At 59.3% G+C, this 115,343-nt stretch carries 100 protein-coding genes, 1 tRNA gene and 1 pseudogene (1 of these 102 running past the window's edge); 53 read left to right on the top strand and 49 right to left on the bottom strand.

The features are described from left to right. From glgX to ACQZ5F_RS24370, 8 genes are all read right to left on the bottom strand, one after another. On the bottom strand, positions 1-811 hold the 5' end (the start) of the coding sequence (gene glgX / locus ACQZ5F_RS24405; protein WP_225338041.1) for a glycogen debranching protein GlgX. The gene continues 1,145 nt to the left of window position 1, outside the view; the window shows 811 of its 1,956 coding nt (coding positions 1-811); its start codon is at positions 809-811; its stop codon lies off the left edge, out of view. A 278-nt stretch (positions 812-1,089) separates the two neighbouring features. After that, the gene (locus tag ACQZ5F_RS24400; RefSeq protein WP_225244722.1) at positions 1,090-2,718 is read right to left on the bottom strand and encodes an alpha-D-glucose phosphate-specific phosphoglucomutase; all 1,629 of its coding nucleotides are present in this window, start codon (positions 2,716-2,718) and stop codon (positions 1,090-1,092) included. A gap of 4 nt (positions 2,719-2,722) precedes the next feature. Then, complete coding sequence (gene glgA / locus ACQZ5F_RS24395) at positions 2,723-4,165, bottom strand: glycogen synthase GlgA (protein ID WP_046801690.1); 1,443 nt, start codon at positions 4,163-4,165, stop codon at positions 2,723-2,725. 5 nt (positions 4,166-4,170) lie between these two features. Next, complete coding sequence (gene glgC, locus ACQZ5F_RS24390) at positions 4,171-5,433, bottom strand: glucose-1-phosphate adenylyltransferase (protein WP_046801691.1); 1,263 nt, start codon at positions 5,431-5,433, stop codon at positions 4,171-4,173. A gap of 21 nt (positions 5,434-5,454) precedes the next feature. Then, entirely contained in the window at positions 5,455-7,662 is a 2,208-nt protein-coding gene (gene glgB, locus ACQZ5F_RS24385) for a 1,4-alpha-glucan branching protein GlgB (protein ID WP_052819952.1), read from the bottom strand. Then, positions 7,662-10,124, bottom strand: coding sequence for a glycogen/starch/alpha-glucan phosphorylase (locus tag ACQZ5F_RS24380; protein ID WP_080842888.1), 2,463 nt, complete (start codon positions 10,122-10,124; stop codon positions 7,662-7,664). Before ACQZ5F_RS24380 ends, glgB begins: the two co-directional genes overlap by 1 nt. 441 nt (positions 10,125-10,565) lie before the next feature. Next, complete coding sequence (locus ACQZ5F_RS24375; protein ID WP_052819953.1) at positions 10,566-11,336, bottom strand: class II glutamine amidotransferase; 771 nt, start codon at positions 11,334-11,336, stop codon at positions 10,566-10,568. Continuing rightward, positions 11,337-12,050, bottom strand: a complete 714-nt coding sequence (locus ACQZ5F_RS24370) for an aspartate/glutamate racemase family protein (RefSeq protein ID WP_046801694.1) — start codon at positions 12,048-12,050, stop codon at positions 11,337-11,339. Positions 12,051-12,216: 166 nt separating this feature from the next. Between ACQZ5F_RS24370 and ACQZ5F_RS24365 the strand changes: the two genes are divergently transcribed. Continuing rightward, a complete protein-coding gene (locus tag ACQZ5F_RS24365; RefSeq protein WP_046801735.1) occupies positions 12,217-12,678 on the top strand; it encodes an Lrp/AsnC family transcriptional regulator in 462 nt (153 codons plus the stop codon). A gap of 18 nt (positions 12,679-12,696) precedes the next feature. Here ACQZ5F_RS24365 and ACQZ5F_RS24360 read toward each other — a convergent pair whose 3' ends face one another. The 3 genes from ACQZ5F_RS24360 to ACQZ5F_RS24350 form a co-directional block, all read right to left on the bottom strand. Continuing rightward, positions 12,697-13,683, bottom strand: coding sequence for an aldose 1-epimerase (locus ACQZ5F_RS24360; protein WP_225338043.1), 987 nt, complete (start codon positions 13,681-13,683; stop codon positions 12,697-12,699). Positions 13,684-13,841: 158 nt separating this feature from the next. Continuing rightward, on the bottom strand, positions 13,842-14,735 hold the full coding sequence (locus ACQZ5F_RS24355) for an NAD(P)-dependent oxidoreductase (RefSeq protein WP_225338056.1): 894 nt from the start codon (positions 14,733-14,735) through the stop codon (positions 13,842-13,844). An 88-nt stretch (positions 14,736-14,823) separates the two neighbouring features. Beyond that, entirely contained in the window at positions 14,824-15,579 is a 756-nt protein-coding gene (locus ACQZ5F_RS24350; protein ID WP_225338044.1) for an SDR family oxidoreductase, read from the bottom strand. A 219-nt stretch (positions 15,580-15,798) separates the two neighbouring features. On the opposite strand from ACQZ5F_RS24350, the gene ACQZ5F_RS24345 reads away from it, so the two are divergent. From ACQZ5F_RS24345 to cydX, 7 genes are all read left to right on the top strand, one after another. After that, positions 15,799-16,830 (top strand): L-idonate 5-dehydrogenase, encoded by a 1,032-nt coding sequence (locus tag ACQZ5F_RS24345; RefSeq protein ID WP_225338045.1) that lies wholly within the window; start codon positions 15,799-15,801, stop codon positions 16,828-16,830. A 289-nt stretch (positions 16,831-17,119) separates the two neighbouring features. After that, positions 17,120-17,698, top strand: a complete 579-nt coding sequence (locus ACQZ5F_RS24340; RefSeq protein ID WP_046801699.1) for a GbsR/MarR family transcriptional regulator — start codon at positions 17,120-17,122, stop codon at positions 17,696-17,698. 17 nt (positions 17,699-17,715) lie between these two features. Next, complete coding sequence (gene cydD / locus ACQZ5F_RS24335) at positions 17,716-19,506, top strand: thiol reductant ABC exporter subunit CydD (RefSeq protein WP_225338057.1); 1,791 nt, start codon at positions 17,716-17,718, stop codon at positions 19,504-19,506. Beyond that, entirely contained in the window at positions 19,503-21,194 is a 1,692-nt protein-coding gene (cydC, locus tag ACQZ5F_RS24330) for a thiol reductant ABC exporter subunit CydC (RefSeq protein WP_137087378.1), read from the top strand. The genes cydD and cydC overlap by 4 nt, the downstream gene beginning before the upstream one ends. Positions 21,195-21,260: 66 nt before the next feature. Next, positions 21,261-22,838: a cytochrome ubiquinol oxidase subunit I gene (locus tag ACQZ5F_RS24325; RefSeq protein ID WP_052819960.1), complete on the top strand. Its 1,578-nt coding sequence runs from the start codon at positions 21,261-21,263 to the stop codon at positions 22,836-22,838. Between the two features lie 6 nt (positions 22,839-22,844). Further along, positions 22,845-24,002, top strand: a complete 1,158-nt coding sequence (gene cydB, locus ACQZ5F_RS24320; RefSeq protein WP_225338046.1) for a cytochrome d ubiquinol oxidase subunit II — start codon at positions 22,845-22,847, stop codon at positions 24,000-24,002. A gap of 21 nt (positions 24,003-24,023) precedes the next feature. Continuing rightward, complete coding sequence (gene cydX, locus ACQZ5F_RS24315; protein ID WP_046801704.1) at positions 24,024-24,146, top strand: cytochrome bd-I oxidase subunit CydX; 123 nt, start codon at positions 24,024-24,026, stop codon at positions 24,144-24,146. 81 nt (positions 24,147-24,227) lie between these two features. On the opposite strand, the gene ACQZ5F_RS24310 is transcribed toward cydX, so the two are convergent. The 7 genes from ACQZ5F_RS24310 to ACQZ5F_RS24280 all read right to left on the bottom strand — a co-directional run bounded on the left by ACQZ5F_RS24310 (position 24,228) and on the right by ACQZ5F_RS24280 (position 29,639). Further along, positions 24,228-24,416, bottom strand: a complete 189-nt coding sequence (locus ACQZ5F_RS24310) for a hypothetical protein (protein WP_046801705.1) — start codon at positions 24,414-24,416, stop codon at positions 24,228-24,230. Positions 24,417-24,438: 22 nt separating this feature from the next. Continuing rightward, positions 24,439-24,858 (bottom strand): DUF3597 domain-containing protein, encoded by a 420-nt coding sequence (locus tag ACQZ5F_RS24305; protein WP_046801706.1) that lies wholly within the window; start codon positions 24,856-24,858, stop codon positions 24,439-24,441. 12 nt (positions 24,859-24,870) lie between these two features. Next, positions 24,871-25,122 (bottom strand): GlsB/YeaQ/YmgE family stress response membrane protein, encoded by a 252-nt coding sequence (locus ACQZ5F_RS24300; protein ID WP_046801707.1) that lies wholly within the window; start codon positions 25,120-25,122, stop codon positions 24,871-24,873. Between the two features lie 149 nt (positions 25,123-25,271). After that, positions 25,272-26,129: a carboxylating nicotinate-nucleotide diphosphorylase gene (gene nadC, locus ACQZ5F_RS24295; protein WP_225338047.1), complete on the bottom strand. Its 858-nt coding sequence runs from the start codon at positions 26,127-26,129 to the stop codon at positions 25,272-25,274. 1 nt (position 26,130) lies between these two features. After that, positions 26,131-27,699 carry an L-aspartate oxidase gene (locus ACQZ5F_RS24290; RefSeq protein WP_225338048.1) on the bottom strand — a complete coding sequence of 523 codons (1,569 nt, stop codon included), beginning with the start codon at positions 27,697-27,699 and terminating at the stop codon, positions 26,131-26,133. After that, a complete protein-coding gene (nadA, locus tag ACQZ5F_RS24285) occupies positions 27,696-28,667 on the bottom strand; it encodes a quinolinate synthase NadA (protein WP_175414620.1) in 972 nt (323 codons plus the stop codon). Before nadA ends, ACQZ5F_RS24290 begins: the two co-directional genes overlap by 4 nt. Positions 28,668-28,736: 69 nt before the next feature. Further along, positions 28,737-29,639, bottom strand: coding sequence for an NUDIX hydrolase (locus ACQZ5F_RS24280; protein WP_046801737.1), 903 nt, complete (start codon positions 29,637-29,639; stop codon positions 28,737-28,739). A gap of 210 nt (positions 29,640-29,849) precedes the next feature. On the opposite strand from ACQZ5F_RS24280, the gene ACQZ5F_RS24275 reads away from it, so the two are divergent. From ACQZ5F_RS24275 to ACQZ5F_RS24265, 3 genes are all read left to right on the top strand, one after another. Next, positions 29,850-30,224 carry a PAS domain-containing protein gene (locus tag ACQZ5F_RS24275; protein WP_225338049.1) on the top strand — a complete coding sequence of 125 codons (375 nt, stop codon included), beginning with the start codon at positions 29,850-29,852 and terminating at the stop codon, positions 30,222-30,224. Between the two features lie 66 nt (positions 30,225-30,290). Next, the gene (locus tag ACQZ5F_RS24270) at positions 30,291-30,791 is read left to right on the top strand and encodes a thermonuclease family protein (RefSeq protein WP_225338050.1); all 501 of its coding nucleotides are present in this window, start codon (positions 30,291-30,293) and stop codon (positions 30,789-30,791) included. A 171-nt stretch (positions 30,792-30,962) separates the two neighbouring features. Next, entirely contained in the window at positions 30,963-32,249 is a 1,287-nt protein-coding gene (locus tag ACQZ5F_RS24265) for an ImmA/IrrE family metallo-endopeptidase (protein WP_225338051.1), read from the top strand. 131 nt (positions 32,250-32,380) lie between these two features. On the opposite strand, the gene ACQZ5F_RS24260 is transcribed toward ACQZ5F_RS24265, so the two are convergent. Then, positions 32,381-32,456, bottom strand: a tRNA-Ala gene (locus ACQZ5F_RS24260). A gap of 152 nt (positions 32,457-32,608) precedes the next feature. Further along, positions 32,609-32,998 carry a TIGR02300 family protein gene (locus tag ACQZ5F_RS24255; protein ID WP_046801713.1) on the bottom strand — a complete coding sequence of 130 codons (390 nt, stop codon included), beginning with the start codon at positions 32,996-32,998 and terminating at the stop codon, positions 32,609-32,611. A gap of 198 nt (positions 32,999-33,196) precedes the next feature. On the opposite strand from ACQZ5F_RS24255, the gene cmk reads away from it, so the two are divergent. Both cmk and rpsA read left to right on the top strand, forming a co-directional pair. After that, complete coding sequence (gene cmk / locus ACQZ5F_RS24250; RefSeq protein ID WP_225338121.1) at positions 33,197-33,856, top strand: (d)CMP kinase; 660 nt, start codon at positions 33,197-33,199, stop codon at positions 33,854-33,856. A 169-nt stretch (positions 33,857-34,025) separates the two neighbouring features. After that, a complete protein-coding gene (rpsA, locus tag ACQZ5F_RS24245; RefSeq protein ID WP_046801715.1) occupies positions 34,026-35,726 on the top strand; it encodes a 30S ribosomal protein S1 in 1,701 nt (566 codons plus the stop codon). Between the two features lie 101 nt (positions 35,727-35,827). Here rpsA and ACQZ5F_RS24240 read toward each other — a convergent pair whose 3' ends face one another. From ACQZ5F_RS24240 to ACQZ5F_RS24225, 4 genes are all read right to left on the bottom strand, one after another. Continuing rightward, positions 35,828-37,363, bottom strand: a complete 1,536-nt coding sequence (locus ACQZ5F_RS24240; protein WP_448731127.1) for a hypothetical protein — start codon at positions 37,361-37,363, stop codon at positions 35,828-35,830. 267 nt (positions 37,364-37,630) lie between these two features. Continuing rightward, on the bottom strand, positions 37,631-37,939 hold the full coding sequence (locus ACQZ5F_RS24235; protein WP_448731128.1) for a hypothetical protein: 309 nt from the start codon (positions 37,937-37,939) through the stop codon (positions 37,631-37,633). A 47-nt stretch (positions 37,940-37,986) separates the two neighbouring features. Beyond that, positions 37,987-39,219, bottom strand: coding sequence for a hypothetical protein (locus tag ACQZ5F_RS24230; RefSeq protein ID WP_448731129.1), 1,233 nt, complete (start codon positions 39,217-39,219; stop codon positions 37,987-37,989). Between the two features lie 81 nt (positions 39,220-39,300). Further along, on the bottom strand, positions 39,301-39,927 hold the full coding sequence (locus ACQZ5F_RS24225) for a ribonuclease D (RefSeq protein WP_046801718.1): 627 nt from the start codon (positions 39,925-39,927) through the stop codon (positions 39,301-39,303). Positions 39,928-40,090: 163 nt separating this feature from the next. Here ACQZ5F_RS24225 and ACQZ5F_RS24220 point away from each other — a divergent pair, with 163 nt between their 5' ends. From ACQZ5F_RS24220 to ACQZ5F_RS24185, 8 genes are all read left to right on the top strand, one after another. Further along, positions 40,091-40,705: a nucleoside 2-deoxyribosyltransferase gene (locus ACQZ5F_RS24220; RefSeq protein WP_046801739.1), complete on the top strand. Its 615-nt coding sequence runs from the start codon at positions 40,091-40,093 to the stop codon at positions 40,703-40,705. Further along, positions 40,702-41,451 carry an SDR family oxidoreductase gene (locus ACQZ5F_RS24215; protein ID WP_046801719.1) on the top strand — a complete coding sequence of 250 codons (750 nt, stop codon included), beginning with the start codon at positions 40,702-40,704 and terminating at the stop codon, positions 41,449-41,451. The genes ACQZ5F_RS24220 and ACQZ5F_RS24215 overlap by 4 nt, the downstream gene beginning before the upstream one ends. 552 nt (positions 41,452-42,003) lie before the next feature. Further along, on the top strand, positions 42,004-43,191 hold the full coding sequence (locus tag ACQZ5F_RS24210; RefSeq protein ID WP_046801720.1) for a M24 family metallopeptidase: 1,188 nt from the start codon (positions 42,004-42,006) through the stop codon (positions 43,189-43,191). 117 nt (positions 43,192-43,308) lie between these two features. After that, on the top strand, positions 43,309-44,913 hold the full coding sequence (locus ACQZ5F_RS24205; protein ID WP_046801721.1) for an ABC transporter substrate-binding protein: 1,605 nt from the start codon (positions 43,309-43,311) through the stop codon (positions 44,911-44,913). A gap of 62 nt (positions 44,914-44,975) precedes the next feature. Then, a complete protein-coding gene (locus ACQZ5F_RS24200; RefSeq protein WP_046801722.1) occupies positions 44,976-45,983 on the top strand; it encodes an ABC transporter permease subunit in 1,008 nt (335 codons plus the stop codon). Next, entirely contained in the window at positions 45,980-46,894 is a 915-nt protein-coding gene (locus tag ACQZ5F_RS24195; RefSeq protein ID WP_046801723.1) for an ABC transporter permease subunit, read from the top strand. Before ACQZ5F_RS24200 ends, ACQZ5F_RS24195 begins: the two co-directional genes overlap by 4 nt. A 3-nt stretch (positions 46,895-46,897) precedes the next feature. Then, the gene (locus ACQZ5F_RS24190; RefSeq protein ID WP_052760265.1) at positions 46,898-47,737 is read left to right on the top strand and encodes an ABC transporter ATP-binding protein; all 840 of its coding nucleotides are present in this window, start codon (positions 46,898-46,900) and stop codon (positions 47,735-47,737) included. Further along, the gene (locus tag ACQZ5F_RS24185) at positions 47,734-48,579 is read left to right on the top strand and encodes an ATP-binding cassette domain-containing protein (protein WP_046801724.1); all 846 of its coding nucleotides are present in this window, start codon (positions 47,734-47,736) and stop codon (positions 48,577-48,579) included. Before ACQZ5F_RS24190 ends, ACQZ5F_RS24185 begins: the two co-directional genes overlap by 4 nt. Before the next feature lie 52 nt (positions 48,580-48,631). Here the strand turns inward: ACQZ5F_RS24185 and ACQZ5F_RS24180 are convergent, their stop codons facing one another. Together ACQZ5F_RS24180 and ACQZ5F_RS24175 are read right to left on the bottom strand one after the other, a co-directional pair. Beyond that, complete coding sequence (locus tag ACQZ5F_RS24180; RefSeq protein ID WP_052819971.1) at positions 48,632-50,101, bottom strand: mannitol dehydrogenase family protein; 1,470 nt, start codon at positions 50,099-50,101, stop codon at positions 48,632-48,634. Positions 50,102-50,227: 126 nt separating this feature from the next. Next, complete coding sequence (locus ACQZ5F_RS24175) at positions 50,228-50,902, bottom strand: GntR family transcriptional regulator (RefSeq protein WP_137087422.1); 675 nt, start codon at positions 50,900-50,902, stop codon at positions 50,228-50,230. Positions 50,903-51,149: 247 nt separating this feature from the next. On the opposite strand from ACQZ5F_RS24175, the gene ACQZ5F_RS24170 reads away from it, so the two are divergent. Further along, positions 51,150-52,268 carry a mandelate racemase/muconate lactonizing enzyme family protein gene (locus ACQZ5F_RS24170; protein ID WP_225338116.1) on the top strand — a complete coding sequence of 373 codons (1,119 nt, stop codon included), beginning with the start codon at positions 51,150-51,152 and terminating at the stop codon, positions 52,266-52,268. A gap of 51 nt (positions 52,269-52,319) precedes the next feature. Here ACQZ5F_RS24170 and ACQZ5F_RS24165 read toward each other — a convergent pair. Further along, a pseudogene (locus ACQZ5F_RS24165) lies at positions 52,320-53,342 on the bottom strand (LLM class flavin-dependent oxidoreductase). A 136-nt stretch (positions 53,343-53,478) separates the two neighbouring features. After that, positions 53,479-54,396 carry a LysR family transcriptional regulator gene (locus tag ACQZ5F_RS24160; RefSeq protein WP_046802135.1) on the bottom strand — a complete coding sequence of 306 codons (918 nt, stop codon included), beginning with the start codon at positions 54,394-54,396 and terminating at the stop codon, positions 53,479-53,481. 232 nt (positions 54,397-54,628) lie between these two features. Here ACQZ5F_RS24160 and ACQZ5F_RS24155 point away from each other — a divergent pair, with 232 nt between their 5' ends. From ACQZ5F_RS24155 to ACQZ5F_RS24105, 11 genes are all read left to right on the top strand, one after another. After that, positions 54,629-55,837 (top strand): ABC transporter substrate-binding protein, encoded by a 1,209-nt coding sequence (locus tag ACQZ5F_RS24155; protein WP_110759122.1) that lies wholly within the window; start codon positions 54,629-54,631, stop codon positions 55,835-55,837. 29 nt (positions 55,838-55,866) lie between these two features. Continuing rightward, positions 55,867-56,652 (top strand): ABC transporter ATP-binding protein, encoded by a 786-nt coding sequence (locus ACQZ5F_RS24150; RefSeq protein WP_046802133.1) that lies wholly within the window; start codon positions 55,867-55,869, stop codon positions 56,650-56,652. Position 56,653: 1 nt separating this feature from the next. Continuing rightward, a complete protein-coding gene (locus ACQZ5F_RS24145; RefSeq protein ID WP_046802132.1) occupies positions 56,654-57,355 on the top strand; it encodes an ABC transporter ATP-binding protein in 702 nt (233 codons plus the stop codon). 2 nt (positions 57,356-57,357) lie between these two features. Then, on the top strand, positions 57,358-58,245 hold the full coding sequence (locus ACQZ5F_RS24140) for a branched-chain amino acid ABC transporter permease (protein WP_046802131.1): 888 nt from the start codon (positions 57,358-57,360) through the stop codon (positions 58,243-58,245). Between the two features lies 1 nt (position 58,246). Further along, on the top strand, positions 58,247-59,254 hold the full coding sequence (locus ACQZ5F_RS24135; protein WP_046802130.1) for a branched-chain amino acid ABC transporter permease: 1,008 nt from the start codon (positions 58,247-58,249) through the stop codon (positions 59,252-59,254). Positions 59,255-59,328: 74 nt separating this feature from the next. Then, the gene (locus tag ACQZ5F_RS24130; protein ID WP_225338115.1) at positions 59,329-60,924 is read left to right on the top strand and encodes a GMC family oxidoreductase; all 1,596 of its coding nucleotides are present in this window, start codon (positions 59,329-59,331) and stop codon (positions 60,922-60,924) included. Between the two features lie 13 nt (positions 60,925-60,937). Continuing rightward, a complete protein-coding gene (mmsB, locus tag ACQZ5F_RS24125) occupies positions 60,938-61,822 on the top strand; it encodes a 3-hydroxyisobutyrate dehydrogenase (protein ID WP_225338114.1) in 885 nt (294 codons plus the stop codon). After that, positions 61,819-63,774: an acetoacetate--CoA ligase gene (locus ACQZ5F_RS24120; RefSeq protein ID WP_225338113.1), complete on the top strand. Its 1,956-nt coding sequence runs from the start codon at positions 61,819-61,821 to the stop codon at positions 63,772-63,774. Before mmsB ends, ACQZ5F_RS24120 begins: the two co-directional genes overlap by 4 nt. A 4-nt stretch (positions 63,775-63,778) precedes the next feature. Then, the gene (locus ACQZ5F_RS24115; RefSeq protein WP_225338112.1) at positions 63,779-64,564 is read left to right on the top strand and encodes a 3-hydroxybutyrate dehydrogenase; all 786 of its coding nucleotides are present in this window, start codon (positions 63,779-63,781) and stop codon (positions 64,562-64,564) included. Between the two features lie 623 nt (positions 64,565-65,187). Beyond that, positions 65,188-65,529, top strand: coding sequence for a flagellar basal body-associated FliL family protein (locus tag ACQZ5F_RS24110; RefSeq protein ID WP_225338111.1), 342 nt, complete (start codon positions 65,188-65,190; stop codon positions 65,527-65,529). A gap of 104 nt (positions 65,530-65,633) precedes the next feature. Then, complete coding sequence (locus tag ACQZ5F_RS24105) at positions 65,634-67,970, top strand: glucose/quinate/shikimate family membrane-bound PQQ-dependent dehydrogenase (protein WP_225338110.1); 2,337 nt, start codon at positions 65,634-65,636, stop codon at positions 67,968-67,970. Positions 67,971-68,048: 78 nt separating this feature from the next. On the opposite strand, the gene ACQZ5F_RS24100 is transcribed toward ACQZ5F_RS24105, so the two are convergent. After that, a complete protein-coding gene (locus ACQZ5F_RS24100) occupies positions 68,049-68,549 on the bottom strand; it encodes a YciE/YciF ferroxidase family protein (protein WP_052819981.1) in 501 nt (166 codons plus the stop codon). Between the two features lie 172 nt (positions 68,550-68,721). On the opposite strand from ACQZ5F_RS24100, the gene ACQZ5F_RS24095 reads away from it, so the two are divergent. Continuing rightward, the gene (locus ACQZ5F_RS24095) at positions 68,722-69,207 is read left to right on the top strand and encodes an MgtC/SapB family protein (protein ID WP_080842892.1); all 486 of its coding nucleotides are present in this window, start codon (positions 68,722-68,724) and stop codon (positions 69,205-69,207) included. 7 nt (positions 69,208-69,214) lie between these two features. On the opposite strand, the gene ACQZ5F_RS24090 is transcribed toward ACQZ5F_RS24095, so the two are convergent. The 6 genes from ACQZ5F_RS24090 to ACQZ5F_RS24065 are packed head-to-tail and all read right to left on the bottom strand — an operon-like array spanning position 69,215 to position 73,088. Continuing rightward, positions 69,215-70,441: an NAD(P)/FAD-dependent oxidoreductase gene (locus tag ACQZ5F_RS24090; protein WP_225338109.1), complete on the bottom strand. Its 1,227-nt coding sequence runs from the start codon at positions 70,439-70,441 to the stop codon at positions 69,215-69,217. An 18-nt stretch (positions 70,442-70,459) separates the two neighbouring features. Further along, positions 70,460-70,870, bottom strand: coding sequence for a TIGR02588 family protein (locus ACQZ5F_RS24085; RefSeq protein ID WP_046802122.1), 411 nt, complete (start codon positions 70,868-70,870; stop codon positions 70,460-70,462). A gap of 7 nt (positions 70,871-70,877) precedes the next feature. Continuing rightward, a complete protein-coding gene (locus tag ACQZ5F_RS24080) occupies positions 70,878-71,738 on the bottom strand; it encodes a TIGR02587 family membrane protein (protein WP_225338108.1) in 861 nt (286 codons plus the stop codon). 53 nt (positions 71,739-71,791) lie between these two features. After that, positions 71,792-72,232 (bottom strand): PPC domain-containing DNA-binding protein, encoded by a 441-nt coding sequence (locus ACQZ5F_RS24075; protein ID WP_137087442.1) that lies wholly within the window; start codon positions 72,230-72,232, stop codon positions 71,792-71,794. A 55-nt stretch (positions 72,233-72,287) separates the two neighbouring features. Next, positions 72,288-72,848, bottom strand: a complete 561-nt coding sequence (locus ACQZ5F_RS24070) for a DJ-1/PfpI/YhbO family deglycase/protease (protein WP_225338107.1) — start codon at positions 72,846-72,848, stop codon at positions 72,288-72,290. Between the two features lie 18 nt (positions 72,849-72,866). Further along, a complete protein-coding gene (locus ACQZ5F_RS24065; protein WP_046802118.1) occupies positions 72,867-73,088 on the bottom strand; it encodes a hypothetical protein in 222 nt (73 codons plus the stop codon). A gap of 290 nt (positions 73,089-73,378) precedes the next feature. Between ACQZ5F_RS24065 and ACQZ5F_RS24060 the strand changes: the two genes are divergently transcribed. From ACQZ5F_RS24060 to ACQZ5F_RS24050, 3 genes are read left to right on the top strand one after another with little or no spacing between them, the layout of a single operon-like run. Further along, complete coding sequence (locus tag ACQZ5F_RS24060; RefSeq protein WP_225338106.1) at positions 73,379-74,209, top strand: N-formylglutamate amidohydrolase; 831 nt, start codon at positions 73,379-73,381, stop codon at positions 74,207-74,209. Then, positions 74,206-76,083 (top strand): flavohemoglobin expression-modulating QEGLA motif protein, encoded by a 1,878-nt coding sequence (locus ACQZ5F_RS24055; RefSeq protein WP_225338105.1) that lies wholly within the window; start codon positions 74,206-74,208, stop codon positions 76,081-76,083. The genes ACQZ5F_RS24060 and ACQZ5F_RS24055 overlap by 4 nt, the downstream gene beginning before the upstream one ends. A gap of 10 nt (positions 76,084-76,093) precedes the next feature. Then, positions 76,094-77,140 carry a glutathione synthase gene (locus tag ACQZ5F_RS24050; protein ID WP_448731130.1) on the top strand — a complete coding sequence of 349 codons (1,047 nt, stop codon included), beginning with the start codon at positions 76,094-76,096 and terminating at the stop codon, positions 77,138-77,140. Here ACQZ5F_RS24050 and ACQZ5F_RS24045 read toward each other — a convergent pair whose 3' ends face one another. Together ACQZ5F_RS24045 and ACQZ5F_RS24040 are read right to left on the bottom strand one after the other, a co-directional pair. Then, complete coding sequence (locus ACQZ5F_RS24045; protein WP_448731131.1) at positions 77,141-78,163, bottom strand: NAD-dependent epimerase; 1,023 nt, start codon at positions 78,161-78,163, stop codon at positions 77,141-77,143. A gap of 86 nt (positions 78,164-78,249) precedes the next feature. Beyond that, positions 78,250-79,581 carry a UDP-glucose dehydrogenase family protein gene (locus ACQZ5F_RS24040; protein ID WP_046802113.1) on the bottom strand — a complete coding sequence of 444 codons (1,332 nt, stop codon included), beginning with the start codon at positions 79,579-79,581 and terminating at the stop codon, positions 78,250-78,252. A gap of 383 nt (positions 79,582-79,964) precedes the next feature. Here ACQZ5F_RS24040 and ACQZ5F_RS24035 point away from each other — a divergent pair, with 383 nt between their 5' ends. Both ACQZ5F_RS24035 and ACQZ5F_RS24030 read left to right on the top strand, forming a co-directional pair. Then, positions 79,965-80,852: a DMT family transporter gene (locus ACQZ5F_RS24035; protein ID WP_006313912.1), complete on the top strand. Its 888-nt coding sequence runs from the start codon at positions 79,965-79,967 to the stop codon at positions 80,850-80,852. A gap of 105 nt (positions 80,853-80,957) precedes the next feature. Further along, positions 80,958-81,938, top strand: coding sequence for a glutathione S-transferase family protein (locus ACQZ5F_RS24030; protein WP_448731132.1), 981 nt, complete (start codon positions 80,958-80,960; stop codon positions 81,936-81,938). 12 nt (positions 81,939-81,950) lie between these two features. On the opposite strand, the gene ACQZ5F_RS24025 is transcribed toward ACQZ5F_RS24030, so the two are convergent. After that, positions 81,951-82,853 (bottom strand): LysR family transcriptional regulator, encoded by a 903-nt coding sequence (locus ACQZ5F_RS24025; protein WP_225338102.1) that lies wholly within the window; start codon positions 82,851-82,853, stop codon positions 81,951-81,953. A 202-nt stretch (positions 82,854-83,055) separates the two neighbouring features. On the opposite strand from ACQZ5F_RS24025, the gene amaB reads away from it, so the two are divergent. Further along, positions 83,056-84,585 (top strand): L-piperidine-6-carboxylate dehydrogenase, encoded by a 1,530-nt coding sequence (gene amaB, locus ACQZ5F_RS24020; protein ID WP_225338101.1) that lies wholly within the window; start codon positions 83,056-83,058, stop codon positions 84,583-84,585. Between the two features lie 101 nt (positions 84,586-84,686). On the opposite strand, the gene putA is transcribed toward amaB, so the two are convergent. After that, positions 84,687-88,361 carry a trifunctional transcriptional regulator/proline dehydrogenase/L-glutamate gamma-semialdehyde dehydrogenase gene (gene putA, locus ACQZ5F_RS24015; protein WP_225338100.1) on the bottom strand — a complete coding sequence of 1,225 codons (3,675 nt, stop codon included), beginning with the start codon at positions 88,359-88,361 and terminating at the stop codon, positions 84,687-84,689. Between the two features lie 175 nt (positions 88,362-88,536). On the opposite strand from putA, the gene ACQZ5F_RS24010 reads away from it, so the two are divergent. Further along, a complete protein-coding gene (locus tag ACQZ5F_RS24010) occupies positions 88,537-89,007 on the top strand; it encodes an Lrp/AsnC ligand binding domain-containing protein (protein WP_448731133.1) in 471 nt (156 codons plus the stop codon). A gap of 66 nt (positions 89,008-89,073) precedes the next feature. Here ACQZ5F_RS24010 and ACQZ5F_RS24005 read toward each other — a convergent pair whose 3' ends face one another. Then, positions 89,074-89,640 (bottom strand): RNA polymerase sigma factor, encoded by a 567-nt coding sequence (locus ACQZ5F_RS24005; protein WP_046802107.1) that lies wholly within the window; start codon positions 89,638-89,640, stop codon positions 89,074-89,076. Next, the gene (locus ACQZ5F_RS24000; protein WP_046802106.1) at positions 89,640-89,846 is read right to left on the bottom strand and encodes a NepR family anti-sigma factor; all 207 of its coding nucleotides are present in this window, start codon (positions 89,844-89,846) and stop codon (positions 89,640-89,642) included. Before ACQZ5F_RS24000 ends, ACQZ5F_RS24005 begins: the two co-directional genes overlap by 1 nt. Before the next feature lie 138 nt (positions 89,847-89,984). Here ACQZ5F_RS24000 and ACQZ5F_RS23995 point away from each other — a divergent pair, with 138 nt between their 5' ends. Both ACQZ5F_RS23995 and ACQZ5F_RS23990 read left to right on the top strand, forming a co-directional pair. Next, a complete protein-coding gene (locus ACQZ5F_RS23995; RefSeq protein WP_046802105.1) occupies positions 89,985-90,779 on the top strand; it encodes a response regulator in 795 nt (264 codons plus the stop codon). 101 nt (positions 90,780-90,880) lie between these two features. After that, a complete protein-coding gene (locus ACQZ5F_RS23990) occupies positions 90,881-91,864 on the top strand; it encodes a sensor histidine kinase (RefSeq protein ID WP_046802104.1) in 984 nt (327 codons plus the stop codon). A gap of 266 nt (positions 91,865-92,130) precedes the next feature. On the opposite strand, the gene ACQZ5F_RS23985 is transcribed toward ACQZ5F_RS23990, so the two are convergent. Further along, positions 92,131-93,849 carry a sensor histidine kinase gene (locus ACQZ5F_RS23985; protein WP_046802103.1) on the bottom strand — a complete coding sequence of 573 codons (1,719 nt, stop codon included), beginning with the start codon at positions 93,847-93,849 and terminating at the stop codon, positions 92,131-92,133. 29 nt (positions 93,850-93,878) lie between these two features. Beyond that, positions 93,879-94,046, bottom strand: a complete 168-nt coding sequence (locus ACQZ5F_RS23980; protein WP_156316074.1) for a hypothetical protein — start codon at positions 94,044-94,046, stop codon at positions 93,879-93,881. A 41-nt stretch (positions 94,047-94,087) separates the two neighbouring features. Here ACQZ5F_RS23980 and ACQZ5F_RS23975 point away from each other — a divergent pair, with 41 nt between their 5' ends. After that, positions 94,088-94,663, top strand: coding sequence for a PRC-barrel domain-containing protein (locus ACQZ5F_RS23975; protein ID WP_046802102.1), 576 nt, complete (start codon positions 94,088-94,090; stop codon positions 94,661-94,663). A gap of 102 nt (positions 94,664-94,765) precedes the next feature. Here ACQZ5F_RS23975 and galE read toward each other — a convergent pair whose 3' ends face one another. From galE to ACQZ5F_RS23960, 3 genes are all read right to left on the bottom strand, one after another. Beyond that, complete coding sequence (gene galE, locus ACQZ5F_RS23970; protein WP_046802101.1) at positions 94,766-95,749, bottom strand: UDP-glucose 4-epimerase GalE; 984 nt, start codon at positions 95,747-95,749, stop codon at positions 94,766-94,768. 192 nt (positions 95,750-95,941) lie between these two features. Beyond that, positions 95,942-96,376, bottom strand: a complete 435-nt coding sequence (locus ACQZ5F_RS23965; RefSeq protein WP_003498528.1) for a hypothetical protein — start codon at positions 96,374-96,376, stop codon at positions 95,942-95,944. A gap of 9 nt (positions 96,377-96,385) precedes the next feature. Then, positions 96,386-96,730: a DUF883 family protein gene (locus ACQZ5F_RS23960; protein ID WP_045015765.1), complete on the bottom strand. Its 345-nt coding sequence runs from the start codon at positions 96,728-96,730 to the stop codon at positions 96,386-96,388. 301 nt (positions 96,731-97,031) lie between these two features. Between ACQZ5F_RS23960 and nspC the strand changes: the two genes are divergently transcribed. Together nspC and ACQZ5F_RS23950 are read left to right on the top strand one after the other, a co-directional pair. Next, positions 97,032-98,129: a carboxynorspermidine decarboxylase gene (nspC, locus tag ACQZ5F_RS23955; protein WP_225338099.1), complete on the top strand. Its 1,098-nt coding sequence runs from the start codon at positions 97,032-97,034 to the stop codon at positions 98,127-98,129. A gap of 59 nt (positions 98,130-98,188) precedes the next feature. Further along, positions 98,189-99,427, top strand: coding sequence for a saccharopine dehydrogenase family protein (locus ACQZ5F_RS23950; RefSeq protein WP_225338098.1), 1,239 nt, complete (start codon positions 98,189-98,191; stop codon positions 99,425-99,427). A gap of 63 nt (positions 99,428-99,490) precedes the next feature. On the opposite strand, the gene ACQZ5F_RS23945 is transcribed toward ACQZ5F_RS23950, so the two are convergent. Then, positions 99,491-100,132 (bottom strand): TetR/AcrR family transcriptional regulator, encoded by a 642-nt coding sequence (locus ACQZ5F_RS23945; RefSeq protein ID WP_137087468.1) that lies wholly within the window; start codon positions 100,130-100,132, stop codon positions 99,491-99,493. A 105-nt stretch (positions 100,133-100,237) separates the two neighbouring features. Between ACQZ5F_RS23945 and ACQZ5F_RS23940 the strand changes: the two genes are divergently transcribed. Continuing rightward, positions 100,238-100,687, top strand: a complete 450-nt coding sequence (locus ACQZ5F_RS23940; protein WP_225338097.1) for a hypothetical protein — start codon at positions 100,238-100,240, stop codon at positions 100,685-100,687. A 104-nt stretch (positions 100,688-100,791) separates the two neighbouring features. Here ACQZ5F_RS23940 and ACQZ5F_RS23935 read toward each other — a convergent pair whose 3' ends face one another. Beyond that, positions 100,792-102,639, bottom strand: coding sequence for a DEAD/DEAH box helicase (locus ACQZ5F_RS23935; protein ID WP_225338096.1), 1,848 nt, complete (start codon positions 102,637-102,639; stop codon positions 100,792-100,794). 390 nt (positions 102,640-103,029) lie between these two features. Here ACQZ5F_RS23935 and ACQZ5F_RS23930 point away from each other — a divergent pair, with 390 nt between their 5' ends. The 6 genes from ACQZ5F_RS23930 to clpB all read left to right on the top strand — a co-directional run bounded on the left by ACQZ5F_RS23930 (position 103,030) and on the right by clpB (position 112,942). After that, positions 103,030-104,307, top strand: coding sequence for an aspartate kinase (locus tag ACQZ5F_RS23930; protein ID WP_046802096.1), 1,278 nt, complete (start codon positions 103,030-103,032; stop codon positions 104,305-104,307). A gap of 176 nt (positions 104,308-104,483) precedes the next feature. Beyond that, positions 104,484-106,751, top strand: coding sequence for a phosphoenolpyruvate--protein phosphotransferase (gene ptsP, locus ACQZ5F_RS23925; RefSeq protein WP_046802095.1), 2,268 nt, complete (start codon positions 104,484-104,486; stop codon positions 106,749-106,751). Positions 106,752-106,779: 28 nt separating this feature from the next. Continuing rightward, positions 106,780-107,862, top strand: a complete 1,083-nt coding sequence (gene prfA, locus ACQZ5F_RS23920; protein ID WP_046802094.1) for a peptide chain release factor 1 — start codon at positions 106,780-106,782, stop codon at positions 107,860-107,862. A 56-nt stretch (positions 107,863-107,918) separates the two neighbouring features. Further along, positions 107,919-108,725, top strand: a complete 807-nt coding sequence (gene prmC / locus ACQZ5F_RS23915) for a peptide chain release factor N(5)-glutamine methyltransferase (RefSeq protein ID WP_432704555.1) — start codon at positions 107,919-107,921, stop codon at positions 108,723-108,725. 394 nt (positions 108,726-109,119) lie between these two features. Beyond that, positions 109,120-109,914 (top strand): DUF4167 domain-containing protein, encoded by a 795-nt coding sequence (locus ACQZ5F_RS23910; RefSeq protein ID WP_225338094.1) that lies wholly within the window; start codon positions 109,120-109,122, stop codon positions 109,912-109,914. Positions 109,915-110,317: 403 nt separating this feature from the next. Beyond that, complete coding sequence (gene clpB / locus ACQZ5F_RS23905; protein WP_046802091.1) at positions 110,318-112,942, top strand: ATP-dependent chaperone ClpB; 2,625 nt, start codon at positions 110,318-110,320, stop codon at positions 112,940-112,942. Positions 112,943-113,010: 68 nt separating this feature from the next. Here clpB and ACQZ5F_RS23900 read toward each other — a convergent pair whose 3' ends face one another. Continuing rightward, entirely contained in the window at positions 113,011-114,957 is a 1,947-nt protein-coding gene (locus tag ACQZ5F_RS23900; RefSeq protein WP_046802090.1) for a M23 family metallopeptidase, read from the bottom strand. Positions 114,958-115,343 lie beyond the last annotated feature (386 nt).

Here is a 115,343-nt window from a genome sequence, read left to right as displayed (position 1 = left end):
CGAGGCCACGCAACGACAAAACCGACCCTTCAATGTCGCTCTCACCCGTATGGTTGAAGACCAGATCGAGAATGACGCCTATACCTTCCGCATGCAGCGCGGCTACCGTATCGCGTAATTCCCGCACGCCGCCGGGGCAGAGGCGCGGATCGAGCGCCATGAAGCCGACCGGGTTGTAGCCCCAGGCATTGGAAAGGCCGAGCGGCGGCAGGTGCCGCTCGTCGATCCAGGCAGTGATCGGCATCAGTTCCACGGCATCCACGCCGATTTTTTTCAGGTGCGCGATGATGGCGGGATGAGCCAGCGCCGCGACAGTGCCCCTTATGTTTTCCGGCACCTCGGGATGCAATTTGCTGAAGGATTTGACCGCAAGTTCGTAAATCAGCCCGCCTTCGGCAAAAAGCGGCGCTTGGCGTTTGGGCGGTTGGTATTGTGAAAGGATCGCCTTGGGCATGATGCCGCCCGTGTCTTCGCCAAAAGCGTATAGCGCCGGATCGTGCCGGAAGGGGCGGTCGATCTCCGTGGCATAGGGGTCGAGCAGTAGTTTTGATGGATCGAACCACAGGCCGTGTTCGGGGGCGTAAATTCCGTGGGCGCGGTAACCGTATCGCGTGCCGGAACCGGTGTCCGTCACCGTCAAACGGTGAATATCATCCTCTCCGCGCTTCATTGGCAGACGGGCGGTCTCCTTTTCACCGGCTGCATCGAAAAGGCAAAGATCGATCTGGGAAGCGTGCCGGGAATAGACCGTGAATTCCGTTCCGTTTTCCGTCTGGATTGCGCCTTTGGGGAAAACGGGTGGGTTCTGCATGGATCGCCTCCGATGGGGATGATGTTTTTTCTCAAAGGCATCGGCTGGATTGGAGGAGGCTTATGCTCTCACCCCCAAACTCCAAAAGGGCTGAAACCTCTCTTCCGTCATCCTCGGGCTTGACCCGAGGATCCACAACCCCGCCCCACCATGGATCCTCGGGTCAAACCCGAGGATGACGCCGAATGTGGCGAAGGGTGTGTCACCCCGATAAGCTGCCTTGCCAGATGCCTATTGCGCGGCGCGCTCTCCCGGAAGAGACGCGCGCCGCGGCAATTTCACGTAATAACGCTCGGTTCGTTGCGGCCGGTATGGGCCTTGATACCGGCGATCGTATCGGCAACGGCAATCAGGTCGGCGAGCGCCTCCTGGGTTTCGATGCCGTGACGGGCCGCATCCGCCTCGTAACGCTCCACGTAAAGTCTGAGCGTCGCGCCTGCCGTGCCGGTGCCGGAAAGGCGCAGCACGATGCGCGAACCGCCCTCGAACAGGATGCGGATGCCCTGATTTTTGCTCACGGACTGATCGACCGGATCGTGATAGGCAAAATCATCCGCAGCCGCGACCTTCAGATTGCCGTAGCTGGTGCCGGGAAGTGTGGCGAGTTTTTCGCGCAGCGTGGCGACCAGCGTGTTGGCGGCGTCTGAATCAACTTCTTCATAGTCATGGCGGGAATAATAGTTGCGGCCATATTCGGCCCAGTGCCTGGTGACGATGTCTTTTACGCTTTCCTTGCGGGCGGCGACGATGTTCAGCCAGAACAGCACGGCCCAGAGGCCATCCTTTTCACGCACATGGTTGGAGCCGGTGCCAAAACTTTCCTCGCCACAGATCGTTACCTTGCCGGCGTCCATGAGGTTGCCGAAGAATTTCCAGCCGGTCGGCGTCTCATACATGCCAAGCCCGAGCTTTTCGGCGACACGGTCCGCTGCGGCACTGGTCGGCATGGAACGGGCAATGCCGGAAATGCCGGCGGCATAACCGGGCGCCAGTTTGGCATTGGCCGCGATGATGGCGAGGCTGTCGGAGGGGGTGACGAACATGCCCTTGCCGACAACCATGTTGCGGTCGCCATCGCCATCGGAAGCCGCACCGAAATCCGGTCCCTGCGGGCTCATGACATCGTCATAAAGCTCCTTGGCATGGACAAGGTTGGGGTCTGGATGGTGTCCGCCGAAATCCGGCAGCGGCGTTGCGTTGCGGACAGAGCCTTTTGGCGCGCCGAGGCGCTTTTCGATGATGTCCACGGCATAAGGGCCGGTAACGGCGCTCATGGAATCGACCACGACCTTGAAGCCGCCGGCAATCAGCGCACGGATCGCATCGAAATCGAAGAGCTCTTCCATCAGGGCGGCGTAATCGGTGACCGGATCGATCACCTCCACCGTCAGCTCATCGACTTTGAAGCTGCCCACCTTGTCGAGATCGATATCGGCGGCATCGGAAATCTTGTAGCTGTCGATGACCTTGGAACGGGCATAGATCGCGTCGGTGATCTTTTCCGGTGCCGGGCCGCCATTGCCGATATTGTATTTGATGCCGAAATCTTCGTTCGGGCCGCCGGGATTGTGGCTGGCGGAAAGAACGATGCCGCCAAAGGCCTTGTATTTGCGGATAATGTTGGAGGCGGCCGGCGTGGAAAGAATGCCGCCCTGGCCGACCAGAACCTTGCCGAAACCGGCAGCGGCGGCCATCTTGATCGCCTTCTGGATAACTTCCCGGTTGTAATAACGGCCGTCGCCGCCGATCACCAGCGTCTGGCCCTGAAAACCTTCCAGTGCGTCGAAGATCGACTGGATGAAATTCTCGGCGTAATTTTCCTGGGCGAAGACTGGCACCTTCTTGCGCAGGCCGGAAGTGCCCGGCTTCTGGTCCTGATAGGGCTTGGTCTTGATAGTCTTGATCATTGTTTTAATGGCCTTTCGAAATAAGCTGGCTGTAAAGCGCGGCGTAAAGACCGGCGCTTTTTTCCCAGGAAACATCGGATTTCATTCCGAGTTTCTGCATTTGTGTCCATAGTTTCGGGTCGTGGTAATAACGCACGGTCCGGCGGATCGCCTGTTTGAGACCATCGAGCGTGACGGGGGAAAATTGCACGCCGGTCGCTGCCTTGCTGGCAAGGGCGGCGTGATTGGCGTCGATCACGGTGTCGGCAAGGCCGCCGGTGCGGGCAACCACCGGAATACAGCCGTAACGCAGTGCGTAAAGCTGCGTGAGGCCGCAGGGTTCGAAGCGCGAGGGAATGATGATCGCATCGCAGCCCGCCTGCATCAGATGCGACAGGGGTTCGTTGTAACCGATGGCAACGCCGACACGGCCGTGGTGGCGGGATGCGGCCGCCAGGAGCGCGCCTTCCAGCGCCACTTCGCCCGCGCCGAGCACGACGAGACGACCGCCGAGGGCAACGATCTCGTCCACGGCTTCCGCCATGAGGTCGATGCCTTTCTGCCAGGTGAGGCGGGAAATGATGCAGAAAAGCGGGCTGTCGTCATCATCGATGCGGAAATGCTCAGCGACCGCCTTCTTGTTCAGCGCGCGGTTCTTGAGATTGGCGGCGGAATAATTGTCGTGGATCAGATGGTCGGTGGCCGGGTTCCAGACATCGGCGTCGATGCCGTTGACGATGCCGTGCAGCACATGGGCGCGGCTGCTGATCACTCCCTCCAGCCCCATGCCGAATTGCGGGGTCAGGATTTCCTCGGCGTAAGACGGGCTGACGGTGCTGAGCGCCGTCGCCGTCTGCAGGCCGCCCTTGAGGAAACTGACATCATTATAATATTCGATGCCCTCCATGCCGAAGGCATGGGCAGGTAGTGCCAGGCGGCTGAAGATGTTGGCGCCGAACTGGCCCTGGAAGGCGATGTTGTGGATGGTGAGAAGGCTCGGAATCTCAGGCGTTTCGGCATAACGCATATAGACCGGCGTCATGGCGGCCTGCCAGTCATGGGCGTGCACCATATCCGGCCGCCAGCCGGGAAGCACACCGGCGGCAATACGGGCCGCCGCCAGCGACAACGCCGCAAAACGTTTCCAATTATCAGGATAATCCTTGCCGGCCTGATTGAGATAAGGGCCGCCGGACCGTTCGTAATAAGCGGGTGCATCGAGAATGAGGAGATCCAACCCCTCGTGCCGCACCTCGAGCACCTCGGCTTTTTCACCGAGCAGATCGGAAAATTCGAAACATTTGACGGGGTCCGTCACGGCGGCTTTCACCGCCGGATAGCCGGGTATCAATGTTCGCGTTCTGACGCCATGGGCTTCGAGCGCGATGGGCAGCGCGCCGACAACGTCGGCGAGCCCTCCGGTCTTGATCAGGGGATAGATTTCGGATGAAACCGAAAGGACATTCATGGGCTCTACAGGTCCAGCTTGTCGATCATCGATTGGGTGATAAGGCAAATGCCATTTTCAGTGCGGCGGAAACGTTTGGCATCCAGTTCTGGGTCTTCTCCTACAATCAGTCCTTCCGGAATGACCACGCCATGGTCGATGACGACATTGCTGAGCTGGGCATGACGCCCGATCTTCACACTCGGCAGTACTACGGCATTCTCAAGGCGGGAGTATGAATTGGCGCGCACGCCTGTGAACAGAAGGCTGCGCGTGAGGGCCGCACCGGAAATAATGCAATCGCCCGAGACGACCGACGACACGGCCGAACCGCGACGATCCTCATCATCATGCACGAATTTCGCCGGCGGGGTGATTTCCGCGTAAGTCCAGATCGGCCAGGATTTGTCGTAGATATCGAGGTCGGGCACCACATCCGTCAGGTCGATATTGGCCTGCCAATAGGCATCGATGGTGCCGACATCGCGCCAGTACGGGCCGTGTTCGAAATCCGAGCGCACGCAGGAATCCGCGAAGCGATGGGCGACGGCTTTGCCGTGCTTGACGATATAGGGAATGATGTCCTTGCCGAAATCGCGGCTGGAGGTCGGGTCGGCGGCATCGCGGCGCAGCGCTTCCATCAGGAATTTGGTGTGGAAGACATAAATGCCCATGGAGGCGAGCGCGAAGCCCTCATTACCGGGAATGCCGGGCGGATCGGCCGGTTTTTCGATGAAGTCGATGATCTCGTCTTTTTCGTTCACATGCATCACACCGAAGCCGGTCGCTTCCATGCGCGGTACTTCAAGGCAGCCGATCGTCACATCCGCACCGGAATCGACATGCTGTTGCAGCATGTATTCGTAATCCATCTTGTAAATATGATCGCCGGCGAGAATGACCATATATTCCGGCGCATAGGGCTCGATGATGTCGATGTTCTGGTAAACGGCGTCGGCGGTGCCTTCATACCATTGCGTTTCGGACACGCGTTGCGAGGCCGGCAGAATGTCGAAGCTTTCATTACGTTCGGGGCGGAAAAAGTCCCAGCCGCGCTGCAAGTGGCGGATGAGCGAATGCGCCTTGTATTGCGTGGCGACGCCGATGCGGCGAATGCCGGAATTGAGCGCGTTGGAGAGCGCAAAATCGATGATGCGCGCCTTGCCGCCGAAATAAACGGCGGGTTTTGCCCGGCGGTCCGTCAGCTCCTTCAGGCGGCTTCCTCTGCCGCCTGCGAGGACATAGGCCATTGCATCACGCGCCAGTGGCTGAACTCTTTTTTCCGACATGGTGTCCTCCCTCTCTGTCTGTCAGTTTTCCGGCTCAAGCATGATCGTCGCGAGCGGCGGCAGGACGAGCATCGCCCCGATTTCTCCGCCGGCATCGACCGCCTGAACGCGTCCGCCATTTCCCTTGCCGCTGCCGCCATAGATTTCGGCGTCGGTGTTGAGAATCTCCCGCCACCGCCCCGCCTGGGGCAGCGGCACATAATAACTTTCCCGGTAGACCGGGGTGAGATTGCAGATGACTGCCACCGGTTTTTCACCAGGCGCCATGCGCAACCAGGCAAAGACGGAATTGTCGTGGTCCTCGACCACCAGCCAGCGGAAACCTTCCGGCTCGCAGTCGCGGGCGTGCAAAGCGGGTTTTGAACGATAGGTGAGGTTAAGATCGCGCACGAGGCGGCGCATGCCCTCATGCATCGGATATTGGCGCAGGTTCCAGTCGAGAGCGCCCTTTTCGCTCCACTCGCTCCATTGGGCGAACTCCTGGCCCATGAACAGAAGCTTCTTGCCGGGATAACCCCACATGAAACCGTAGTAGGATCGCAAGTTGGCGAATTTCTGCCAGTCGTCGCCGGACATCTTGGCGATCAGCGATCCCTTGCCGTGCACCACTTCGTCATGAGAAAGCGGCAACACGAAATTCTCAGTGAAGGCGTAAAGCAGACCGAAGGTCAGTTCCTGATGGTGGAACTTGCGATGCACCGGCTCACGCGAGAAATAGCTCAGCGTGTCGTGCATGAAGCCCATGTTCCATTTGAAGCCGAAACCGAGACCGCCTTCATGAACGGGCTGGGAAACTTTCGGCCAGGAGGTGGATTCCTCCGCAATGGTCATGACGCCGGGATGGGTGCCATAAACGAGAGAATTCATCTTCTGCAGGAAGCGGACGGATTCGAGATTTTCGCGTCCGCCATATTCGTTGGGGATCCACTCGCCTTCCTTGCGGGAATAATCGAGATAAAGCATCGAGGCGACCGCATCGACGCGCAGGCCGTCGAGATGGAATTTCTCGGCCCAGTAAAGCGCATTGTTGATGAGGTAGGACATAACCTCAACACGGCCGAAATTATAGATGGCCGTGTTCCAGTCGGGATGAAAACCCTGACGTGGATCGGCATGTTCGTAAAGCGCGGTGCCGTCGAACCAGCGCAGGCCGTGCTCGTCGGTTGGAAAATGCGCCGGAACCCAGTCGAGGATCACCCCGATGCCGACCTTGTGAGCGCCGTTGACGAAACGCGCAAAGCCTTCCGGATCGCCGAAGCGGGCGGTCGGGGCATAAAGACCGGTCGTCTGGTAACCCCAGGAAGGGTCATAGGGATGTTCGGTAATCGGCAGGAACTCGATATGGGTGAAGCCCATATCCGTGCAGTAAGGAATAAGCTGGGCGGCCAGTTCATCCCAGCTGAGGAACGTGCCGTCCTCGCGGCGCTGCCAGGAGCCGGCGTGCACCTCGTAAATGCTGATCGGCTGGCGGCGCTGGTCCACCTGCGCCCAATGTTCGCGGTGAGCCTGGTCTTCCCATTTCTGAGCCAGTTCCGGCGCGGTGACGGAGGCGTTTTTCGGCCGCAACTCGCCGCGCCGGGCATAAGGGTCGGCCTTCAGCGGCAGAAGCTCGCCATTGGCACCGAGAATTTCGAATTTATAAGCGCAACCTGCATAGACGTCAGGCGCGAAGATTTCCCAGATGCCGGTATCCTTGCGGAAACGCATGACATGCCGGCGTCCATCCCAATTGTTGAAATCGCCGACCACAGAAACGCGCCGTGCATTGGGTGCCCAGACGGCAAAGTGGAAACCCTCGACGCCCTCAAGCTTCAGAGGATGTGCGCCCATCCTGTCGAAGAGCCGCAGATGCGACCCCTCGCGGACGAAATAATCGTCCATCGGTCCAAGAACCGGGCCGAAGCTGTAAGGGTCGGTCACCGCCCATTCGGCATCGTCGCGGCCGGCGCGGTAGCGCACCGGCTGGCGCGATGCAAGCTCGACCGGACCTTCGAAAAAGCCTTCCGGATCGAGCCGCTTTAGTTCGCCGATGAAGTTCCCGTCCAGCGTGAGGACGGACACTTCCTCGGCGCCCGGAATGAAACAGCGGGCGGAAAACCCTTCCGGCGTTTCATGAACGCCGAGAAGGGCAAAGGGGTTGGAGTGCAAACCGCTCTTGATCGCCTCGATTTCAGCCTTCGTGATTTCGCCAGTCTTTTTCTCTTCGGCCGAATTGAGCGGTTTTTTCATCAGGCTCTCCAGATCTCGGTGGCATATTGCCGGATCGTCCTGTCGGACGAGAACCAGCCCATACGCGCCGTGTTGCGCACTGTCTTGGTGTTCCAGCTATCCTGATCGCTCCAGATCGCATCCACCTTGCGCTGCGCGTCGGCATAGGCGTCGAAATCGGCGGCGACCATGAACCAGTCGCTGTTGTATATACCGTCGATGAGACCGGCAAAACGCGAGCGGTCATCGGGCGAGAACACGCCTGACGCAATGGACGATAGCGCCTGCGACAATTCCGTGGATTGTTCGATGATCGCACGGGGATTGTGACCTTCGGCACGCGCGTTTGCGACTTCTTCCGCCGTCATGCCGAAGATGACGATGTTGTCACTGCCGACATGTTCGAGCATTTCGACATTTGCGCCATCGAGCGTGCCGATGGTGAGTGCGCCGTTCAGCGCGAATTTCATGTTGCCCGTGCCCGACGCTTCCATGCCGGCGGTCGAGATCTGTTCCGAGAGATCGGCGGCGGGAACCATGATTTCCGCAAGCGAGACGTTATAGTTCGGAATAAATACCACTTTCAGAAGCCCGCGCACGGCCGGATCGTTGTTGATGACCCTGGCAATATCATTGGCAAGCTTGATGATCAGCTTCGCGTTGTGATAACTCGGCGCCGCCTTGCCTGCGAAGAACTTAACGCGCGGTACCCATTCCAGTTCCGGATGGGAACGGATCTGGTCGTAAAGCGCCACCGTTTCGATAAGGTTCAGAAGCTGACGCTTATATTCGTGGATGCGCTTGATCTGAATGTCGAACATGGCCGAAGGATCGACGCGGATGCCCATGCGCTGCGCCACCGTATTGGCAAGCCGCACCTTGTTCAGACGCTTCACTTCGGCGAATTTTTCGCGGAAACCGGCATCGTCGGCAAAGCGGTCGAGCGCGGTGAGTTTTTCCGCATCGTCGAGGAAGTCGTCGCCGATCGCTTCGCGCACCAGCCCCGTCAAGCCCGGATTGCATTGCATCAGCCAGCGGCGTGGCGTGATGCCGTTGGTCTTGTTGTTGATACGCTCAGGGTAAAGGCCGTGCAGGTCGGCAAACACCGTTTCCTTCATCAGTTCGGTATGAAGGGCGGAAACGCCGTTGATCGAATGCGAGCCGATGAAGGCGAGGTTGCCCATGCGCACGCGGCGTTCGCCGCCTTCATCAATGAGAGAGATCGAACGGATCTGCTGATCCGCCATCTTCTTTTCCTTGCGGGCATAGACCAGCGTATTGGCGTTGATCGCATAGACGATCTGCATATGTCTTGGCAGAAGACGCTCGAGCAGCGGCACCGGCCAGCTTTCCAGTGCTTCCGGCAAAAGCGTGTGGTTGGTGTAGGAGAAAGTCCCCTGTGTGATCTTCCAGGCCTCGTCGAATTCAAGGCCATGCACATCGCAGAGCAGGCGCATCATTTCGCAGATGGAAATGGCCGGATGCGTATCGTTGAGCTGGATCGAAACCTTGTCCGGCAGCGAAGTGAAATCAGGATATTGCTGCAGATGACGGCGCAGAATGTCCTGCAACGAGGCGGAGGAGAAGAAGAACTCCTGCCGCAGGCGCAGTTCCTGGCCCGCCGGCGTTGCATCCGCAGGGTAGAGAACGCGTGTCAGGCTTTCCGCCTTGTTGCTCTCGCGCAATGCGCCGATATGGTCGCCAGCATTGAAAGCGGCGAGCAGAATGGGATCGATCGGCTGTGCCGACCACAGGCGCAGCGTGTTGACGCGGGTGCCGCGCCAGCCGACGACCGGCGTGTCATAAGCCATGGCGATAACGCGTTCGGCCGGCTTCCAGACGAAACGCTGCGGGTCTTCATAGCCGCCGATGGTTTCCACCGATCCGCCGAAGCCGACCTCATAGGAGCTTTCGCGGCGTTCGAATTCCCAGGGGTTGCCGTGCGCCAGCCAGGTCTCCGGCAGTTCCACCTGCCAGCCATCCGCCATCTGCTGGCGAAAGAGGCCGTGCACGTAACGAATGCCGTAGCCATAGGCGGGAATATCGACAGTCGCCATGGATTCCATGAAGCAGGCGGCGAGACGACCAAGGCCGCCATTGCCGAGTGCGGCATCCGGCTCCAGCCCGGCAATGACGTCGAGGTCGACACCGAGCGAGGACAGCGCATCGCGGATTTCGTGCATGAGGCCGATATTGGAAATGGCGTCGCGCATCAGGCGGCCGATCAGGAATTCCAGCGACAGATAATAAACGCGCTTGGAATTGTTGGCATAGGCCTTGCGGGTGGATTCCATCCACTTGTCGATGATGCGGTCGCGAACGACGAGAATGGTTGCGGTCAGCCAGTCATGCGGCTTGGCTACCTTGACGTCCTTGCCGATACGGTAAGTCAGTCGCTCGATGATTTCCGCCGCCATGATTTCCGGATTGGAACTGCGCGGGGCGGGGCGGGGAAGATCGGCGGCGTTGAGATTATTGATCATTGGTCGGTCAGCACCTTGGTGGGAGGAGAGGGTCTGATGAGGTCGATCCGGTTTGCCTTTACTGACGCCAGTTTATGCATCGATATGGAGGCGTGGCAACAGCAATTTTCGCGGAAAGTTGGAGGGCTTAATATTATGAAAAATAAGACTTTTCCTTCAGCATTCCGAGGATCGCCAAAGGCATTGCGCGCTCTTTATGCGCCGTTCTTGAACGGGTTTGCGTGGTCGTTGCGATGCCGGGCATCGTTCAAAAAAGGGAGAGAGGCTGCAATATTTTCTGAAGTGGTTCACCGGCCCTGAAATCTGTTTCGGTCTATCGGATCACACACTAGCCTTCGCGGCCCGGAAAATTCAATGAAAATAAACGAGACGGCGTCGTGACGGCGCTCGCTCTGGGTGGCGAGCGCGGAAAAAGGCCCCGATCGTCGCAAAAACCGGTATTTATGACAGGAAAAAAGGTTCCGTCGTCATCTCGCCGGCGCGGATCGTCACTCTCGTATTCGGCGGAACGGCACACCAAGGGGTGCAATCGAAGGAAAACGGTTCCGAACTCAGTGCAATTCCCTCATCCAGCCCGCGCCAGTAAAGCGTCGGCGGCTTGTCATCGCTGGACCAGCGGAAAGCATGCAGACAATCGCCATCCATCAGCACGGCGCTGAACCGCAGCGCTGAGGAAACGCCCGCAGCGATCATCTTTTCCTGACAGAGGCGCAGCGCGGTTGAAATGGCGCGGATGGGGTCGATGACAAGGCCGTGGCCGGCGGCGATCAGGAAGATTGCTTCGCTGTCGCCGGTGCCGCGTCGCGACGCATAGATATCGTCGGGTATGAGGGAATCGATGTCGCGTCTTATCTGCTCGTAACCGCCGATCTGGCCGTTATGCATGAACAGATATTGCCCATGTGCGAAGGGGTGGCAATTGGCGCGGGAAACCTCGCCTGACGTGGCGGAGCGAACATGCGCCATGAACATGCCCGAGCGCAGCTGGTGGCAAAGTGCCGCGAGATTGGCGTCGGACCAGGCAGGTCTGGTGTCGCGAAAAACGCCGGGCGTTCCGCGTTCACCATACCATCCAAGACCACAGCCATCGCCGTTGACGACGGTTTTTGCTTCCCGTGCGGCCATGGACTGGCTGACCAGCGATGCTTCCGGCTCGATCAGCAGGCTGTCGAGCCAGACCGGTTTACCGGAATAGGCAAAGAGGCGACACATTCATGCGGCTCTGTTGAAGGCCTTGTTTCCGAGCGCGAAGCCGACGGCGGCCTTCGCGTGAATGGCGGTCGAATCGTAACCCGGTAGCGGCAGGGCATCGGGATCGATCAGCAACGAAATCTCGGTGCAGCCGAGAATGACGGAATCGACGCCGAGTGCGCGGGCCTTCTCGATGACCGCGAGATAGCGCTCGCGCGAGCAGGACTTGATTTCGCCCTGGCAGAGTTCACCGAAGATGATGTCGTGGATCGCGGCCCGGTCTTCCGCATCGGGCACAACCACATCAACACCGTGGCGGCGCATGCGGTCGGTGTAGAAACCATGTTCCATCGTGTAGCGGGTGGCAAGCAGCAGCGGCTTGCGGCGGCCATCGGCTTTCAGGGCTGCGGCGGTTTCGTCGATGATGTCGATGAGGGCGACGCCCGACATCTTCTCGACCGTTTCTGCGACGAGGTGCATGGTGTTGGTGCAGATGAGCACACAATCGGCACCGGCATTGGCAAGGCGTGCGCCGGCGGCGCCCAGAAGTGCACCGGCCTCATCCCAGCGATCGGCCTTTTGAAGGGCGACGACTTCGGAAAAATCAAGCGAATGCATGACGATATCGGCAGAGACCAGCCCGCCGCGGCTGTCGCGCACGGCTTCATTGATCATGCGGTAATAGGTTGCGGTGGATTCCCAGCTCATGCCGCCGATCAGACCGATGCGTTTCATAAGAGTTCCCTTACAAGTTTGATTGAAGACAAGAATGCCATCGCAAGGACGAAAACGGCATGCGTTTTTTCAGGGATTTAGATGTGCTTATGCAAATATCAGGCGCTATATAGGTCCAATGTGCAAATTTCTTGCGTCATTGCGTTAACCAGTGCATTGTTTGGCGATGATTGATGACCGTGACCGCCGAATCCTTGCGATTCTCCAGGAGAATGCCGAAACGCCGCTCTCCGATATAGCTGAGGAGGTTTCGTTGTCGCTATCCGCCTGCTCGCGGCGCATTACGCGCCTGCGTGCGGAAGGTTATGTGACGGGCACGATGGCGCTGCTTGACCGGCGAAAGATCAACCTGCCGACCACGGTTTTCCTGCTGGTGAGAACCGGCCTGCATGCGGAAGACTGGCTGGACCAGTTCCATGCCGCCGTCAGCACCATACCTGAAATCGTCGAGGTTCACCGACTCACCGGCAATTTCGATTATATTCTGAAGCTGGTGCTGCCGAATGTCGAATATTACGACACGGTCTACAAACAGATCCTGCGTCGCGTCCAGCTTTATGACATGTCCGCCTATATCTCCATGGAGACGGTGAAGCTGTCGTCTTCCCTGCCGACAACGCATATTTGAGGGATCATTGGGCCCTTCTCAGCGCGCCGCCTCGAAATGGACGCCGAAACGGAAGCTTCGTGTCTCGCCCGGTTGAAGTGTCACTGCTGCCGTCAGTTCCGGGTGGTTGAAGGCATTGGTGGGCATCTCTACCGGTTCTAGCGCGATTGATTTTCGCCTGTCACGGGCCAGCGTGTCGCCGGTGAAGACATGCATGTGGCCCCGCTCCTGCCAAACCGTAAGGCTCGAACCATCGTGCCGGTTTTCGAGCCGGGTCTCGAAAAGCCCGTTTTCGGACACGATGAGGTCGGTGAAGCAAAGATCCAGCACATGGTCGGCGATTGGCGTTGCGACTAGAAAGCGGCTGTCGTCGCGTTTGATAATTCCTGCATGCCCGTCATGCAGTGGGATTAGATGATCGTCGGTCACGATGGCCGTTCGCGATGGTAGCGTCAGATGGAGATCGTCAATGGATGACGGGCCTGGCAGGCGGAAATAGGGATGCCAGCCGGCTGCGAAGGGCAAAGGCTGGTCGCCGTGATTGACGCCGCGTATGTCGATGCTGACCGCCTGGCCGTCAAAGCGATATTCTACCTCGATGATGAGCCGATAGGGATAGCCCCTGAAATCGGACGGCGATATTTCGCTGCGAAAAATGAGCACATGCGCGCCGTTTTTCTCGAAAGATTGTTCGAGAGCAAAGGGCAAGGCTCTGGCAAATCCGTGGAAGACGAGGGCCTCGTGGTCAAGAACCGGCTTGATGTGGTGCATCTCCCCGCCGAAGTCATATTGGCCGTTGGGAATGCGGTTGGTGAAGGGCGCAAGAATCCCGTTTCTCACGCCGTTCTGTGAGTGTAGCTCCGCCGGCGTCAAGTAGCCGTCGACAAGGTTTTCGCCTTCGCAGCCATCCGCAAGCCGCGGTCGCCAGCTCAAAAGCGTAGCGCCCTCATAAGCGATCTCGGCGCTGAAGCTCTCGCCGGAAACCGTAACAGCGGCAATCCCCGTGCCTGTCGCGGAGGTGGTCATCGGGAAATTGTCCTTTGATGCATATGTTTGCGATCATCGGGACGACTGCCCCGATTCGCAGATCATCTTCGCTGTGCCAATATTTCGCAATGGCTGGAAGAGGTCGCAGCAAGCGCGACTTCCGTTATTTCGAGGCTTGGCCGCCCCTGTGATGGAACTCAGTCCGGAAAGGTCCGTTTCGCGCCGCTGAAAAATTCCATCAGGGCGGCTTGATCCTCACCGCCCAGTCCCGCTGCCGTCAGCATTCGGTGCACTTCGGCGCAAAGCGCCGTCAAGGGCATGGCCGTGTTGGTGCGTCGGGCCAGATCCTGCGCGCCGTTCAGGTCTTTCACCATATTGTCGATACGACCGGTACGACGGTAGTCCTTGGCCACATAACGCGGCATATATTCCTGCAGGATGGCACTGTCCGCCCGGCCGCCCTTCAGCGCCTGCGGTATCTTGGCGGCATCGACGCCGGCATCGAGCGCAAGCTGCGTTGCTTCCGCCACGGCCAGGAAGTTCAGGCCGCAGAGAACCTGATTGATGAGCTTGGTTGTCTGGCCTGCGCCGCAGGGTCCCATATGGGTAAAATTGCTGGCCACATGTTGAAGCACGCGATGGGCATCGGCCACGTCTTTTTCGCTGCCGCCTGCCATCAGCGTCAACTGCCCGATGAGCGCCTTCGGAGCGCCGCCGGAGAGGGGGCTATCCACCCAGCGCAGTCCCTTTTCTGCGGCTTCGGCCGCCAGTTCCTTTGTCGCCTCCGGATCGATGGAGGACATGTCGATGATCAGCGTGCCGGGCTTTGCGCCCGCCGCCACGCCATCCTTGCCGAAAACGGCGATACGGACGATCTTCGGCGAATTGAGGCTGAGGATCACGACATCGGAGGCGGATGCCGCTTCCGCCGCGGTGTGGGCGCTTCGCGCGCCGAGGCCGGTCAGCGCCGCCACCTTCTCCGCATCCAGATCGAAAACCGTCAGTTGATTGCCGGTTTCGATCAGCCGCGTGCCGGTTGCCCCACCCATCGCGCCTGCGCCGATGAGGGCGACTTTGTTCTTCTCGGTCATGGTGTTCACGGCCTCCTCCCAAAGTGTCGTGGTGTCATCGGTCCCATTCCGGATGGCGGCCGCAGCCTGCCATCCGGAATGATGTTTTTCAAAGCGAGGCGGTGATGCCGCCGTCGACGTAGAGAATATGGCCGTTCACGAATGACGAGGCGTCGGACGACAGGAAAATGCAGGCGCCGACAAGCTCTTTGACCTTGCCCCAGCGACCGGCGGGCGTGCGCTTTTCAAGCCATGCGGAAAAGGTCTCGTCGGCCACCAGAGCCGCATTGAGAGGTGTGTCGAAATAGCCCGGCGCAATGGCATTGCATTGCAGGCCGTATTTCGCCCAGTCCGTCGCCATGCCTTTCGTCAGATTGCCGACAGCACCCTTGGTGGCGGTGTAGGGCGCGATGCCGGGGCGGGCAAGAGCGGTCTGAACGCTGGCGATATTGATGATCTTGCCACGTCCACGGGAAATCATGTGGCGTGCTGCCGCCTGTCCGGCGTGGAACACCGAGGCGATGTTGGTCTGCAGCAGGCGCTCGAAGGCATCCGCCGGAAAATCCTCGAGCGGCGTGCGATGCTGCATGCCGGCATTGTTGACCAGAATATCGATGGGACCGATTTCCGCCTCGAAACCGTCGATAGCCTTGCGCACTGCTTCATGATCGGTGGCGTCGAAGGCAAGCGTTCTGGCGCCCTTGATACCGGCTGCGGCGGCTTTCAGCTTGGCTTCGTCGCGCCCGTTCAGCACTACTTCCGCTCCCGCTTCCGCCAGCCCTAGCGCCAGCGCGAAGCCGATGCCCTGGGACGAACCCGTGATCAGGGCGCGGCGGCCGGAAAGATCGAACAAATTAAGGCCCACTGTTTCCTCCAGTCTCTCGACATTGCATTCGTACAGGTTTATGTTATCGATAACATTCATCCTTTTCAGACGTGGATGTCAAGGCTTAAACGCCCGGTTTCGGTACGGATCGGGCGGGTAGGAGGCGGCACGACGTGCAAATGCGCGGCAGGCGGCGGTGACAGGGATGCGGATTATTTTGTCGAGCCGCTCAGGCGCGATGTCGAACGGGAGATATTTATGAAAGCGATTGTCGCCCACGGGGCAAAGGATGTGCGCATTGAGGAGCGGCCGGAGGAAGCGCCGGGGCCGGGAGAAGTGCGGCTTCGTCTGGTTCGGGGCGGGATTTGCGGCAGCGATCTGCACTATTACAACCATGGCGGTTTCGGCGCGGTACGCCTCCGTGAACCGATGGTGCTGGGGCACGAGGTGTCGGCCATTGTCGAGGAACTGGGTGAAGGTGTGGAAGGCCTGAAGCTTGGCGGTCTGGTCGCGGTTTCGCCTTCCCGCCCATGCCGAACCTGCCGGTTTTGCCAGGAAGGCCTGCACAACCAGTGCCTCAATATGCGCTTTTATGGCAGCGCCATGCCTTTTCCGCATATTCAGGGCGCTTTCCGGGAGGTTCTGGTTGCGGATGCCCTGCAATGCGTGCCGGCTGACGGTCTGAGCGCTGGCGAGGCGGCCATGGCGGAGCCGCTGGCGGTGACGCTGCATGCCACCCGCCGCGCCGGTGATTTGCTGGGAAAACGCGTGTTGGTGACGGGTTGCGGCCCCATCGGCATCCTGTCCATCCTCGCTGCGCGCCGGGCGGGTGCTGCCGAAATCGTTGCGACCGACCTTTCGGATTTCACGCTCTCCAAGGCGCGCGAAGCGGGGGCGGATCGTGTCATCAACAGCAAGGATGAGCCCGACGCGCTTGCCGCTTATGGTGTGAACAAGGGGACTTTCGACGTTCTCTATGAATGCTCTGGCGCTGCCGTAGCGCTTGCCGGCGGCATCGCTGCGCTCCGGCCGCGCGGCATCATCGTCCAGCTCGGGCTGGGTGGTGATATGAGCCTGCCGATGATGGCGATTACCGCCAAAGAACTCGATCTGCGCGGCTCCTTCCGCTTCCACGAGGAATTCGCCACCGGCGTCGAGCTGATGCGCAAGGGCCTGATCGACGTCAAGCCATTCATCACCCAGACCGTCGATCTCGACGACGCCATCTCGGCCTTTGAATTCGCCTCCGACCGCAGTCGGGCCATGAAGGTCCAGATCGCTTTTTCGTAAGCGCTTTTCCGCCTATTTTCGCGCGGGCGCTTTAACCGGCGGTGGATGGTTCCACCGCCGGTTTTTCATCGAGAGATTTCAGCCTCAGCAGACCATCATTGATGTTATCGGTATCATCAATTGCCTGCGAGAGGCTTCCTGTTCCTCCCCGGCTGTCCGGCTCTGCATCTGCCGACTCATCCCCCGTCGAACTGCACATTTTGACGCAGGTCAAAAAGGTGATTTGCCGCCTGCCATTTTTTGCGTTATCGAAATTTCAGAAATTACTGAAAATTCAGGAAACAAAGAAATGCCAACCAGCCTGTCACCGCTCGTTCAGTCCTTCGTGCTGCATTTTGGTGAGATGGGCAGCCGCTGGGGCATCAACCGCACGGTCGGCCAAGTCTATGCTTTGCTTTACATATCGCCGCAGCCGCTCTGCGCGGACGACATTGTTGAGGCGCTTGGCATTTCCCGTTCCAACGTCTCGATGAGCCTGAAAGAGCTTCAGGCGTGGAACCTTGCAATTCTCAAGCATTTCCCGGGCGACCGGCGCGATTTTTTCACGACGCCGGAGGATGTCTGGCAAATTCTCCGCACGCTTGCCGAAGAGCGCAAGAAGCGCGAAATTGATCCTACCCTGAGCGTACTGCGCGAAATTCTGATGGAGACGCCGGAGAACGAAGATGAGCGGCATGCGCAAAAGCGCATAGACGAGATGAAGACGCTGATCGAGCAGCTCACCGGCTGGTATGACGATGTGAAGCGGCTGGAGACGGAGAGGTTGGCTTCACTTCTGGCGCTCGGCTCAAAAGTCACGAAGCTGCTGGAGGCGAAGGACAAGATCGTTTCTCTCGCCAGACCCCGCGGCGCAAAGAAGGACAGGTGAGGAGATCGGTCGTGAACATGTCCGCACAAATCCGCCGGTCGGCCGATAGCAATGGCGCAGACTGTCCTGTGCCGGTTTCGGTCTCACCTGAAACGCCGAGACGGCGCTTCTTCAGCACCGCCAGCCGTAAGACCTCCCGCGACAAAACCGCAGTGAAAACGACGCGCGCACCGGCGGTAGGTAGATCCGTTGCCCTGTTGCATGTTCTGGCGGCCCTTATCTGGTTGCCGCAGGCAGGCCTCCTTGCCTTTTCAGTCGGAAAAATCGCCGATGGCGAGCCGATGACAGCGATTGTGCCAGTTGCCGTTGCGGTTCTCATTCTGGGTTTCCTGAAGGCGTGGCTGGAGAAAATTGCCGGGAGACTATCGTTTCGTGCTGCGCGTGCGGCATTGTCACAACGGCGGCTGGAAGCGCTTCAGGCAGTGGCGAAGGTTTCGCCGCTCGATTTGTCGCGCACGGCTTCCGGCGAGGCGGCAAGTGTCGTGGCCGAGGCGGCGGAATCGCTGGTGCCCTATCTTTCCCGTTTCCAGCCGGCGCGGATGAAGGCCACCATCATTCCCCTGGTTTTTGTGCTGGTGATCCTGCCCTTTACCTGGATTGCGGCGCTGGTGCTGCTCATCTCCATGCCGACCATCCCGCTTTTCATGGCGTTGATCGGCTGGCAGGCCAAGGCGGCGAGTGAAAAGCAGCTGGCCGAGACCGGCAATATGAATGCTTTCCTGCTGGATCGCCTGCGCGGGCTGGAAACGATCCGCGCGCTGGAAGCTGTCGATCTGACTGCCGGGCGCCTCAGCGCCGATGCGCATAACCTCAAGACGCGGACGATGGCGGTTCTGAGGATCGCTTTCCTGTCTTCGGCGGTACTGGAGCTTTTCGCCGCCCTCGGCGTTGCCATGACCGCCGTTTACATCGGTTTCCATCTGCTCGGTTTTCTTGATTTCGGCGCGTGGGGACAGAAGCTGACGCTTGCCGAGGGTCTGTTCATCCTGCTTCTGGCCCCGGCCTTCTTTGAGCCGCTGCGGGAGTTATCCGCGGTCTGGCACGACCGGGCGGCGGGGGAAGCCGCGCTTGGTGCGCTCGACAAGTTGACGCAGGGCGGTGCGGCCATTGCGGGTGAGGGCAGGGATGTGGCGTTGGCAATATTGCCCACTCCCGGTACGGTGGAGATGTACGATCTGGGCTTCGCCTATCCAGCCTCACCGCCCGTGCTTCGCAATTTCAATCTCAGCATTCGGGCGGGCGAAACGGTAGCGCTTCTCGGGCCATCGGGTTGCGGCAAATCCACGGTCCTGTCGCTGATCGCCGGGCTGGCTTCTGCCGGAAGCGGTACGATAAAAATCGGCGGCGTCGCTCTTGATGACAAGACGGCTGATACCCTGCGAACATCCATTGGCTGGATCGGCCAGAAGCCGTTCTTTTTTGCCGGTTCGCTTGCGGCAAATATCCGTTTCGGCCGCCCCGGCATCACGCAGGATATGGTCGAGACAGTGCTGGAGCAGACGGGTCTCGAAAGACTGTCGTCCGCCCGGCAACATCTGCTCGTCGGTGATGGTGGCCATGGCATTTCCGGTGGTGAAGCGGTGCGGCTGGCCATTGCGCGCGCTTTCGCCGATCCCGCGACACGCCTTATTCTGGCTGACGAGCCGACGGCGCATCTGGATCGGGAAACCGCCGCTCTCATCACGGAAAATCTGTTGCATCTGGCAAAAGGCAGGACTTTGATCGTCGCAACCCATGATCCGGTGCTGGCCGCGCGCATGGACAGGGTCGTGGATATGGCGGCGATCCATTCGGGGGATCGGTCATGATTGCGCGTTTTGCCATATTGAAACCGGTTATCGCACTTTTCTGGTCGGCGCGTCGCGGCATGCTGCTTGCCGGTGCGGTTCTGGCGGCCACCACGGTGCTGGCTGGCATCGGCCTTCTGGGTGTGTCCGGCTGGTTTATCACCGCCACCGCCATTGCCGGTCTGCTTCCGGCAACGGCCTATGCGTTTGATGTTTTTGCGCCCTCGGCGGCCATTCGTCTTCTGGCGCTGTCGCGTACCGCCGCCCGTTATGGCGAGCGCATGACCACCCATGAAGCCACGCTTTCCGTGCTTGCGGCGTTGCGCGAAAAGCTGTTTCGTGGGTTTGCAGCGCCGCAGGCGGCGCAAAATCTGGAAGCGAGGCCCGCCCGCCTGCTGAACCGGTTGACCGCGGATATTGACGCGCTGGATTCGCTGTATCTGCGCGTGCTGGTGCCTGCCGCCGTCGCGGTCCTTGCGGCTGTCGCAACCGGCATCGGGCTTGCATTCCTCAATCCGCTTGCGGGCATTCTGGCGGCGCTCTTTCTCATTACGGCAGGGCTCAGCATTTCGGTGCGCTCCGCCCTGCGGGCAGAGAAATTCTCGCGCCGGCGGGCAGTCGGGCTTGAAGCGCTGCGCGCCCGCACGGCAGATCTCGTCAACGGGCAGACGGAATTGCTCACGGCAGGTCGCCTTTCCGCCCAGCTTTTAGCGGTGAAGCGCGCCGATGACTACCTGCTTTCCTGCGACGAGGCCTTGAACCGCATCGAAACGAATGCCGGTTTTTCCTTCGGTCTTGCAACGGCGGTCCTTCTGAGCGCGGCTCTGCTCGGCATGGCCTGGCTGGCGGAACAGGGAACGGTGAGCGCGCCGGCCGCCGCGCTCGGGTTGCTCGTCTGTTTTGCCGCGCTGGAGCCTTTCACCGCGCTGCGGCGCGGTGCGATGGAACTTGGCCGTACGTTGTTTTCCGCAAGGCGCATCGCGCCGCGCCTTTCAGCGGCGACCGAGGCCCGCTGTCCGGCTTTGCCCGCCAGCGGCGTGGCTGCCGGGCTTGAAGGTGTGCGCCTGGAACGGCACGGCAACGACCAGCCGGTCCTGACCAAGATCAATCTTGCCATTGCCGCTGGCGAAAAGGTCGCAATCATCGGCCCGAGCGGTGCGGGCAAGACCAGCCTCATCCAGCTTCTGGCGGGTGAATTGCAGCCATCGGCAGGTACAGTGCGCGCCTTGCCCTCTTCGCTCATGACACAGCGGAGCCAGCTTTTCCGCGATAGCATTGCCGATAATCTGAGGCTGGCGAAACCCGCTGCGACCGAGCGTGAATTGTGGGACGTCCTTGACGCCGCAGGCCTTGCCGAACACGTCAAAACCCTGCCCGCCGGGCTGGAGACGAGGCTTGGAGAGGCGGGGCAGGGGCTCTCCGGTGGCCAGTCGCGCCGGCTGGCGCTTGCCCGTTTCCTGCTCATCGACAAGCCGCTCTGGCTTCTGGATGAGGTGACGGAGGGACTGGACGGCGAGACGGCCCGCGACGTGCTCAGCCGGCTGTTTGCCAGGGCCGAAGACAAGACTGTCGTGATGATCACCCATAATCGCCGCGAGGCGGAATTCACTGACCGCATCATCGTGCTGAAAGACGGGCGCCAATTTGATGAATGTCAAAGCGGGACGCCGGAATACGACGTAGTGCTGCAAACATTACGTCGGGACTGAGCATTTTTCGGAGCCGGCGTCATTTCGTAACAGAAGGCCGGCTTTCCATAAAGGTGGGGTAAAAACATGGAACTCGACATCGTGGCGCTGTCGCGCCTGCAATTCGCGGTTACCGCTTTATATCACTTTCTGTTCGTTCCCCTGACGATCGGGCTGTCGGTGGTCATCGCCATCATGGAAACGGTCTATGTCATGACCGGCCGGGTGATCTGGCGGCAGATGACGAAATTCTGGGGCACGCTGTTCGGCATCAACTTCGTGCTGGGTGTTTCGACAGGCATCGTCATGGAATTTCAGTTCGGCATGAACTGGAGTTATTACAGCCACTATGTCGGTGATATTTTCGGCGCACCGCTGGCGATCGAGGGCATGATGGCCTTCTTTCTGGAAGCCACCTTCGTCGGTCTGTTCTTTTTCGGCTGGGACAAGCTGTCGAAACTCGGTCATCTCGTTGCGACATGGTGCGTGGCGATCGGCTCGAACTTCTCGGCGCTGTGGATATTGATCGCCAATGGCTGGATGCAGAACCCGACGGGTTCGGCTTTCAACCCGCAGACCATGCGCATGGAAGTGACGGATTTCGCCGCGGTCCTGTTCAACCCGGTCGCGCAGGCGAAATTCGTTCACACGGTTTCCGCAGGTTATGTCACGGCCTCCATCTTCGTGCTCGGCGTTTCCGCCTGGTATGTGCTGAAGGGTCGCCATGTCGATCTCGCCAAACGGTCGATGACGGTTGCCGCCTCTTTCGGTCTCGCGTCAGCCCTTTCGGTCGTCGTGCTGGGTGACGAAAGCGGTTACCTCTCCACGGAACACCAGAAGATGAAGCTCGCATCCATCGAGGCCATGTGGGAAACGGAGCCGGCGCCGGCGCCCTTCACGGCAATAGGTTTTCCCGATCAGGAAGCGCGCGAGACGCATTTCGCGGTGAAGATTCCGTGGGTAATGGGACTTATCGGCACCCGTTCGCTCGATACGGAAATTCCCGGCATCAACGATCTGGTGGAACAGGCGAAGACCCGTATCCGCGACGGTATCAAGGCCTATGATGCGCTGATGCAGATACGCGCCAGCGGCAAGGGCGCGCAGCTGCCCGAAGAGGTGAACGGCACCTTTGCCGAACTCGGCCACGAGCTTGGTTACGCCCTGTTGCTGAAACGTTATGTCGACGATCCGCGTCAGGCGACAGAAGAGCAGATCGCCAAGGCGGCGGCCGATACGATCCCGCATGTGCCGACCCTGTTCTGGGCCTTCCGTATCATGGTTGGTCTCGGCATGTTCTTCATCCTTCTGACGGCGACCTTCTTTTATCTTTCGGCCCGCCGGCGGCTGGACCGTTATCCGCTGTTGCTGAAGGTGGCCGTCTTCGCCATTCCGCTGCCGTGGATTGCCGCCGAAATGGGCTGGGTGGTGGCCGAATTCGGGCGTCAGCCGTGGATCATCGAGGGTGTGCTGCCAACGGCGGCGGCCGTTTCGAGCCTCAGCGCCTCGACGGTTCTGATTACGCTTCTGTGTTTCATCGCCATCTACACGGTGCTGTTCATCGTCGAGATGGGGCTGATGCTGAAGGCAATCCGTAAGGGGCCTGATCCGGACCATGATCCGGAAGCGCCGCTCGTTCCTGAAAAACTCGTCGCTGCGGAGTAAACGATCATGATCCTGCACCAACTCATCGACTATGAAATCCTTCGCATCATCTGGTGGCTGCTGCTCGGCGTATTGCTTATCGGCTTTGCCGTAACGGGTGGTTTCGATCTCGGCACCGGCGCGCTGCTGCCCTTCGTCGCGAAAACGGATATTGAGCGGCGTGTCGTCATCAACTCCATCGGCCCGGTCTGGGAAGGAAACCAGGTCTGGCTCATCCTCGGCGCCGGTGCGATCTTCGCCGCCTGGCCGCCGCTCTATGCGGTGTCGTTTTCAGGGTTTTACCTGGCGATGGCCGCCATCATGTTTGCATTGATCCTGCGGCCTGTCGGTTTCAAATACCGCTCCAAGTGCGAGAGCACGGCATGGCGCAGCGGCTGGGACTGGGCCTTGTTCGTTGGCGGCTTTGTGCCGGCGCTGATCTTCGGCGTGGCCATCGGCAATGTGCTGCAGGGCGTCCCGTTCTATTTTAATGACGACCTCAGGATTTTTTACGACGGCACGACGCTGTTTGAGCTTCTGAACCCCTACGCTATCCTCTGCGGCCTCGTTTCCGTCGCCATGCTGGTGATGCATGGGGCGGCCTGGCTGGTGCTGAAAACCGAAGGTCCGGTTGCCACCCGCGCCCGCAATTTCGGCAGCATCGCGGCACTCGCCACCACCGTTCTTTTCGCACTCGGCGGCATTCTGCTGTGGTTTGGTGTCGATGGTTATCGTTTCACCTCGGAAGTCGTGACCGATGGGCCGTCCAATCCTTTGGCAAAGACGGTAGAGGTCGCAACCGGCGTCTGGTTCTCCAATTACGCGGCGCATCCATGGACGATGCTGGCGCCGGCACTCGGTCTAGCCTTCCCGCTGGTCGCCTTCATATTGCTGAGACTGCGCAGGGAAGTGATGGCGCTGCTTGCCAGCTCGCTTGCCATTTTCGGCATCATCGCCACCGTCGGGCTTTCGATGTTTCCCTTCATCCTGCCGTCCTCGGTCGATCCGAAGTCGAGCCTGACGGTGTGGGATGCTTCGTCCAGCCATATGACGCTGTTCAACATGCTGGTCGTCACCCTCATTTTCGTTCCGATCATCGTCGCCTACACCTCGTGGGTCTATCGCGTCTTGTGGGGCAAGGTGGATGAAAAGGCGATCCGCGACGACAGCGGCCATGCTTATTGATATTCAAAAAGGAGATCGCACATGTGGTATTTCGCCTGGCTGCTCGGCCTGCCTCTCGCCGCCATCTTCGCCGTCATGAACGCCATGTGGTACGAGCTGATGGAAGAAAATGCCAAAAAGGCTGAGGCGAACCTGGAAAAATAGCGCTTCTGCATGAGACATAAAAGGGCGGCATCCGGTCTGGATGCCGCCCTCTCGTAAAACAGCCGCGCCTGTCGCGCAGCTTTAGTGGATCGCGATGCCGCGTTTGTCCGCTTCTTCCTTGATGATGTCTTCGACGATTGCTCTCTTGAGATTTGGATTTCCCAGGAGATAGTCGTCGGCGATTTCGAAAATCGACTTCGGGTTGTCGCTCCCATGCAGGGTGTCGAGGTCCTGGCCGATCTGCTCTCGCAGGCTGGAATAGTCGTCCATTGCGGCTCTCCCGTTTACCGGTTCAATCCAAAAGGTCGGCCGGCACCTTGCCGCCGTTTTCGGAGAGTTTCTTGATGACGGCCTTGTGCAGCCAGATATTCATCGTTGCAGAATCCGATGTGTCGCCGGTGTAACCCAGTTCACCCGCCAGTTCTTTTCTGGCGCTGAGGCTGCTATCCAGATCAAGGGCTTTCAGCAGATCGACGATCGAGTGTTTCCAGTCGAGCTTCTGTCCGTTCTTTTTCACTGCCGCATCCAGAATGGAGGCGACGTCGACGCTGCCGGTGGATGCTGGAGCGCTGGCTGTCGGTGCCGGCGAAGCAGGCTGGGCGGGTGCTGCCGGGCTTGCGGCAGTCGTTGGCGTGCCGGCCGGGGCCGAAGTCTGCGGTGCGGCCTCGGCCTTGCCGAAAATCGCATTTTTGATCTTGTCGAAAAAGCTCATGCTTGTGCTCCCTTATCGGCGAAATGCACGCCCGACGGCGATGAGAATGCAGGCGCCGATGAAACCGGCGATGAGATAGCCAATCCAGCCTCCGAGCGAGACGCCAATGAGCCCCAGAAGGAAATTGGCGACGATGGCGCCGACAATGCCGAGGATAATGTTCATGAAAACACCCATATTGCTTTTCATGAACTGTTCGGCGAGCCACCCGGCTACGCCGCCGATGATGATTGCTGCAATCCAGCCAACTTGTGCGTCTTCCATAATAAGCCTTTCCTTTGTAAGAGAGGTCCGCAGGCATATGGACAGGCTTTTGCGCGCACTGATCCCCCCGCCTTGAATGACCCCAGGCGGGGTAACAACGCAGATGCGGACATTTGGTTCCGTGCGGCGCGCCCAGTTGGCCCTATTCTTTAGCCCCGGCTTTGAAAATCCAGTCCGATATCCAGAACCGGTGCGCTGTGGGTCAGCCAGCCGACGGAGATGAGATCGATGCCGCTCGCAGCAATGGCTGCCGCCGTCTGCGGGTTGATACGGCCGGAGGCTTCGGTGATGGCGCGCCCGGCGGCGATCGCCACGGCCTCGCGCAATTGTTCCGGCGTCATGTTGTCGAGAAGAACCACATCGACACCTTCGTCCATCACTTCGCGCAATTGAGCGAGCGTATCGACCTCCACCTCGATCTTGACGAGATGGCCCACACCCTGTTTGGCACTCCGGATGGCGGCACGGACGCCGCCCGCCACGGCAATGTGGTTGTCCTTGATGAGGACGGCATCATAAAGCGCGAAACGGTGATTCATGCCGCCGCCGGCGCGCACGGCGTATTTTTCCAGCGCCCTGAGGCCGGGCGTCGTCTTGCGGGTGCAGGCGACCGAGGCCTTGGTGCCGGAGATAGCCGCGGCGATTTTTGCGGTAACGGAGGCGATGCCGGACAGATGGCCGAGAAAATTCAGCGCCGTGCGCTCCGCCGTCAGAAGCCCGCGGGAAGGGCCTTCGATCGTCGCGATGATATTGCCGGGCACCACGGTCGCTCCATCCTCAACGTGCCGTGTCATTATGATCGCCGGGTCCACAAGCTGGAAGGCAAGCTCCGCCGCATCGAGACCGGCGATGACGCCCGGTTCGCGTGCCGCCATGACAACGACTGAGCGATGATCGGCGGGAATGACGGCGGCGGAGGTTATGTCGCCTGCAAGCCCCAGATCTTCCAGGAGGGCATTGCGCACGAGCGGTTCGATGATGAGACGAGGCAGGGGGGCAAGGGTCATGTCAGGCGCTCCGCGCAATGCTGGAAGAGGAAAAGCTGGATGAGGAGAGGTCGTGGCCAGTGGCGATCACTTCGGTCAGGCTCAGCCTGCGCCTTGTGGCTACCGCGTCCTTTCCGGGAAAATCGTCGCGGAAATGCGCGCCCCGCGATTCCGTGCGCAAGGCCGCGAAAACGGCGATGGCGAGGCCGACGAGGGAAGGATCGGATGCCGGGCCGTCCTGTTCGGCAAGTGGCAACAAATCCCGGATCGCTTCGAGCAGGCCTGCTGCATGTCTCACAATGCCGAGATGGCGGGAAACGATGGGCCGGACGGCAGCGAGATCGGCGGCCACACAGTCGGGAGCTGTGCGTGGCGCAATAGTTGCCGGCCCTGCCGTACGTGCCTGTCGACCGGCAATATCCTGTGCTGCGCGCATGCCCATGGCGGCTGCTTCCAGCAGGGAATTGCTGGCGAGCCGGTTGGCGCCATGCAGGCCCGTGCAGGCGGTTTCACCCGCAACCCACAGGCCCTGCACCGAGCTTTGGCCTCTGCCATCCGTGGCGACGCCGCCCATATGGTAATGCACGGCGGGACGCACGGGCACAAGCTCACGGGCGGGGTCTATGCCGGCCTCGCGGCAGAGCAGGTCAATCGAGGGAAAACGGGCGGAGAAGCCGGAACCGAGCGCCTTGCGGGCATCGAGAAAGACCGTGCCGCCGCGCAGGATTTCCCGATCGATGGCGCGGGCGACGATATCGCGTGACGCAAGCTCGGCACCCGGCACTGCCGCCATGAAACGCTCGCCGTTTTCATTGAGCAGAAGCGCGCCTTCGCCCCGCACCGCCTCGCTGACCAGCGCCAGCGGTCGTCTGGGCGAGGAAAGCGCCGTTGGGTGGAACTGGACGAATTCCATATCGGCAAGGATGGCGCCGGCGCGCGCGGCGAGCATGACGCCTTGTCCGAAATTGCCGGAGGGATTGGTCGTTGCCTCGTAAAGCCCCCCCAGGCCACCGGTCGCAAGAATGACCTGCGTGGCCGGCAGAGTGAAACTGCCTTTCGGGCCGATGCAGGCAAGACCGGCAATGACGCCCTCTGCCGTCAACAGGCGGCGCACTTCCGTGCCTTCCAGAACCGTGATTGATGGTGTGCGAAGGACTGCGGTTGCGAGCGCCCTGACAATGGCCGCGCCCGAACCGTCGCCTTCCGCATGCAGGATGCGCCGTCGGCCATGGGCAGCCTCCAGCCCGAAGACGAGCCTTCCCTCAGCATCGCGGTCGAAGCGCACGCCGGCCCGTTCCAGCGCCTCGATGACGGCGGGTGCGGCGGAAACGATTTCCTCGGCCATAGCCGCGTCGCAGAGCCCGTCGCCTGCGGCGAGCGTGTCGGCAAGATGCAGTGCGGCGCTATCGTTCGGGCCGAGACTTGCGGCAATACCGCCCTGTGCCCAGGCGCTGGAGGTTTCCCCCCCGAGCACACCGCGTGTCAGAAGCAGCACGGGCTGCGGCGCAAGCGTCAGCGCCGCCATCAAGCCTGCAATGCCGCTGCCGACAATGACTGTCCAGTCCTGCTGCGACGGAAGGCGTTCGCTCATACCTCCAGCATCCTCTCCACGGCGCGGCGGGCGGCAACCGCGATAGCCGGGTCGACTGTCACCTCATGGCGGTTTTCCTCCAGTGCCGTGCGAATATTGCCAAGCGTGATGCGCTTCATATGTGGGCAAAGATTGCAGGGGCGGATGAATTCGACATCGGGGTGATGCACGGCGACATTGTCGCTCATCGAGCATTCCGTCAGAAGCACCACGCGGGCAGGCCGCTCCCGGCCGACATAATCCGACATGACGGCAGTGGAGCCCGAAAAATCCGCTGCTTCCACGACATCCGGCGGACATTCCGGATGTGCCAGAACGGTGACGCCGGGATGGCTTTCTCTCAATTCCCTGATGTCATCGGCGGTGAAAAGCTCGTGCACCTCACAATGGCCACGCCAGGCGATCAGCTCGACATTGGTTTCCCGCGCCACGTTCTTCGCCAGATATTCATCCGGCAACATCAGCACACGTGGCACGCCGAGCGATTCCACCACCTGGCGGGCATTGCCGGAGGTGCAGCAGATATCGGACGCCGCCTTCACCGCCGCGGATGTGTTTACATAGGTTACGACCGGAACACCCGGATAAGCCTTGCGCAAAAGCGCAATATCCTCGGGCGTGATGGAGTCTGCCAGCGAGCAGCCGGCGGCCATATCCGGAATAAGCACGGTTTTTCCCGGATTGAGCAGCTTTGCGGTCTCGGCCATGAAATGCACGCCGGCAAGAACGATCACATCCGCTTCCACCTCCATCGCCTTGCGCGCAAGGGCGAGGCTGTCGCCGACGATATCGGCGACGCCGTGGAAGATTTCCGGTGTCTGGTAGTTATGGGCGAGGATGACGGCGTTGCGTTTGCGCTTCAGCTCAAGGATCGCATCCACATCGTCCTGAAAGCCCATCCATTCCGCCTTGGGAATGACGCGGCTGACCCGATCATAAAGGCTTGCGGCAGAAATCTGTTCGTTCACGGCGCTCTCCCATTTATACTCTTTTTGAGTATATCTATGGCAAAGAGATATTCTCATTGTGAGCATATGTCAATTGCGGGAGAGTGGCAGTTTCGTTCCGGAAAGGGCGCGTTCGTCGAGAACGGTTTGGCGGAAGCGGAAAAGCTTTGCCGGGCGGCCTCCGGTTTCGCTTGTCATGTCGCCGGTCTCTTCCACCAGTTGCTGCTGTTCGATCAGCCGACGGAAATTCTGCTTGTGCAGGGTCAGCCCTGCCAGCGCCTCTATCGCGCGCTGCAATTGCAGCAGGGTGAAGGCATCGGCCATCAACTCGAAAACCACCGGGCGATATTTGATCTTGGCCCTCAGGCGAGCGATGCCGGTGGCGAGAATGCGGCGGTGATCGGCGAACATCGGCCTGCCGAAATTGATCCGGGGCTCGCTCTGCGCTTCCTCGACAAGGCCTGCCTCATACAGCAACTCGTAGCGCTGCAAGGTCAGTTCCTCGTTCCAGCCGCCGCCATCGAGGCCGAAGGTGAAATCGGCCCGCAAATGACGCTGGCTTTTGCAGGCAAGATCGGAATCCGCCCAGGCCCGCAACCTGTCGATGATGGTATCCAGAACTGCGGGGCGGCCCTGCCGATGGTCCTCCCAAGGGAAATATTCATACCAGCCGTGCCAGAGCGCGCGTCCGTTGCCGGAGGATTCCTGCTCGCGAACCAGCCCCAGATAACCGATGGAGATGGTTCTTCCGCCGGGAATATCGTTGTTACGGTCGCGATCCGCGAAGGTGTAAAGCTGCTCGAGATAACCGACCGGATGATGGGTCTGCTCGTGGATCCACTCCCGCAGCCCGCTTTGCAGCGTCCTGTGCCCAAATTCGAATGGGCCTGAGGGAAGTGCCGCGCCCGCCCGGACGGTCATCACCCGCGGTTCGTCTGCCGTAATGGCGGTGACGACGGCAATGAGTTCAGCATGGGCAAGCCCGATGGTCACGGCGACTCCTGTCTTGGTTTGCGGTATCAACCTTCTTTGGCACAGGAAGGCTGGTTCGCCAACACGGGGCAGGCGGCAAAGTGCTTTCCATATCTGCATTAAGTCTAAAGTAGCATATAATCAAACAAATGGATAAAATCTTGTGATTAGTCATGCATTTTTTGTTATGTTATAAAAAAGTTATAAGCATCTATATAGTGTAGAAAGCCGATGTTAGAAGATATATCTCTGGAAGAGACGCTGATTGGTTATTATACGTGGAGCATAGGCCAGAATCTGGTTTATCTGGATGCGGTGGCTTCGCGTCTGCGCGATTTCTCCTTTGAAGAGGCTTCTCACGGTATCCCGGTGGAAGCGTTCATTGCGCAGGTGGAGGGTGGTTCCCGCGCCCGTGTGGCAAGGGCGGTCCATAATTCGCTGACAAGCGGTGATTTTTATGATCAGGAGTATCGGATCGGGCTAAAGGCCGGCGGCTTTCGCTGGCTGAGAACGACGGGCAGGGTGATCCACGACCGCGAGGGTGTTCCAATCATGGCAATGGGCACGGTGCGCGACGTTACCGCGCGCAAGGTCCTGTTGATGTAATGCTGCGTCTCTCCTACTCTGGAGCGAGATAGGGTCATATTTTATCGCTTTTGATGTTTTGGTGACATGGTTCGGCAGATCGCAATTTTGCTGTTTCAGATCATGCTGGTGATAGGGTTCGGCGTTGCCGGCATGCGCATCGCCTCGTTCCTCAATGGCGAAGATGGATATGAGACTGCCGGCCTTGCGGCGAACACGGAGATGCTGTGGACGACCTCCCCGGTGAAGGTCGATACCCGTCACCAGAATTACGAACGCATCCCCACTCCGCCTGATCCCTATCCGTTAAAAATACATGCGGATCAGCGCCTGCGCGTGGTCGCCAGCAATCGCTTCACTTTCAAGGGTCAGGAATTCCGCCTTGCCGGTGTAGAGAACGTCGACCGTAACCGCGTCTGTACCGGTGCTGACGGCCGCCGCTATGCCTGCGGCCTGAACGCCTTCAAGGCATTGGAGAACCGGCTGCGCGGCAAATATCTCGAATGCCGGGTAGCGGAAGAGGGTGGGGCTATCCTGATCGTTGAATGCAGGATCAAAGGGCAGGATGTCCGGGCGCTGCTGCAATAGCCGAGAGAGGCAGTAACAAGTAAGATAACGATGGACGATGCAGGACGCCAAAGAGACTCCATACCGGTTACTGATAGCGGGGGATTTCAAGGCGCTCTACCAACTTGCGAATAGTAAATAATTGAAAATAATTGGATGATCGTCCTCCGGTTGCCACGTCGAGGATGAGTCGTGAACTCCACCGAAAAAGGCGATAAGCTCGAAGACGCTTTCTATAAATATCTTGTCGATCAACAACGTCGGGGAGAGGATATCTATGGCATCTATCCCCATGGAAAGTGCAAAATCTTCCAAAAGAAGAAATATCCGTCCAGAGACCGAGGCGCTCCCATTCAATTCGATGTCGTTATTGAGCTATACCAGCCAGGACGGCAAAAGCCACATTTGTACGTTGTCTTTGAATGCAAGAACTATGCTGGCAGCGTTCCAGATGACCGCGTAAGGGAATTCTCGGATAAACTTCGTGAGCTATTTCCAAATAGGCACAAAGGGGTAATGGTCGTTTCGTCCAAGCTGCAATCCGGTGCGCGCAACGTTGCCGAAAGCAGAGGACTAGGAATCGCAAAATACGATGAGCATGGAGCGGAGATCGTAGTCGATCGCAAGGGTCGTTCTTTTGTAGACAGAAACTATGTAAAATCGCAGATTTTCCGGGACGACGACCCTGCCAAGCAGCTGAAATTTTCGGCTTACTCTGAGGGGAATTACTTCGGTACTGTCGCTGAATTTTTGGCAAGCCTTGAGCCGGGAACCCAGACACCTGAACTCGGAAACGCGAGCTCACGAGTTTCGGTCCCTTACATCTCTGTCGAAGAGATAAAGAAAACTACTGAGGAAATTTTGAATCAGATTGACTACGAGACTGGTCCAGTCGATCTGGCGAAAATATGCCAAATGAACGGCATCGATTTGAAGTTCACTGATGCTGTAGTCAGGGATGCTGACGGTGCGCAAATCTTGGGCTCCGCGAATTTCGATCTCAAGACAATTGAGATAAATCTTCACGAAGACAGCAATCAAAAACGTTTCACTATTGGCCACGAGATCGGACATTTCTGCCTGGGACACCATCACTATCTACGGTCAGAAACGATATTAGAACGAGACCTAGAAATAACGGGCGATTCTACAAATACCGTAAATTATGAGCGACTTGAGTTTCAAGCCAACACATTCTCAGCTGATCTCATCCTACCCCATAGGGCGTTCATCTTTGCAATGGCCAGATATCGGATTGAGCTCGGGATCAAATTTAAAGGCCAAGGGTACATCTTTGTAGATGACCAGCCGGACAACCTGCTGACCTATTACAAGTTTCTCACCCTCTTATCGATAGAGTTTGAGGCATCAAAGCAGGCGATTGAAATCAAATTGAAAAGAGCGGGATGGCTCAATGACCAGAGGATTAAAAGCCAATCCTCGGCTTCCGCCCGGCTAATAGGTTCATTTCATCTCTAAAACGCTTTACATGGAGAAATCGCAGAGATGGGCAAGGCGGCGAAAGTGCTTGCCAGTCGCGCATACTTCGCAGCTAAATCTGCAGAAGAACTAAATTATTATTCTAAAGGAAAAATCATCACGAAAGTGATTGGTGGAGCTAAGCGGGATCGAACCGCTGACCTCTTGCATGCCATGCAAGCGCTCTCCCAGCTGAGCTATAGCCCCATAAGGGTTCCGGCATTTCGTCCGGTTCCGGGAACCGAAGCGGCTGTTGTTCCGTTCGGTGGCGGCTTACTACTTCGGCTAATCGAAGAGTGCAAGCACAAAAAACAGCCCGGCTTCATTTTTTTGTCGCCGGGCTGGTTTATCCAATAAGATCAAGCTTCTTCGTCGTCGCCCGTAACGCCGATGATGCCGGACATGTCGTCATCGTCGTCGTCTTCGTCGGCTTCAAGGAAGGTGTCGTCGTCGTCGCCGATTTCCACGTCGTCTTCGTCGTCGCCCATATCCGGAATCTCGTCGCCGCTGTTGTCGCCATCGGCATCTTCCAGCGATACGAGTTCGACTTCCGTGTTTTCGGTATCGACTTCCGCTACTTCCTCTTCCTCAGCCTGCTCGAGCTTTGCCTGTGCCGTGCTTTCCTCGAAGAAGGAGAGCGGCCATGACTTGCCGGTATAGGGAGAAACGACCGGATTGCGGTTCAGATCGTAGAACTTCTTGCCGGTATCGGGGTCTGTGCGCTTGGTACCAAGGTCCGCTTTTGCCACTGTCTAAGCCTCAAATTGTCGAATGAGTTTCGGTGTGTACGCCGTAAAACCGGCATAGACTGTAAAATTTCTAGCCGGTCCCCTTAATCGTTGCGGTCTTTCGTGTCAAAGACAAACTTCGGGCGTTGCCCTTGCAACGCACCTTATATGCCGGGCTGCTGATGAAGATTGGAAGCTGCCGCACGCTATATTATATGAATGACGCACACACAGGCAGAGAGCTTCATGACATTCACGATCGCCATAGACGGGCCGGCTGCGGCCGGCAAAGGAACTTTGTCGCGCAGGATCGCGGAAATCTATGGGTTCCATCATCTCGATACCGGCTTGACCTATAGAGCCACCGCCAAGGCCCTTCTCGATGCGGGCCTGCCGCTTGATGATGAGGCCGTGGCGGAAAAGGTAGCGCTGGAGCTCGACCTTGCCGGCCTCGATCGCTCGGTGCTTTCCCGGCACGATATCGGCGAAGCTGCGTCGAAAATTGCGGTGATGACGCGGGTGAGGCGCGCACTCGTCAAGGCGCAGCAGCGTTTTGCGGCAAGGGAGCCGGGCACGGTGCTGGACGGCCGAGACATCGGAACGGTGGTCTGCCCGGACGCGCCGGTGAAGCTTTACGTTACCGCGTCGGCGGATGTGCGGGCGCGACGCCGCTATGACGAAATTCTGGCCAATGGCGGAGAGGCCGATTACGACGCCATCTTCACCGAGGTGAGGCAACGCGACGAGCGCGACATGGGCCGCGCCGACAGCCCGTTGAAACCGGCTGAAGACGCGCACTTGCTAGATACGTCGGAAATGAGTATAGAGGCGGCGTTTCAGGCCGCGCGGGCGATCATCGACGCCGCCCTGAGGAAATAGGTTTTTCGCGGAACCGCTTCATTTCGGTCCGCGTTTAGTCCGGAATTGCCTGAAGACATGTCCTTGCGCCGGAAAGCCTTTTAAAAGGCGGGCATGGGTTCGGGTATCAACAACACTAGCCCACCGGCGCTTTTGTATTCGCCTAGCGCGGATGCAACCAGGAGATTTCATGTCAGTATCTACCCCCACGCGCGAAGATTTCGCAGCGCTTCTCGAAGAATCCTTTGCCTCCAACGATCTTGCCGAAGGCTATGTTGCCAAGGGTATCGTCACGGCAATCGAGAAGGACGTTGCCATCGTCGACGTCGGCCTCAAGGTTGAAGGCCGCGTACCGTTGAAGGAATTCGGCGCGAAGTCCAAGGACGGCACGCTGAAGGTCGGCGACGAAGTCGAAGTTTACGTCGAGCGCATCGAAAACGCTCTCGGCGAAGCCGTTCTGTCGCGCGAGAAGGCTCGCCGCGAAGAAAGCTGGGTCAAGCTCGAAGCCAAGTTCGAAGCTGGCGAGCGCGTCGAAGGCGTCATCTTCAACCAGGTCAAGGGTGGTTTCACCGTCGATCTGGACGGCGCTGTTGCGTTCCTTCCGCGTTCGCAGGTCGACATCCGTCCGATCCGCGACGTTACCCCGCTGATGCACAACCCGCAGCCCTTCGAAATCCTCAAGATGGACAAGCGTCGCGGCAACATCGTTGTTTCGCGCCGTACGGTTCTCGAAGAGTCGCGTGCCGAGCAGCGTTCTGAAATCGTTCAGAACCTCGAAGAAGGCCAGGTTGTTGACGGCGTCGTCAAGAACATCACCGACTACGGTGCGTTCGTTGACCTCGGCGGCATCGACGGCCTGCTGCACGTCACCGACATGGCATGGCGCCGCGTCAACCATCCTTCGGAAATCCTCAACATTGGCCAGCAGGTCAAGGTTCAGATCATCCGCATCAACCAGGAAACCCACCGCATCTCGCTTGGCATGAAGCAGCTCGAGTCCGATCCGTGGGATGGCATCTCCGCCAAGTACCCGGTTGGCAAGAAGATCTCCGGTACGGTCACGAACATCACCGACTATGGTGCATTCGTCGAGCTGGAGCCGGGCATCGAAGGCCTGATCCACATTTCCGAAATGTCCTGGACCAAGAAGAACGTACATCCCGGCAAGATCCTGTCCACGAGCCAGGAAGTCGACGTTGTCGTTCTCGAAGTCGATCCGTCCAAGCGCCGTATCTCGCTCGGCCTCAAGCAGACGCTGGAAAACCCATGGCAGGCATTTGCCTACAGCCATCCGGCCGGCACTGAAGTTGAGGGCGAAGTCAAGAACAAGACCGAATTCGGTCTGTTCATCGGCCTCGAAGGCGATGTCGACGGCATGGTTCACCTGTCGGATCTCGACTGGAACCGTCCGGGCGAACAGGTCATCGAAGAGTTCAACAAGGGTGACGTCGTGAAGGCTGTCGTTCTTGACGTTGACGTCGAGAAGGAACGCATCTCGCTCGGCATCAAGCAGCTTGGCAAGGATGCTGTCGGCGAAGCCGCATCGTCCGGCGACCTGCGCAAGAACGCAGTCGTTTCGTGCGAAGTCATCGCTGTCAACGACGGTGGCGTGGAAGTGAAGCTCGTCAACCACGAAGACCTCACCTCCTTCATCCGCCGCAACGACCTCGCACGCGATCGCGACGATCAGCGTCCGGAGCGTTTCTCGGTTGGCCAGGTTTTCGACGCCCGCGTCGTCAACTTCTCCAAGAAGGATCGCAAGGTCATGCTTTCGATCAAGGCTCTGGAAATCGCTGAAGAGAAGGAAGCTGTCGCACAGTTCGGTTCTTCCGACTCGGGCGCTTCGCTCGGCGACATCCTCGGCGCGGCTCTGAAGAACCGCGGCGAATAATCGCTCTGATCTTTTGAAATGAAGAACCCGCCGGAATTTTCCGGCGGGTTTTTTATTGGCGCAGTTTTCGTGTCATCGGAGACGGGTGCGTCACCTGAAATTCAGAGCACGCCGCTCATTCTGAGATAATAATTTTCCGCACTGTCGTCATAAGCCGCTTCCGGTGGGCTTTCCTGTTCGCCGGTCTCGTCATTGGCGGCCAGCCGTTCTTCCGCCTCTTCCGGGGCTTCGGCGTTTTCGCCCTCAGCCTCGCCTTCCGCTTCATCTTCAGAAAACGGGCCGCCACCGCGTGGCGGTGTTTCTGATTCATAATCCTCTTCCGCCGGCGGATAGGCGACCAGCGGCAGCGGTGTGCCGTCTTTTGCGAGGGCCGCGGCGATCAGCGATTGTGAGGCCGATCGTTCGAGCATCGCCATCCTCGTTTCCGGATCGAGTGCTGCGCGCGGGAGGGGCTGGGCCTCCGGACGGTTGGCAATCGTCTCCGCCTCCTCGCCGGAGGGATGGGCGAGTGGGGTTGGCATCGCGGTCTTTTCGGCCGGCTGATTCTCAAGCTGCTGCGGCGCGGTGCCGGGTGGTAGGGCAGGCGGTTGCGCGCCGGGCGCGGCTCTGGCAGGAAGTTTTCCGGCAAGGGCAGCGAGCAGCAGGTTTTCCATGGTCTTGGCATCGCCCGCAGGCTGGCCTGAAGACGAGGCCAGGGGCGTGCGCATTTCCTTCTGCTCTGCCTTCACCATATCCCGATGCGGCAGTGCCGGGCGCATCTCGCCATTTTCAGCCCGCGGCGAACGCGCCGGGCGTGCTTCTGCCGTTGTTTCCGTGGTCACGTTGCCTGGTGGTGATTGAAGCGGACGTCCCACACCTTCTGCTTTTCCCTCCGGTTTTGAGGCTGCCGGCGCAAATTCGGGCATGTCTGTTGCCGGTACGGGAAGGCTCGTCCGCAGATCCGGTGGCCCTATCTGCGCCGCGATGATGTTTTTTACCGCTGCGCCACCAAGGGCGGGCGGACTGATGGGCAAAGGCAGAAGTCGGGCAGCCGTTGCCGCGTTGGCCGGTTGCGCTGCCGCCGCCGCATTCTGGTGGTTTCCGGAATTCGGGCTTTGAGGGTTCTGTGGTCTCGGCTGCGTGGGTGCCGAACTGGCGGGATTATTCTGCTGATAAGAGGAAACCACCGCTTTCGCCGCCAGATCCATTCCCTTGTAACGGGAAAGCTCGATCAGCAGGGCGAGACGGGCCGCCTCCGGGCCGGTGGGCTGTTTCAGAATTTCGGCCAGCATCGAAAGGCTCAAACCCTGCAGGGCCTTGCTGACCTGCTGTTCCAGCGCCAGGCGCTGCGCGGGGGGCATGGCGCGCAGCGCATCCGTCAGGCGCACCACATAAGTCTCGATGGCTTCACCGTCGCGCCGTGGCAGGTTCATCAATTTACCGAGCGTTTCCGCCAGTACGGCGGTGCTGCGGGAAAGTTGAAATTCACTGGTCAGCGAGGCGACCGCTGCTTTGGCAAAAATACTGCTGCCATTGTCGGGAGCAGGATTGGTCACCTGCGGGATCACGGCTTCTTTCGGCTGTCCGCGCGTCGCTGACGGAACTGTCGCTCCATAGGCGGCATCGGCTGCCGAAATTTTCGGTACAGGCGGTAACATGGGTGCGCTCCGTTCCTATCGATTACCGCCGCTGGCTTGCGAAAGGGCCAATCCCCACTGGCTCTCTGGTTCGCATCTGGCCCGTCTGTTGAAAGATTGCCGCGCCGGTGATGTACAGGTGTCATCTCGCCCGCTCATGCGGGAGCGCCCGTATATGCCGCTAGCGAGAATGCCAGCTCTCTTCGGCACACACAGAATCATCAAGTCGAAGCTTGCCGCGCAGATATTAATATTTGGCTAACCATAAATTGTGCCGGACGGCCTCGTTCAGGGCGAAACGCCGATGAACATGCGGTAAAGCCCGTTATCGTCTGAATTGACCGAGGAAATGTGGTCGGGTTCGCTGACGGGCACTTCCATGGCCTCCGGCGGCATGGCATCGAGCCAGCTCGCCTTGGGAAAACTTCTCTCGGGTCGAATTTCCACGGGATCGATGATGTCATCATCCTCGCCGGGCGCGAGGAAGTTTGCGTTGTCAGGGGCGAGTGGCGGCGCAGCTATCGAGAGCAATGCCTGGGCGGTATTCGGTTCGGCATCGAGACCGGCGCTGCCGGATAGGCCGGAAATATCGGACATGTCTGAACTCACATCATGTTTCGCTCAAATACGGTCGCAAGCGGCAATCATGCCGCCTTTTTCTTCAGCAGTTCATAAAGGCCATTGTCGTCGATCGCGATGGGCAAAATGGTGTTGCGGGCGTCATCGACAATCGCCATCGCATCCAGCAATGCTTCCGCATCGTCCGGTGTCGTGGTCGCGTCTGTTTTGGCCTTGTCCGCCTCGGCAGGCGCGTTATCGTTTTCAGCCGGGGCAGCTTCTTCGTCCGGCGTGGCCGCAAGCACCGAAATCAGGGCGATTTCCGATGAAATATCGACCGGACCTCGCCCCTCCGTGCCATCCGTTTTTTCACCGGCGGCTGCGTCGATGTGCTCCTTCACGACGTCCTGAAGTTCCTGAACATCCTCCAGTTTGCCCTGTGCATCACGGCTCTGGATATCCTGTTCCCGCTCGGCCTTCACTTCGGCATCGTTGACTTCGCCGATGCGATCTTCGCCGCGCTCGGCCTGTAATTCTTCCTTGGTTTTCGGGTCGGCGACATCTTCCAGGCGCTGGATGACCTTCAGGGTCTCGCGTGTCATGAAGCGTGTGCCCTGCGCCTGCTCGTTCAGGGCATCCTTCACGGCGCGCGCCGCGTCGCCGAAGGGATTGGCGATGGCGGCGATCATCTGCTGCGCTGAAACGCCGAGTTCCTTCAAACCGGTGGATTCTTCCAGATCATCGACACTTTTCGGCAAGGTCGCGCGCATCGCCATGATGGCATCCGACATCTGCACACCGAAATCTTCTTCCTTGCCCGTCAGGCCAGCGCTTTGTGCAATGCGGGCGGCAAGGGCCGCCATGGGGTCGGTCTTGGCGTTGGCGCCGTTGTTCAGTACGTCCACGACCTGCGCTTCAGAAACGCCAAAGGATTTCAGGGAAATTGTCGTGGCTTTTCCCTGCGCATCGGCCTTCTCGAAGCTGCCTGTCAGGGTCAGCGCGTCCTGAAGCCTTCGCGCAAACGAGAAGCTCGATTCGTCGTTTTCCTGGGTGACGCCAAGGGCTGAGGAGAAGCGGGAGACGAGCGACGCAAAGGCATCCGGGTCCGGTTTCATAATGCCGAACAGATAGGCGCTTATCTTTTCATTGGCGACACGCTGGCTTTCGTCCGGCTGCGGCTGGGTCTTGACCGCCTCATCCTTTTTGGTGCCGTTCGCCTTTTCCTGCTCTTCGCGCTGGCGTTCCTCGATGGTCTCGACCATCGACCGCATGAGGTCGCTGACGGCTATGCTGGCTGTCTGCTGCAGCGGAGTAATCATCTGAAAAATCCCGGCCACCCAAAGTTGCGGCCGAGAATAGGTAAATTCGGTAAATCAGTGCTTAACCAGGCGTAAAAACGCTCAGCTATGGGCGAAAATATCCGTTTCTTCCCAGCCGAGAAGGTCGAGCTTGGCGCGGGTCGGCAGAAACGCAAAACAGGCGTCGGCATGATCAAGGCGGCCATCGCGCACAAGGCGGTGGGTCAGCTTGTCGCGCAGCGCGTGCAGGTGCAGCACATCGGAGGCGGCATATTCGAGCTGTGCGGGCGATAGCGTCTCCGCGGCCCAGTCTGAGGATTGCTGCGCCTTGGAAATATCGACTTCCAGCATTTCCTTCAGATTGTCCTTCAGGCCGTGCCGGTCGGTATAGGTGCGGGTGAGGCGGGAGGCGATCTTGGTGCAGAAAACCGGTGTCGTCGTCACGCCAAAGGTGTGGAACAGGACGGCAATATCGAAACGGCCGTAATGGAAGATCTTCTGGTGGGCGGGATCTTCGAGCATGCGCACGAGGTTGGGGGCCTGTTTCTGTCCGGCGGCGATGCGGATGACATCCGCGGTGCCGTCGCCCGGCGAAAGCTGAACGACGCAGAGACGGTCGCGGCGCGGCACCAGCCCGAGTGTTTCCGTATCGATTGCGATGGCCCCGGTATAACGCGCAGTATCTTCGGCGGAAATATCGCCTTCGTGATAGCGAATGGTTGCGGCCATGTCTTGCTCCAGAAATTGCAGTCGGTTGCTCCGGCTATAACGGAAAGAATGGCCCGACGATACCGTTTTATGGGTCGGTTCGGTGCGGCTTCGCGCTTGCCTTTGCGAAAGTCCCCGGGTTAGGTTCGGGAAATCCTTTTCTTACAAAATGCATGAATTCCCGATGACAAAGAAAATCTATCTCGCCGGACCGGAAGTCTTCCTCCCGAACGCGCGTGAAATGCTCGATCTCAAGGCCTCGCTGGCGCGGGATGCCGGTTTTACGCCGCTTTCACCGGGCGATCTGCAGATTCCGCCGGCGGATACCCGGATCGGCCATGGCTGCAACATCAATGCCGTCGACGAGCGGATGATGCTGGAAGCGGATGCGGTGATTGCCAATCTCACACCGTTTCGCGGTGTCGCCGCCGATACGGGAACGAGCTTTGAGCTGGGTTTCATGTGCGCGCTGGGCAAGCCGGTTTTCGCCTATACCAATGTCGCGGCCAATCATTTCACCCGCATCAAGGCGCATTACGGCGGTGTTGCCACCATCGATGAAACGGGCCGGTATCGCGGGCCGGACGGGTTGTCGATCGAGAATTTCGATATGGTCGACAATCTCATGCTGCATGGTGGAATTTTGCGGCGTGGCGGCGTCATCATCGTCGGCAATGCACCTGAAGAGGCGCTCTATACGGACCTCGACGCCTATAAACGCTGCCTCGCGGCGGCGGCGGAGAAACTACTGGGACAGGCTGATCCTGACAGAACGAAATTAGCGGAGACATCATCATGAGCGGTACCATTCTTATCACCGGCGCCACATCCGGTTTCGGCCAGGCTACGGCGCGGCGTTTCATCGCGGAAGGCTGGAAGGTCATCGGCACAGGCCGGCGGGCGGAACGGCTGGAGGCGATGGCGGCTGAACTCGGCTCGGCCTTCCATGGTGCCGCTTTCGACATTACCGATGAGGATGCGACGGCAAAGGCGTTGGCCGCTTTGCCGGAGGGCTTCCGGGACATCGATATTCTCGTCAACAATGCCGGCCTTGCGCTTGGCACCGCGCCGGCGCCGCAGGTACCGCTGAAAGACTGGCAGACCATGGTGAACACCAATATCACTGGTCTGTTGAACGTCACCCACCTTGTCTTGCCCACGCTGATCGAGCGCAAGGGCATTGTCGTCAACCTCTCCTCGGTTGCCGCACACTGGCCCTATGCCGGCGGCAACGTCTATGCCGGCACGAAAGCTTTCCTGCGGCAATTCTCGCTTGGCCTTCGTTCGGACCTGCACGGCAAGGGGGTGCGCGTCACGTCCATCGAACCCGGCATGTGCGAAACCGAATTCACGCTGGTGCGCACGGGCGGCAACCAGGATGCGTCGGACAATCTTTATAAGGGCGTCAATCCGATCACGGCCGACGATATCGCCAATACGATCTATTGGGTCGCCTCGCAGCCCAAACACATCAATATCAACAGTCTCGAACTTATGCCGGTCAACCAGTCCTTTGCCGGTTTTCAGGTCCATCGCGAAAGTTGATTTCGACGGCTTTCAGGGAGTGCTGAAAAACCGGGCAGGTATTTCTAAGCTATGCAAAAATGCAATGCTGCATTGCGAGACTTGCTCTGTTAAAAATCGCAGATGTCGCTATATTTCAATCATCGAAGCGACGCACTCCTCCTCCCAGCGTCGCTCGATGTGGATCGGTGGCACTCCTCCTCCCAGTCGCCGATCAAGTTTGAAGCCTGCCGCACCTCCTCCCGCGGCAGGCTTTTTCCTTTTTAGGGCTATTTTTTCCGGAGCGGTTTGTCGGCGAGTTCTGCCCGGTGCCCTGGCAGCTGGCGGTCTACCCGCGTTTCCCCCTTGGATTTCCGGGGGATTTCAGATTTCTGCGTCAAGGCGACGAGCGCAGGAATCGGACACGTGTCGATCACGTTTTCGTTATGTCTAGATGAATATGCACAGTTTTGTGGCGGTACCCCCTGCTGGCCCATTGCTTAGCCCTCGGCCTGTGTTTAAGCATGGGCAAAAGAACGCTTGGGAGGTGGCCGACACGCTTGTGTCTGTGCGCCCGAAAGCGGCGGGGAGAGAATGGCAGACTTTCAAGAGGCGCTGAAGCGGTTTCAGCCGATCGCGGTTTCATCGATCGCTGAAGACGAGCTCAGGTTGCGGCTACGCGGCCTTCAAGCGCGGATGATCCAGGACAATATCAAGGCGGTCTGGCTCGATGCATCATCGTCGCTGACCTATTATACCGGTCTGTCACTTGGCCTTTCGGAGCGAATTCATGGCGCTCTGGTGCCAGCTGAGGGCGCACCGATCTATATCAGCCCGACATTCGAAGAGCCGAAACTTCAAACCCTCATTCGCATCAAGGGCGAAGTCGCTGTTTGGGAAGAGGATGAAAATCCCTTCGACCTGATGGCAGGACGCGTCGCGGCACTTTCCTGTCCCGGCCATCTTGTCGCCATCGACCCCGCTACACCGTTTGTTTTCGCATCCGCCCTGATGCAGCGTCTGGAAGGACGGATCATGTCCGCCCAGCCGATGATCGTCGCGCAGCGACAGGTCAAGTCCGCGGCCGAGATCGCCATCATCCAGACTGCGATGGATGCGAGTTACGGAGTGCAGAAGGCCGTATTCGAAGGGCTTCGTCCCGGCATTTCCACCACCGAAGTGGCTGATTTCGTTAACGCCGCGCATATTGCCCTTGGCATGAAACCGCTTTTTGTGGCGGTACAGTTTGGCGAGGCGACGGCCTATCCGCATGGCGTTCCCTATGCGCAGACGCTTGACGACGGCGATATGGTGCTGGTCGATCTGGGCGCCATTCTTCATGGTTATCGGTCCGACATCACCCGCACCTATGTCTTCGGAAACCCGACCGAGCGGCAGCGTTTCCTCTGGAACGCCGAACGCGATGCCCAAGCTGCGGCCTTCGCTGCGGCCCACGTCGGTGCTGCGTGTTCCGATGTCGACAAGGCCGCGCGCGACAGCCTGAAGGCGGCCGGTTTCGGCCCGGATTATCAGCTTCCGGGTCTGCCGCATCGCACCGGCCACGGGCTTGGGCTGGATATTCACGAAGAACCCTATATCGTTGCAGGAAATGCGACGGCGCTTGAGCCGGGAATGTGCTTTTCCATCGAGCCCATGCTGTGCGTTTATGGGGAATGCGGCGTCCGTCTTGAGGACATTGTTTATATGACGGAGGCGGGACCGCGCTGGTTCTGCCCGCCGGAAAAGAACCTCGACCGGCTGTTTCAGCCGGTCGCCGGGTAATTGGTCGGGAGGCAAAGGACCGAACGGCGACACGGGTTTCGTGCCGCTGCCGACCAGGAGAGGTAGGCCCCCGAACGGGGCCGCAGGAACTCAGAAAAAGAGGGAAAGGACCACCAGATGAAAACGCTGACCCGCAGTTTGCTTATCGCCTCTGCGATTGCGATCACTTCCGCCGTGCCTGCCATGGCGAAGACCTTCGTTTATTGCTCCGAGGCATCGCCGGAAGGCTTTGATCCGTCGCCTTACACCGCTGGCGGCACCTTCGATGCCTCCGCGCACCCGGTCTACAACCGTCTGGCCGAGTTCAAGAAGGGTACGACCGAAGTCGAGCCGGGCCTTGCGGAAAAATGGGATGTTTCGAGCGATGGCCTCGAATACACGTTCCACCTGCGCAAGGGCGTAAAGTGGCACTCCAACGAGAAGTTCACGCCGAGCCGCGATTTCAACGCCGATGACGTGATCTTCAGCTACAACCGCCAGGGTGACGCGAAGAACCCGTGGAACCAGTATATCGCAGGCATCACCTACGAATATTACAACTCCATGGAAATGCCGTCGCTGATCAAGGAAATCGTCAAGGTTGACGATTACACCGTCAAGTTCGTGCTGACGCGCCCGGAAGCTCCGTTCCTCGCCAACATCGCCATGCCTTTCGCTTCGATCGTGTCGAAGGAATATGCCGATACGCTTGATAAGGCCGGCACCAAGGAAGACTTCAACAACCTGCCGATCGGCACCGGTCCGTTCAAGTTCGTCGCCTATCAGAAGGACGCGGTCATCCGCTACCAGAAGAATGCCGACTACTGGGGTGACGCGCCGAAGATCGACGATCTGATCTTCGCGATCACGCCTGATGCCGCCGTGCGTCTGCAGAAGCTGAAGGCCGGCGAATGCCACCTGATGCCTTACCCGGCCCCGGCCGATCTTGCCACCATCCGCGCCGACAAGAACCTCAAGCTCGATGAGCAGCCGGGTCTGAACGTCGCTTATTTCGCCTACAACACCACCGTTGCGCCTTTCGATAAGCCGGAAGTCCGCAAGGCGCTGAACATGGCGATGAACAAGCAGGCGATCATCGACGCCGTGTTCCAGGGCGCCGGCCAGGTTGCCAAGAACCCGATCCCGCCGACAATGTGGTCCTATAACGACAGCATCAAGGATGATGCCTACGATCCGGAAGCGGCCAAGAAGGCTCTCGAAGCCGCTGGCGTCAAGGACCTGTCGATGAAGATCTGGGCGATGCCGGTTCAGCGTCCCTACATGCCGAACGCACGCCGCACGGCCGAGCTGATCCAGTCGGATTTTGCGAAGGTTGGCGTCAAGGCCGAGATCGTCTCCTTCGAGTGGGGTGAATATCTCAAGAAGTCGACCGAAGTGAACCGCGACGGTGCCGTCATCCTCGGCTGGACCGGCGATAACGGTGACCCGGATAACTTCATGGGCGTTCTGCTCTCCTGCGCCGCAACCGGCGAAGGTGGTGCAAACCGCGCGCAGTGGTGCAACAAGGAGTTCTCCGAGCTGCTTTCCAAGGCAAAGCAGACCACTGATGTTGCCGAGCGCACCAAGCTTTATGAGCAGGCGCAGGTGATCTTCAAGGAACAGGCTCCGTGGGCGACGCTTGCGCACTCCACGCAGTTCGTTCCGATGTCCGCCAAGGTTTCCGGCTTCACCATGAGCCCGCTTGGCGATTTCACCTTCGAATCCGTCGATATCGCGGAGTAATCCCAAACAACAGGACGCGCGGAAGAACCCTGTTCTTCCGCGCGTCTTTTCAGGAAAAAACCATGATCCGGTTCATTCTCGGCAAACTTCTCTATCTCGTTCCGACCTTCCTCGGGATCACCATCGTCGCCTTTGCCTTCGTGCGCGTTCTGCCGGGCGATCCCGTGCTGCTGATGGCCGGCGAACGTGGCATATCGCCTGAGCGGCATGCGCAGCTTGCCGAACAGCTCGGCTTCGCGCAGCCCATCTGGCAGCAATATCTTCATTTCCTCGGACGGCTGCTTCAGGGCGATCTCGGCAATTCGCTGGTCACCAAGAAACCTGTTCTGACCGAGTTCCTGTCGCTCTTCCCCGCGACGGTCGAGCTTGGCCTCGTTGCCATCATCATCGCCACCGTGATCGGCGTGCCGGTCGGCGTCATCGCCGCCATTCGCCGTGGCTCGTGGTTCGACCAGATTTCCATGACGACCGCGCTCGTCGGCTTCTCCATGCCGATCTTCTGGTGGGGTCTGCTGCTGATCATCATGTTCTCGGGCATCCTGCAATGGACACCGGTGTCGGGTCGCATCTCGCTGATGTATTTTTTCCCCTCCGTCACCGGTTTCATGCTGATCGACAGCCTGATTTCCGGGCAGAAGGGGGCCTTCGCCTCGGCCTTGTCGCATCTCATCCTGCCCTCGGTGGTGCTTGCCACCATTCCACTGGCGGTCATTGCGCGCCAGACGCGCTCGGCCATGCTGGAAGTGTTGGGCGAGGATTATGTCCGCACCGCCCGTGCAAAAGGCATGTCGGCCTCCCGCGTCGTTGGCGTGCATGCGCTGCGCAACGCCATGATCCCGGTCATCACCACCATCGGCCTGCAGATTGGCGTGCTGATGGCGGGTGCCATCCTGACCGAAACAATCTTTTCCTGGCCGGGCATCGGCAAGTGGATGATCGATTCCATCTCGCGCCGCGACTATCCGGTCGTGCAGAGCGGCCTGCTGCTGATTGCGGGCCTGGTAATGGTCGTCAACCTGCTTGTCGATCTGACCTATGGCCTCATCAATCCAAGGATCCGTCACAAATGAGCGATGTGACCACCACCCCCGGCGTCCGCCTTTCGGACGCCGCCATCCGCCGCCGGATGATCGCCGATTTCTGGTTCTATTTCCGTCAGAACCGTGGCGCTGTCATCGGCCTTGCCGTCTTTACTCTTCTGGTGCTGGTTGCGGTTTTCGCGCCGCTGATCGCGCCGCATGATCCGACGCAGCAATATCGTGATGCGCTTCTTGTCCCGCCCGTCTGGCAGGAAGGCGGTCGCGCCGGCTTCTTCTTCGGCACCGATGCGGTCGGTCGCGACATGCTGTCCCGGCTGATCTATGGCGCGCAATATTCGCTGTTCATCGGCGTCGTCGTCGTTTCCATCGCCCTTGTCGGCGGCATCGTCATCGGTCTGGTCGCCGGCTTTTTCGGCGGCTGGGTGGATACCGTCATCATGCGCGTGATGGATGTCATCCTGGCGTTTCCGTCGCTGCTGCTGGCGCTGGTGCTCGTTGCGATCCTTGGGCCGGGCCTTACCAACGCCATGATCGCCATCGCCATCGTCTATCAGCCGCATTTCGCGCGTTTGACGCGCGCGGCCGTCATGAGCGAACTCAGACGCGAATATGTCACCGCCGCCCGTGTGGCGGGTGCCGGCAATTTCCGGCTGATGTTCAAGACAATCCTGCCGAATTGCCTTGCGCCGCTGATCGTGCAGGCGACGCTGTCCTTCTCGTCTGCGGTCCTCGATGCGGCCGCCCTCGGCTTCCTCGGCATGGGCGCCCAGCCGCCCGCTTCCGAATGGGGCACGATGCTGGCCGAAGCGCGCGAGTTCATTCTGCGCGCCTGGTGGGTCGTGACGCTTCCCGGCCTGACTATCCTGATCTCGGTGCTTGCCATCAACCTGATGGGCGACGGTCTGCGCGATGCGCTCGATCCCAAACTGAAGCGGAGCTGAGCGATGAGCCTGCTGAAAATCAAGAACCTCACCGTCAAATTTGCCACCGCCACCGGCGCCTTTACCGCCGTCAACGGCATCGACGTATCTGTCGACAAGCATGAAGTCTTGGCCATCGTCGGTGAATCCGGTTCCGGCAAGTCGGTATCGATGCTCGCGGTCATGGGGCTTCTGCCCGATACCGCGACGATTACCGCGGATGAAATGACCTTCGACGGCAAGAACCTGTTGACCATGTCACCGCAGGAGCGCCGCAGGGTGATCGGCCGCGAGATCACCATGATATTCCAGGAGCCGGTCGCTTCGCTCAACCCGTCCTTTACGGTCGGGTTCCAGATCGAGGAAGTGCTGCGCCTCAATCTCGGCATGGGCCGCTCCGCCGCCCGGGCGCGCGCGCTGGAACTGTTCCGCGCCGTCGGCATTCCCGAGCCGGAAACCAAGCTCAATGCCTATCCGCACCAGATGTCCGGCGGCCAGTGCCAGCGTGTGATGATCGCGATCGCAATCGCCTCCAAACCGCGCCTGCTGATCGCCGACGAGCCGACGACTGCGCTCGACGTGACGATCCAGAAGCAGATTCTCGATCTGCTGATGAACCTGCAGGAAGAATACGGCATGGCGCTGATCCTCATCACCCATGACATGGGTGTTGTGGCGGAAACCGCGGACCGCGTCGTGGTGCAATATAAGGGCCGCAAGATGGAGGAGGCGGATGTGTTAAGCCTGTTCGAGGCCCCGCAGCATCCCTATACCAAGGCATTGCTTTCGGCCCTGCCGGAAAATGCCACCGGCGACCGCCTGCCCACGGTTTCCGATTTCTTCGGCAAGGAGGGCGTTCAATGAGCATTGTTGTCGAAGGCAAGGGCATTACCCGCGATTATCACGTTCCGGGCGGCCTGTTTGGCGCGGCCAAGACGGTTCAGGCCCTTAAGGGCGTCGATTTTGCCGTCGAGCGTGGCAAGACGCTCGCCATCGTCGGTGAATCCGGTTCGGGCAAGTCGACACTTGCGCGTATCATCGCGCTGATCGATCCGGCATCCGGCGGCGAACTCAAGATCGAAGGCAAGCCGGTCGATATCGCCAGGCGCCGCCCCGATACGGAAATGCGCTCCAAGGTGCAGATGGTGTTCCAGAACCCCTATGGCAGCCTTAATCCGCGCCAGAAGGTGGGTGACGTGCTGATGGAACCGCTCATCATCAACACGAAAATACCGGCTTCCGAGCGTCGCGAGCGGGCCGAAGCCATGCTGGTGAAGGTCGGTCTCGGTCCTGAGCATTTCAACCGTTATCCACACATGTTCTCCGGCGGCCAGCGCCAGCGCATTGCCATCGCCCGCGCGCTTATGCTCAACCCGGCACTGCTGGTGCTGGATGAGCCGGTCTCGGCGCTCGATCTTTCGGTGCAGGCGCAGGTGCTGAACCTGCTTGCGGATTTGCAGGAAGAGTTTCAGCTGACCTATGTCTTCGTCAGCCACGATCTTTCCGTGGTGCGTTATATCGCCGACGATGTGATGGTCATCTCCAAGGGCGTGGCGGTGGAGCAGGGGACGCGCGAGGAACTCTTCGCCGATCCGAAGCATCCCTATACGCGCCAGCTCTTCGCTGCGACACCGATCACGGATGTCGATGCCATCCGCGCCCGCGTGGAACGCCGCAAGGCGGCGCGGCAGGCTGCAACGGCCTGAGCGTAGAAGCATCAAGTTAGAAAACAGGCCGGGTTTCCGGCCTGTTGCTTTTTCAGGACTTTAAAAACATGCCGATAGCGGCAAGTGCGCCTTGCTCGCGGATGTCACGATAGGCGGCTTTCAGGGTGGACACGAAATTTTCGTTGCCCGGCAGGTCGTCGCCGAATGTGCGCGTGAAGGTGAGGAAGCGGTCAACGACAGCATCCGGTGCCATTGCCAGCTGGTCCGGCGCATCCCACTCCTTGAAAGCGGGGTCGAGAATGGTGATCGGCTGATCCTTTTCATCCCTGTCTGCGCAGGATCTGATCCACAAAGCGACGGCAAAAATAACGGCCCGACTGTCGGCCTGTTCTTCCAGCAATTCGCGCAATGGACCAAGAATACGCAGCGGCACCTTCTGCGAGGCGTCGGAGGCGATCTGCATGGTCTTGTGCTGCAGAGAGGGGTTGGCGAAACGCTCCCTGAGGCCGGCTGCGAATTCTGCTCCATCGACCGCAGGGTCCAACGTCCGGCCGACTTCGCGCCAATAGGCGTCGATGAAATCGCGCACGGTTTTTTCACCCCATGCATCGGCAACCGTTTTAAGGCCCGCGATCTGGCCTATGGCGGCGATGGCGCTGTGGGAGCCGTTCAGCATTCTGAGTTTCATATGTTCGTAGGGCTCGACGTCGCTGACGAACTCCACACCCGATCTTTCGAGCGCCGGCCTTCCATGCGGAAAACGGTCTTCGATGACGAAGCGGAAATAGGGCTCTGCCACCACCGGCCAGGCGTCGCGCACCCCAAGTGCTGTCGATATCGCATCCCGGTCCGCCTCGGTGGTGGCGGGAACGATCCGGTCCACCATGGAGCAGGGGCAGGCGATATTGGTTTCGATGAACGGGGCCAGTTCAGGGTCGGCAAGTGCGACGAATTCCAGCAGCAACTTTTGCAACACATGTCCGTTGGCGGGCAGGTTATCGCAGGAAAGAAGCGTCAGCGGCAGCGAGCCTTCTTTGCGCCTGCGTTGCGTAGCAGCGAGAATGAAACCGAAGATGGAGCGTGGCCGGTCCGGGTTTTCAAGGTCGTGGAGAATATCGGGATGGTCACGCAGCAGGCTGCGGGAAGCGAGATTGGTGAGATAACCCTTCTCCGTCACGGTCAGGGTGACGATGAGCACGCGCGGATCGGATAGCCGCTCCACCAGCCTTTCGGGGTCTTCCGGCGCCACGATGGTCTCCATGATGGAGCCGATGATGCGCAGGTGCTCGCTTTGGCCGTCGCGTAAGCAGAATGTGTAGAGATTGTCCTGCGGTTCTATGGCATCGCGCGTGTCCGGGCTGCGCAGCGACGCGGCTATGATGCCCCATTGTGTTTCACCGCGATTGAGGCAGTCATCAATGAAAACCGCCTGATGCGCCCGGTGAAACGCCCCGACCCCGAGATGCACGATGCCGGGTGTGACCGTTTGGCGATCATAGGTGGGCGTTGCCACGGATTGTGGCAGGCGGGGAAGGGTGGCGGCGGAAAGCCTGTCTGTCATCAATGCGAAATCCCCACGCGGAATGGGGTAGTCGCGGTTCGTGCCGCTGGAATTTCGGCATCCGGATTTTCGCGCATGTCAGTTCCTCCCGTTGTTTTCTGAATAGATCAGGGTCTTCTAAATGGATCAGGCCCCACCCTCTTTAAGCAGCCGGACCTGACGCAGCGTGTTCTGGCGGCTGCGCTCGAGATGCCGCCACAGGGCATCGACGATCTGGGCCTTGCTGCCGGCGGCGATGGCGTCGGCGATATTCTGGTGCTCCTCGACCGAACGGGCGTAATCACCGAGGATCGAGACGAAAACCGTGTGGGTCTGGTCGAGAATGCGCTCGTGCGAGCCGGAAATGACGGGAATGCGCGCGGCCGACACAAGGGTCGTATGGAAGCTGCGATCGTAAAAAAGCGCTTTCGACAATTCATCCAGTGTCGAGCCTTTGGCGAATTCGCGATGTTTCGCAAGGCTTTCCAGAAGCTGCGCATGCAGCGCGCCATCCAGCTGCCCGGCATCGAAAGCCACTTCGACAGCGCCTTTTTCAAGCAGCATTCTGGCGGCGTACAGCTCTTCCACATCCTCCACCGTGAAATCGCGCACCACCATGCCGCGCCTTGAAGAGTTGACCACCAGCCCGTCGGCCTCGAGTTTCACACAGGCTTCCTTGACCGGCGTGGGGCTGATGCCGAGATCGGCGGCAAGCTCGTTTGGCAGCAGTCGCTCGCCGCCGCGCAATTTGCCGCTGACGATGCGCGCGCGCAGTTCCCGGTGCGCCTGTTCGGCGAGCGTGACTTTGACGAGTGTGTTCATGGCCACATCATTGCCCAGCTTTGGAGGACAGGCAATAATCAAATATTAAAAATAAAAAATTTTTTATTTTACAATGACGGCTTTTCCGTTAGCTCTATTCGCTATCGGAAGCCGGCTGCTGGAGGAGGGTAGCGCGGCAATCCCCGACGGTCTCATCTCTTGCGGTCGCTGATCGCGGGACGATGCCTCACTGGGGAGTCCGCATGTTCCTCCCCAGAAGCGTTCAAGCATCGAGGAATGACCGATCATGAAAATTACCGCTGTCGAACCTTTCATCCTGCATCTGCCGCTCACATCGGATTCTATCTCCGATTCCACCCACAGCATCACCCATTGGGGCGTCGTCGGCGCAAAAATCACGACGAGCGACGGCATTGAGGGTTACGGTTTCACCGGCACCCACGCGCATCTGCCATCCGACAGGCTGATTACGTCCTGCATCAGCGATTGTTATGCTCCCCTGTTGCTGGGTGAGGATGCATCGGAACATTCGAGACTCTGGACGAAACTTGCCCGTTACCCCTCGCTGCAATGGGTCGGGCGGGCGGGCATCACCCATCTGGCGCTTGCCGCCATCGACGTGGCGTTGTGGGATATCAAGGCGAAAAAGGCGGGCGTGCCGCTCTGGCAATATCTCGGCGGCGCCCGCACGGAAGGCGTGGAGGCTTACAACACCGATATCGGCTGGCTCTCCTTTACGCTGGAAAACCTGCTGGCCGGCAGTGCAAAGGCCGTGGAGGAGGATGGGTTCACTCGCCTGAAACTCAAGGTCGGTCATGATGATCCGAATATCGACATTGCGCGGCTTGCCGCTGTCCGCAAGCGCGTCGGCTCCTCGATCCGCATCGCCATTGACGGTAATGGCAAGTGGGATCTGCCGACATGCCAGCGGTTTTGCGCGTCGGCGAGAGATCTGGATATCTACTGGTTCGAGGAGCCGCTCTGGTATGACGATGTCACCAGCCATGCGCGGCTGGCGCGCAGCACATCCATTCCGATCGCGCTCGGCGAACAGCTTTATACGGTGGATGCGTTCCGTTCATTCATCGATGCCGGCGCGGTCGCTTATGTCCAGCCGGATGTGACGCGGCTTGGCGGCATCACCGAATATATTCAAGTCGCCGATCTGGCGCTCGCCCACCGACTGCCCGTGGTGCCGCATGCCGGTGAGATGAGCCAGGTGCATGTGCATCTGAGCTACTGGCATCCGGCTTCGACCATTCTTGAATATATTCCATGGATCAAGGATCATTTCGAAGAGCCGATCCATGTGCGGGATGGCGTTTACAAACGTCCGGAGCAGCCCGGCGCCAGCACGACGCCGCTGGCGGAAAGCTTCGCCCGTTATGGCAAGGCGGTGAAGTAAAAAAGGCGGCGCAGAGAATGCGCCGCCTTGTTCATTTTTAGGGAAAAGCCGTTAGCGCCAGCCGAGAGCCGGCGCTACCTGCTTCAGGATCGTCTCGATCACATGGGCGTTGTAATCGACGCCCAGCTGGTTCGGCACGGTCAGGAGCAGCGTGTCGGCCTCGGCGATGGCTTCATCGGCTTTCAGCTGTTCGATCAGCGCTTCAGGCTCGGCGGCATAGCTGCGCCCGAAGATCGCACGCGTCTTGTCGTCGATATAACCGATCTTGTCGTCGCCTTCATTGCCGTAACCGAAATAGGACCGATCGCGATCGTTGACGAGCGCGAAGATGCTGCGGCTGACCGAAACGCGCGGTTCGCGGGCATGGCCAGCTTCCTTCCAGGCTTCCCGGAAGATACGGATCTGCTGCGCCTGCTGGACGTGGAAAGGCTCGCCCGTCTCATCCGTCTTCAGGGTGGAGCTTTGCAGGTTCATGCCAAGCTTTGCCGCCCACACCGCCGTTGCGTTGGAACTCGAACCCCACTAGATGCGCTCACGCAGCCCTTCGGAATGCGGTTCCAGGCGCAAAAGGCCGGGCGGGTTCGGGAACATCGGTCTCGGGTTCGGCTGCGCGAAACCTTCGCCCTTCAGAAGTTCAAGGAACACCTCGGTATGTTGCCGCGCCATATCTTCTTCGGTCTCGCCCTCGGCCGGGCGGAAGCCGAAATAACGCCAGCCATCGATCACCTGTTCCGGCGAACCACGGCTGATGCCGAGTTGCAGGCGTCCACCGGCGATGAGGTCGGCCGAGCCGGCATCCTCCGCCATGTAGAATGGGTTTTCATAGCGCATGTCGATGACGCCGGTGCCGATCTCAATGTTTTTCGTTCTGGCGCCGACGGCGGCCAGAAGCGGAAAAGGCGAGGCAAGCTGGCGGGCGAAATGGTGCACGCGAAAATAGGCGCCGTCGGCGCCGAGTTCTTCAGCGGCCACGGCAAGGTCTATCGATTGCAGCAGCGTATCGGCCGCCGAACGGGTCTGCGACTGGGGCGAGGGCGTCCAGTGTCCGAAGGATAAAAATCCGATCTTTTTCATGATGACCTTCCAGATGTCGGAGGATGCCGGCTTTCACAAACCGGCTTCGTTGTTGTCAGTCATATAGGCAACCGCACGCATCCTCCAATCCGCCACCCGTAAACACGGTGTCGCCGAAATGTGAACGATGGTCGTTTCAGGCAATCGTCCTGCGGTCGAGGATGAAGAGATTTTCGTGGGCGCGCGCAGTCGTCAGGATGAAATCCATCAGCGAGCGCACACGCGGCACATTGGCGAAATCTTGATGGCTGGTCAGCCAGTAACCGCGCCGCAGTTCCACTTCGTCGGCAAGAACCATCTGTAAATCCGGAAAACGGGCGGCGATGAAGTTCGGTAATATGCACAGGCCACGGCCGCTCAGCGTGGCGGTCAGCTGGGCGAAAATGCTCGATGATTGAAAGTTGGGGCGCAGGCCGGGCATCACGTCGCGCATATAATCGAGGCCCGGCGAAAAAATCAGGTCCTGAACGTAACCGATGAAAAAGTGGTCGGGCAAATCCTCACGCCGCGTGATTTTCGGCCGCCCCGCGAGATAGGAGCGTGAGGCGTAGATATGCAGCGTGTAATCGATGATCTGTTCGTTGATGTAGGGGCCGGCTTTCGGCGGATCGAGCGTGACGGCCACATCCGCTTCCTTTCTGGAAAGCGCCATGATTTGCTGGATCGTCACCATCTCCACCATGATGTGGGGATGGGTGGCGGCGAAGTCTTTCAGCCTCTCCACGAAGAAAAAATTGGAAAAACCTTCCGGCGCGCTGAGCCGCACCACGCCGCGCAGCAGGCTGCCGCTTTCGGAAATATCCGACTGCAGCCTTTCCGCTTCCGCCTCTATACGCTCGACCGTATCGACCAGCCGCCGCCCCACCGTCGTCAGTTCGTAACCACGCGGGTTTCGCTCGAACAGCTTGGTTTTTAGGGAGAATTCCAGCCGGTCGATGTGGCGGGAGACAGTGGCGTGGCTGGTGCGCAGGCTGCGGGCGGCAGACGAGAGCTGTCCGGTGCGGGCCACCGCCAGAAAATATTGCAGGTCATCCCAGGTAAAAGGCGTGGCCAATTCGGTCTCCCATTGCGAGTTCTGTTCAAAAATGAACAGTTCCTGTTCGAAATTTGATGATGCCGTGCTCTTGTGTCAACCGAGGAATTCGAGAAATCTAAAATGAGGATGCGTCGCTTTGAGGAGAGTGGCGTGACCGTTTCGATGCAGCACCCGCAACGATCGCCATGCGACTTCGTTCACTGTTGCACAGACAATCTGAGGCTCGCAATCATCTCTGGGAGGAGAAGTCATGCGCAAGAGTATCGTTTTATCCACGGCCATGGCACTGGCCGCCGGCACCGCCGCTTATGCCGCCGAGATTTCGGACGGCAAGGTCAAGATCGGTATCCTGAACGACCAGTCGGGCGTTTACGCCAACTTTGGCGGCAAGTACTCTTACGAGGCCGCGAAAATGGCGGTTGAGGATTTCGGCGGCAAGGTGCTGGATGCGCCGGTTGAGGTGGTGACCGCCGACCACCAGAACAAGGCGGATGTCGCCTCCAATATCGCCCGGCAATGGTATGACACCGAGCAAGTCGATTCGATCATGGAATTGACTTCGTCCTCGGTAGGTCTGGCCGTGCAGGCGCTGTCCAAGGACAAGAAGAAGATCACCATCAATACGGGTGCGGCAACCACCGAACTGACCGGCAAGCAGTGCAGCCCCTATGGTTTCCACTGGGCCTATGACACCTATTCGCTGGCGGTCGGCACTGGCGGCGCGCTGGTGAAGCAGGGCGGCGACAGCTGGTTCTTCCTGACCGCCGACTATGCTTTCGGTTATTCGCTGGAAGAAAACACCGCCAATTTCGTCAAGGCCAATGGCGGCAAGGTGCTGGGTTCGGTGCGGCACCCGCTGGCGACGACGGATTATTCCTCGTTCCTGCTGCAGGCGCAGTCATCGGGTGCGAAGGTCATCGGTCTTGCCAATGCCGGTCTCGATACCTCCAATGCCATCAAGCAGGCGGCTGAATTCGGCATCGTTGCCGGTGGCCAGCGGCTCGCCGCTCTTCTCTTCACGCTTGCCGAAGTGCATGGCCTAGGTCTTGAGGCGGCGCAGGGCCTGACGCTGACGGAAGGTTTTTATTGGGACCGCGACGATGAATCGCGCAAATTCGGCGAGCGTTTCAAGGAACGCACCGGCGCCATGCCGAACATGGTACACGCCGGCACCTATTCCGCCGTGCTGCATTACCTGAAGGCCATCGAAAAGGCCGGCACTGATGATGCCGATGCCGTTGCCAAGGCCATGAAGGAAATGCCCGTCAACGACGTCTTCTCGAAGGATGGCCATGTGGCCGCCAATGGCCGCATGATCCACGACATGTATCTCATGGAAGTGAAGAAGCCGGATGAGAGCAAGCAGCCGTGGGATTATTACAAGGTGCTTGCGACGATCCCCGGCAAGGAAGCCTTCATGGACCCCGCAAAAAGCGGTTGCCCGCTGGTAACGCAATAAAAGACTGAAGCAATAAAGGGGAAAGTTTCATGACGATCGCTCCCGCCCTCGCCGGGCAGGCGGAACCCAGCGTCGTGCTTTCGGCGCGCGGTCTCTCCAAGACCTTCGGCGCATTCGCGGCCGTGAAAAACGTCGATCTCGACGTCCACCATGCTCGCGTGCATGCGCTTATCGGTCCGAACGGCGCCGGCAAGACTACGGTCTTTAATCTGTTGACCAAGTTTCTCCAGCCGACAGGCGGGGCGATCACCTTCATGGGAACGGATATAACAAGGACGCCACCGGACAAGGTGGCGCGGCTCGGTCTCGTCAGGTCTTTCCAGATATCGGCGGTGTTTCCGCATCTGACGGTTCTGGAAAACGTGCGGGTGGCGTTGCAGCGGCCGAATGGCCTCGCAACGCAATTCTGGCTGCCGCTCTCGTCGCTCGACAGGTTGAATGCCCGCGCCGAGGAGCTGATCGCAACGGTTGGCCTGACAAGGGAAAAACATGCGCTTGCGGCCGATCTTTCTTACGGCCGCAAGCGGGTTCTCGAAATCGCCACCACACTGGCGCTCGATCCGAAGGTCCTGCTGCTGGACGAACCGATGGCCGGCATGGGTGGTGAGGATGTTGCCCATGTCGCCGAGCTTATCCGCGAGGTGGCAAAGACACGTGCGGTGCTGATGGTCGAACATAATCTGAAAGTCGTGGCCGATATCTGCCACCACGTCACTGTGCTCCAGCGCGGTGAAATTCTGGCGGAGGGCGATTATGCCGCCGTTTCCGCCGATCCGCGTGTGCGCACGGCCTATATGGGCACGGAGGAGGCTTGATATGGCGGCAATGCTCGAAGTCTCCAACCTGAAATCCTGGTACGGCGAAAGCCAGGCGCTGCATGGCGTCGATCTGACCGTCGGCGAAGGCGAAACCATCACCATTCTCGGCCGCAACGGCGTGGGTAAAACCACGACGCTGCGCACCATCATGGGCATCATCCGCAACCGCAAGGGCGTCATCAAGCTCGGGGGCAAGGATATGATGCCGGTGCCGCTGCATCGCACGGCAAAATACGGCATCGGTTTCGTGCCAGAAGAGCGCGGCATCTTCGCGACGCTGAGTGTCGAGGAAAACCTGAAGCTGCCGCCCGTCGTCGCATCCGGCGGCATGACGCTCGATGAAATCTATGAACTGTTCCCCAATCTCCATGAGCGCCGCATGAGCCCCGGCACGAAGCTTTCCGGCGGCGAGCAGCAGATGCTCGCCATGGCGCGCATCCTGCGTACCGGCGTGAAGGTGCTGCTGCTTGATGAGCCGACGGAGGGACTTGCCCCCGTCATCGTCCAGCGCATCGGCGAGGTGCTGCAAAAGCTGAAGAGCCGCGGCATGACCGTGGTGCTGGTGGAGCAGAATTTCCGTTTCGCAAGCCGTATCGCCGACCGCTTCTACCTCATGGATCACGGCCAGATGGTCAGCAACTTTCCGGTGGCTGAGCTTTCCGGCCGCATGGGCGAACTCAATAAAGTGCTGGGGGTTTAACGATGACGATGATCTTCGGCATTCCAATTCAGGCCCTGCTGGGGCAATTGCTGATCGGCCTTATCAACGGCTCGTTTTATGCCCTGCTGTCGCTTGGCCTTGCCGTCATTTTCGGGCTTTTGCGCGTCATCAATTTTGCGCATGGGGCGCAATACATGCTCGGCGCGTTCGTCGCCTTTCTCGGCCTGCAATATTTCGGCATCAATTTCTGGGTCGCGCTGGTGGTGACACCGCTCGTCGTTGCGCTTTTCGGCGCGATCGTCGAACGGTTCCTGCTGTCGCGGCTTTATGATCTCGATCCGCTTTACGGGCTGCTTTTCACCTTCGGCCTCGCGCTGGTGGTGGAGGGCACGTTCCGCTGGCTTTACGGCGCTGCCGGTCAACCCTATTCGGTGCCGCGTGAGCTGGCGGGCGGCACAAATCTCGGCTTCATGTTCCTGCCGAACTACCGCGCCTTTGTTGTCGTCATTTCGCTGGTCGCCTGCCTTGCCACCTGGGCGCTGATCGAAAAGACGCGGCTCGGCTCCTACCTGCGCGCCGCCACCGAAAACCCGACGCTGGTGCAGGCTTTCGGCATCAACGTGCCGGTGCTGCTGACGCTGACCTACGCGCTGGGTGCCGGCCTTGCCGGGTTCACCGGGGTGCTGGCAGCACCGATCTATCAGGTCTCGCCGCTGATGGGCACCAATCTCATCATCGTCGTCTTTGCCGTGGTCGTCGTCGGCGGCATGGGGTCGATCATGGGGGCCATCGTCACGGGTTATATGCTGGGCATCGCCGAAGGGCTGACCAAGGTGTTCTACCCGGAAGCCTCCAACATCGTCATCTTCGTCATCATGGCCTTTGTGCTGCTCATCCGCCCCGCCGGACTTTTCGGAAAGGACGCCTGATATGTCCAAAGCCACCCATAACCCCACTGCCGGTGCGATGCCGCAGACGGAAGTTTCGACGACTGCGGGAACAATCAAGGCTATTCTCATACTGGCGGGGCTCGCCGCTTTGATCGCCGCGCCGATGTTCGTTTATCCGATCTTTCTGATGAAGCTCCTGTGCTTTGCGCTGTTTGCCTGCGCCTTCAACCTCTTGATCGGTTATACCGGGCTGCTGTCCTTCGGCCATGCGGCGTTTTTTGGCGGCGCCGCCTATTTCACCGCCTATTCGGTGAAGGAATGGGGCGTGACGCCGGAGATCGGCCTTGTCATCGGCATGGCGGGTGCTGCCCTTCTCGGACTTGTCATCGGCTTTTTCGCCATTCGCCGCCAAGGCATCTATTTCGCCATGATCACGCTGGCACTGTCGCAGATGTTCTATTTCTTCTGCCTGCAGGCGCCGTTCACCCATGGCGAGGATGGCCTGCAGGGCGTGCCGCGCGGCCATCTCTTCGGCCTTCTCGATCTCAATGCGCCGCTCAATATCTATTACACGGTGCTGGCCGCCTTTGTTCTGGCACTTCTGGTCATCTGGCGCTTCGTCAATTCGCCCTTCGGCATGATCCTGAAATCGATCCGCGAAAACGAGCAGCGCGCCATTTCGCTGGGCTACAGCGTGCAGCGTTACAAGCTTGGTGCCTTCGTCATGTCGGCGGCGCTTGCCGGCCTTGCGGGCGGTCTGAAGGCGTTGGTCTTCCAGTTCGCGACGCTGACTGACGTGACCTGGCAGATGTCCGGCGAAGTGATCCTGATGACGCTGCTCGGTGGTATCGGCACCATGATTGGCCCGATTTTTGGCGCGGGCCTCGTCGTCACCTTGCAGAACTATCTCGCGACATCGGATTTCCCGGTCACCATCATTACCGGCCTTGTCTTCATGGCCTGCGTTCTAGTGTTCCGGCGCGGTTTGATCGGCGAATTTTACGCGTCGCGGCTTGGGAGAAAACTCGGCTTCCAGCACCGCGGCTAGACATTTTTGAAAACACTTGAACTGCCTCCTCCGCATCCGGGACGGTGCGGCAAGGCTGGCGTATGGAGAAAAATATGGGCGAATATGACTATATCGTCATCGGAGCGGGGAGTGCCGGATGCGTCCTCGCCAACCGCCTTTCGAAAGATCCGAGCAACCGAGTGCTGCTTCTGGAAGCGGGCGGCAATGACAATTACCACTGGATCCATATTCCAGTCGGTTATCTCTATTGCATCAACAACCCGCGCACCGACTGGTGTTTCAAGACGGCGGAAGAGCCGGGCCTTAACGGCCGCTCGCTGATCTATCCGCGCGGCAAGGTTCTGGGTGGCTGCTCCTCCATCAACGGCATGATCTATATGCGCGGCCAGGCGCGCGACTACGATATGTGGCGGCAGCTCGGCTGCGAGGGGTGGGGGTGGAACGACATCCTGCCCTATTTCCTGAAGTCGGAGGATTTTTATCGCGGCAAGAACGAGATGCATTCCACCGGCGGTGAATGGCGGGTGGAAAAGGCCCGCGTGCGCTGGGATGTGCTGGACGCCTTCCAGAAGGCGGCGGGTGAGGCGGGTATTCCCGCGACCGATGATTTCAACCGGGGTGACAATGAAGGCGCCGGTTATTTCGACGTGAACCAGCGCGCCGGCTGGCGCTGGAACACGGCCAAGGCCTTTCTGAAGCCCGCACTTGGTCGCAAGAACCTGACGGTTCTGACCAAGGCCCATGTCAAGCGTCTCGTCATCGAGGAGGGCCGGGTCACGGGCGTCGAGTTTCACCATGACGGCGTCTTGAAAAAGATGCGGGCACGGCGCGAGACGGTGCTTTCCGCCGGCGCGGTCGGCTCGCCGCATATTCTGGAGCTTTCCGGTGTCGGCCGTGGCGATGTGTTGCAAGCCGCCGGTATCGATACGGTGGCGGAGGTTCAGGGTGTGGGCGAGAACCTGCAGGACCATCTGCAGCTGCGCATGGTCTATAAGGTTTCCGGTGTTCTGACGCTGAATGAAAGGGCCTCCACCCTGTTCGGCAAGGCGAGGATCGGCCTCGAATATGCGCTGACGCGCTCCGGGCCGATGTCGATGGCGCCGAGCCAGCTTGGTGTCTTCACCCGTTCCTCGCCGGAAAAGGAAACCGCCGATCTGGAATATCATGTCCAGCCGGTTTCGCTCGACAAGTTTGGTGATCCGGTTCACACTTTTCCGGCCATTACCGCAAGTGTCTGCAATCTGCGGCCGGAAAGCCGCGGCTCAGTGCATGTGAAAGGACCGGATTTCGCCATGCAGCCGGAAATCCGCCCGAACTACCTATCGACAGAAGGCGACCGCCAGGTGGCCATCGATTCCATGCGGCTGACGCGCCGCATCGTCGCCCAGCCGGCCTTTGCCCGGTTCAAGCCGCAGGAATACAAGCCGGGGCCCTCTTTCGAAAACGACAATGATCTTGCCAAGGCGGCGGGCGATATCGGCACCACCATCTTCCACCCCGTGGGCACGCTGCGCATGGGGTCGGATATGGAAAGCGTTGTCGATAACAGGCTGAAATTCCGCAGGCTCGCCGGGCTGCGTGTCGCCGACGCATCGGTGATGCCACGCATCACATCCGGAAATACCAATTCCCCGACGATCATGATTGCCGAAAAGGCTGCCGACATGATCCTTGCGGATAATCGCTGAAAGGAGCGCTCCGATGAAGACCGTCGCTTTTATCGGGCTGGGACATATGGGCCTGCCCATGGCCGCCAATCTCGTCAAGGCCGGATATAACGTCAGGGGTTACGATCTTTCCGACGCCTGCCGCGCGGCGGCGAGAGAGGCGGGCATTCCCGTTGCCGCGGGTTCCGCCGAAGCCATCGAAGCGGCAGAGGTGATTATCACCATGCTGCCGAAGGGCGAACATGTGGTTTCCGTCTATGGCGATCTGGTCCGGAAAATCCCTGCCGGAACGCTTCTCATCGATTGCTCGACGGTGGATATGGAAAGCGCCCTGAAGGCGCATGAGCTGGCCGCTTCCGCCGGTTGCCCCTCGGTTGATGCGCCTGTTTCCGGCGGCACGGGCGGGGCCGCGGCCGGCACCCTGACCTTCATGTGCGGCGGCGAGGCTGCGGCCTTCTCTGCGGCAAAGCCGGTGCTGGAAGCGATGGGCAAGAAGATCGTGCATTGCGGCAAGGGCGGCAACGGCCAGGCGGCCAAGATCTGCAACAACATGATCCTCGGTATTTCCATGATCGCTGTTTCCGAGGCCTTCGTGCTGGGTGAAAGGCTCGGCCTTTCGCATCAGGCGCTGTTCGATGTCGCCTCCACCTCTTCCGGGCAATGCTGGTCGCTCACAACCTATTGCCCGGTGCCGGGACCGGTGCCGACATCGCCCGCAAACAAGGATTACCAGCCCGGATTTGCCGCGGCCCTGATGCTGAAGGATCTGAAGCTTTCGCAGGAGGCGGCGAATGGAGCCGGGGCTTCCACCCCGCTCGGTGCGGCGGCAGCGGCGCTTTATGAGAACTTCGTCGGCGAGGGCGGCGGCGGGCGCGATTTTTCCGCCATCGTCGAAATGCTGCGCGGGAGCGAGGCATGACGGACGCCGCGCCATCTGACATCTTATGGGTGCCACCGGAGAAGAGGCTGGAGCGCTCGGCGCTTTTCGCTTTCGCGACGACAACGGCAAAGCTGCACGGGCAGGCCTCTGATGATTATGCCGGCCTGCTGCGCTGGTCCATCGACGCGCCGGATGAATTTTACGATGCGTTGTGGGATGAACTCGGGATCATCGGCACACGCGGCGACGCGGCGTTCAAACCGGGAGCGACGATCCGGGAGGCTGAGTTTTATCCGGGCGCAAGGCTCAATTACGCCGAAAACCTGCTGCGCGATGCGGATGAGCGGTTAGCCATCATCGCCCATCGCGACGATGGCACACGGCGTGAGATAAGCCGCAGGCAGCTTTATGAGGATGTATCCCGTCTGGTGCAGGCGCTCCTCCATGCGGGCGTGAAGGAAGGCGACCGCGTCGGGGCCATCGTCACCCATGATATCGAGGCGATCGTCAGCTATCTGGCGGTCAGCGCCATCGGCGCCATCTGGTCGTCCTGCTCACCGGATTTCGGCCCGGCAGGCGCTTCCGACCGGCTGTCGCAGATCGATCCGAAAATCCTCATCGCCGTGCCGGAATATGGTTATGCGGGCAAGCGCATCGATGTCGGACCCACCATCCGCGCCGTGGCGGAAAGTGCGGCTCCTGAAAAGATCGTGTTGATCGGCGATGCCGTTCCCGAAGGCCTTGCCGATCTCGGCTGCGTAACGCTCACGGATTTCGTCGCGCCTTATGCGGCGGGCGAGATCGCCTTCAATCGGCTGCCCGTCAAGGCACCGCTGGCGATCCTTTATTCCTCGGGCACAACAGGCAAGCCGAAATGCATCACCCATTCCGGCGGCGGGCTGCTTCTTCAGCACATGAAGGAGCTGAAGCTGCAATGCGATATTCAGGAAGGCGAGCGCTTTTTCTATTTCACTACCTGCGGCTGGATGATGTGGAACTGGCAGGTGTCCGGCCTGGCGCTTGGCGCAACGCTCGTGACCTATGACGGCAATCCCGGTTATCCCAACCCTGCGCGGCTGATCGATCTCATCGATGCCGAACGGATCGCGACCTTCGGCACTTCGGCCAAGTTCATTGACGCCTGCCTGAAGGCCGGACTGAAACCGCGTGAAAGCCACGATCTTTCATCGCTGCGAACAATCCTTTCCACCGGCTCACCGCTCATCCCGCAATCCTTCGGTTATATCTATCGCGACTGGAAGGCGGATGTGCATCTCGCCTCCATTTCCGGCGGCACGGATATCTGTGCCTGTTTCCTCGGCGGCAATCCGCTGCAGCCGGTGCATCGCGGTGAATTGCAGGGTGCGATGCTCGGCATGGATATCGACACGCTGGATGATGAGGGGCGTTCCGTTCGCGGCGTTGCCGGCGAGCTGGTCTGCCGCAATGCCCATCTGTCCATGCCGGTCAAATTCTGGGGCGATGAGGATGGGTCGCGGTATCAGGCGGCCTATTTCGACCGCTTTCCCGGCATCTGGGCGCATGGCGATTTTGCCGAAATGCGCCCCTCCGGCGGATATGTCATTCATGGGCGCTCGGACACGACGCTCAATCCCGGTGGGGTTCGCATCGGCACGGCTGAAATCTACCGGCAGGTGGAAACCGTGCCTGATGTGGAGGAGGCGATTGCCGTCGGGCAGGATATCGACGGCGACCAGCGGGTCATCCTCTTCCTGCGCATGAAGGGTGGCGTGGCCCTGACGGAAGAGCTGGAAAAGACCATCCGCAACCGCATCCGTTCGGGCGCGACGCCACGGCATGTACCGGCAAGGATCATTGCCGTCAGCGCCATTCCCCGCACCCGTTCGGGCAAGATTTCCGAAATCGCGGTGCGCGATACCATTCATGGCCGGCCGGTGAAAAATGCCGATGCGCTCGCCAATCCCGAAGCGCTCGAACTTTTCCGCAACCTGCCGCAGCTGAAGGACTAGGCCGATGGAGGACCAACCGAAAACCGTGCTCGTTACGGGTTCCACCAGTGGCATCGGGCTCGCCATCGCCAAACGTTTCGCCGAGGCGGGATTTCTGGTCGCGGTGCATGGCATAGAGACGACGGAAGAAGCGACGCAGGCCCTGGAGATGGTTGCGAAGGTGGCGCGGCACAGGCCGGTCTATTTCTCAGCCAATCTCGCGCATTATGACGAGAGCGCGCATCTGCCGGAAACCGTTATCGCCGAGTTCGGTCGCATTGACGTGCTGGTCAACAATGCCGGCATCCAGAAGGTCGCACCGATTGACGAATTCGATTTCGCCGACTTCTCCCGCATTGTCGCCATCTCGCTGGACAGTGCCTTTCACACCATCCACGCGGCCCTGCCGGGCATGAAGGAAAGGGGCTGGGGCCGCATCGTCAACATCGCTTCCGCCCATGGTCTGCGCGCCTCACCCTTCAAGGGGCCTTATGTGGCGACCAAACATGCCGTGGTGGGGCTGACGAAAAGCGTGGCGCTGGAAGTGGCCGAACTCGGCATCACCTGCAACGCCATCTGCCCCGGTTATGTCTGGACGCCGCTCGTGGCCGCACAGGTTGCCGATCAGGCGCGGGTGCATGGCATGAGCGAGGAGGATGTGGTGAAAAAGGTGATGCTTGCGCCGCAGCCGACCAGGCAATTTGTGCAACCGGAAGAAGTAGCGGAAATGGCGCTTTATCTTGCGGGCGATATGGCGCGGTCGATCACTGGAACGACTATTTCCATCGACGGCGGCTGGACCGCGAAGTAATTTCTGCCAGCATGTTCTGCGAAGCCGCCTCGCTTCCTTGCTGCATTATTCTGCGATTTTCCATTCCATAGCTTTGTGGGACGCTGAAACGTGAAGATTTATGCTGCTGATCTGACATTTTATGGCGTATTATTAGCACAATCGGACTATTCGCTGTGGTTGTGGCGCAATAAGGGGTGCACATTCCCGGCGAACATGCCAGAGTGCGGACACTGTTTTTAATTGATCTATTTTCCTGATAATTATGATGTTGAGAATTTTTACTTTTCTGGAGATTCTGCCGGTATGGCGCAGCCGTCGCGCTGCGGCAAAAAAATATCGGGCTGCCAGTGGTCATTCCGAATTTGGCGGCGTGCGGCCGCCTGTGCGGTTGAACCAGACCCCTGCCGGCACCGCGAGCGCTGGGACCTTCCCGGACGCGCCGGGTGAAACGGCGGATGCCGATGTCTGGCGGACAATCTCCTGGCTGGGGCTCAGGCACAGCTTCAGCGCGATCGAGACGACCCCCTGTCCAGATATGGATATGCCTCGTCCGGCCGAGTGTAACTGAAGGCTCTCTCTTCTGTCTGGAACAAAACCGTGGCCCTGCGGATTAAATTGACAGGTTACAGGGAGTAAAAGACATGGCCAGAGAAAATGCCAGCTATCTCCACGGTCGGGACGCTCCGAAAAGGGAGACGGCAACCCGGGCGCGGCAGGGGTCCAGAGGACGGCCGGTTCTTGTCATTCTGATCGTCAGCTTTCTTCTCGCGCTGGTCGTCTGGGCGGTTGTTGAATATTCGGTTTTTGAGCCGGATGAAAACCGTCCGCAAAGCGCGCAGACCGAGACCGCACCTGTGCCGCAGCAGCCTTCCGGCTCCGGAACCTTCGACAACAACCCTGCAAATGGCCGTGTAGCGCCGCCCGCTTCCACCGACACAAACCCCTCGCGGCAGGACTCGACGGGGGCGCCACAAAACCCATAGCGACCATGACGTGAAATTTTTCACGACAAATGAATAGTTTGTGTGGAACCAGATTGGCCCCGATTTCATTTCACCCAAAGTGACAGGAATCGGGGGTTTCATTCATGGCAGTCACCGTCACTGCAGTTGTTCTCACGCTGATCGGCCTTGCGCTGTTTGGTTTCGGCTCCCAGCTGGTAATGCTGGGCGGCAGTTTTTATTATGTCCTTTCCGGATTGGCCTTCCTGTTGACGGCCATTCTGCTGTTCAAGCGCAATCGCGCCGCACTCCATGTCTACGCTGTCTTCATTGTCGCGACGCTCGCATGGGCCGTCTGGGAAGTCGGTTTCGACTGGTGGCAGCTTGGCCCGCGTGGCGGTCTGATCATCCTGATTGGTCTGTGGCTTCTGGTCCCGTGGGTTAGAAAGCCGCTTGGTTTTGCGAGCCCGACCGGGCTGAATTATGGCCCCAATGCCTGGCCGCTTGCGCTCTCCGTTCTCGCTTCCATCGTGGTGGCGGGATATTCGATGGCGCAGGATCCGCACGACAAGCCCGGCTCATTGCCTCAGGAGACGGCATCCGCTGCGCCCGCTTATGGTGGCAATGTACCTGACGGTGACTGGCATCAATATGGCCGCACACCCTATGGCCAGCGTTATTCACCGCTGACGCAGGTCAATGTCGACAATGTCTCGCAGCTGAAGGAAGCCTGGCGTTACCAGACGGGTGACGTGAAGCTGCCTGACGATGTGGGTGAAACCACCTATCAGGTGACCCCGCTCAAGGTCGGCAACACGCTTTATATCTGCACACCGCATAATTGGGCGATTGCCATCGATGCGGCAACCGGCAAGGAAAAGTGGAAATACGACCCGAATGTCGGTCTCAATCCGGACCGCCAGCACCAGACGTGCCGCGGCGTTTCCTATTATGCTGAACCGAATGCCGCGCAAGGCACGGCATGCGCCGAGCGCGTCTATCTGCCGACCTCGGATGCGCGGCTGATTGCGCTTGATGCTGCGACCGGTCAGGTCTGCACCTCCTTTGCCGATCAGGGTGTTCTGCATCTTGAACAGGGCATGAAATACAATCCCGCCGGTTATTATTATTCGACCTCGCCGCCCGTTATCGCGGCGGGCAAGATCATCATCGGCGGCGCGGTGAACGACAACTATTCCACACAGGAACAGTCCGGCGTCATCCGTGCATTCGATGTGAATAGCGGTGCCCTGATCTGGAACTGGGATTCCGGTAATCCGGAAAAGACCGAGCCGATTGCGGCGGGCGAGACCTATACCACCAACTCGCCGAACAGCTGGTCGGTGCTGAGCTATGACGAAGGCCTTGGCCTGGTTTATGTCCCGCTCGGCAATCAGGTGCCGGACCAGCTCGGCATGGGCCGCAGCGAGAATGTGGAGAAATATTCCTCCTCCATTGTCGCGCTCGATATCAACACGGGCAAGGACCGCTGGGTGCGCCAGACGGTCCATCACGATCTCTGGGACATGGATGTTCCGGCCCAGCCTGTGCTGCTCGACATCACCAAGGACGGCCAGAGCGTGCCGGCCCTTGTCGGTCCAACCAAACAGGGCGACATCTATGTGCTAGATCGGCGCACCGGCGAACCGCTTTTGCCGATTACGGAAGAACCGGCACCGGGCGGTGCGATCCCCGAAGACTTCACGTCTCCGACGCAGCCGACCACGGCGCTATCTTTCAAGCCGGAGCCGCTGAAGGAAAAGGACATGTGGGGCGTCTCCATGTTCGACCAGCTCGCCTGCCGCATCCGCTTCCATCAGCTGAACTACAAGGGCCGTTATACGCCGCCCTCGCTTAATGGCTCGATCATCTATCCGGGCAATTTCGGAACGTTCAACTGGGGCAGCGTGGCGGTGGATCCCGAGCGGCAGGTCATGTTCGGCATGCCGACATATCTTGCCTTCACCTCCAAGCTCGTCCCGCGCGATCAGATCCCGCCGAAGGGTCAGGACGAAAAGGGCAGTGAACAGGGCTTGAACCGCAATGATGGCGCGCCCTATGGCGTGTTCATGGGGCCGTTCCTCGGTCCGTTGCAAATCCCCTGCCAGGCGCCGCCATGGGGTTATGTCGCGGGAGCTGATCTGCGCACCGGCGATATCGCCTACAAGCACAAGAATGGCACGGTCTATGACATGACGCCGCTTCCGCTGCCCTTCAAGGTGGGCGTGCCGGGCATTGGCGGGCCGATGATCACCAAGGGCGGCGTCGCCTTCCTCGGTGCGGCTGTCGACAACTATCTGCGCGCCTATGACCTCACCACGGGTAAACAGCTCTGGGAAGCGCGTCTGCCGGCCGGTGGTCAGGCAACGCCCATGACCTATGCGCTGGAAGGCGGCAAGCAATATGTCGTGATGGTTGCCGGTGGCCATGGTTCCGTCGGCACCAAGCCGGGCGACTATGTGATCGCCTATACGCTGCCGTAAAAACGCGACAGCTTCAGATAAATAAAAAACCGGAATGGGAGACCATTCCGGTTTTTGCTTGTGCGGTCGAAGAGGCGATCACGCCGCCTTTTTCTGTGCCGCAGCATTGATCGAGGTCTTGGCGAGCGATGTCAGCGCATCGTCGGTCTTGTTTTCTTCCTTGAGTGTGGCATCCAGCAACGAAACCGCCTTGGTGTGGCCAAGCTTTTCCGCCCAGGCTTTCAGCGTGCCATAACGGGCGATTTCATAATGCTCGACGGCCTGGGCCGACGAAACGAGACCGGCATCGAGCGCCGCAGTCCCCTTGAAATCATCGATGATCTCCTCGCCTTCGGCGATGATACCCTGGATTGCTTCGCAGGTCTTGCCCTGCGCCCGCTTGCCGATGATTTCGAATACTTCCTGCAGGCGCTCCACATGACCCTGCGTCTCTTCCTTGTGCTTTTCAAAGGCCTGTTTCAGCTTCGGGTCGGTCGCTGCCCGGGCCATCTTCGGCAGGGCTTTCAGGATTTGCCTTTCGGCGTAATAGATATCCTTCAGCGTGTCGTAAAACAGGTCGTCGAGTTTCTTCTCGGCCATTGTTCCTTCTCCCATGATGTGAAAATGCATGATGTGCGCCATGCGCACGGGAGACAAACCTTTCGTTGCCGCTATGGTTCCGGCTCCGTTGCGCGCAACGTTTATATTGCCACGCGGAACCAACCAGCCTTCCCGAACTTACTGTGTTGAAATTTCGGGAGGAGAGGCAACCGTGCCCCAGAGCCTTGCAGAAGAATTTTCCATGAATGTTTCCATGCCTTTCGAGGTGCTGCTGGTGCGCGTGTTCGGCGCCGTCATTCTGTGCGGCCTGATCGGTCTGGAGCGGGAATTTCACAAGAACACCGCCGGTCTGCGCACCAACATGCTGATCGGCCTTGCCGCCGTCACCTTCTGTGTCATCACCATCCACATGATGGAAACCATGGCGGAAGGCCATGAGGCGGCGCGGCTCGATCCCATCCGGCTGGTGGAAGCCGTGACGGCCGGCATTGCCTTTCTCGCGGCAGGCGTGGTCGTTTATACCAAGGGTGATGTCAAAGGCCTGACGACGGGGGCGAGCATGTGGCTTTCGGCAGCGATTGGCCTCTCTGCCGGCCTCGGCATGTGGCCGCTCGCGCTGCTTGCCTCTGGCGTCGGCATCATCGTTCTCTGGACGCTTCGCCGCATGCAGGTGGCCGCCGGCATCAAGGACGAATGAGCGGGCATCAGCCCAAACGGAAAAGATCGGTGTCGGGGTCCGTGCCGCCATTGATGGCGGCAGCCACGATCTCGGCGGCGATCTGGCTGAAGGTGATGCCGTTGCCGCCGAAGCCCATGACGGCATAGACATTCTTCATGCCCGGAACCGCGCCTATCAGCGGCAGGCCGGTGGTGGTGGTGCCAAACGCCGCCGCCCAGCGATATTCCGGTTCGCCGATATCGACACCGAGCAGTTTTTCGATCTTGCTGCGGATAATCTTTGTTTTAGTAGCAAGCTTGCGCTCCGACTGGAAGGAGGTGGGACTTTCCTCATCCTCGCCGCCGGCAATCATGCGTCCGTTCCGATCGGTGCGCAGATAGAGATAGGGGTCGGAAGCCTCCCAGACGATGTGCTTCTCCAGCCAGTCTGGCAGCTCAAGTCCTTTCCTGCTCGCCAGGGCCCAGGTGGAAATGATCTGGTGTTTCGGGCTTTCCAGCATTTTCAGGAATTGATATCCGGTGCAGAAGACGACATTGCGGGCGGACAGGATTTTGCCTTCAGCGGTGGCGAGGACCACCTCGTCGCCGAGATTTCTAAGATCGGTGATTTCAAGCTGCGAGACGATTTCAGCGCCTGCACCCGCCGTGTGGCGCAACAGGCCCGCTGTCAACTGCGCGGGGTTGGCGGAGGCCGAGATGTCGCTGAGAATGGCGGCGGTCCTTTCCAGGCCATATTGTTCTTTCAGTTCCGCAGCATTGAGGAACTTGGCCTTGATGCCAGCCTCCTCGCGCGCAGCGGCTTCCGCCTTCAGCGCGCGTGAACCCATTTCATCTCCGGCAAGGTAAAGCGCCTGCTTGCGCGCCATGCCACAGGAGATGCCGAGCGAATTGACGATTTCCTCGAGACGCAAGACGGCGCGGGCCGAGCGCTGCCATGCCCTGTCGGCGGCATCTCTGCCGATCATCTTTCTCAGTTCCGTCAGCGGTGTGTCGATCTCGTGCTGGATCATCGCGGTGCTGGCCACGCTGCTGCCCATCACCGGTTGGCTTTTGTCGATAACCAGCATGGATTGTCCAGGGCGATGCAGCGCGTGAGACACCAGCGCACCGCTGATGCCGGCGCCGATGACGATCGTGTCGTAACGGTCGGCTTTTGGCGTCGTTCCGCTGCGGATGCCGATGCGTGGGCTATTGGCCCAGACCGGCTTTGAATCCCTGAGATCGCGTTCTTTCGTCAGTTTGGATGTCGGCATGAAATAGTCCTGAGAGGCTCATGGCTCGGTATAGCCGGAGACGTTGAGATTGAGTGTGCCGCGGCGGGGGTCGTTGCGGAAGAAAAGCGTGCCGGCATCCTTTGATTCCGAAGCGACATAATCGAATGTCACATCAGCGCTTTCCTGCATCGTGCCGTCTTGCTGCAGGTCGCCGCGCACCTGCACCTGTGCCGCCGTGGTCATCGAGAGATTGCGGATATCGAACTTGACGCGGTACTGACCGGACTGCTCCTCCACGCTGGTGACGGCAATTTCGAAACGGGCATCCTCCGGCTGGTAACGATAGATGTCATGGGCGATCCAGCCGAGCATGGCCGCAACGAGAAGCGTGCAGATCGCGCCTGTCACCCATTCTATCCAATGGGGATCGGAACTTTCGGTATGTTTGTTGCCCTTCGATATCGTCATCTTGTCCTCACAGGATCAATCGGGCGGAGGCCGCGCCGATCGAAGCCGGAACGCCGAGAATGACGGCGGCGCTCATGATCTGCGACAGCGAGGTATGGTCGAGACGCTCGAAGGTCCAGAGCGTGTAGATGCTGATGGCGATGGCGATGACATAGCCCGGCAGGGTGAAGCGAATGAAGGATTGCCACCATTGCTGCCCTTCGTGCAGCTGGTGAGAGCCCTTGAAATGGAGCGCATAGACGAAGCCGTGCATGATGGCGACCGACAGCAGGCAAAGCGCCAGAATATGATAGGGCGTCACCTTGTAGGCGATCAGGATCATCTCTTCCGTCGGCGCGACATTGAGGTTCAGAAAGAGCGCGCCGACCATCATCATGAACAGCTCGTGCAGATAACCGGTCTTGCCGGAATATTCGCCTTCTTCCTCGTCCTGTGCATCGGAATGCTGGCCGAGCTGACTGCGGCCGAGCAGCGCGCCGATGCTCGCTGGCACGGATTGCAGCGCAATCTTGGTGATGATGGTGGAGACGGTGATCTGGTCGTTCAGGATACCGAACAGCAACAGCACAGCGGCGCTGACGGCTATGCCCAGCCCATAGGCCGTGATCGCGTCGCGCACTGCCTGGCCCCAGGAATGAATATTCTCAAAGCCGATGCGACGGGCGAGAAGCAGCAGCAGCGGCAGGTTGAGAATGCAAAGCAGCAGCAGCCGCCACGGATTGATGTAAAGACCGAGGAACCACATTTCCATGGTCATCAGCATGGGCAGGGCAAACAGGAGGGCACCCGCCGTGCCGCGTGCCAGACCGGTCAAAAACTGTCTGACCTCATCGTCACCGGTGTCTTTTCGATTGATCGCTGCCGCCATGCCGCCCCTCACATGGGGGAATAACGCAATGGTGTTTTCCCGGTTCCGCCGGTTTATTTGGCGGGATCGATAAGGGCGATGCCGAATTCCCGGCGATAGCTGCGCCGCAATTCCGCGGGTGTTTCGCGGATGACCACTTCCAGGGTTGGTCGCACCACGCCCTTCAGAAAATGGCCGCCTTTGGTGGATCCATCCGCAAAGCCCAGAACCACATGCAGATGCGGATTGGGGTCATCGTTTTCATCAAGGGTAATATCGCCGAGCAGGCTCAGAACCTCGCTCTGCCGGGTGACCGGTATTTCCTGGTACGCCCGCGTCGAAAGATCGAAAAAGGCGAGGGTTGCCGTTGCAAAGGCACCGATCGCCGTCACTGACGCAGCGTTGATGTTTTCCACGCCCGCAAAACGGCGAATGGCCTCGAAGGCTTCTTCCTCCGGCTCGACGATGAGAATGAAGGTGCGCTCCGCGCCGCTGGCCAGCAATCTGCTTTTCATTGATGTCTCCCAATAAGAGTGCCGCCGGAGACCGGCGGCACGGATTGTACGGTCCTTAGGCGGCGCGGCGCTCGTGGCGGCCTTCCTCGACCTCTTCGACGATTTTCGCAACGAAGGCATCGAGGTCTTCGGGACTGCGGGAGGTGATGATGCCCTTGTCCGTCACCACCTTTTCGTCCTTCCAGTTGGCGCCGGCATTTTTCAGGTCTGTCTTTATCGACCAGTAGGAGGTGGCGTCACGACCGCGCAGGGCATCCGCTTCCACCAGAAGCCAGGGCGCATGGCAAATGGCGGCCACCACCTTGCCGGATTTGACGAAATCGCGCACCACGCGCATCGCATCCTCATCATGGCGCAGAATATCCGGGTTTATCTGGCCGCCCGGAATAACCAGCGCATCGAAATCATCTGATTTGACGTTTTTGGCGGAAAGGTCGACGGCGATGCTGTCACCCCAGTTCTTTTTATCCCAGCTCTTGATTTCGCCTGTTTTGATCGAGGCGATCTTTACATCGGCACCGTTTGCCTTCAGCTCATCGTACGGCACCCTGAGTTCCGAGCGCTCATAGCCATCGGTTGCGAGAATGACGATTTTCGCAGCGTTGATTGAAGTCATGTCTGTCTCCTTCTGTGTTCAGTCGTCCTTGTCCGAATTCACGGAGGGGAGGAAAAATTCCACGTCCTTGCGGCGTTCGGCCTCGAGATTTTCGATGTGCGTTTGCCAGAATGCCTCGGCGTCTGCCGGTTCCTGCTCCCATTGGCGCACGAAGGTCTTGTTGTCGTCGATCATTACCTGGCGTGTGCCGCCGAGCCGCAGGTACTCTTCCGCAAGTTTGCGCGTTTCGGTCTTTTCCATGTCGCAGCTCCTTGTGCGCGGAAATTGGGGACGGAGAGGCGCCGGATGGGTAAGAAGCTCGACTGCCGTTTCGTTGGCCACCGGGAGAAAACGGAAAAATCCCGATGTTCTTCGGCACCATCACGTCCGTTTGACACGGCGGCCCTCCTGCCAGAACAACGTGAGCTTTCCCGTATGGTTCCGCAGTTTTTCGGGTGGCGTCTTTGCCGGGGGCAAATTTATCGCGCACAATTTTTACCGGAACAAACGGGCAAGTCGCGCTGTTTTACACCCGATGCAGGGGAGGCAGCATGGCAGCCAGACAGAGCGACGGCGAACAGTACGGTCACAACGAAAACAAGGGTTTCTGGTCGATTGACTTCGGCAATTCCCCCGTCATCGGCACGGCCATTCATGATGGCCATTTCATTCGCCCGGAAATGGCGGGGCTCATGGCTCTTTCAGCCGAACAACGGCTGCGCGAGGAAGATCCGTTCACCGGCGAGATGATCTCGGGCCTGACCAATCGTCTCGTCGTTCATCACTCTCGCTTCGAAATCGATCTCAATCGTGCTGCTGATCAGGCGATATACCTGAAGCCCGAGCAATCCTGGGGGCTTGAGGTCTGGAAAGAGGAGCCGGCAGAGGAAGCGCTTCGGCAATCACTCGATTTCCACGCCGATTATTATGCGATGCTGGAGGCGGCTCTTTCTGCGCTGGAGCGGCGGCATGGCGCCTTTGTGGTGCTGGATGTGCATAGCTACAATCATCGCCGACAGGGCGCTGCCGCGCCTGCAACGGCGCAGGCGGAAGCGCCCGATATCAATATCGGTACATTTTCCATGGATCGCAGCCGCTGGAGCGATGTGGTCAGCGCCGTCGGTCATCATTTCGCGTCAGCGACCATTGGTGGTCGACGCCTTGATGTTCGCGAGAATGTGGCGTTTCAGGGCAAAGGGGAGCAGACCCGCTTCATCCATGAACAATTTGCCGAAAACGGCTGCGCGATCGCAATCGAGTTCAAGAAATTCTTCATGGATGAATGGACGGGAAGGCCGGACACACGCGTGATATCGGATATCCGTGATACGATCGCTGCCCTTCAACCCGTTCTTGAAAAATGCCTGGGGTCGCGGCGATGAGCGTTTCCTCCGCCCGCAGCGAGCCTTCCCCCATCGCCGACCTGGTGGATGATGTCGTCTCCTGCCTGGAGGCCGGCAAGGCTATCCGCCGTGATGTCGGAAAAGACGGCAGGTTGCACATCGACCGGCCGCTGCCGTTCCTCTGCCTGCATCTGACGGGGGGTACGAAAGATCTAGCCGCGCGCGATATCGCCGCCGCCCATGCATCCTATCTCATCGCTTCCACCATTCAGGAGGCCGCACCGCTTATCGAGGCTGTGGGCACCGTCATGCGGCAACGTTTCGGCGCCTTCATCGTCCTCGATATCGGTGAACTGGAACACGATATTCTGCTGGCCGACGATTCCCCCTTTCTGCCGCATTATGAGGTTTCCGTTTCAGCGACTTCAGAACCGGAAACGCAGAAAGCCCGCCGGGTCTTCATCAAGGCGGTCTGTGATGCCGAGGTGCGTTTTCGCACGCCGCGCATCACCCGGCCGGAACCGGATGCTGATCCGATCCTCAGGTTTCAGAATGCCGGTCTGGATTTTCCCTGCATCAGCGTGCGTTTCGCGCCGATCTATCGACAGCCGGAATCCGGTGCCGATTATCCGGGCCTGCGCGAAACGATGATCGCCGATCTTTTTGACGCGGGTCTGCAGGCTTTCTCGTCATTTTCCACCGGTATGGATGCGCTGAAGGTCGCCAGCCACCGGGCGCTTGGCCGCAAGGCCTTTGTCGATGCCGTCCGGCGTGCCGACCGCTCGGTGGATGAGATCGTTTCATCCTTCGATTTTCTTCTGTCCGTCACGCCGATCAATGCCCGCCGGGCGTTTGAGGAGTTTCGCGACGGCAGCTTTCAATTTGCGCCACGCCTGCTTTACCGGCCGCTCGGCGTTGATGTCGAGGAGCAGAAACGCAAGCTGTATTCCGTCGTCTTCGATCATCTGGAAGATCCGGTGCTCTATCATCTCTACCGGGAGAAACAGCAGGAGATCGACCTGCAGCTGACGATGCTTGCGAACCTGCATCATCGCACCTTCACCGATTTTTCACGTGCCTTGTACGGTGCGGTCGAACCGGCGCTCCTGACGCTGGCGCTTCGTGTGCTTGAGGATTGCCCGCGCAGGCAGGAGAGCGGCGAAATCGCCATGGTGGATTGTTACGCGGTCGCCCGGAAATCGCGCGAGATGGTCGAGACCTATCTGGCGGAAGAGCCGGAATTCAAGGCTCGCGTCGAAATCCGCGACGACCTGCCGCCCGGACTGATGGTGACGGGCGAGAAGCTTTTGATCTCCCGCCACACGGTGATGGAGCAGCGCCGTGTCGAGGCGCTGCTGTCGCATGAGATCGGCGTGCATCTTCTCACCTATTTCAACGGCTCCTTTCAGGGCCTGCGGCTCTTCCGTACCGGCCTTTCCGGTTATGAAGGCGTGCAGGAGGGGCTGGCGGTGCTGGCGGAACATCTGGCCGGCGGCATGACGCGTGAGCGCCTGCGGCTGATTGCCGGCCGCGTCGTCGGCTGCGCCGCCATGCTTGATGGCGCGACATTCGTTGAGACCTTCCGCATCATGACCCGTGAGCACGGTTTCGATGAGGCCGGCGCCTTCAACATGGTGCTGCGCATCTACCGTGGCGGCGGCCTGTCGAAGGACGCGATTTATCTGCGCGGGCTGGCCGAGGTGCTGGAGCATCTGCGCAAGGGCGGGGCGCTTGATCCGTTCTGGATGGGCAAGATCGCCGCTCAACATTTCCCGGTCATGCAGGAACTGGCCCTGCGCGGCCTTTTGCGTCCGCCGGGTGTCAGACCTGTATTTCTGTTGCCCGCCAAGGCCAATGAGCGGCTGGAAAAAATACGGGCGGGATTATCCATTGCCGAATTGGCAACATTATAGGAGGGGCTTCATGCGTATCGCATTTTTCGTCAATTCCATTGAAACCGAAGGGCCGAACTACGCAACCGGCCTGCTGGCCATGGCCGCACTCAACCGTGGCCACGAGGTGGTCTATCTGACGCCTGGGGATTTTACCCTGCGTTCAGATGACAGCCTGACCATTCACGCCACCGTGCTGCCGAAGACGAAATTCAAGAAATCGGAAGGTTTTCACGCGGCACTTCAGGATAAGGCGCTGGAGCGGCGGACGATGGATGTGGAAGAGATCGATGCGCTGATGCTGCGCAACGACCCCTCGCTCGACCAGACGACACGGCCATGGGCGGTGCATGCCGGCATCCTGTTCGGGCGGCTTGCCGAACAGCGCGGCGTCGTGGTGCTGAACGATCCCGAAGGTCTGGCGCTGGCGCAGAACAAGCTCTATTTCCAGAGCTTTCCCGAAATCGTCCGCCCGACCACGATCATTTCGCGCAATGTCGAGGAAATCCGCGCCTTTGCCGATGCGCATCCCAAGGGCGTCATCGTCAAGCCGCTGCAGGGCTCCGGCGGCAAAAACGTCTTCAAGATCGGCTCCAGCAAGGAGACCAATCTCAATCAGATTTTCGAGGCAGTCAGCCTTGAGGGTTATCTGATCGCGCAGGCCTATCTGCCGGCTGCGAAGGACGGCGATATCCGCTTCTTCATGATGAATGGCCGGCCGTTGATGCGGGACGGCAAATATGCCGCACTCCGCCGTGTGCCGGCGAAAGGTGACCTGCGCTCCAACATTCACGCCCATGGCACGGCAGAAGCCGTGAAGGTGACGGACGACATCGTGGCACTTGCCGAAATGATGCGGCCGAAGCTTGTGGAGGACGGCATGTTCCTCGTGGGGCTTGATATCGTTGGCGATAAGATATTGGAAGTGAATGTGTTTTCACCGGGTGGCTTATCGAATATCCTTGAACTCACCAATGTCGATTTCAGCGATACGATCATCGACGCGGTGGAAACCAAAGTCTCCATGCAAGCCGCATCGGGTGGTGCCCTCTCCAACCGGTTGCTCGCGACGCTCTGACTACTCCCGCAGTTCGGCTGATTGCTTTTGCCGATACCAGGCGACGAGGGCCTTGATGCCCTCCTCGACCGGGGTCTGCGGCACATAACCGGTCAGCGCCCTCAGAAGATCGGGTGAGGCAAAGGTGCGCGGAACGTCGCCCTGCTGCATCGGCAGCATGTTGCGGATTGCTGGCTTGCCGACTGCCTTTTCGATCGTTTCGACGAAATGCATCAGCTCCACCGGCTGGCCGCCGCCAATATTGACGACGCGGAAGGGCGCGTGGTGCGAGAGCGTATCGGTGACGCCTTCCTGCGTGACGCGGTTTTCCTCGGAAGGGATGACCGTGCTCAACCGGACGATGCCTTCGACCAGATCGTCGATATAGGTGAAGTCGCGGCTCATATTGCCTTGGCCGTAAATGTCGATCGGCCGGCCATTGGAAACCGCGTCGACGAATTTGATCGGTGCCATGTCCGGCCGTCCCCACGGGCCGTAGACCGTGAAGAAGCGGAAGGCGGTGGTGGGCAGCTTGTGTAGATGGGCATAGCTGTGTGCCATCAGCTCCATCGATTTTTTGGTGGCCGCATAAAGCGTCATCGGCTCGTCGGCCTTGTCGCTCTCCGCGAAGGGGGTTTTTTCGTTGGCGCCATAGATGGAGGAGGTAGACGCCAGCATCAGGTGTTTAACCTGCAGGCTCCTGGCAAGCTCCAGCATGTTGAAAGAGCCGATGAGATTGGAATCGATATAGGCGCGCGGATTTTCAAGGCTGTAACGGACGCCGGCCTGTGCAGCGAGATGGATGATGATCTCCGGCTCTGCGGCCTCTGCCGCGCGCTTCAGCGCATCGGTATCTTCCAGCATGCCGATTTGCGCCCGGAAGCCGTTGGAGCGGGAAAGAATGGCGTGGCGTTTTTCTTTCAGGCTGACATCGTAATATTGCGTCATGCCGTCGAAGCCGGTCACGAAATGGCCGGCATCCAGCAGCCGCTTTGCCACGTAAAAGCCGATGAAGCCTGCCGTGCCGGTAACCAGATAACGCATGATGACTATATCCCGAATCTGTTGGTGCGTTTGCGGTTAAACCGAAACGCGAAAATTGGTTCAGTGAAATTCCAGACGATAAACCGCTAGAGTTCCCTGTCGGAGCCGCCCTCATGTGGGCGGCCGACGGCAGCATAGATGAAGCCATGCGCGGCGACCTCATCCGTGCGGTAAATATTGCGCAGGTCCACTAGAACAGGGTTTTTCATGATCGCCTTCAGGCGCGGCAGATCAAGCGCGCGGAACTGGTTCCATTCCGTTACAATCACCACGGCATCGGCATCTTCCGCCGCCTCGTAGGGACCTGTCGCATAGTCGATATCCTCCATCAGATGGCGGGCATTCGCCATGCCTTCAGGATCGTAACCGACCACTTTCGCTCCACCGTCCTGCAGGGTCTGGATGATGGCGATTGCCGGGCTGTCGCGCATGTCGTCGGTATTCGGCTTGAACGTCAGGCCAAGCACGGCGATTTTCTTGCCGCGCACGTCGCCGCCCACGGCGTTGATGACCTTGCGGCCCATGGCACGCTTGCGGTTGTCGTTGATGGCGATGGTGGTTTCGATCAGCCGCACCGGGGCGTCATAATCCTGCGCGGTCTTGGCGAGCGCCAGCGTGTCCTTCGGGAAACAGGAGCCGCCATAACCGGGGCCGGCATGCAGGAATTTCGGGCCGATGCGGCCATCGAGACCAATGCCGCGCGACACGTCCTGCACATTGGCGCCGACCTTTTCGCACAGGTCAGCCATTTCGTTGATGAAGGTGATCTTCATCGCCAGAAAAGCGTTGGCGGCGTATTTGATGAGTTCCGAGGCGCGCCGCGTGGTAAACAGCAGCGGCGACTGGTTGAGGTAGAGCGGACGGTAAACCTCCGTCATGACAGGACGGGCGCGCTCGTCCGAAAGGCCGACGACGATACGGTCCGGCCGCTTGAAATCCTCGATGGCGGCACCTTCGCGCAGGAATTCCGGGTTGGACACCACGGCGAAATCGGCGGAAGGGTTTTCCTCGCGAATGATGCGCTCCACCTCATCGCCGGTGCCGACCGGAACGGTCGATTTGGTGACGATGACGGTGAAACCGTCCAGCGCATGGGCGATCTCTTTTGCCGCCGCATAGACATAACCAAGATCGGCATGGCCATCGCCGCGCCGCGAGGGCGTGCCGACCGCGATGAAGACGACCTCGGCATTGGCGACGGCAGCGGTTAGATCGGTGGTGAAGCTCAACCGGCCTGCCCGGGCGTTGTTGGCGACAATGGTCTCCAGACCCGGTTCAAAGATCGGAATATGGCCTTTTTTCAGGGCCTCGATCTTCTCCGGCATCTTGTCGACGCAGACCACATCGTGACCGAAATCTGCAAAACACGCGCCGGACACGAGGCCGACATAACCCGAACCGATCATCACAATCCGCATTCTTTTTCCTTTCGGTTAGCGAGGCCATGTTAACGCGGCAATACCAGCCGGGGAAATCGGCGGGTGAAAATCACACGATAATATTTAGCCGCCTTCACGCCCGTCGCCAAGCGCCACGATCAACATCGGCTAACCTCTTTCCATGACGGTGATGTGATGGCGGCGGCGGTACAAATTTGCCGCACCTTGCAGCCATTTGCACCGGTCGTGTTCAATCGTGTCATTTTGCGGTTTTTCCGGCTTGCACTCATAGGTAGCCGGGTCTAGCCATAGGGGTGAGGATCAAATCTGCCAGACTGTCTGTCCCTCAAAGGGGCGTCCGGGTCGCGTTTCACGCGGCCGGGAGAAGCTTTGCGTTGCGGTCGGTGTTCGGGGACGTTCAAATGCAAAAGGGTTTTCTGCTCGGTCTGTTCGCTTATGCGACCTTTTCCATGGGCGATGCCACCATCAAGTCGCTGGGATCACAGATCAGCGTTTTCGAAATTGGCTTTTTCAGCATCCTCTTCTCAGGCATCTTCATCTTCTTCAGCAAGCCGCGTGAGGAAAGGTGGCGTGAATTCTGGCGCATGAGCCGACCATTCGCCGTGCATGGGCGCGCGATTTCCGGTCTCTTCGCCGGCATTTTCGGCATCTATGCCTTCACCACCATTCCGCTGGCGGAAGCCTATGCACTGATCTTTCTGTCGCCGCTTTTCGTAACCGTCCTTTCCGCCGTGGTGCTGAAGGAGAATATCGGCCCTTGGCGCTGGGCAGCGGTTCTGGCCGGCATCGTCGGGGTTATTCTCGTGGTGCGGCCGGGTTTCAAGACGCTGGAACTCGGGCATATCGCCGCGATCGGTGTGGCCTTCCTGGCGGCGATGACCATCGTGCTGCTGCGCTCGCTTGCGGGCAAGGAAAAGCGCACCTCGATCATGGGTGTGCTGTTGATTTACGGCCTGACTTTTAATGGCATCGCTTCCATTCCCGATTTCGTCATGCCCAACCTGCACCAGCTTCTGGCCTTCGCCTTCATCGGCCTTTGCACGGCGACGGGACAGATCACCCTTCTGGTCGCGACCCGCATTGCGCCGGCGAGCCAGATTGCGCCCTCGCATTATTCGCAGATCCTCTGGGCGGTGGCGATCGGCATGACCTTCTTTCACGAATACCCCGATGCCATCGCGGTGCTGGGTCTGGCTGTCATCGCCGCATCCGGGTTGCTCACGATGATCCGCGAAAAGGTAAGGCTCGGCACCGTGCGCTGGAACCCGTTTTTCCGCAATCGCCTTTGAACGCATCTGCCGATCGGAAACAGTGCGTCAACCGAAGCGTGGCTTGTGACGCGGTGGCGACCCGGCCCATAAGGTTTTCATCTTTAGATGAACAGGGAGCCGCAAATGCTCGTGGATGGAAAATGGACCGCCGAATGGCATCCGGTGCAGGCAACCGACAAGAAGGGCGGCTTCGTTCGCCAGACCTCCGGTTTCCGCAACTGGGTAACGCCTGATGGTTCGGCAGGGCCAACGGGCGAGGGCGGTTTTGCGGCCGAGGCCGGTCGCTACCACCTCTATGTCGCGTTGATCTGCCCATGGGCATCGCGAACGCTGATCGGCCGCAAGCTCAAGAAGCTTGAAGAGGTGATTTCCGTTTCCGTTGTCGAGCCGGCGCTTTCGGACGAAGGCTGGAAATTCGGCGACTATCCGGGTTCGGATCGGGACACGCTGAACGGTTTCACTCACGTGCATGAGGCCTATACCAGCGCCGACCCGCATTACACCGGCCGTGCCACCGTGCCAGTACTTTGGGACAGGAAGACAAAAACCATCGTCAACAATGAATCCGCCGATATTCTGCGCATGCTGAATTCCGGTTTCGGTGATCTCGCCGATAATGCGATTGACCTTTATCCGGAGGCGCTGCGCGATGGGATCGACGCTCTCAACGAGCATATCTATCCGCGTCTCAATAACGGCGTTTACAGAACCAGTTTTGCAACGACGCAAGTTGCCTATGAGGAAGCCTTCGCCGACGTCTTCGCGACGCTCGATGAGCTTGAGACGCGGTTGGTAACGGGTGGGCCTTTCCTGTTCGGCGATCTTCTGACCGAAACGGATGTCCGGCTTTTCGTGACGCTGGTTCGTTTCGATGCCGCCTATTACGGCCTGTTCAAATGCAATCTTCGTCGCATCGCCGATTATCCTGCGCTGCAGGCCTATATGATGCGGGTGCTGAACGTTCCCGGCGTGCGCGACACGGTCGATATCGACCATATCAAGCGCGGTTATTATTCCATCAAGGCGCTCAATCCGACCCGCATCGTGCCGGTCGGTCCCGACCTTCCGGGCCTTGATGAGGTTTCCCTCCCGTCCTCGAAGTGACCGGATAACGGACTAGACCGGCTTGCCGACCTGATCGAGCAGCCAGACCTGAAAAGCGCGGGCAAGCGCATTGTCCTGCCGTCCTTCCGGCAGGGCGACGTAATAGCTCTTGTCGGTCTGCAAGGGGATGTCGAAGACGATTTCGAGGCGGCCGGAGGCAAGTTCCGCCTCGATGAGATATTTCGGCAGAAGGGCAAAGCCGATACCGCTTGCGGCGGCTTCTATGATCATCGAGAACTGGTCGAAACGGCTGCCATGATAGGCATTATCCGCCGTCACCCCGTTCATCTCCAGCCATTCCGTCCACAGTTTCGGCCGCGTCGTCACATGCAGCAATGACTGTCCGGCCAAATCCTGCGCCCGGTTCACGCCGGTACGGCGGAGCAGGGCGGGGCTCGCGACCGGCACGATCACCTCGTTGCATAAGAACGTGCAGGTTCCATGCGCCCAGACCGGCTGGCCATAATGAATGGCGAGATCGAACCCTTCCTCATCGAAATCGAAGGGATGCGAGCGCGAGCCGATCGTGATCGCCATATCCGGATTGGCCTCGATGAAGCGGGAGAGGCGCGGCATCAGCCAGCGGCTGCCAAAGGTTGGTAACGTTGCGACGGACAGGGAGGCGTGCGATGTCCCGGCCGAGACCGCACGCACCATCAGCTGTTCGGATTGCTGCAACAGGCGCCGCACATCGGGCAGGAATTTGCGCCCCGCCTCCGAAAGCACGACACGCCTGCGGATGCGCTCGAAAAGCTGCATTCCGGTCTGTGCTTCCAGTTCGCCGATCTGCCGGCTCACCGCGCTTTGTGTGAGGTTGAGTTCTTCCGCGGCGCGGGTAAAATTGCCGTGCCTTGCCGCGCATTCAAACGCCTGCAGGGTGACGATATCGGGGACCAGTCTTCTGCGCGGATCCATTCCATTCTCGCATCAACTTACCCGCTTTCCTCATTGGAAAAGGGTTGTTATGCCCATATATGATTACGGGAAAGAATGGAATGGTGTTTTGCCGGCTTGGCGGCACCGTTGACAAATTCGGGGAAAGAAGAGCGACGGGAGTTGAAAGCGCCGTATCAAAAACGGCCTTTCCTCCCCTTTAAGCCAAAAAGGACAATTGGACATGGATGCGACCACGAAGCTTGACGTGAAACAGGAAGCCGCCGCCCTCCTCGACAGGATGGGTGTTGCCCGCGATCTTTATACCGGCGGCAACATGGCGTCCTTCAGCCCGGTGACGGGTGAACAGGTCGCAAACCTGAAGACCGTTTCGGTCGAGGGCGTGGCAGCCGTGGTCGATAAGGCCGATGCCGCCTTCAAGCAATGGCGCAATGTGCCGGCACCCCGTCGTGGCGAGCTGGTCCGGTTGCTCGGCGAAGAGCTGCGCGCCTTCAAGGCCGATCTCGGCCGTCTCGTGTCGCTGGAAGCCGGCAAGATCCCGTCTGAAGGTCTCGGCGAAGTGCAGGAAATGATCGATATCTGCGATTTCGCCGTCGGTCTTTCCCGCCAGCTTTATGGCCTCACCATCGCCACCGAACGTCCCGGCCACCGCATGATGGAAACCTGGCATCCGCTCGGTGTCGTCGGCGTCATCTCGGCCTTCAATTTCCCCGTCGCCGTCTGGTCGTGGAACGCAGCGCTTGCCATCGTCTGCGGCAATTCGGTGGTCTGGAAACCTTCTGAAAAGACGCCGCTCACGGCGCTTGCCGTTCAGGGCATCTTCGAGCGCGCCGCCGCCCGCTTCGGCGATGCGCCGGAAGGTCTCTCGCAGCTGCTGATCGGCGACCGCGCCGTGGGTGAAGCTCTGGTGGACAATCCCAAGGTACCGCTGGTCTCTGCCACCGGCTCCACCCGCATGGGCCGTGATGTCGGCCCGCGTCTGGCGAAGCGTTTTGCCCGCGCCATTCTGGAACTCGGCGGCAACAATGCCGGCATCGTCTGCCCTTCCGCCGATCTCGACATGGCGCTGCGCGCCATCGCCTTCGGGGCCATGGGCACGGCCGGCCAGCGCTGCACCACGCTTCGCCGTCTCTTCGTGCATGACAGCGTTTACGACCAACTCGTGCCGCGCCTGAAAAAGGCTTATGCCTCCGTCTCCGTCGGCAATCCGCTGGAAACCTCCGCGCTCGTCGGTCCGCTGGTCGACAAGGCGGCTTTTGACGGCATGCAGAAGGCGCTCGAGGCGGCGAAAGCCCATGACGGCGTGGTGAATGGCGGCGGCCGCGTGGATACCGGCGCGGCGGGTGCCTATTATGTGAAGCCCGCGCTCGTCGAAATGCCTGAACAGGTTGGCCCGGTGCTGGAAGAGACCTTCGCGCCGATCCTTTATGTCATGAAATACAGCGATCTCGATCAGGCGATAGACGCGCATAACGCCGTCGCCGCCGGTCTTTCATCGTCGATCTTCACCCGCGACATTCAGGAATCGGAACGTTTCCTGTCGTCGGAAGGCTCGGATTGCGGCATCGCCAATGTCAATATCGGCACATCGGGCGCAGAAATCGGCGGCGCTTTCGGTGGTGAGAAGGAAACCGGCGGCGGCCGTGAATCCGGTTCGGATGCGTGGAAGGCCTATATGCGCCGCGCCACCAACACGGTCAATTATTCCAAGTCGCTGCCGCTGGCGCAGGGCGTGTCCTTCGACATCGAATGACATGTGTGACCTGTCGCTCGTCCGGAGCGATGATGATCTGTAGTATTGCTTTTATCGGCGCGGATTTTTCCGCGCCGATTTGTTTTGGGCAATGATGTCGCTTAGCCGATGCTCATCAGGCTGGCATTGCCGCCGGCCGCGGTCGTATTGACGCTGACCGAGACTTCTTCGACCAGCCAATCGAGATTATAGGGCTGACTTTCACCGGAAAGCGCTTCCGTGGTCGCGGCCTGCACGAGAACCAGCGGGCCAGGCAGGGTGGCGATCTTTTTGTTGATCGTCACGATACGTTCCGCGTCGCCCTCGACCAAGGCGCCGGCGAAGGGACCGGATTTTGCCCAGTCATCCGCCCAGACGATGCGCGAGGTGACTGTTGCCGGCAGCCCATAGATCGATTTTTCGAGGCCGGAGGCATTGTCGATGATGGCCGTGTTTCCGGTGGCAAGCGCTGCCGCAAGCTGGCGGTAAAGCCCCTGTTCGGTCGCCGGGACCAGCAGAATCCTGCCGCGCGGATGCAGCGCATAGACATTCCGTTCACCGACGGGGCCTGCCAGCTCGGTTTCGAAGCCGAGGCCGGAAAGTGCCGCTGCCTGCCGTGCGGCTTCGGCCGCAACGGTTTCGCCGTTTTCATCCAACCAGCGGGCAAGATCGACGGCGGCCTGATCCTGCTGGCTTGCAACCCGGTCAATCTTCGGGGCAGCCTGCGTCACGCGGCCGAGATAGAGCGGGCCGCCGGCCTTGGGGCCGGTGCCGGAAAGGCCGCGTCCGCCAAAGGGCTGCACGCCGACCACAGCACCGATGATGTTGCGGTTCACATAAAGATTGCCGGCCGCGACGCGCGACAATACATGCTGGATCGTATCATCAAGGCGTGTGTGCAGGCCGAAGGTCAGGCCGTAACCGGTGGCGTTGATCTCGTCGATCAGCCGGTCGAGATTGTCGCGCTTGAAGCGGATGACATGCAGCACCGGACCGAAAACCTCCCGCTTCAGATCGGCGAGCGTTTTCATCTCGATGATGGTCGGCGGCACGAAGGTGCCCTTGCCGGTTTCACCCGCAAGCGAAATCTGCTCGATCCGGTGGCCGAGCGAGCGCATGCCATCAATGTGCTTTTCGATGATGCCCTTGGCTTCAGCCGTGATGACGGGGCCGACATCGACGGAAAGCTGGTCGGTGCGGCCGATGCGCAATTCATGCAGCGCGCCTTTGAGCATGGTGAGCGTGCGGTCCGCCACGTCCTCCTGCAGGCAGAGAATGCGCAGCGCCGAGCAGCGCTGGCCGGCGCTGTCGAAGGCCGATGCGATGACATCCGCGACCACCTGTTCGGCGAGCGCCGAGGAATCGACGATCATGGCGTTCTGGCCGCCGGTTTCGGCAATCAGCGGAACCGGCTGGCCGTTCGTCAGAACCCGGCCGGCCAACTGGCCCTGAATGAGCCGCGCCACTTCGGTCGAGCCCGTAAACATTACACCGGCTGTAAGAGGTGAACCAACAAGTGCGGCACCCGTCATGCCATCGCCCGGCAGAAGCTGCACGGCATCCTGCGGAACGCCGGCATCATGCAGCAGGCGCACGCCTTGTGCTGCGATCAGCGGCGTTTCTTCGGCGGGCTTTGCCAGAACCGGATTGCCGGCAACCAGTGCCGCCGTCACCTGACCGATGAAGATGGCGAGCGGGAAGTTCCACGGGCTGATGCAGACGACCGGGCCAAGCGGCTTTTCGCCAGACTTGAAGTTTCTGCGGGCTTCCGCCGCATAATAACGCAGGAAGTCGATTGCCTCACGCACCTCGGCAATGGCGTTGGGCATGGATTTTCCCGCCTCGCGCATGATGAGGCCGAGCAGGGCAGGCATTTCCGCCTGCATGGCGTCGGCGGCGCGCTCCAGGCAGGCGGCGCGTTCTTCCACCGGGGTGGAGGGCCAGCTTGAGGCCGCCGCCCGCTGCATGGCCGCTTCGACATCGGCTTCGGTTGGCTCGGTCACGTGGCCGACGATATCATTGTGGTCGCCGGGATTGAGAACCGGGCGCGTGTTGCCACCTGCCTGCGGCGCGGCAGCTTTCCATTCCGTTGCAGCGCCTGCCTTCAAGGTGCCGTTCAGTGCGGAGAGCGTTGTTTCGCTGGAAAGATCGAGGCCGGCGGAATTTTTCCGTTCCGGGCCGAACAGGCTTTCGGGGGCGGCGATGCGGTCGTGCCGCGCGCCGGGCACGGCATAGGCCTTGACCACGGTGACCGGGTCTTCCAGCAGGGAATCCACCGGTACTGCGGGGTCGGCAATACGGTTGACGAAAGAGGAGTTCGCACCGTTTTCCAGCAGGCGGCGGACGAGATAGGCCAGCAGCGTCTCATGGGTGCCGACAGGAGCGTAGAAACGGCAGGGCCGGTCGAGCTTCTTCTTGCCGACGACCTCGCTATAAAGCGGTTCGCCCATGCCGTGCAGGCACTGGAACTCATAGTCGCCGAGTTTAAACTCAGGCCCGGCCAAGTGGTAGATCGTCGCCATGGATTGCGCATTGTGGGTCGCAAATTGCGGGAAGACCAGATCGCGCGCGTCGAGCAGCTTGCGGGCGCAGGCGATGTAGGAAACATCCGTGTGCACCTTGCGGGTGAAGACCGGGAAGTCTTCCAGCCCGTCTACCTGTGCACGCTTGATTTCCGCATCCCAGTAGGCGCCCTTGACGAGACGCACCATGATGCGGCGGCCCGAACGGCGGGCGAGATCGATGATATAATCCAGAACGAAGGGGCAGCGGCGGCCATAGGCCTGCACGACGAAACCGAGGCCGTTCCAGCCGGCAAGGTCCTTGTCGAGCGCCAGTTCCTCCAGAAGGTCAAGCGACAGTTCCAGCCGGTCGGCTTCCTCGGCGTCGATATTGAGGCCGATATCGTATGTCTTGCTGAGCAGCATCAGCGATTTGACGCGCGGAAGAAGCTCCGCCATCACCCGCTCGGCCTGCGCGCGGGCGTAACGCGGATGCAGCGCCGAAAGCTTGATGGAAATGCCGGGGCCGCCATAGATGCCCCGTCCGGCCGAGGCCTTGCCGATGGCGTGGATGGCGTTTTCGTAGTCCTTGTAATAACGCTCCGCATCCTTGGCGGTGGTCGCGGCTTCGCCCAGCATGTCGTAGGAATATTGGAAGCCCTGCTCCTCCAGCAGCTTCGAACGCTTGATGGCTTCGCCGATCGTTTCGCCGGTCACGAATTGCTCGCCCATCATGCGCATGGCCATGTCGACGCCGCGGCGGATGACGGGTTCGCCGGCGCGGGCGATCAGCTTGGTCAGCGCCGCCGAAAGGCCGCTATCGTTTACCGTCGAGGTCAGCTTGCCGGTGATGACGAGGCCCCAGGTGGCGGCATTGACGAAGAGCGAACGCCCGCCGCCAATATGGGATTTCCAGTCGCCGCGCGCGATCTTGTCGCGGATCAGCGCGTCGCGGGTGGCGGTGTCGGGAATGCGCAGCAGCGCTTCGGCAAGGCACATCAGCGCCACGCCCTCATGGCTGGAGAGCGAATATTCCTGCACCAACCCTTCGACGCCGGTGCCCTTGGTCTTGGCGCGCAGCGCCTCGATCAGCTTGCCGGCGGTGGCGCGGATGGCTTTCGTCTGCTCCGACGTCACCGTTGCCGCTGCGATCAGCGACGCCAGGCATTCTTCTTCGGGGCGGCGATAGGCGGCGGTGATCGCCTTGCGCAGCATGCTCTGTTCGCGCACCGACGGCGCAAAATTCTGGAAGATACCGTTTGCCACTACACCGGCGTTGCTTGCACCATCGGCCATTCTGAAAATCCTGAAAACGCTGTTGAAGACAGATCGTCGGCGGCAGCGTGTCCTCCGCCCGCCGCTTGTCATCCTGTCGCAGACAATATCATCACTGCAGAAATTGCTATGGCCCTATTTTTGGGATAAAACAGGCAATATGAACTTTTATTTTTGAGATATGGCGTTAAATCACATGGTAAATAGTCAAAAAACAGACGATCTGGATCACTTCGATCTCAAGATTCTCGAGGCGCTCAGCGAAGACGGGCGCATGTCCGTGCTGCAGCTCTCGAAAAGGGTCGGTCTTTCCAAGACGCCCTGCCAGACGCGGCTGAAGCGGCTGGTCGATGAGGGCTATATTCTCGGCTTCCGCGCCATGCTCAACCCGCAGAAGCTCGGCGTTGATCACATCGCCTTCGCCGAGGTGAAACTTTCCGATACGCGGGAAAAGGCGCTGGAGGAATTCAACACGGCGGTTCGCAAGATCAAGGAAGTCGAGGAATGCCACATGATTGCCGGCGCCTTCGATTATCTGCTCAAGGTGCGCACCAGCGACATTCGGAAGTACCGAAGGGTGCTCGGTGAAAAAATATCGAGTTTGCCATCCGTTTCCAACACCTCGACATTCGTGGTGATGCAATCGGTCAAGGAAACCGGCATCTAAAAAACGGTCACACAAAAACGGGCAGACGCAGGTCTGCCCGTTTATTGTCCTCAAGATTCAGCTATCTCAGCGCGCCGTAGCGGCGGCGGTGACCGCGCTCATCTGTGCATCGGGACCGAATTCGTTTTCGTTTTCGATGCCCAGCAACTCCTGCAGGCGCAGCCTTGCGCGGCTGACGCGGCTCTTGATCGTGCCGACCGGGCAGCCGCAAATCTCGGCGGCTTCCTCATAGGCAAAGCCTGAAGCGCCAATCAGCAGGATCGCTTCGCGCTGGTCATCAGGCAATTTCGCAAGCGCGGAGCGGAAATCCTGAAGGTCGACCGAACCATGCTGTTCGGGCGGGACCGACAGGCGCGAGGTGTAAACCCCATCGGTATCCTGCACTTCACGGCCGGATTTGCGTATCTGGCTGTAGAACTCGTTGCGCAGGATCGTCACCAGCCAAGCGCGCATGTTGGTGCCCGGCTGGAAACTATCCTGTTTCGCCCAGGCTTTCATGATCGTGTCCTGCACGAGGTCGTCAGCACGGTCCCTCGAGCGGATGAGAGAAATGGCGAAGGCGCGCAGGTTCGGCAGCGCCGCCAGCATTTCCCGCTTGAAATTATATTCTGTCTGCTCCGGCTCTTTCGCCATCATTCCTCCGAAGCCTTTGTTTTGGCTTTGCTTTCGGCTTCATCGAGTTTTTCGAGAAGATCGAGGAATTTGTCAGGGATGCCTTCATCCTGAACGGCATCATAAAGCTCCCTGAGCTTGCGGGAAATCACCGCCCGCCCGGAATGTGGAACCTGAGGGGCGGCCGAATTGTCCGGCGAATCTTGGTCCGATTGAAACATGCTCATAACGTCCGGTATTCCTTTTGTGTCGTGGCAAATAATGCGTGGTGAAAAAAATAGTTCCGGCCATCGGGAACTTTTTTTGCGATACGCACGTTGCTATCGTGGGTTTGCGTTGCAGACCGCATGAAAGGGGAGAATTCCATGTCAGTTTCTACACGCATCGCACCGCACCTGCCATATCTGCGCAGGTTCGCGCGTGCCGTTTGCGGCTCACAATCCACGGGCGATGCCTATGTTGCGGCAACACTCGAAGCTCTGATCGCCGATATCAGCATCTTCCCGCAGACAACCAGCGATCGCGTTTCGCTCTATCAATTGTTCGTATCGATCTTTAGTTCCGTCACGATCAATATTAAGGCCGATGAAAACCTGTCGGGATGGGAAAAGCGCGCTTCTGCGAACCTTTCTGCCGTACCGCCGCTAGCCCGTCAGGCCTTCCTCTTGACGACGGTCGAGGAATTCACGCCTTCGGAAGCCGCAGAGGTTCTGAAAGTATCGGAAGACCAGGTCGGCAGGCTGATAGACGAGGCCGCCTCGGAAATCGCCCGGCAGGTCGCAACCGATATCATGATCATCGAGGACGAACCTCTGATCGCCATGGATATCGAACAGATGGTCACCGATCTCGGTCACCGCGTCACGGGTATCGCCCGCACGCATACCGAGGCGCTCGACCTTTTCCATCGCACGCAGCCGAAAATGATCCTTGCCGATATTCAGCTTGCAGACGGCAGTTCCGGTCTCGACGCGATGAAGGACATCCTGCAGATGACCACCCTCCCGGTTATCTTCATCACGGCTTTCCCCGAGCGTCTTTTGACGGGCGAGCGGCCTGAGCCGACGTTCCTTGTGACGAAACCTTTCAACCCGGACATGGTGAAAGCGCTTATCAGCCAGGCCCTGTTTTTCAACGAAAGCTCGCGCGTCGCGGCGTGAATTTTGCCGAAACCGCGGACTTACCGGGAACCAGTGTGGTGCCCGGGCGTTGGCGGTTACGGTCGTGGGGTTGACCCGCGGCTTTCTGCAAGGAGACGAATTTGCATCGGCTGGCATGGCATAACGCGGAGAGGGACGAGAGCGAGCTGCATGATTCGCTCGTTCTCGCCTTGCTCGATTCGGGTGAGACAGTCATGCTGCAGGACTGGAAGCGCGATTACATATTCGTGGCCAATTTGCCGGATGTCTGGAAACTGCCGGCCGATTCCCATCCAACCGATGAAAATCTGTTCGGTAATGATCTCTCCGTGCGGCTAGCGGACCTCAAAAAGGACATGAGCACGGCTGGTAGCCGGGGCATGCTGGAAGTCAGCGCCGGCACGGACCGGGTCTTCCAGTTTCAGGTCCATTCGACCTTCAATCAATCGAACCAGATGGTGATGAAGACCACCATCCGCGAGGTGACGGCGGAACGGCGGCGCGAGCAGCTTCTGCGCTCGCTGCTGCGCGAAGTTAGCCATCGCTCCAAGAACCTGCTGGCGATCATCCAGAGTCTTGCGGGCCAGACGGCCCGTTTCAGCCTCACCAAGGATGATTTTCTGCGCAAGTTCCGCGGCCGGCTGCATGCGCTGGCCCAGAGCCAGGATCTCATCACCGACTCGGACTGGAGGGGGGCGCGCATATTCGAGCTTCTCCGCCAGCAGTTCGATCTCTATGTGCCGGAATATCCGAACCTCATCCACATGGAGGGGGAAAACCTGCTGCTCAACCCGAACGGTGCGCTTTATATCGGGCTGGCCTTCCACGAACTGGTCGTCAACACCGTTAGCCATAGCGGCAATCTTGCCTATCACCCGCCTATATCCCTGCAATGTCGCCAGGAAGGTGATTTTTATATCGTCGAATGGAACGAACCGATGATGCCGTCGAAGGAGCCGGCGGAGACGAGGCGCGGCAGTTTCGGCAGCGTCGTGCTGGAAAAGGTGGTTCCTTCCGCTCTTGGAGGAAGCGCCGAATACCAGCTGACACCGGAGCGCATCGTTTACCGGTTGAAGTTCCCTTCGGGCGACGGCACGGACTCCTGAGAGGATTTGCCGGGCCGCAGGTAAGACCGAAAGCCTGTCTTCATTCTGCAAAAATGCAACAAAAAAGCACGGCTCATAGGAGAGCCGTGCTATTTTTATGACGGGTTTTCAGGGGCGAAACCCGTTTATAGTCAGCCAAGCTTCAGGCGGGGACGGGGGAATTGCTTGGCCTGCAGTAAAAATGCATGCCGCGGTATTCGGTTCCCCAAAAAATGCATTTTTTTAACAATCGGCAAATTTTTGGCCACTCATGCCGCGGATCGGCTTCAATGTGCCGGGTCCGGTCGCTTCGGCGTGAAATAGCGTATCGGCGCTTCCAGAGACCATTCGAAGCCGGTTTCGCGGTATTCCGTCGTCACATACCCACCGAAGGCGCCTTCCGCATGTCTTTTGATGACCGTGGTGCCGAAACCCTTGCGGCTCGGCTCCCTGGCCGGTGGTCCGCCTGTCTCGGTCCACAGAAGATGGAGCATCTGCCGGCCGTCTTTTTCAAGCGGTTGCCACCTCACGGTAATTTTCCCGAGCGGTGCCGAAAGCGCGCCGTATTTAATGGAATTAGTGGTCAGCTCATGCACCACAAGCCCGAAATTCTGCGCCGCTTCGGGCGATAGCATGAAATCGTCGCCTGCCAGTACGACACGTTCTGATACCGTGCCGAAAACTTCGAGGTGGGTCTCGATCAGCTTGCGGATCGGCAGCCCCTGCCACTGAACTTCTGCCAGTGCCCGGATCGACATGCCGAGACCGCGCAGGCGATGGTCGACTTCCTTCTGGAACTCCGGAATGCTTTTATTTTCCCGACCCAATTGCCGTATCATCGCCTGAACCAGCGTCAGAATATTCTTGGAGCGGTGAACCAGTTCGTGCAGCAGCAATTGCAGCCGCTCTTCCGACTGGCTTCTGTCGAAGGAAGCGTTGGAGAGCGCGATGGCGACCTGGTTGGCCTCCTTTATCTTGGTATCCACAGGCGCGACGATCTCACCTTCGCCGATGCGCTCCGCCATATGAGTCAGATCGCGAATGGAGCTGCGCAATTGCCGGCCGACCAGATAGGCGCCGCCGATAGCGATCAGCACCAGCACAAGGCTGCCGATCATCATCTGTCGCCATGTATCGATCAGCGCCGCCTGGCTTGCGGCAAGTGGTCCCCACATTACCGTCTTCCATTGCCAGCCCGGCAATTGCGCATAGGCATAGAGATTGCCCTTGCCGTCGAAGAAATTGCCACTGAAGGCCTGCATTTCTGAAAGAACGGCCGGGTTGACAAAGGGCTTGCCCACTTCCGCCTCAGCCTGGGCGCTGGAAACGACGACACGATTTGTACCGTCGATAATGGCCACGGCCCAGTTGCGCGGCAGGTTCTCCGTGGGGATGAGCCGGCTCAGGTCACTGGCGTTCTGCGTCAAAATCAGCGCATCGCCGGCCAAGCCCAGGTCCGGATTCAACGGCATGGTAACGTTGAATACCCATTCCTTGCTGGTGGCGCCAAAAAACATGTCCGAGACGGTGATGCGGCGGGATTCGATTGCCTTGGCCAGCTTGGCCTCGTCCGGCACCTTGCCGAGAGGCTGGCCATAGGTAACGCGGGTATTGAGGCGCTGCTGGCCGTCTTTGGTGGCGAGAAGGGCATAGAGGCCCTCCCGTTTCAGGCTTTCGGCAACGCGTCCCTGAAATGCGGCGAGATTGCCATTCTCGAGTTCCGGAAATTGCGATAGCAGATTGAGGGATGTGGCTATTTCCTGCAGGCGGCGATCGATGTTGCGGCTGACGACCCGGACATCCTCGATGGTTTCCCTTTGCAGGTCGTCGCGTTTTTCGGCTTCGAGGCGCAGCATCAGATAGCCGACGAAGAGAATGAGCGGCAGGGTGATGACGGTTGCCATCACCACCAGATAAGTGCCGATGGAGGCGGTCGGGAAAAAATTCGCGCTGCGCCGACGTAGAGCCGAGATCATGTCTTTCAGTCTGTTGCCGGGTTGAGGCATACAAAAAAACTCCGGCAGTTATGGCATTGTTACGGCAGGGATAATACCGCGCTGTCCCCCGTTAGCAATGCCTGATTTTTACCTTCGGTCGTCGCGACATGCGGCAAATGCACCGGTGTGACCGAAAAAATCGGAACTATTTCAACCACCAGCCCGTTTGCAAGACGAACCGGCCAGCGAGCGGTAGCGAAATTCATCACCGCCCGGCCAGTTGAGAACGATGAAAGGAAGGTACGAAATGGCAAAGAAACTTACGATACTCGTCACCGCCGCCCTGATGGGCACGACGGCTTTCGCGCCGCTTGCCATCGCTCAGGGCACCACCCAGCCCGCACCGGCAAATCCGGGTGCGCAGACCGAGCCGGCAACGCCGCCTGCCACTCCGATGACGCCTGCGGCTCCTGCGGCCAATGACAGCGCGGCCACAACCACGGGCGGTGCTTACATCACCGAGCAGGGCGAAACGCAGATCAGCGCCAATGACTATATTGGCAAGTCGGTCTACACCGCAGCCGATGAAAGCATCGGTAACGTCACCAATCTCATCATGGCGGAAGATGGCGGCCTGGTCGCAGCCGTGATCGGCGTTGGCGGTTTCCTCGGCATCGGCGCCAAGGATGTAGCCGTGCCCATGGACAAGGTGACGATGACGCGCAATGCGCAGGACGGCACCATCCGCCTGACGACGACCGAAACCGCAGAGACGCTGAAGGCGGCTCCCGAGTTCAAGACGCTGGAACAGAAGACCAGCGAAAAGAACGCGGCAACCCCGGCGGCACCGGATAGTACAACGACATCCGCCACCAAGCCTTAATCCCATACCTGGGAGGCAGGAGCCGGGACTGGCTTCAATGCCGTCCCGCGAGAGACACCGGCTACTGGCCGGTGTCTTTTTTTATCTTGGCCTAAGGGCCGCTCAATCGCCGGCGTTGCGGGAAGAATGCCATGCCCAGGCGGATTTGATAATATCCGACAGGGAATAACGCGGTTCCCAGCCCAGAACTTCTTTAGCCTTATCGTTATTGGCCACGAGTGTGGTGGAATCGCCGTCGCGCCGGCCGGTATATTCGACCGGGAAGGGGCGGCCGGAGACCTCGGAGATTGCCGCCAGCAATTCCTTCACCGTGGTGCCGGTGCCGGTGCCGAGGTTGAGTTCCACGGTTTCCCCGCCGGCCAGCAGGTAATCCACCGCCCGCACATGGGCATCGGCAAGATCGAGAATGTGGATGTAATCGCGCACGCAGGTGCCGTCGCGGGTATCGTAATCCGTGCCGAACACCTTGAAGCCCTGACGCCGTCCAAGTGCGGCCTCGATGGCGAGCGGAATCGCGTGGGTTTCCGGCTTGTGCCACTCGCCGATACGGCCCTCGAAATCCGCGCCTGCGGCATTGAAATAGCGCAGCATGACCGAGCGCAGGCCCTTATAGGCGCTGTAGTCCTTCAGCGCCTGTTCCACCACCCATTTGGTGCGGCCATAGGGATTGATCGGCGCTTGCCGGTGCGTCTCGTCGATCGGCACCTGTTCCGGCAGTCCATAGGTGGCGCAGGTGGAGGAGAAAACAAAGGCGGTGACGCCAGCATCAATCGCGGCGGAGAGCAGGTTGAGCGAGCCAATGACGTTATTATCGTAAAAGGCGACGGGCTGCTTCACCGATTCGCCCACTTCGATCAGCGCTGCGAAATGCAGAACGGCTTCCGGCTGGTGTTTGGCGAAGACTTCGTCCAGTCGCGCCCGGTCGCGAATATCGCCCTGTTCGAAGGGGCCCCAGCGGACGAATTCCTCATGTCCATTGGACAGATTGTCAAAAACAACTGGTTCATATCCTCGCTCAGAGAGGAGAAGGCAGGTGTGCGAACCGATATAGCCGGCACCGCCAACGACAAGGACTTTCTTCTTCATCAAACGCCTTTCAAAAAATACGGACGCGCCGAGACTGTATGTCACTTTGTTCAAATAAGGGCGGCGTGGCGCGGGACGCCATTTGCCAGTCTATCCATTGCGCGTAACATAAAAAAAACTGCGCATCCATCGTCTGGATGCGCAGCTCTCATGAGGGTCGGTGACGTGCATAAAACCCGCCCGACGGTGTGTTTATTTCTTTTTCCTCGTATTGGCCCTTGTCGCCAGAAAACCGGCGGCCATGGCGACGGCGAGCGTCGCATAGGGCCGCGCCTGGATCGCCAGCGTCAAAAGTGACTGCAAGGCGAGGGGTGCTGCGGTCAGCGGGGCAGCCGTCAAGGGTGCGACTGGGCGTGCGGCATAGGCTCTGGGGCGTTTTACAATTGCCAGTGCCACCAGCATGATGACGCCGAGCAGGAACGCGGTGCCGGCGACGACAAGCGCGGCAGGACCCGCCCCGACATGCCGGGCAAGATAGATCGATCCTGCAACCACGGCGGCTACGAAGGCAATCAGGAAAAAGACACCGGTCAGCACCCACAGGATGATGGTGGCACGCAGGCGCCGCGTCACAACGCGTCCTTCGCGCTGGGTGTCTCCCAGATAGACCAGCAATGCCTCAAGCATGATGCGGCCTTATCGACGTGTGAGGAGAGCGAGCACGAAGCCCACGCCAACGGCGATGCCGAGGGACTGAAGCGGGTTCTTCTGAACCTGATCGGTCAGATTATCGTTCAGCGACGAAATTTCGCTGCGAACACTGTCGGCCATTTCGCCAGAGGCGGTGAGTGCGTCATCAGCCACGCGGGCGGCCTGCGCCTTCAGCTCATGCGAGGCGCCGACGCCAAGCGCCTTAACGCTCTTGGCAAGATTTGCCAGATCTTCGCGAAGCTGGGCGAGCTGCGCCGCAACGTCGGCTGCATCACCGTTTTCGAGGGATTGCTGGATCTTGTCATTAACGCTGCTACGCACGCTTGCCATAGGTGAGGTCCTTCCTGGAACATCGTTGATGGAAATCGCGGCGGGCCAACCCGACTGCCGCTGGAGGTAAATTCTGTCGCTCGAGAACCTCCGTTCCGGAGACTGAAAAACCTGCCTGTCCGCCATTCAAACGCGCCGATGCAGGCTTGGTTCCGCAACGTGACGTGTTTTCTTCGCAGGCATTTCCGGTTGGGGGCAATTTTCTGGGAATTCGGTGCCGGACATTTGTTTTCCTGTCACAAGCATCATATAAGGCCCATCATCGAGACGTACCTTGACTTCAATCAATATGTGAAACGACATGCTTCAAACGCCTTATTACCTCATCGACAAGACAAAACTTCTTCGCAACATGGAGAAGATTGCTTATGTGCGGGAAAAATCCGGCGCCAAGGCGCTCCTGGCGTTGAAGTGCTTCGCCACATGGTCGGTGTTCGATTTCATGTCGCAATATATGAATGGCACCACCTCGTCTTCGCTTTATGAGGTGCGTCTCGGCCGTGAGAAATTCGGTGGCGAAACCCACGCCTATTCCGTCGCCTATGCCGATTACGAAATCGATGAGGTGATTGCGAATGCCGACAAGATCATCTTCAATTCGATCGGTCAGCTGGAGCGTTTCGCCGACAAGGCCGCCGGCATCACGCGTGGCCTGCGTCTCAATCCGCAGGTCAGCTCTTCCAGTTTCGATCTTGCCGACCCCGCGCGCCCGTTCAGCCGTCTCGGCGAATGGGACGTCGCCAAGGTCGACAAGGTCATGGACCGTATTTCCGGTTTCATGATCCACAACAATTGCGAAAACGGCGATTTTTCGCTGTTTGACCGGATGTTGACGCAGATCGAAGAGAAATTCGGATCGCTGTTGTCACGTGCCGAATGGGTCAGCCTTGGCGGCGGCATTCATTTCACCGGTGACAACTATCCGCTCGACCAATTCTGCGACCGCCTCAGGGCGTTCTCGGAAAAATATGGCGTGCAGGTCTATCTGGAGCCCGGTGAAGCTTCGATTACCAAAAGCACTACACTTGAGGTGACGGTTCTCGACACGCTGTTCAACGGCAAGAACCTCGCCATCGTCGACAGCTCCATCGAAGCGCATATGCTTGATCTGCTGATCTACCGCGAAACCGCCAAGGTTGCGCCGAACGAGGGTGAACATCCCTATATGGTCTGCGGCAAGTCGTGCCTGGCGGGCGATATTTTCGGCGATTTCCGCTTCGACAAGGAGCTGAAGGTCGGCGACCGCATCTCCTTCCAGGATGCGGCCGGTTATACCATGGTCAAGAAGAACTGGTTCAACGGCGTGAAGATGCCGGCGATCGCCATCAAGGAACTGGACGGCACCGTGCGCGCCGTTCGTGAATTCGACTTTGCCGATTTCGAGCAAAGCCTGTCTTAAACCCTGTTTCAACATCCAACGAAGCTCATCCCTGCGGGGAAAAGGAGGCATCACCTGAAATGAAGAAGAACGTTCTGATCATCGGCGCCGGTGGCGTAGCACAGGTCGTGGCGCATAAATGCGCCCAGAACAGCGATGTATTGGGAGACATTCATATTGCGTCACGGACTTTGGAAAAGTGCCGCAAGATTGTCGAGTCCGTACGCGAAAAGAAGAGCCTCAAGACAGATGTGAAACTTGAGGCCCATGCGCTTGACGCTATGGATATCGAGGCGACGAAAGCCTTGATCAAACAGACCGGCGTGGAAATCGTCATCAACGTCGGTTCGTCTTTCGTCAACATGTCCGTTCTTCGTGCCTGCATGGACGCAGGTGTTGCCTATATGGATACAGCGATCCATGAGGATCCGACCAAGATTTGCGAGGCGCCGCCGTGGTACGGAAACTACGAGTGGAAGCGCGCGGCTGAGTGCAAGGAAAAGGGCGTCACCGCCATTCTCGGCGTCGGTTTCGATCCCGGGGTGGTCAATGCCTATGCGCGCCTTGCCAAGGATGAATATTTCGACAAGGTCACTTCGGTCGATATCGTCGATATCAATGCCGGTAGCCATGGCCGCTGGTTCTCGACCAATTTCGATCCGGAAATCAACTTCCGCGAGTTCACCGGCGTTGTCTATTCCTGGCAGAAGGGTGAGTGGCAGACGAACCAGATGTTCGAAGTCGGCCAGGAATTCGATTTGCCGGTTGTCGGCAAGCAGAAGGCCTACATGACCGGCCATGACGAAGTGCATTCGCTGTCCAAAAATATGGATGGCGCCGATGTGCGCTTCTGGATGGGCTTCGGCGATCACTACATCAACGTTTTCACGGTGCTGAAGAACCTTGGCCTCCTGTCCGAAAAGCCGGTCAAGACAGCTGAAGGCCTCGAAGTCGTGCCGCTCAAGGTGGTCAAGGCCGTGCTGCCCGATCCGTCTTCGCTGGCGCCTGACTATGTCGGCAAGACCTGCATCGGCGATATCGTCAAGGGCATCAAGGACGGCAAGGAACGCGAAGTCTTCATCTACAACGTGGCCGACCATAAGGACGCCTATGAAGAAGTTGGTTCGCAGGGCATTTCCTACACAGCCGGCGTTCCCCCGGTCGCCGCTGCCATGCTGATTGCGACCGGCGAATGGGATGTGAAGCAGATGGCCAATGTGGAAGAACTGCCGCCGAAGCCGTTCCTGAGCATTCTGAACAAGATTGGTCTGCCGAACCGCATCAAGGATGAAAACGGCGATCGCGCGCTCACCTTCTGAGTGATGGCGTTTTGATCTGTCGAGATAATTGAGCCCCGCGAAAGCGGGGCTTTTTTAACGGCTTCAGTCTTTGGTGAGCTGCCTTATAAACAGATGCATCGTTTGATGCATCGCCTCCGAAGGCGGCTCGGCAACATGCCATTCCGGAAAATGCCCATCGATCGCCATGCGGGCAAGGCCATAGACCAGAGCGCGAGCGCCCAGCACGAGCTGGTCCAGATCAAGGCCGGGGGCAAGCTGGCCGCTTCCACGTGCCTGTGTCAGCAGGCTGATCATCAGGCGCCTTATCGCGTCATTCTGCTCACGTAAAATATCGGACGAATTAAAGTCGATCAGCGTTCGCGAGCTTATGACCGCGAAATGCGTCGGATTGGCCAGCGCCCAGCGCAGATAACCGTGGCCAATGGCTTCGAAGACGGCGAGAGGATCGCCACCATCAGCCTCTGCTCTTGCTGTTTCGACGGATTCGGTCAGCCGGTTCATCGCCTGCTCCGCGACAGCGGTCATCAGGGCCGTTTTTGAGCGGAAATGCCGGAACGGTGCCCCCGGTGAGACGCCGGCGCGCTTGGCCGCTTCACGAACGGAGACGTTCTCGGCGCCCCGTTCCTCAATGATCGTGATCGTTGCCGCGACAAGTTCATCGACAAGGTTCCCGTGGTGGTAGGGCTTGTCGCGCCGCGTCGTCTTATCCTGGCTTTTTTCCATACGCTTTCGGTTAGCATCAAACCGCGATGTAAGCACCGTGTATTTTCCTTGCCTCGAGACGAGATTAAATGTAAACATCGATTACATTGAAGTATGGAGATTTCAATGTTGCATTCGTTTTTAAAAATCAGTCTCGCATTCGCATTTTTTCCGATCGGTGCCGCCTTTGCCGGGGAAAGCCCTAAGCTTGAGATCGTGTGGCCGAAGGCCGGCGATGTCATTGAATTGGGGAATGATCCGGAGCGCGCCATTGGCGTCGTCGTCACAAGCAACTTCAAGCTGCTTCCTGCCGGGCAATGTGGAGAGAACGACCGTTGCGGCCATGTGCACATGAAAATCGACCCGTCGGGTGATACATGCAACATTCCCGGCCGCGCCTATAACAGCATGAACAGCGACTTCGGTGGTGATCTCATCAAGGCCCGCTTCGGCCACTGCGCCAGCCCCACCGGCCGGCACGTCATTGGCATTCTGCTGGCGAACGATCACCATCAGCCCGTTCTGGTCGACGGCAAGCCGGTCACGGCCCTTGTCGAAGTGACGACGAAGGATTGACCTCAAGGACGGCAGTGACACTCATCCCCTGGGTTGACGCAATAAAAAAGGTCCCGCGCAAAACGGGACCTTTGTCTTAAGCAGCCTGAGAGCCGGGTGCGCGATCAGCCCTTCGTAGGCTTCGGTCCACGCTTCTCGAACGGCTTGTCTTTTTTACCTTCGAATTTCGGCTTGTCGCCGAAGGGCTTTTTCTTTTTCCAGGGCTTGTCTTCAGCCTTGCGGTCATCGCGCGGCGCGCTTGCATTGTCCGATTTGGTGAACTTCCGCTGGGCCTTTGCCGGCCTTGTGTCTTCACGGGCACTGCCGGTCATTTCCGGCTTGCCTTCCAGCGCCTTCAGGCGGATGCCCTTCTCCAGCATCATGTCCTTGCCGATGGCAGAGGTGAAGCGGTCAACGGCATCGGCCGCCAGCTCCACAAAGGTCTCCGTCTGCTGCATGCGGATGGCGCCGATATCCTGACGGGTGATCTTGCCGAAACGGCACAGCATCGGGATGAGCCAGCGCGGTTCGGCACTCTGTTTGCGGCCAACGGAAAGCGAGAACCACGCGCTGTCGGAGAAGTCGGAGCGCTCGCGGCGCGGTGCGTTGTTTTCGACCGTCTCGAAACTGTCACGGCGCGGCTTGCGGCTGTTATCCAGCGCGACCTCGAAAATGTCTTCCGGTGCCGAGCGCCCGGCGTGATAGAGACGCACGAAGGCGGCGGCGACTTTTTCCGCGCCGTGCTGTTCCAGCAGCTGGTTGACGAAATCGCGTTCTTCCTCAGCCACGGCTTCGCTGAGTGTCGGGTCGGCCAGAAGCCGTGCGCCGTCGCGCTCGACGATCTCTTCGACGGAGGGCGGGCGAACCCATGCGGGGCTGACCTTGGCGCCTTCGAGAAGGCGTTCGGCCTTGCGGCGCTGGCTCACGGGCACAATGATGGCGCTGACGCCCTTCTGCCCGGCACGGCCAGTACGGCCGGAACGGTGCAGAAGCGTTTCGGAATTGGTCGGCAGGTCGGCATGGATGACGAGTTCCAGGCCAGGCAGGTCGATGCCGCGGGCAGCAACGTCGGTCGCCACGCAAACGCGGGCGCGGCCGTCACGCATGGCCTGCAGCGCGTGCGTACGCTCGTTCTGCGTCAGTTCGCCGGAGAGGGCCACGACCGAAAAGCCGCGATTGTTCAACCGGGCCGTCAAATGATTGACGGCGGCGCGGGTGGAGCAGAAGACGATGGCGTTGCGGGCTTCGTAAAAGCGCAGCGCGTTGATGATGGCGTTCTCGCGATCAGACGGCGACACCAGAAGCGCGCGATATTCGATATCCACATGCTGCTTCTGTTCGGAAGCGGTGGCGATGCGCACGGCATTCTTCTGGTAGCTTTCGGCCAGCTTGGCGATGCTGCGCGGCACGGTGGCCGAGAACATCAGCGTGCGGCGGGTGTCGGGCGATTCTTCCAGAATGAATTCCAGATCCTCACGGAAGCCGAGATCGAGCATCTCGTCGGCTTCGTCCAGCACCACGGCGCGCAGCGACGACAGATCGAGTGCGCCACGCTTGATATGGTCGCAGAGACGGCCGGGCGTACCGACGACGATATGGGCGCCGCGTTCCAGCGCACGGCGCTCATTGCGGATATCCATGCCGCCGACACAGGATGCGATCGACACGCCGGCGAACTCATAAAGCCACTCCAGCTCGCGCTTGACCTGCATGGCCAGTTCGCGGGTTGGTGCAATAGCAAGAGCGAGCGGCGCGGAAGCCTGACCGAAGCGGGTATTTTCCGACAGCAGCGTGGTTGCGAGCGCGATGCCGAAGGCAACCGTCTTGCCGGAACCGGTCTGCGCGGAAACCAGCGCGTCCTTGTCGGCGAGATCAGGCGCAAGCATGGCCTTCTGCACGGGGGTCAAGTCGTTGTAGCCGCGTTTTTCCAACGCCTGCGCGATCGCCGGGGCGATACCCTGGGTGTCTGTCATCTACCGTCTTTCGGATATGAAGCTGCCCGCATCCGCCCGAAACCAATAGGTCCTAAAGTCTCCGGGGCAGCCGATACAGGCCATTTCGGCCATCTGGCCGGTTACATTGCCCGCGCTCATACTGCGAATAAGCCGGTTTGTACAGTGCACTGCGGTACGCTCTTTTACGGGTACTTTCTCCCGCCTTTTGTTCCAGCCCGCCATCGTCCTTCGCAAAGGCCATTCAAAAGGCGTACCGCATGGTTCATAAACGGCATTGCGTGCCCCCCGCCTTTTCGCTAAGAGACCCGCAACTTGAGGCTCTTTGTCAGGAAGGGCCGACTGGGTTTGTTCTTGTCCACACCGGGTGAAAACCGGCTGGCGGAAAAAAGGGATGTACTGGTCAAGGCTATGGCTCGCATTGTCATGAAATTCGGCGGCACGTCCGTCGCGAACCTCGAACGCATTCACAATGTCGCACGGCATGTGAAACGCGAAGTGGATGCCGGCCATGAAGTGGCCGTGGTCGTTTCCGCCATGTCGGGAAAAACCAACGAATTGGTGGACTGGGTGCAGAACGCCGCAAAGGTGACCGGCACCAACGCCGCCTCCTTCTATGATGCGCGCGAATATGACGCGGTTGTCGCGTCCGGCGAGCAGGTCACATCAGGTCTTCTGGCGATCACCCTGCAGTCCATGGGTATCAATGCACGCTCCTGGCAGGGCTGGCAGATCCCGATCCGTACCGATAATGCGCATGGCGCCGCCCGTATTCTCGAGATTGACGGTTCGGATATCGTCAAGCGCATGGGTGAGGGACAGGTTGCCGTCGTTGCCGGTTTCCAGGGCATCGGCCCGGATAATCGCATCGCGACGCTTGGTCGCGGCGGCTCTGACACGTCGGCTGTGGCCATTGCCGCCGCCGTCAAGGCGGATCGTTGCGACATCTATACCGATGTCGACGGTGTCTACACGACCGATCCGCGCATCGAGCCCAAGGCTCGCCGCATGAAAAAGATCGCCTTCGAGGAAATGCTCGAAATGGCGTCTCTCGGCGCAAAGGTTCTTCAGGTTCGCTCCGTGGAGCTTGCCATGGTACACAAGGTGCGCACCTTCGTTCGCTCCAGTTTCGAGGATCCCGATGCGCCGGGCATGGGCGACCTCATCAACCCGCCCGGTACTTTGATTTGTGACGAGGATGAAATCGTGGAACAGGAAGTCGTAACCGGCATCGCCTATGCCAAGGATGAAGCACAGATTTCGCTGCGCCGCGTGGCCGACCGTCCGGGCGTTTCCGCCGCGATCTTCGGTCCGCTCGCCGAAGCGCATATCAATGTCGACATGATCGTGCAGAACATCTCCGAAGATGGCTCGCGCACCGACATGACCTTCACCGTTCCCTCGGGTGACGTTGCCAAGGCTCTCAAGGTTCTCGACGACAACAAGGCCCAGATCGGCTTCGATGTTGCGCAGAACGAGACGGGTCTTGCCAAGGTGTCCGTCATCGGTATCGGCATGCGCAGCCACGCCGGCGTTGCCGCCAGCGCCTTCAAGGCACTTGCCGAGAAGAACATCAACATCAAGGCCATCACCACGTCAGAGATCAAGATTTCGATCCTGATCGACGGCGCCTATGCCGAACTTGCCGTTCGCACTTTGCATTCGGCCTACGGTCTCGATAAGAGCTAAATCCGAGACATCGGTTCCCGATGCTCCGATTCTTCGGAGTTGCGTTCTTCCGATGTGGCGTTTCTTGAAAGCGTGTCCCTTGCGGGACGCGCTTCTGGCGCTATAAATTTTTTAAATGACGTTTTGATTCTCGAATATTATGACATTCGGATCGGAAGCGTCGGGGAGCAAACGCGATGAGAGACCTTTCCGCAGGTCCGCGCGTCCTGCTCAAGCGGCTGCGCGAAATGATGGCGGAGCACCTTGAACCGCAGGATCGTCTGGACCAGATCGTCCGTCAGATTGCCAGCAACATGGTGGCAGAGGTTTGCTCCGTCTACGTGCTGCGTTCCGACAGCGTGCTGGAACTATATGCCACGGAAGGTCTCAACAAGGACGCCGTGCATCTTGCCCAGCTGAAAATGGGGCAAGGTCTTGTCGGCACCATTGCCGCTTCCGCTCAACCGCTCAATCTTTCCGATGCGCAGGCGCATCCCGCTTTCCGCTATCTTCCTGAAACCGGTGAGGAAATTTATCATTCCTTCCTCGGCGTGCCGATTTTGCGCTCCGGTCGCACTCTTGGCGTTCTTGTGGTCCAGAACAAGGCCAGCCGAACATACCGGGAGGATGAAGTTGAAGCGCTTGAGACAACCGCGATGCTTATCGCTGAAATAGTGGCGAGCGGCGAGTTGAAAAAGATCACCCGCCCGGGTGTGGAGCTGGACCTGACGCGTGCTGTTTCCATCGATGGCGATGGTTACGGTGAAGGCATCGGTCTTGGCCACGTCGTGCTGCACGATCCCCGCATTGTCGTCACCAACCTGCTGAACGAGGACGCGGATACGGAAATCCGCCGGCTTGCCGATGCCATCGGCTCGTTGCGCCTGTCGATCGATGACATGTTGCAGCGCCGCGACGTGCCGACCGAAGGTGAGCACCGCGAAGTTCTGGAAACTTACCGTATGTTCGCCCACGATCAGGGCTGGGTGCGGCGCATGGAAGAGGCGATCCGCAACGGCCTGACGGCGGAAGCGGCGGTGGAGAAGGTGCAGAGCGACACCAAGGCGCGCATGATGCGCCTGACCGATCCTTATCTGCGCGAGCGCATGCATGATTTCGATGATCTTGCCAACCGGCTGCTGCGTCAGCTGATCGGTTTTGGCGGGCGCGGACCGGAGCAGGATTTCCCGCTCGACGCCATCGTTCTGGCACGTGCCATGGGCGCTGCCGAATTGCTGGATTACCCGCGTGAGAAACTGCGTGGTCTGGTGCTCGAAGACGGCGCGGTGACGAGCCACGTTGTTATCGTGGCGCGTGCCATGGGTATTCCGATCATCGGCCAGGCGGCGGGCATTGTCGCGCTGGCGGAAAACAACGATCCGATCATCATCGATGGTGATGACGGCCAGGTGCATCTGCGCCCGATGTCGGACCTGCAGCGTGCCTACGAGGAAAAAGTGCGTCTGCGCGCCAAGCGGCAGGAGCAATTCCGTGCGCTGCGCAATGTCGAGCCGATCACCAAGGATGGCCAGAAGGTCAATCTGAAGATGAATGCCGGCCTGCTGGTGGACCTGCCGCAGCTGGAAGAATCCGGCGCCGACGGCATTGGCCTGTTCCGCACCGAGCTGCAATTCATGATCGCCTCCAACATGCCGAAGGGTGAGGAGCAGGAGGCTTTCTACCGCTCCGTTCTGCGCCAGGCCAAGGGAAAGAGCGTCACCTTCCGCACGCTGGATATCGGCGGCGACAAGGTCGTTTCTTATATGCGCGGCCAGGAAGAGGAAAATCCGGCACTCGGCTGGCGGGCGATCCGCCTGTCGCTCGACCGTCCGGGCCTGATGCGCACGCAGATGCGCGCGCTGCTGCGCGCCGCTTCGGGTGCGGAGCTGCGCATGATGTTGCCGATGGTGACCGAGGTTTCCGAAATCCGGGCGGCACGCGATCTTCTCCAGAAGGAAGTGCAGCATCTTTCGAAATTCAGCCATGCGCTGCCGAAAAAGCTGCAATTCGGAGCGATGCTGGAAGTGCCATCCTTGATGTGGCAGCTCGATGAGCTGATGCAGGAGGTGGATTTCGTTTCCGTCGGTTCCAACGACCTCTTCCAGTTCTCCATGGCGGTCGACCGTGGCAATGCAAGGGTTTCGGATCGTTTCGACAATCTTGGCAAGCCGTTCCTGCGCATTCTGCGCGATATCGTGCGCGCGGGTGAAAGGCACCACACATCGGTCACGCTGTGCGGCGAGATGGCGGGCAAGCCGCTGACCGCCATGGCGCTGATCGGTCTGGGTTTCCGGTCGATTTCCATGTCGCCGACGGCAATCGGCCCGGTCAAGGCCATGTTGCTCGGGCTGGACGCAGCGCGACTTGCCGACGAGCTGAATGCTGCGCTCGACGATCATAATTCGCTGGAAAGCGGGCGCGAGGTGTTGTTACGCTTTGCCGCTGCGCATTCCATTCCCATTTAAAAGACTTATTTCATTATCGGAGTGACTGGTGGCGAAGCTTCCCGTCGAAAAAATGCGCGAGTTGGAAAGGCGTTTCGGAGAGATCGAAGCGCGGATGTCGGCTGGCCCGGCGGCGGATGTCTATGTGAAGCTGGCTTCGGAATATTCCGAGCTTCAGCCGGTCGTGAACAAGATTCGCGACTACGAAAAGGCGATTGCCGAGGCTGCCGATCTCGAGGCGCTGCTCGCCGACAAGACGACCGACAGGGACATGCGGGATCTAGCGGAAATGGAACTGCCGGAGGTCGAGGCCCGCATCGGTGAGCTTGAGAAGGATATGCAGGTCCTGCTGCTTCCCAAGGATGCGGCGGATGAAAAAAGCGCGATCCTTGAAATCCGTGCCGGCACGGGCGGCTCCGAGGCGGCGCTTTTCGCCGGTGATCTGTTTCGCATGTATGAGCGCTTTGCATCGACCAAGGGCTGGAAAGTCGAAGTCCTTTCCGCCAGCGAAGGCGAAGCTGGCGGTTACAAAGAAATCATCGCCACGATCAGCGGGCGAGGGGTGTTCTCCAAGCTGAAATTCGAATCCGGTGTGCATCGCGTGCAACGGGTGCCGGAAACGGAAGCGAGCGGCCGCATTCACACCTCTGCCGCCACCGTCGCGGTGCTGCCGGAAGCGGAGGATATCGACGTCGAAATCCGCCCGGAAGACATTCGCATCGATACGATGCGGGCCTCGGGCGCAGGTGGCCAGCACGTCAATACCACCGACTCCGCTGTTCGCATCACCCATCTTCCCACGGGACTGATCGTCACGAGTTCGGAGAAATCCCAGCACCAGAACCGTGCGAAGGCCATGCAGGTTCTGCGCTCGCGCCTTTACGACATCGAGCGCCAGAAGGTGGATAGCGAGCGTTCGGCTGATCGCAAGAGCCAGGTCGGTTCGGGTGACCGGTCCGAGCGCATCCGCACCTATAATTTTCCGCAGGGGCGTGTCACCGATCACCGCATCAACCTCACCCTCTATAAACTCGACAGAATGATCGAAGGTGAAATCGATGAGCTTGTGGATGCGTTGATTGCCGACTATCAGGCCGGCCAGCTGGCACTGCTTGGCGAACAGCAGCTTTGAGCGGCGCTGAGGGGACCGTTTCGGCCGAACTCGCCGCCGCCCGCAAACGGCTGCAGATGGCCGGTGTTGCCGATCCGCTTCTCGACGCGCGCCTGCTGATCGGTGAGGTTATTGCCTTTTCACTGACCGATTTCGTGATGAAGCCGGACCGGCCCATTACGCGGGAAGAGCAGGCCCGCATCGCCGCCATGATCGAAAGGCGGGCCGGGGGAGAACCGGTGCATCGCATCCTCGGTCACCGGGAGTTTCACAGCCTCGATCTTCTGTTGTCGAAGGAGACACTCGAACCCCGTCCGGATACGGAGATTCTCGTTGATACGCTGTTGCCGGCGTTAAGGGAGGCGGTTTCCCAAAAGGGTAGCGCCCGCATTCTGGATCTGGGCACGGGCACGGGTGCGATCTGTCTGGCGCTTTTGAAAGAATGCCCTGACGCGACGGGTATCGGCAGCGATATTTCCGCTGGCGCGTTGGAGACTGCTGCGAAAAACGCGTCCAGAAACGGGCTCGAAACGCGGTTTGAGATCAGGCAGAGCGATTGGTTCGAAAAAATCTCCGGCAGCTTTGACATAATTGTGTCGAATCCGCCTTATATAAGAAGCGATATCGTTACAACGCTGGACCGAGAGGTTCGTCATCATGATCCGATGGCGGCGCTGGACGGAGGTCAGGACGGCCTTGCACCGTACCGCCTTATTGCTGCCGACGCAGGCCGCTTTCTTGTGGAAAACGGGATCGTTGGTGTGGAGATCGGTTTCGATCAAAGGCTTGATGTTTCCACGATATTTGCTTCTAACGGTTTCTCTCTTGTGGACGCCGTGAAGGATTATGGCGGCAACGACAGAGTTTTGATCTTCCGGAGATAGTTCTTCGCGATATGGCGGCGGATTTTTGCAGAGATATTTTGCACAGCAAAAGAAAAGGCTTGGATTTCCGCGGGAAGCGGGATAGTTTGCGGCCACATGCAGGGTGGCTGAGGACGAACGCAGATTCGTCAGGGTATGGGTCAGTCCCGAAGCGGGTTCTTTTGAGAGCCCTGAAAGGCTGGGCGTTTCCGGCATGTGAATCAGTAAACTTTGTTCGCAGGCGGCTCGGTGCAGCATTTGCGCGACCGGTCGTCACACGCGAGGTCTTGTCCGGGGTTATCTTCGGCAGGACGCGTGACGGAACAATTTCAGGAAAAATTTCCAGCGGTTTTCCGTCCGGAATTGCATGAAAATAACCAGATTGTCAGCAAAACAGAATTCAGGTGAGCAATTGATGAGGCCAGGACAGCAAAACAAGCGCGGCCGGGGGCGTGGAAGCAACAATAATAACAACAATAACAATGGTGGCGGTAATAACAACTTCAACCGCAAGGGCGGCAATCCGCTCACCAGGACTTATGACAGTTCCGGCCCCGATGTTAAGATTCGCGGTACAGCCCAGCACATAGCGGAAAAATACGCTGCCCTTGCCCGGGACGCGCAGAGTTCTGGCGACCGTGTGATTGCGGAAAACTATCTGCAGCACGCCGAGCATTACAACCGCATCATTGCCACGGCTCAGGCCCAGATGCAGGAACGTTTCCAGCGCGATGATCGCGGTGAATACAATGCCGCCGACGCGGATGCCGACGATATGGATGGAAACGATGGCGACGATGGCGTCGTTGCATCGCAGCAGCATTCCGAACAGGTAGAGCGCGTCCAGCAGCAGGAGCGCACCGAGCGGAGCGAGCCACGCCAGGAACGTCGCGAACGTCCGGACCGCCGTGAACGGCAGGAACGTCAGCCGCGCCAGCCGCAGGTCTCGGCCGAACAGCAGCCGCCGGTTTACGACGCCAGCCAGGCGCCGCAGCCCGTCATCGAAGGTACGCCCATGGAAGTGGCCGTCGAGGAAGAGCAGCAGCAGGCGGAAGCACCCGCGACCGAACGTGCGCCAAAGACCCGTCGTGCCACGACCCCGCGCCCGCGTCGTCCGCGCCGTGCCGCAGCGGCGGAAGGTGCTGAAGGTGAAGACGCGCCCGCCGGTGAAGACGCAACACCGGCCACCCTTGAAAACGCTGCTGAATAAGCAGGGGTTTCAAGCAGACCGCGCAAACACGCGGCCAGGCACGCTGCCAGACACGCGATTGAAAAACTCCGGCTTGCCGGAGTTTTTTGTTTTTAGGGCTTACATGGGGGGAGCCGTCGGCTGGCAAAAAAGGTGAGTGCGCGCCGGCAAGCTGATGTCTGTCAAAACAGGTGAAAATTTCCCGGATGGCGGTTTTTCGCCCCTTTAAACCGATGAAAATGCCTCCCATATTCGTGCAGGAAGGACGCAAGCCGCATTCGCCGGCAACCGACCTTCGAGAGGCGGCGATCGTGAAATCCTTTAAACACGGCTGTCGTAGCGGGGCTTGCCTTTTGAGGGAGCCTCAACCCTAACACCCGGAGCCGTGCCGAAAGCGGGCGGGCCGGTCAATGGAGGTTCGACTATGAATATTGAAAAATACTCCGAACGCGTTCGCGGTTTTCTGCAGTCGGCACAGACGTTTGCGCTTGCGGAAAATCATCAGCAGTTTTCTGCGGAACATGTTCTCAAGGTTTTGCTCGATGACGAGCAGGGCATGGCGGCATCGCTGATCGAGCGTGCTGGTGGCGACGCGAAAGAAGCGCGTCTTGCCAATGATGCCGCGTTGGCGAAATTGCCCAAGGTTTCCGGTGGCAATGGCGGCCTTTCGCTGACCGCGCCGCTTGCCAAAGTGTTTTCGACTGCAGAAGATCTCGCAAAGAAGGCAGGCGACAGCTTCGTTACCGTCGAGCGCCTTTTGCAGGCGTTGGCGATTGAAAGCTCTGCTTCCACTTCGGCTTCGCTGAAGAAGGCAGGGGCAACGGCGCAGGCTCTCAACCAGGTCATCAACGACATCCGCAAGGGCCGCACGGCTGATAGTGCCAATGCCGAACAGGGTTTTGACGCCTTGAAGAAATACGCGCGCGATCTGACGGAAGAAGCCCGTGAGGGCAAGCTTGACCCGGTAATCGGCCGTGACGACGAAATCCGCCGTACCATTCAGGTCCTTTCGCGCCGCACCAAGAACAACCCCGTGCTGATCGGTGAACCGGGCGTCGGTAAAACGGCGATTGCCGAAGGGCTTGCGCTGCGCATCGTCAATGGTGACGTGCCGGAAAGCCTCAAGGACAAGAAGCTGATGGCGCTCGATATGGGCGCGCTGATCGCAGGTGCGAAATATCGCGGTGAATTCGAAGAGCGTCTGAAGGCCGTACTCAATGAAGTGCAGGCTGAAAATGGCGGCATCATCCTGTTTATCGATGAGATGCATACGCTGGTCGGTGCCGGCAAGGCTGATGGTGCGATGGATGCCTCCAACCTCCTGAAGCCCGCGCTTGCCCGCGGTGAACTTCACTGCGTTGGCGCCACCACGCTCGATGAATATCGCAAGCATGTGGAAAAGGACCCGGCTCTTGCCCGCCGTTTCCAGCCCGTGCTGGTGGACGAGCCGACCGTTGAGGATACGATCTCGATCCTGCGCGGTCTTAAGGAAAAATACGAACAGCATCACAAGGTTCGAATCTCGGATTCGGCCCTTGTTGCGGCTGCGACGCTTTCCAACCGCTACATCACCGACCGGTTCCTGCCCGACAAGGCAATCGACCTGATGGACGAGGCCGCTTCGCGTCTTCGCATGCAGGTGGATTCCAAGCCGGAAGAGCTGGACGAACTGGATCGTCGTATCATCCAGCTCAAGATCGAGCGCGAAGCTTTGAAGCAGGAGACGGACCAGTCCTCCGTCGATCGCCTGAAAAAGCTCGAAGATGAGCTGGCCGATACGGAAGAAAAGGCGGATGCGCTGACGGCCCGCTGGCAGGCGGAAAAACAGAAGCTCGGCCATGCCGCCGATCTGAAAAAGCGGCTGGACGAAGCCCGCAACGAACTGGCGATTGCCCAGCGCAACGGCCAGTTCCAGCGCGCCGGCGAGTTGACCTATGGCATTATTCCGGGCCTTGAAAAGGAACTGGCTGCGGCGGAAGCCCGCGACAGCAGCGGTGCCGGCTCGATGGTTCAGGAGGTGGTGACACCGGACAATATTGCCCATGTCGTTTCCCGCTGGACCGGCATTCCGGTCGATAAAATGCTGGAAGGTCAACGCGAAAAGCTGCTGCGCATGGAAGACGAGCTTGCCAAGTCCGTTGTCGGGCAGGGTGAAGCCGTTCAGGCGGTTTCCAAGGCGGTTCGCCGTTCACGCGCCGGCCTTCAGGATCCGAACCGCCCGATCGGCTCGTTCATTTTCCTCGGCCCGACGGGTGTGGGCAAGACCGAGCTGACGAAGTCGCTCGCCCGGTTCCTGTTCGACGACGAAACCGCGATGGTTCGGCTCGATATGTCGGAATATATGGAGAAACACTCCGTTGCCCGACTCATCGGCGCGCCTCCCGGTTATGTCGGTTACGAAGAGGGGGGCGCTTTGACTGAAGCGGTTCGTCGCCGGCCCTACCAGGTCGTCCTGTTCGACGAGATCGAGAAAGCGCATCCGGACGTCTTCAACGTCCTGTTGCAGGTGCTGGATGATGGCCGCCTGACGGATGGCCAGGGCCGCACCGTCGATTTCAAGAACACCATCATCATCATGACCTCGAACCTCGGTTCGGAATTCATGACGCAGATGGGTGACAATGACGATGTGGATTCGGTTCGTGAACTGGTGATGGAGCGGGTCCGGTCGCATTTCCGGCCGGAGTTCCTCAACCGTATCGACGATATCATCCTGTTCCACCGCCTGCGGCGTGATGAAATGGGCGCGATCGTGGAAATTCAGTTGAAGCGGCTCGTCTCGCTGCTGGGTGATCGCAAGATCTCGCTCGAACTGGATGAGGATGCCCGCAGCTGGCTCGCCAACAAGGGCTACGATCCCGCTTACGGCGCACGTCCGCTGAAGCGGGTGATCCAGAAGTCGGTTCAGGACAGGCTTGCCGAAATGATCCTCGGCGGGGAAATCCCCGATGGTTCGCGGGTCAAGGTGACGTCCGGCACGGACCGGCTGCTGTTCAAGGTCAAGCCTCCGAAGGGCGAGGCCGAAACCGAAACTGCCGATGCGGCATAAAAGAAAGGGCTCCGGAAACGGAGCCCTTTTCATTTGGTCTGCTTTTCGGGGTGCAAAATGCCGGCGGATTACCGGCTCGCCACCTGATTTGGCTTGTCCTCGATGTTGAGAAGATTGTCGATGCGCTTTCTCTCGTCGGAGAACCGTGCAAGCGCATCGCCGGCAAGCGATTTGCCGCCCGGCAGGCGCACTTTCATCGCGTCCACTTTCGTGCCGTTGACGATCAGTTCGTAATGCAGGTGGGCGCCGGTCGAAAGGCCGGTCGATCCCACATAACCGATGACCTGACCCTGCCGGACCTTGGAGCCCTCGGTGACGCCCTTGGCGATGGCGCTCTGGTGATTATAGGAAGAGACATAGCCGTTGGCATGGCGAAGCAGGGTCTGGTTGCCGTAACCGGAGGCCCATCCGGCCTTCTCGACAGTGCCGTTGCCGGTTGCGATGATCGGCGTGCCGCGGGCGGCGGCCCAGTCGGTTCCGGTATGCATGCGGCTGAATTTCAGAACCGGGTGGCGGCGCATGCCGAAACCGGATGTCATGCGGCCGTTCGGAACCGGGTTGCGCAACAGGAACTGCCGGATGCTTTTGCCGTTCTCGTCGAAATAATCGATGCTGTTGTCATCAGGGTTCTGGAACCGGTAAAACCGCGTCTCGTTGTCGCCGAACTTGGCGTTGACATAGAGCAGTTCCGACTTGTCGGTGGCCTTGCCATCGGCATCTTCCACGGAGAAGAATGCTTCCAGCGTATCCGCCGGTTTGAGCTGCGCCTGAAAATCGACACTGCTGGCCAGCAGCTTGATAAGCTGGGAAACCATGCTCTGGTTCATGCCATAAGCGAGAGCCGCGCGGTAGACACCGTCATAGACGCTCGGCAGGTCGCGGCCGGCTGCAGGCGCCGGCGTGCTGTCGAAGGCGCTCGCTACCGCGTCGAGTTTCGGCGGTTCGCTGGCCTTGATGAAGTTTTTGCGGTCATCGACGGCCATGGTGACCATGTGGCGACCCTTGCGATAAAGGCTGACGCGCACGATGTCGCTTTTTTCGTCTTCCTGAATGATGCCGACACGCAGCACATCACCGCTTTCGACATTGTTCGACTGGAGTTGCGGTGACAGTAGCCCTGCGATTTCCGATGATTGTGCCTTGGAGTAACCCGCGCCGAACAAAGCGGCCTCGATGGTCTCGGTCTGGCGGGCAGGGATCACGTCGTCGGCATATTCCTTGACCGGCACTGAGGCCGATTGTGGGGTTGATACCGACATATTCTGTTCAACGACACGGGCCGCAAGACCGGCCGTGATATCGACATCGCCTTCGTCATTATCAAAGCGGCGCGGGTCGATGTAATAAAGTGCGGCAACTTGCTCGTTGCCATCCGTCAGGATCGAGCCATTCGAGCGTACCGCTTCCTCCACCTCGTCGAAGCTCAAGGAGCCGGCAAACGCGTATTTGGAGTGCTGGACCGGAAAGGCTACGGTCTTCAGGCTGACTTCGGATTCAACCTCGGAGCCGTAGATCGTTCCCGTGCGGCTCGGCGCCGGCGCGGCGGCGTCCTTGTCGTCGTTGCTCGCAAAAATGTTCAGGGGATCGAAGGCAGGATAATCATCCTGTTTGGCGTAATTCGCTGCCAGCGGAATTTTGACGTGAGAGAAGGGAACCTTGCGGACCACTTCCTTGTCGCCTTCATTGATGACGGTCGAGACTTCCATGATCGACCGGTCGGATGGTCGCGCCGCGATATTCGGGGCGATAAGACGCGTGCCGCGGCGCGCCGCTTCCGTCGCATTGTTACCCATGTCCGCCTTGGCAAAGGCCTCGGCGGGAATGGCGAGCTGCTGGCGGCCATCGAGGGCCGCAAACAGAGCCACACCCATCAATATGGAAGAGGTGATGCCGGTCAGGAATGTGCCGGAAAGCCATCTGAGCGAAATCTCGCGACGATCGGGTGCACGGCGCCCTTCCGCCAGAATTGGCGGTTCCGTGCCTAGCGACCGGATCACATTGCGATCCGCAGTCATACCAGCTGTGCCCCGTCGGTCATGCGCTCTCCAGAAACTTCAGGCGAAGGTGTGCAACTTTCAAAGCCATGAGTCAAATTGATCGACGCACCGAAAGATATGTCGCAACAGCCTACATAAGGACACGCGCACGCATGCCCGCATTAACGCTTCGTTGGCAAAGCAATTAGCGAGGAACCGGGCCAAAAGAAGGCGCGGGGCTCGACTTGATGTCGCGGGCCTTGTTCTCCTGTGCAAAACCGGCAGCGCTTCGGCGCCCTTTGCGTCGGAGAATTGCAGAAAATTGAAATTACATTTTAAAATCAATATCTTGATAGATTTTCTTATTTTTCGTGATTTGAGCTGTTGACTTGTTTGAGGGTGATCTCTTATAAGTCCGCTCACTG

It is taken from the genome of Agrobacterium sp. 22-210-1 (assembly GCF_053522525.1).
The sequence above is the reverse complement of the archived record's forward strand: the minus strand, read 5'-3'. Positions and strand labels throughout refer to the sequence as shown.

Coding starts and splice junctions, on each gene's coding strand:
- ACQZ5F_RS24220 (WP_046801739.1), top strand. CDS start 40,091: ATGACAAAGAAAATCTATCTCGCCGGACCGGAAGTCTTCCTCCCGAAC.
- ACQZ5F_RS24030 (WP_448731132.1), top strand. CDS start 80,958: ATGCTCGTGGATGGAAAATGGACCGCCGAATGGCATCCGGTGCAGGCA.
- ACQZ5F_RS24100 (WP_052819981.1), bottom strand. CDS start 68,549: ATGGCCGAGAAGAAACTCGACGACCTGTTTTACGACACGCTGAAGGAT.
- ACQZ5F_RS24115 (WP_225338112.1), top strand. CDS start 63,779: ATGGAGGACCAACCGAAAACCGTGCTCGTTACGGGTTCCACCAGTGGC.
- ACQZ5F_RS23910 (WP_225338094.1), top strand. CDS start 109,120: ATGAGGCCAGGACAGCAAAACAAGCGCGGCCGGGGGCGTGGAAGCAAC.
- ACQZ5F_RS24135 (WP_046802130.1), top strand. CDS start 58,247: ATGTCCAAAGCCACCCATAACCCCACTGCCGGTGCGATGCCGCAGACG.
- ACQZ5F_RS24275 (WP_225338049.1), top strand. CDS start 29,850: ATGTTAGAAGATATATCTCTGGAAGAGACGCTGATTGGTTATTATACG.
- ACQZ5F_RS24400 (WP_225244722.1), bottom strand. CDS start 2,718: ATGATCAAGACTATCAAGACCAAGCCCTATCAGGACCAGAAGCCGGGC.
- ACQZ5F_RS23985 (WP_046802103.1), bottom strand. CDS start 93,849: ATGCCTCAACCCGGCAACAGACTGAAAGACATGATCTCGGCTCTACGT.
- galE (WP_046802101.1), bottom strand. CDS start 95,749: ATGAAGAAGAAAGTCCTTGTCGTTGGCGGTGCCGGCTATATCGGTTCG.
- ACQZ5F_RS24365 (WP_046801735.1), top strand. CDS start 12,217: ATGATTGATGACCGTGACCGCCGAATCCTTGCGATTCTCCAGGAGAAT.
- ACQZ5F_RS24325 (WP_052819960.1), top strand. CDS start 21,261: ATGGAACTCGACATCGTGGCGCTGTCGCGCCTGCAATTCGCGGTTACC.
- cydX (WP_046801704.1), top strand. CDS start 24,024: ATGTGGTATTTCGCCTGGCTGCTCGGCCTGCCTCTCGCCGCCATCTTC.
- ACQZ5F_RS24050 (WP_448731130.1), top strand. CDS start 76,094: ATGCGTATCGCATTTTTCGTCAATTCCATTGAAACCGAAGGGCCGAAC.
- ACQZ5F_RS23995 (WP_046802105.1), top strand. CDS start 89,985: ATGTCAGTTTCTACACGCATCGCACCGCACCTGCCATATCTGCGCAGG.
- cydD (WP_225338057.1), top strand. CDS start 17,716: ATGTCCGCACAAATCCGCCGGTCGGCCGATAGCAATGGCGCAGACTGT.
- ACQZ5F_RS24300 (WP_046801707.1), bottom strand. CDS start 25,122: ATGGAAGACGCACAAGTTGGCTGGATTGCAGCAATCATCATCGGCGGC.
- ACQZ5F_RS24290 (WP_225338048.1), bottom strand. CDS start 27,699: ATGAGCGAACGCCTTCCGTCGCAGCAGGACTGGACAGTCATTGTCGGC.
- ACQZ5F_RS24120 (WP_225338113.1), top strand. CDS start 61,819: ATGACGGACGCCGCGCCATCTGACATCTTATGGGTGCCACCGGAGAAG.
- cydC (WP_137087378.1), top strand. CDS start 19,503: ATGATTGCGCGTTTTGCCATATTGAAACCGGTTATCGCACTTTTCTGG.
- rpsA (WP_046801715.1), top strand. CDS start 34,026: ATGTCAGTATCTACCCCCACGCGCGAAGATTTCGCAGCGCTTCTCGAA.
- ACQZ5F_RS24225 (WP_046801718.1), bottom strand. CDS start 39,927: ATGGCCGCAACCATTCGCTATCACGAAGGCGATATTTCCGCCGAAGAT.
- ACQZ5F_RS23975 (WP_046802102.1), top strand. CDS start 94,088: ATGGCAAAGAAACTTACGATACTCGTCACCGCCGCCCTGATGGGCACG.
- amaB (WP_225338101.1), top strand. CDS start 83,056: ATGGATGCGACCACGAAGCTTGACGTGAAACAGGAAGCCGCCGCCCTC.
- ACQZ5F_RS23960 (WP_045015765.1), bottom strand. CDS start 96,730: ATGGCAAGCGTGCGTAGCAGCGTTAATGACAAGATCCAGCAATCCCTC.
- ACQZ5F_RS24240 (WP_448731127.1), bottom strand. CDS start 37,363: ATGTTACCGCCTGTACCGAAAATTTCGGCAGCCGATGCCGCCTATGGA.
- glgC (WP_046801691.1), bottom strand. CDS start 5,433: ATGTCGGAAAAAAGAGTTCAGCCACTGGCGCGTGATGCAATGGCCTAT.
- ACQZ5F_RS24310 (WP_046801705.1), bottom strand. CDS start 24,416: ATGGACGACTATTCCAGCCTGCGAGAGCAGATCGGCCAGGACCTCGAC.
- mmsB (WP_225338114.1), top strand. CDS start 60,938: ATGAAGACCGTCGCTTTTATCGGGCTGGGACATATGGGCCTGCCCATG.
- ACQZ5F_RS24060 (WP_225338106.1), top strand. CDS start 73,379: ATGGCAGCCAGACAGAGCGACGGCGAACAGTACGGTCACAACGAAAAC.
- ACQZ5F_RS24055 (WP_225338105.1), top strand. CDS start 74,206: ATGAGCGTTTCCTCCGCCCGCAGCGAGCCTTCCCCCATCGCCGACCTG.
- ACQZ5F_RS24180 (WP_052819971.1), bottom strand. CDS start 50,101: ATGACAGACAGGCTTTCCGCCGCCACCCTTCCCCGCCTGCCACAATCC.
- ACQZ5F_RS24305 (WP_046801706.1), bottom strand. CDS start 24,858: ATGAGCTTTTTCGACAAGATCAAAAATGCGATTTTCGGCAAGGCCGAG.
- ACQZ5F_RS24080 (WP_225338108.1), bottom strand. CDS start 71,738: ATGGCGGCAGCGATCAATCGAAAAGACACCGGTGACGATGAGGTCAGA.
- nspC (WP_225338099.1), top strand. CDS start 97,032: ATGCTTCAAACGCCTTATTACCTCATCGACAAGACAAAACTTCTTCGC.
- ACQZ5F_RS24200 (WP_046801722.1), top strand. CDS start 44,976: ATGATCCGGTTCATTCTCGGCAAACTTCTCTATCTCGTTCCGACCTTC.
- putA (WP_225338100.1), bottom strand. CDS start 88,361: ATGGCCGATGGTGCAAGCAACGCCGGTGTAGTGGCAAACGGTATCTTC.
- ACQZ5F_RS24075 (WP_137087442.1), bottom strand. CDS start 72,232: ATGAAAAGCAGATTGCTGGCCAGCGGCGCGGAGCGCACCTTCATTCTC.
- ACQZ5F_RS24190 (WP_052760265.1), top strand. CDS start 46,898: ATGAGCCTGCTGAAAATCAAGAACCTCACCGTCAAATTTGCCACCGCC.
- ACQZ5F_RS24215 (WP_046801719.1), top strand. CDS start 40,702: ATGAGCGGTACCATTCTTATCACCGGCGCCACATCCGGTTTCGGCCAG.
- ACQZ5F_RS24155 (WP_110759122.1), top strand. CDS start 54,629: ATGCGCAAGAGTATCGTTTTATCCACGGCCATGGCACTGGCCGCCGGC.
- ACQZ5F_RS24010 (WP_448731133.1), top strand. CDS start 88,537: ATGGTAAATAGTCAAAAAACAGACGATCTGGATCACTTCGATCTCAAG.
- nadC (WP_225338047.1), bottom strand. CDS start 26,129: ATGACCCTTGCCCCCCTGCCTCGTCTCATCATCGAACCGCTCGTGCGC.
- ACQZ5F_RS24345 (WP_225338045.1), top strand. CDS start 15,799: ATGAAAGCGATTGTCGCCCACGGGGCAAAGGATGTGCGCATTGAGGAG.
- ACQZ5F_RS24230 (WP_448731129.1), bottom strand. CDS start 39,219: ATGATTACTCCGCTGCAGCAGACAGCCAGCATAGCCGTCAGCGACCTC.
- ACQZ5F_RS24110 (WP_225338111.1), top strand. CDS start 65,188: ATGGCCAGAGAAAATGCCAGCTATCTCCACGGTCGGGACGCTCCGAAA.
- ACQZ5F_RS24035 (WP_006313912.1), top strand. CDS start 79,965: ATGCAAAAGGGTTTTCTGCTCGGTCTGTTCGCTTATGCGACCTTTTCC.
- ACQZ5F_RS24130 (WP_225338115.1), top strand. CDS start 59,329: ATGGGCGAATATGACTATATCGTCATCGGAGCGGGGAGTGCCGGATGC.
- ACQZ5F_RS24270 (WP_225338050.1), top strand. CDS start 30,291: ATGGTTCGGCAGATCGCAATTTTGCTGTTTCAGATCATGCTGGTGATA.
- ACQZ5F_RS24065 (WP_046802118.1), bottom strand. CDS start 73,088: ATGGAAAAGACCGAAACGCGCAAACTTGCGGAAGAGTACCTGCGGCTC.
- ACQZ5F_RS24185 (WP_046801724.1), top strand. CDS start 47,734: ATGAGCATTGTTGTCGAAGGCAAGGGCATTACCCGCGATTATCACGTT.
- ACQZ5F_RS24070 (WP_225338107.1), bottom strand. CDS start 72,848: ATGACTTCAATCAACGCTGCGAAAATCGTCATTCTCGCAACCGATGGC.
- ACQZ5F_RS24140 (WP_046802131.1), top strand. CDS start 57,358: ATGACGATGATCTTCGGCATTCCAATTCAGGCCCTGCTGGGGCAATTG.
- ACQZ5F_RS23900 (WP_046802090.1), bottom strand. CDS start 114,957: ATGACTGCGGATCGCAATGTGATCCGGTCGCTAGGCACGGAACCGCCA.
- ACQZ5F_RS24040 (WP_046802113.1), bottom strand. CDS start 79,581: ATGCGGATTGTGATGATCGGTTCGGGTTATGTCGGCCTCGTGTCCGGC.
- ACQZ5F_RS23935 (WP_225338096.1), bottom strand. CDS start 102,639: ATGACAGACACCCAGGGTATCGCCCCGGCGATCGCGCAGGCGTTGGAA.
- clpB (WP_046802091.1), top strand. CDS start 110,318: ATGAATATTGAAAAATACTCCGAACGCGTTCGCGGTTTTCTGCAGTCG.
- ACQZ5F_RS24205 (WP_046801721.1), top strand. CDS start 43,309: ATGAAAACGCTGACCCGCAGTTTGCTTATCGCCTCTGCGATTGCGATC.
- glgB (WP_052819952.1), bottom strand. CDS start 7,662: ATGAAAAAACCGCTCAATTCGGCCGAAGAGAAAAAGACTGGCGAAATC.
- ACQZ5F_RS24105 (WP_225338110.1), top strand. CDS start 65,634: ATGGCAGTCACCGTCACTGCAGTTGTTCTCACGCTGATCGGCCTTGCG.
- glgA (WP_046801690.1), bottom strand. CDS start 4,165: ATGAATGTCCTTTCGGTTTCATCCGAAATCTATCCCCTGATCAAGACC.
- ACQZ5F_RS24210 (WP_046801720.1), top strand. CDS start 42,004: ATGGCAGACTTTCAAGAGGCGCTGAAGCGGTTTCAGCCGATCGCGGTT.
- cydB (WP_225338046.1), top strand. CDS start 22,845: ATGATCCTGCACCAACTCATCGACTATGAAATCCTTCGCATCATCTGG.
- ACQZ5F_RS24045 (WP_448731131.1), bottom strand. CDS start 78,163: ATGCGTTATCTGGTTACCGGCACGGCAGGCTTCATCGGCTTTTACGTG.
- ACQZ5F_RS23980 (WP_156316074.1), bottom strand. CDS start 94,046: ATGAATTTCGCTACCGCTCGCTGGCCGGTTCGTCTTGCAAACGGGCTG.
- ACQZ5F_RS24375 (WP_052819953.1), bottom strand. CDS start 11,336: ATGTGTCGCCTCTTTGCCTATTCCGGTAAACCGGTCTGGCTCGACAGC.
- ACQZ5F_RS24005 (WP_046802107.1), bottom strand. CDS start 89,640: ATGGCGAAAGAGCCGGAGCAGACAGAATATAATTTCAAGCGGGAAATG.
- ACQZ5F_RS24355 (WP_225338056.1), bottom strand. CDS start 14,735: ATGACCGAGAAGAACAAAGTCGCCCTCATCGGCGCAGGCGCGATGGGT.
- ACQZ5F_RS23930 (WP_046802096.1), top strand. CDS start 103,030: ATGGCTCGCATTGTCATGAAATTCGGCGGCACGTCCGTCGCGAACCTC.
- ACQZ5F_RS24195 (WP_046801723.1), top strand. CDS start 45,980: ATGAGCGATGTGACCACCACCCCCGGCGTCCGCCTTTCGGACGCCGCC.
- ACQZ5F_RS23945 (WP_137087468.1), bottom strand. CDS start 100,132: ATGGAAAAAAGCCAGGATAAGACGACGCGGCGCGACAAGCCCTACCAC.
- prmC (WP_432704555.1), top strand. CDS start 107,919: ATGGCCGGTGTTGCCGATCCGCTTCTCGACGCGCGCCTGCTGATCGGT.
- ACQZ5F_RS24170 (WP_225338116.1), top strand. CDS start 51,150: ATGAAAATTACCGCTGTCGAACCTTTCATCCTGCATCTGCCGCTCACA.
- ACQZ5F_RS23950 (WP_225338098.1), top strand. CDS start 98,189: ATGAAGAAGAACGTTCTGATCATCGGCGCCGGTGGCGTAGCACAGGTC.
- ACQZ5F_RS24000 (WP_046802106.1), bottom strand. CDS start 89,846: ATGAGCATGTTTCAATCGGACCAAGATTCGCCGGACAATTCGGCCGCC.
- ACQZ5F_RS23965 (WP_003498528.1), bottom strand. CDS start 96,376: ATGCTTGAGGCATTGCTGGTCTATCTGGGAGACACCCAGCGCGAAGGA.
- ACQZ5F_RS24370 (WP_046801694.1), bottom strand. CDS start 12,050: ATGAAACGCATCGGTCTGATCGGCGGCATGAGCTGGGAATCCACCGCA.
- ACQZ5F_RS24085 (WP_046802122.1), bottom strand. CDS start 70,870: ATGACGATATCGAAGGGCAACAAACATACCGAAAGTTCCGATCCCCAT.
- ACQZ5F_RS23940 (WP_225338097.1), top strand. CDS start 100,238: ATGTTGCATTCGTTTTTAAAAATCAGTCTCGCATTCGCATTTTTTCCG.
- ACQZ5F_RS24145 (WP_046802132.1), top strand. CDS start 56,654: ATGGCGGCAATGCTCGAAGTCTCCAACCTGAAATCCTGGTACGGCGAA.
- ACQZ5F_RS24090 (WP_225338109.1), bottom strand. CDS start 70,441: ATGCCGACATCCAAACTGACGAAAGAACGCGATCTCAGGGATTCAAAG.
- ACQZ5F_RS24150 (WP_046802133.1), top strand. CDS start 55,867: ATGACGATCGCTCCCGCCCTCGCCGGGCAGGCGGAACCCAGCGTCGTG.
- ACQZ5F_RS24025 (WP_225338102.1), bottom strand. CDS start 82,853: ATGGATCCGCGCAGAAGACTGGTCCCCGATATCGTCACCCTGCAGGCG.
- ACQZ5F_RS24175 (WP_137087422.1), bottom strand. CDS start 50,902: ATGAACACACTCGTCAAAGTCACGCTCGCCGAACAGGCGCACCGGGAA.
- ACQZ5F_RS24340 (WP_046801699.1), top strand. CDS start 17,120: ATGCCAACCAGCCTGTCACCGCTCGTTCAGTCCTTCGTGCTGCATTTT.
- ACQZ5F_RS24360 (WP_225338043.1), bottom strand. CDS start 13,683: ATGACCACCTCCGCGACAGGCACGGGGATTGCCGCTGTTACGGTTTCC.
- ACQZ5F_RS24235 (WP_448731128.1), bottom strand. CDS start 37,939: ATGTCCGATATTTCCGGCCTATCCGGCAGCGCCGGTCTCGATGCCGAA.
- ACQZ5F_RS24380 (WP_080842888.1), bottom strand. CDS start 10,124: ATGATCAATAATCTCAACGCCGCCGATCTTCCCCGCCCCGCCCCGCGC.
- cmk (WP_225338121.1), top strand. CDS start 33,197: ATGACGCACACACAGGCAGAGAGCTTCATGACATTCACGATCGCCATA.
- ptsP (WP_046802095.1), top strand. CDS start 104,484: ATGAGAGACCTTTCCGCAGGTCCGCGCGTCCTGCTCAAGCGGCTGCGC.